Below are 115343 nucleotides of genomic sequence, written 5' to 3' on the forward strand. Positions count from 1 at the left end.
TGCGCGCAGGACCGGCGCAGGGTTTTGGTGTCGGTATGTCCCGGTGCGATCGAGCCAATCAAGTTGGCGTATATGAATATGAAACGACGCATGTCGGCATTGTGGTCGAACTACTCGGCGAGCGAGCTCGAACTCGTTTGCGATTTTCTGACCCGGAGCACGGCGCTCCAGGTTGAGTGCGTCGCCACGATTCGCACCGATAACGCTGTCGATCGCTCAACCAGGAAGGCGCCGCGCAAGCGGTGATGCGCGACCTGCGGTGCAACGCAGAAGCTGTTTGGGCTTGCCTGGCGGACGACGGGGGGTGGAGCGCCTACGCAGCGCTGGGACGCTGCCCATAGACAGGCTCAAGGAAACCCATGAGCGCTGGTGACCGAGTGCTTGAGCCGTTGGCGGTGTTGTTTCGAGAGGGGCGCGATGGCGCCATCGACTCCCCGGCCGAGCCTGCCGGCCTCATTGGCCGGCAGGTTTCCTGCCTCAGCTCCCGCTGCGCTCAGGCATCGCCGAGGAATGGTGGTGGGCGATCAGCCACTGCCCGTTCGTCCATTCGTAGACGTAGGTGTAACGCGCATGGACCGTCTTGCCGTCGGCGAACTTGAACGTGTAGGTGCCCAGGTCCTGGGCCACGTTGCAGCCGATCTTGATGATCCGCTCGTCGATCTTGCCCTGCGGTTTGCTCTTGAGGAATTTGACGAAGTAATCGCGGATCGCCGCAGGCGTCGTGCGCGGCTGGTTGGAGACCGTGGCCAACAGCACGCCGTCGGGCGCGTAGTTGGCGGCCACCTTGGCCGGATCGCCGGTGCGCAGCGAAGCGTTCCAACGATCGAACAGCGATGCGACTTGGCGCTCGTCGACCGCTTCGCACGCCGGCGCCGGAGCGGCATGGGCGGTCGTCGGAGCCACGGCCGACAATACGCCCAACAACATAAGGGGAGCGAAAACAATGGCTTTCACGGCTTTCATCGAGCGACCTCTCTTTCATGGACGATCAAGGCGCCTTCGGCGCAGCACCGCCCGCTGCGGTGCGTGATCCATGCTGGCCGCGGAAGATGAAGCGGCCTTCCGGGTTTCGATGAAGTCCCGCTGCGATGAAGATTAAAAACAGATGAAAGCGCGCGCTATCGCGCTCAGGGCTCGGAATCGAGCCGGTAGCCCAGGCCCCGGACGGTCTTGATGAGGGGCAAGGCATGGCCTTCGTCGATCTTGCTGCGCAAGCGGCGAACGTAGACATCGACGATGTTGGTCAGCGGATCCTCGTTGGCGCCCCAGACGTTGGCCAAAATGCGCTCGCGGCTGTAGACCCTGCCCGGCGCGCTCATCAACAGCTCCAGGAACGCCAGTTCCTTCGCCGTCAACGCGATCGGGCGCCCCGCCCGACTCGCTTGCATGCGCTCGCGATCGAGCTCCAGATCGCCTACCTGCAAAGTCGTCACCCGAGTCCGCTGCTCGCGTCCGCGCCGCATCAGGGCTTCGATCCGGGCCAGCAATTCCTCGAAGGCGAACGGCTTGGTGAGGTAATCGTCGGCTCCCAGGCGCAGCCCGGTCACGCGATCGCTGATGTCGCTCAGCGAGGTCAGCATCAGCACCGGCACGTGGTTGCGCTCGGCCCGCAGGATCTGGCACAGCTCCAATCCGTTGATGCCGGGCAGCATCAGATCCAGCAGCAACAGCGCCGGCTCGCCGGTCCTGGCCAACTGCAGCCCCTCCGGCCCGGTGCGCGCGAGTTGGACTCGATAACCCTCGGCGCGCAGGCCGCGCACCAGGAAATCGGCGACGCGGGCGTCGTCCTCGATGATCAGGATGTTCATGCCATGTCCGGCAGGGAGTCGGCGCCGGCGGCGCCGGGAAATTCGATCCGGACCCGCGTGCCCTGCCCTGGCGCGCTGTCCACGACGATGCGGCCTTGGTGCGCGTGGATGATCGCCTGGGCAATGGAGAGCCCGATGCCGGTTCCGTCCGCGCGGTGGGCGCGGGCCCGCCGACCGCGGACGAAGCGCTCGAACACCTGCGGCAACTCGTCGCCGTCGATGCCGATGCCCTGGTCCTCGATCTCGATCCGCACCGCGTCGGGCAGCGCCTGCCCGCTCAAGCGCACCCGTCCACCGCGCGACGAATAGCGCACGGCGTTGTCCAGGACGATGGTCAACGCCTGCCGCAGCCGGTCGGCATCGGCCGAGACGATCGCGTCGTGCGCCTGCGGCGTCAGATCCAGCCCCACCTCGACCTCGTGTTCGGCGCCCAAAGCGCGCGCCACCTCGGCGACGTCGCGCAACAAGTCGCCCAGGCCGACCGGCTCGCGCTGGATCGCCAGCGAATCGGCCTCGGCCTTGGCGATCAACAGCAGGTCGTTGATCCGGCCGGTCAAATGCTGGGTGTCGTCGATGATGCGCCGCAGCGCCTGCCGATAGTCCTCGAGCGGCTTGTCGCCGCCGCGCAGGGCGACCTCGGCCTCCCCGCGGATCGCCGTAGTCGGTGTGCGCAACTCGTGCCCGAGGTCGGCGAACAACTGGCGGCGGCGCAAGTCGATGCGCTGCAAGGCCTCGTGCGCGTTGCGCAGCTCGGCCGTGCGCGACTGCACGGCGTCTTCCAGGCGTCGCCGCGCCGCGTCGGCGTCGTTGCGGTGCTGTTGCAGCTCTGCGGCCATGGCGTTGAACCCGGCGGCGACGCGGTCGAACTCGTCGCCCGATCCGGTCGGCACCCGGTGATCCAGAGAGCCCGCCTGCAGCGCCTTGGCGCCGGCCAGCAAACGGTCCAGCGGTCGCTGCAAGCGCCGATGCAAGTGCAGCGACAGGACGATCGCCGCCAGCAGCGCCAGCCCTGCCATGCTGACCGCTTGCGCACGCACCCGGTCCAGGCCCCGTTCGGTGGCCTGGCGGGCCGTATGCACGGCGCCACGCTGCCGCTCGATGGCGCCGTTGATCAACTCGCGCAGGTCGCGGCCGCGCGACAGGTCGAAGACCTGGTTCAGCCCGCGCCAGACCCCGGCGAAATCGGCGTTCGGCGGCAACGGCTCCAGCCGTTCCAGCGCCTGCTCGACCGCCGCGATGTTGTCGCCGAGCAAGTCGGCGGTCGAAGCCAACTGCTCGACTTCGGCGGGAACCGGTGTGCCTTCGCGGGCCGAGATCGCATCCCACAGCACGCGGTCCCTGCGCACCAGTTGCTGCAGCGTCGCGGCGCTTTCCTGCATGCGCGCCAGCAAACGGTCGCGGACCTGCGGCGGCGCTTCCGCGTTCATCAGTCGCTGCGAGGCCCATACCCGCAACCGCTGTTTGTTCGCCGACAGCGCCAGCAGCTCCGACAGGATGTCGCTGGCGAGGCGGCTGTGCTGCGCGTAATCGTTGACCCGGTTGGCGCCCCAGTAAACGAAGCCCGCTTGCACGCAAACGAGCACCACGAGGAGCCCGAAGGACAGGGAGAGCCGGAGACGAAACACGGGACGAGCCGAAAGTAAGGGCACGACATCGTGGCTTAGGCCGCAAGCGCCTGTCCAGCCAGCGCCCGCGCCCGAGTCGCACCCTGGCGCTGCCGCGTCGGGTCACGGCGCCGGCGCAGCCGGCCGGCACGACCCGGTACGCCGCGGCCCGATCTGGGCGGTTCCGACCCCATACCCGCAAGTGCCTGTCGCGCGCCGCTTCAACGTCGCACGTGGAACCCGGCGCCGTCCCGCAGGGCGAGCACCTCGGCCTCGCCGACCGGGTTGAAGTCGCCCGGCAGCGAGTGCTTCAAACCGGCCGCGGCCAGAGCGAAACCCAGTGCGTCGGGATCGCTCATGCCGCGCAGCGTCGCGTGCAACAAACCCGCCGCGAACGCATCGCCTGCGCCGATACGATCGACGATCGACGCCAACTCCAGCGGGCGCGTTTCCACCCAACTGCCGTCCCGGCGCACCAGGACGGCGGACAGGGTGTGGTGATCGACGTTGCGTTGCGCCCGGCGCGTGCAAGCCAGCGTCTGCAAGTGAGGAAACGCCTGGAACGCGCGCGACGCCGCGAGCGAGAGCCGCTCGGTCTCGTCGGGGGCTCCGGACGGCTCGTGGCCGAGCACTACGTCGATATCGCGGTGGTCCGCCAGCAACATGTCCGCCTCGGCCATCAGTTGACGCAGCACCGGCGCCGGATCGATCTGGCGCCTCTCCCACAAGGAGGCGCGGAAGTTCCCGTCGAAGCAGACCTTGACGCCCAACTGGCGCGCGGTGCGGGCTCCGGCCAACGCTGCGTCGGCCGCCGCTTGTCCGACCGCTGGAGTGACTCCGGACAGGTGCAGCCAAGCGCTCCCGCGCAGGAGCGTCGGCCAATCGTAGTCGTCGCTCCGGGCACGCTCGAAAGCGGAACCGGACCGGTCGTAGAGCACCCGGCTCGGCCGCTGCAGCGCGCCGGTTTCCAGGAAATAGAGCCCCATCCGTCCCGGCGCGCGCAGGACGGCGCTGGTGTCGACGCCGTGCCGGCGCAGCTCGCCCAGCGCGGCGCCGCCCAACTCGTTGTCGGCGACCACGCTGGCGAACACGGCCTCGTGCCCCAACTGCGCCAACGACACCGCCACGTTGGCCTCCGCGCCGCCCACGTGCACGTCCAGCTGAGGACGTTGCAGCAAACGCTCCCGCCCCGGCGCCCCCAGGCGCAGCAGCAGCTCGCCAAAACACACCACCCGAACCTTCATACCGCCTCCCAGCGGAGGCACGACCGCCAGCGCCCCGCCCGGTGACCGAGGGGGACAGCGGTCGTTGCGCACCGCAGCATGCTGTTCCTGAATCGTTTTGCTAGGGTTTTGACCAGCGGTGTCATTCCGCTTCGACGACACGTTATCAGGCGCAGCAAACCCGTCAAGGCCGTCACAGCAACGACCTGGCACCTTTGGAGAGGGGGAGAGGAATGCAAGTGCAGTCCCATGTTCGTAAGACACCGGTTTCCCTGATCGCGGGGGCGATCGTCCTGGCCTTGTCGATGCCGAGCCAGGCGCAGCAGGCTCAAGCGGCGCCCCCGCCCCCGCCCTCGCCCTCGCCAGGCGCGCAGGACGAGGCCAAAAACCTCGACGCCGTGGTGGTGACCGGCTTTCGCGCCAGCCTGCAAAAGGCGCTGGATATCAAGCGCGAGGAGGTGGGCGTGGTCGACGCCATCGTTGCCGAGGACATCGCCGACTTCCCCGACCTCAACCTGGCTGAGTCGCTCCAGCGCATCCCAGGCGTGTCCATCGCCCGCGACGCCGGCGAGGGCCGCCAGATCTCGGTGCGTGGCCTGGGGCCGGATTTCACCCGCGTGCGCATCAACGGCATGGAAGCGCTGACCACCACCGGCGGCACCGACAGCTCCGGCGGCGCCAACCGCGGCCGCGGCTTCGACTTCAACGTGTTCGCCTCCGAGCTGTTCAACAGCCTCAAGGTGCGCAAGACGGCCGCGGCCGAGGTCGAGGAGGGCTCGCTCGGCGCCACCGTCGACCTGCAAACCGCGCGCCCGTTCGACTACGACGGCCTGACCTTCGTGGCCGGCGGCCAGTTGGGCTACAACGACCTGTCCAAGGACAGCGACCCGCGCGCGACCGCGCTGATCAGCAACACCTGGGCCGACGGCCGCTTCGGCGCCCTGCTCTCGGTCGCCTACACCGATCGCCGGCTCACCGAGGAGGGCCACAGCACGGTGCGCTGGGACAACGGCCCCAGCAGCGGCGGCTTTGCCGCCAGCTCGCCGTTCGCCGCGGCGCGCCTGCCCACCACCTTCCACCCGCGCATCCCGCGCTACGGCGTGATGGAGCACGAGCAGGAACGCCTGGGCGTGACCGCAGCCCTGCAGTTCAAACCCGGCGAACGCACCCAGCTCGGGCTGGACCTGCTGTACGCCAAGTTCGACGCCACCCGCACCGAGAACTTCCTCAACGGGCTGTCCTTCAGCCGCACCGGCACCGGCAAGCCGCAGACCGTGGTGCTCGACGGCGAGATCGACGGGCGCGGCAACCTGGTCTACGGCCGCTTCAACAACGTCGACGTGCGCTCGGAAGCCCGCTACGACGAGTTGACCACGAAGTTCACCCAGGCGAACTTCTACGGCGAACACAAGTTCAGCGACGACTTCGCCCTCAGCGGCCAGATCGGCCGGGCCAAGTCCGAGTTCGACAACCCGATCCAAACCACGGTCACGCTCGACCGCACCAACGCCCAAGGCTACGTCTACGACTACCGCGGCAACAGCCGCTTGCCGGTGATCGACAACGGCTTCGACGTCAACGATCCCAACGCCTGGAGCTTCGCCAACGGGCTGTCGGAGATCCGCCTGCGACCGCAGTATTCCGACAACACCTTCGACAACCGCCAGCTCGACTTCCGCTGGACGCTCGCGCCGGGGTACAAGCTCAAGGGCGGCATCCAGTCGAAAAAATACGAGTTCTCCAGCCGAGAACTGCGCCGCCAGTCGGAAGTGCTGGTGCCCAACCTGCCCGCGGGCACCAACCTGGCCGACCTGACGAAACGCATCTCCTTGCAAGGCACGCATGTGGGCGGCGGCAACGACTCCAGTTGGCTCATCCCCGACATCAACGCCTTCAACCGGTTGTTCGGCATCTACAGCAACACCGGCATGTTCGCGCTCTCGCCCGACGTGGCCAGCGCCCGCGGCAACAACCGCAGCGTCGAAGAAAAAGACCTGGGCTACTACCTGCAGCTGGACTTTTCCACCCAACTCGGCGAGATCCCGTTCAGCGGCAACGTCGGCGTGCGCCACGTCAAAACCAAGCAATCGTCCACCGGCTTCGCTCTGGCCGGCAGCACGCCGGTGCTGACCACCGTGGGCCGCGATTACAGCGACACCCTGCCCTCGCTGAACCTGGTCGCCGACATCACGCCCGACTTCTTGATCCGCTTCGGCGCCTCCAAGGTGATGTCGCGGCCGGGCCTGGGCAACTTGACCCCGGGCGTGACGGTCAGCGTCAGCGGCGGCAACCGCACCGTCTCCGGCGGCAATCCCTTGCTCGAGCCGTTCCGCGCCAAGACCTACGACTTGGGCTTCGAATGGTATTTCGCAGAAGAGTCGATGCTCGGCCTGGGCCTGTTCTACAAAGACATCGACACCTTCGTGCAGACCTCGCGCGAGATCCGGCCCTACAACACCTCCGGCTTGCCCGACGACCTGCTCGCCGGCACCGGCGCGCTGCCGACCGACGACTTCCAGTTCAACATCCCGGTCAACACCCCGGGCGGCAAGTTGCGCGGCTTGGAGTTGAGCTACCAGCAGCCCTTCCATTTCCTGCCCGGCATCTGGCACGACTTTGGTGTGCAGTTCAACTACACCTACGTCGACTCGAAGATCCAATACGTCACCGCAAGCGGGGCGTCGTCGCTGAAAACCGACCTGGTCGGGCTCTCGAAGAACGCTTACAACGCCACTTTGTATTACGAGGGCAAGCGCTTCGGCGCGCGCGTGTCGGCGGCGTACCGCGACGACTACCTGACCACGGTGCCGGGCCGCAACAACGCCGACGTCGAAGGCACCAAGGGCACGACCAGCATCGATATGTCCGCTTCGTGGAAGATCAACGACCGGCTGGAGCTGACCTTGGAAGGGTTGAACCTCACGGACGAATACAACGATCAGTGGGTCGACTCGACCGGCGATCGGGTGTCGGTCTATCACCACACCGGCCGGCAATACTTCCTCGGCATGCGCTTCAAGCTCTGAAGCTCCCGCGTCGGACAGCCACCATCGTGCGTGGTGGCCGTCCGGCGAAGTCGCTCCGGTGCGACGTCCCCACCGCCGCGCCGGAGCGGCGAACTTGGAGATCCGCCATGCGCGTTGCGATGTTCCTGGCCCTGTGGTGGTCGTTCGCCGCGTCGGGCGCCGCGCCCACGGTGTTCTTAGCCGGGGACTCGACTTTGGCCGCCAAGCGCCCCGAAAAGCGCCCCGAAACCGGCTGGGGCGAAGCGCTCGCGCCTGCGTTCAAGCCGGGCGTGCGGATCGACAACCGCGCGATGAACGGCCGCAGCACGCGCACCTTCGTGGAAGAAGGCCGGTGGGCGGAGCTCTTGGCCGCCTTGCGTCCTGGCGATCACGTGCTCATCCAGTTCGGGCACAACGATCAGTCTTGCGAGAAGCCCGATCGCTACACCCCAGCGGGCGATTTCCGGCGGAACTTGGCGACGTTCGTGCACCAGGTGCGCGAACGCGACGCCGTGGCGGTGCTGATCACCCCGGTGGCGCGCCGGCGGTTCGACGCTCAGGGACATGCTCAGCCCAGCCATGGCGATTACCCGGCGTTGGTCCGCGCGGTCGCCGCTGAGGAACGCGTGCCGCTGATCGACTTGGAGCGGCGCAGCATGGCCTTGTTCGATCGGGCGGGCCTGACCGCTTCGCGGCGTTGGTTTCTCTGGCTCGCGCCGGGCGAGCACGCGAACTACCCCGCGGGCATCGAAGACAACACCCATTTCTCGTCGGAAGGCGCGCGGTGCATGGCGGCGGAAGTCGCTGCGGGCTTGCGCGAGCTGGCGTTGCCGTTGAACCCGTGGCTCGCGAACGATCCGCTGCCTCGCTGCGACGCGTCCCGATAACCGCGCCGACCGGTCAGAACGTCCCCCGCTGCACGAACGGCGCTTGCTCGTACAGACGCCGCTCGCCGCCGCGTGGATCCAGGACCACCCGCGACACCCGGTCGAACACCAAGGTCGCCCGCTGGTCCAACGCGTAGGTGGGCCATGCCGGCAAGCCCGGATGGTTCGGGTCGCCGTGGCGCGCGAACGCCAACAAGGTGTCGCTCATCGTCGCCGCCATCGCCCTCGCCCCTTCGCCGTCGCCGGAGCGCGCCGCCGGCTGGGCCGTGTTGTCGAAGACCAAGGGGATGTCGAGGGTGTGCATCGCCCCCCAGCGCCCGCCGTCCAGCGGTGAGGGCCAGTCCAGTTGATACACCCAGGTCGGGGCGCCCTGACGCGCCCGCGCTTCCGCCTCCAACACCGCCGCTCGCCACGAGCGTCCCGCGGTGGTCGCGGCGAAGAACACCTGCGTGGGCGAGTAGTCGGGGTAGAGACGGCGGTATTCGGCGATCACCTGCGCCACGGGCAGGTCCACATACTGGTGGTCGCGCAGCTTGTCCGGCAGACGGTCCCAGCTCAGTGCCAGGTTCTCCGGATCGCGCGCCAGAAACGCACGCGTTTCGTCGCGGGTGTTGCCGATCAGCATCGGGATCGCCGCCGATTGCGCCGGCGCCTCGGGATGAAACGGGTGCCGATACAGGCTGCGCGCGTCCAGCACCGGTCCGAAATACAGCGCGGTGTCCTCGATGCGCGAAAAATCGCGCGTCGAGATCGCTTGGATCAGCCGCTCCAACGGCAGGCTGCGAAGGCGCTGCACCTGATCGGGCCCCAACCCCAACGCGTCGAGGAACCGTTGGGCGCGCTGCGCGGCCGCCCGCGGGCCGGCCGCGGTCACCTGCTGGCCGCTCATGGTCATCGCGCGGTGGAACAGCCCTTGCGCGGCGGGCATCGCCATCAACGTGGCGATCTTGGCGCCGCCGCCGGACTGGCCGAACACGGTGACGTTCCCAGGATCGCCGCCGAACTCGGTCGCGTGCTCGCGCACCCAACGCAACGCTTGGATCAAGTCGAGCTGGCCCACGTTGCCCGACCACGCCCAGTCGGGATCGCCGAATGGGGCCAGATACAGGTAGCCGAACGCGTTGAGCCGGTGGTTGACGGTGACCACGACCACGTCGCCGCGGCGGCACAGGTTCGCGCCGTCGTAAAGCGGCTCCCCGCCCGAACCGCTGTCGTAACCGCCGCCGTGGACGTAGACCAACACCGGGCGCGCCGCGCCGTCGCGAACGCCCGGGGTGAACACGTTCACCCGCAAGCAGTCTTCCGACATCGGCCCTGCGGTGGCGCGCTGCGGTGCGATGGGTCCGACCTGGAGCGCGTCGCGCACGTCCGCCCATGGCGCCTCGCGCCGCGGCGGCTGGAACCGGGCCGACGCGGTGTCGGCGCCGTAGGGCAACCCTTTGAACACCCGCACCCCGCTGTCCAGGTAGCCGCGCGCCCGCCCGCTGCGGGTCGTCGCGACGGGCGACGCGGCGCCCCAGCCGCACAGCGGCGCAGCGGCCGACGCCGCCAGCAGCGCTTTCAGCGCCCGGCGCCTGGAAGGCTCGTGCATGCTCGCTTCAGCGCAGCGGCGCGCGCCGCGGCAAGGGCTTGAGCGGCTCCATCGTCGCCAGATCCCAGTCCTGCGGCACGAACGCCTGACGGGTTTCCGCTGGCTTGGGATAGCCGCCGACCTCGTCCTCGCTGTCGATGATCTTGCCGCGCCCTTCGATCGCGTTGGCCAGGATGCGCCGGTCGATGTCGTCCCGGTCCCAGGGGCGCGCGCCCGCCGTGGCGATCACCGCGTCTTGCACCTGCGCCGACGGCAGCAAGCTCACGCCGAACGGCAGCGGCGGCGGCGCCTTCATCGCTTGCAAGCGCAGCGGCGCGGTGGTGTAGCGCCCCGTGTCGGGCAGCGGCCGGCCGATGCGGTCCACCGCCAGGTTGTCTTCGAGGTAATGCTCGACGTCGCCAGATCCGCCCACCATGAAGAACGCCAGGGGCTCGGTGGACGGTCCAGCGCGCATCACGTTGCCGCGCATCACCATCTGCCCGCTCGAGTAGGGATGCCCCAGCCACTCCTCGGCGATCAGGTTGTAGTGCACGGCGCGTTGGCCCGGGTCGTAGATCAGGTTGTTGAGCACCTGCCCGCGCGCGCCGCCCTTGAACAGCGGGTTGCGCTCGTAGTTGTGCGCATACAGGTTGCCGACGATCAGCACGTCGTTGACGTGATCGTGGATGAGCGAGCCCTTGGAATGCTCGCCCTTGATGTGGGTCGAATGGGCCAATCCCTCGGCGATCAGGTTGTTGCTGAAGGTGATGCGACGCGACGCCGCCCGCATCCAGTCGGCCTCGCTTTCGCCGTAGAAGCGCGTGCTGGACGCGGACAAGTTCTCGTCCGTCGCCCACGTCAGCGAGCAATGGTCCACGATCACGTCGTGGGCGCCACGCACGGTGGTGATGGCGTCGAAATCCACCCCGGCCCCTCGCGGTAGGCCGGTGCTCCCCGGCCGCACCCGGATGTGGCGCACGACCACGTCATGCGCCGCGATGACCAGCCCGCCGCGGACGAAGGTGATGCCCGGTTGCGGCGCGGTCTGCCCGGCGATCGTCAGGTAAGGCTCGACGATGCGCAGCTCCTTGCGCTGCAAATCGATCGCCCCGCCGACCTCGAACACCACGATGCGCGGCCCTTTGGCGGCCACCGCTTCGGCGAACGAGCCGGGCCCCTCGGCGGCGAGCGTGGTGACCCGCAGCACCTTGCCGTCGCGGCCCCCGGGCGTGTGCGCGGCCCAGCCTTGCGCGCCGGGGAACGCCACCGGCTCCGGCGCCGGCGCGGCGCCCCCTGACGACGCGTGCAGCACCAGCCAAGCCAACACCAGACCACGCGCCGCGCGGCCCACGATCACATCGAAGCGCCCCATCCCGCCCTCCAGGTTTGGTTCCGAGGATACGGGTCCGATTGTCAATGACACCGGTTTCCTATACAACTCCCGCAACGCAGGTTTCGACAGGGGATCCGGGAACGCATGGTCAACCACCCTTCCGACCGACCGCACGTCGACATCGACGACGCCTGGGTCTTGATCGCCGAACGCTTGGTTCAAGCCAGGCGACTGGCCCTGGCGCTCCCCGACTACCCGGGGGTCCAGCCAAAAACCCTGGAACAGGGTTACCGCGTGCAAGATCGAGCGATCGAACTGTGGTCGCAACCGGTGGCGGGGTGGAAGGTCGGCAAGGTGCCGGACGCCTGGGAGCGCGAACTACGCGCCGACCGGTTGGTTGGCCCGATTTTCGAGGGTGCGGTGCAGCATGTCCCGGGGGGACAACAGGGGCGCTTCGCCGCGATCCGCGGAGGGTTCTCCGCCATCGAAGCGGAATACGTCTTCCGCCTAGGCGCCGACGCTCCGGCTGAGAAGACCGATTACGACGTTGTGAGCGCGGCCGTCTTGGCCGACGCGCTGTGCATCGGTATGGAACTCGCCGGCAGCCCCCTGCCCTTCATCAACGCATTGGGACCGCCGGTGGTGGTCTCCGACTTCGGCAACAACACGGGGTTGATCGTGGGGCCGCAGATCGGCGGCTGGCGCGATCTTGCTCAGGAGGATCTGGTCTGCGAGACCTTCATCGACGGCCTCAGCGTTGGCCGGGGCGGCGGCGCCAACCTGGCGGGAGGGCCGCTCGCCGCGCTGGCGTTCGCGTTGAACTGTTGCGCCCGCCGCGGCCACCCGCTGCGCAAAGGCATGTATGTGACCACGGGCGCCACCACCGGCATCCACGACATCCTGGCTGGGCAGCTCGGCCGGGTCGATTTCGGTCCGCACGGCGCGCTGGAATGCTCGGTCGTGCTCGCCCAACCGCAACGGGGACATGCGCGATGAGCACCCGACGTCAGTTCCTCGCCGGCGCGGCGGCCGGACTGTCCGCGGCGGCGGCCGGCAGTGCCTGGGCCCGCGATCCGAACCTGCTGACCGCCACCGACGTGCACGTCAAGGACTACCCCACCGTCGCCGCGGTCGAGTGGTTGGGGCGCGAGCTGCAAAGCGCGACCCAGGGCCGGCTGCGGATGCGCATGTATCACTCCGGGCAACTCGGTCGCGAAGCCGAGGCCATCGACATGGCCCGCTTCGGCGCGATCGACATCACCCGCGTTTACAGCGGCGCGCTCAACAACGCCTTCCCGCTGACCCAACTGCTGTCGCTGCCCTACACCTTCGACTCGGTCGCCCACCTGCGTCGCGCGCTCGACGGCGAGGTCGGCCGGCGGGTGCTCGACAGCTTCGCCAAACGCGATCTGGTCGGCTTGGCGTTCTACGACTGCGGCGCTCGCTGCTTCTACAACGTACGCCGCCCCATCGTTGAGCCGGCCGACATGCACGGCCTGAAGTTCCGCGTGCCGTCCTCCGACATTTTCATGCGCATGATCCGTATGCTCGGCGGCAACCCGACGCCGTTGGCCTACGGCGAAGTGTTCTCCGCCCTGCAAACCCACCTCATCGACGGCGCCGAGAACAACCTGCGCAGCTTCCATTCCAGCCGGCAGTTCGAAGCCGCCCGTTACTGGTCGCGCAGCGAGCATTCCTACGCCCCCGACGTGCTGCTGATGTCGCGCCAACGTTACGAGGCGCTGACGCCCAGCGACCAAGGCTTGCTGCACGAGATCGCACGAGCGTCCGTGCAGGTCATGCGCCAACGCTGGGATGAGTCCGAAGCGCAATCGCGGCAGGCGCTGCTCGACGCCGGCGTGCGCATGAACGATTGCGATCTGCCCGCGTTCCGCAAGGCCGTCGCGCCATTGCTCGACGACTACCACCGCGTGCCGGCGTTGGAAGCGCTCTACCGAACGATCCGATCCATGGCTTGAGGGAGCTTTAACCGGATGCAAGCGCACGATTCCGAAACCCCGCCGGCACCGCCCGGCCCGCTCGACCGTCTCGCGTCTCTCGCCATCGGCATCGCAGGCGTTGCCCTGCTGGGCATGGTCTTCGTGCAGGCGCTCCAGGTGTTCGCCCGTTACGTGGTGAACGACTCCCCGGGATGGACCGAACCGGTCGCGTTGTTGCTGCTCAACACGGCGATGAGTTTCGGCGCCGCCGCCGGCGTGCAGCGTGGCTCGCATTTCGGCTTCTTCATTCTGGTCAACGCGGTGCCGCCGATGGTGCGCAAAGCCCTGCTGGTCGCCTCGAACCTGGTGATCGCCGGCATCGGCGCCGCGTTGGCGATCTGGGGCGGGCGGCTGTTGTTGGACGGCCTGGACATTCCGATGGCCGGCGCACCGCTCCCGCAAAGCGCCGGTTTCGCCCCGATGACCGTGGGCGGCGCGCTGATGGCGCTGTTCGCCGCGCAACGCGCGATCGCGGCGTTCGCGTCCAAGCCCCACAACCAGGAAGCGCATTGATGGACGTCGCGATCCTCTTCGGCGTGTTCGCCGTGCTGCTGATGATCGGCGTGCCGGTCGCCTACTCGCTGTCCACGGCGGCGCTCGCCACGTTGCTCTACATCGGGCTGCCGCCGATCGTGATGGTCCAGCAGACCGCCGCCGGCGCCGGCTCGGCCTCTCTGATTGCGATTCCGTTGTTCATCTTCGCCGGCGAGATCATGTTGCGCGGCGGCATCTCCGAACGGCTGATCGGCCTGGCGTCGTCGCTCGTCGGCCATCTGCGAGGGGGGCTTGGCCAGGTCAGCGTGGTGTCCTCGCTGTTCTTCGGCGGCGTGTCGGGCTCGGCCATCGCCGATGTCTCGGCCATCGGCGGGGCCATGATCCCGCAGATGGTCAAGCGTGGGTTCGACCGCGATTTCGCCGTGAACATCACCATGACCGCGGCGATGGTGGCCTTGCTGGTGCCGCCCTCGCACAACCTGATCCTGTATTCGGCCTCGGCCGGCGGCAGCATTTCCATCGCCGATCTGTTCGCCGCCGGCATCGTCCCGGCGCTGTTGATGACCGGCACCTTGATGTTCACGTGCTGGATCATCGCCCGCCGCCGCGGCTATGCCACCGAACCGTTCCCGGGCTTCGGCATCGTCCTGCGCAGCTTCGTCGCCGCCCTGCCCGGCTTGCTGCTGGTGGCGATGATCTTCATCGGCATCCGCGCGGGCATTTTCACCGCGGTGGAAAGCGCGGCCATCGCGGTGGTCTACGCGCTCCTGGTCACGACCCTGGTTTACCGCAAGCTGCGCTGGCGCGACTTTCTGGAGACCGTCGCCGGCGCGGCGCGCACCACCGGCACGATCGTGTTCGTGATCGCCTCGGCCGCTTCGTTCGGATGGCTGCTGGCTTACCTGCAGGTGCCCAGTTGGGCGGTGGAGACGCTGACCGGCATCACCAGCGACAAAAACCTGCTGTTGCTGCTGATGATCTTGATCCTGCTCGTGTTGGGCACGTTCATGGACCTGGCGCCGATGATCATCATCTGCACCCCGATCTTCTTGCCGCTGGCCAAGGCCATCGGCGTGGACCCGGTCCATTTCGGCGTGATCTTGATCCTCAAGGGCGGCATCAGCTTGATCTCCCCGCCCCTGGGGTCGGTGCTGTTCGTCGGCACGGCCATCGGCAAGATCAGCATCGGCGAAACCTTGCGCACGATCTGGCCGTTTTGGCTGTCGGCCCTGGCGGTCTTGCTGGTGGTCACCTTCGTTCCACAGCTGTCGTTGTGGCTGCCCAGCTTGCTCAAGCATTGACCGCAGCGGGCAGGAAGGCAGCGGTCGCGCCGCCCTCACCCCCGCCGGGGCTATCATCACCGCATTCCCGCCCGCGATCCCCGCCCGATGCCGCCGCGCAAGAAAGCCGAAACGCCCGCCCCCTCCTCGCCTGAGCGCGGGGGCGGCAACAAGGCCCAGACCATCAACGACATCGCGCGTCTGGCGCAAGTGTCGAAGAAGACCGTTTCGCGGGTGATCAACCAGTCGCCGTTGGTCCACAAAGAAACGCGCGACCGGGTCGAAGCGGTGATGCGCGAGGTGAACTACACGCCCGACCCGTTCGCGCGCAGCCTGGCGTTCCGGCGGTCGTTCTTGATCGGCATGGTCTACGACAACCCGACCGCGCAATACATCGTCAACATGCAAAACGGCGCGCTCGACGGCATCCGCGATTCCGGGTTCGAGCTCGTGGTCCACCCTTGCGACAGCCGCAACCCCGCCTACATCGACGGTGTGCGCCGGTTCGTGCAGCAACAGAAGCTTTTCGGCGTGATGCTGGTGCCGCGCGTGTCCGAGGATCAAGCGCTGGCCGACATGCTGGCCGAAATCGACTGCCGTTACGCGCGCATCGCGTCGGTGTCGCTCGACCACGCCTCGCGCATGCTCATCACCCACGATCGCGACGGCGCCGCCGAAGCGGCCGATTACCTCCATGCGCTCGGGCACCGCGAGATCGCGTTGATCACGGGCCCCGCCAGCTACCGCTCCGCGCACGAGCGCACCGCCGGCTTCATCGAGGCCCTGCAGCGCCATGGCCTGGAACTGCCGCGCCACCGCGTGATCGAGGCGGGCTACACCTTCGAGTCCGGCGTGGCGGCGGCCGAGCGGCTGCTCGCGGGCAAGGATCGCCCCAGCGCGATCTTCGCCGGCAACGACGAGATGGCCGCCGGCGTCTACAAGGTCGCGCTGCGCTCGGGGATCAGCATCCCGCAACAGCTGTCGGTGATCGGCTTCGACGACAGCCCGCTGGCTTCGCGGCTGTGGCCCGCGATGAGCTCGGTGCGCCTGCCGATCCGCGACATGGGCCGCATCGCCGCCTCGATGCTCTTGCAGAACGAGCCCACCGCCGCCGCCGCCCTGGCCACCGCCAGCGTGCGCCCGCACCTGATCATCCGCGATTCCTGCCAGCCCCCGGGCTAAGCGCCCCGGCACCCGCAACGCCACCGCGCGGCCCCGTCGAGGACGGGCGGGCCGGCTTGTCCCGACAAATGACACCGGTTAACCTTCGATCAGGCGGCGCCAGTCCGCGCCCACGACGGAGCTTGCATGTTCCACAAGACCTACCACGCCACCCATCCGGACATGATGGCCGGCGCCAGCAACCAGCAACTGCGCGACCGCTACCTGATCGGCGACCTGTTCGCCGCCGGCGAGGTGCGGCTGAACTACTCGCACAACGAGCGTTTCGTGATCGGCGGCGCCGCCCCGACCGACGCGCCGATCGCGCTGCCGCTGCAGACGGAGCCCGCGTCCGCCGCCGGCAAGCCGTTCCTGGAGCGGCGCGAGTTGGGCGTGGTCAACGTCGGCGCAGGGCCGGGTCGGGTTCGCGTGGACGGTGTGGAGCACGCGCTGGCCCCGAAGGACGGCTTGTATGTCCCCATGGGCACGCAGGCGGTCGAGTTCTTGTCCGACAGCGCCGAGAACCCGGCGCGGTTCTACCTCGCGTCCACGCCCGCCCACACCCGCTACGAGACGGTCCACATCTCGATCGAGAAGGCGGTTCCGCTGCAACGCGGCGCGTTGGAAACGTCGAACGAACGCACGATCTACCAATACATCGTTCCGGCCACTTGCCGTTCCTGCCAGTTGCTGCTCGGCCTGACGATCCTCAAGTCGGGCAGCGTGTGGAACACCATGCCGCCCCACCTGCACGACCGCCGCTCGGAGGTCTACTTCTACTTCGACCTGGGCGACCAACGAGTGATGCACTTCATGGGCGAACCCGAAGACATGCGCCACATCGTCATCGCCGACAGCGAAGCCGTGGTGTCCCCGCCGTGGTCGATCCACATGGGGTCCGGCACGCGCAACTACTGCTTCATCTGGGCCATGGGCGGCGAGAACCTGGACTACACCGACATGCATCAACTCGACCTGTGCCAGCTGAAGTGAGAACGCGATGAGCCCGGTCCTGGAGCATCACGAAAACCCCTTCTCGCTGCATGGCCGCGTGGCGCTGGTGACCGGCGCCAACCGCGGTCTCGGCCAAGCCATCGCCTTGGCCTTGGCTCGCGCCGGCGCCGACGTCGCCTTGGTCGCCAGCGGCGACAGCAACGAGACCGCCGCGCTCGTGCAGGCATTGGGTCGGCGCGCGCTGGTGTTGCGCGCGGACCTGTCCTCGCTGGACCCGATCGAGAACGTGGTGGCCGACACCGAACGTGGGCTCGGCGGCCTCGACATCCTGGTCAACAACGCCGGCGTGATTCGACGCGCCGACGCCCTGGATTTCAGCGAACAGGACTGGGACGAGGTCATGAACGTCAACCTCAAAAGCGCGTTCTTCCTCGCGCAAGCCGCGGGCCGGCGCATGGTCGCCAACGGCCGCGGCAAGATCATCAACATCGCCTCGATGCTGTCCTTCCAGGGCGGTATCCGGGTGCCCTCCTACACCGCCAGCAAATCGGGCCTGGCCGGCATCACCCGCCTGCTCGCCAACGAGTGGGCGGGCAAGGGGGTGAACGTCAACGCCATCGCGCCGGGCTACATGAGCACCGACAACACCGCGCAACTTCGCGCCGACGAAGGCCGCAACCGCGAGATCCTCGCGCGCATTCCCGCGGGACGTTGGGGCACTCCGGACGACCTGGGGGGCGCCGCCGTGTTCTTGGCTGGCCGCGCCTCCGATTACGTCAACGGCGCGATCTTGCCGGTCGACGGCGGCTGGTTGGCGCGCTGAGGCCGCCATGGCGATCCGTTCGTTGGTGTTGGGCACGCTCGCCGTCATCGGCGCCGCTGAAGCGGCGCCGCCGCCGACCAAGGAACGCTGCGGTTCCTACGTGCAGCGGGCCGCCGACATCGCGATCGAAGAACCCGGTCCCCACGAAGGAGCGGGACGCACCACCGCCTATCCGTTCTTCGCCGATGCCTGCGGCTTCCGGATGGCGTTTCGCCAGCGCGTCCTTCATCCGGGCGCGACCATTGGCGAACACCTCAACGACAAGGACGAGATCTACTACGTGCTGTCAGGCCGCGGGTCGCTCTTTTTGGACGGCAGCACCCGCGAGGTGCAGGCCGGCGACGCGGTGCTCACCCGCAAGGGCAGCCGCCACGGCCTCAAACAAGTGGGCCGCGAGAACCTGGTGATCATCGTCGCCTATCAAAAGCCCTGAAGATGGCGACGACGGATCACCCCGTCGCCTCCGCCACCGCCGGCGATCGGGTCGAGTCACGGACCGTCAACCGCGGTGTGACCGCGGCCTCTCGGGCGACCACCCCGCCTGTCCGCCACCCCAGCCCGTGCAGCAGCGATCGCACGGCCAACTGCCCCACCTCGTCCACGGGCAGATGCACGCTGGTCAAGCCCGGCGACAGTTGCGCGGCGATGGGGCTGTCGTCGTAGCCCACCATCGACAGATCCTCCGGGATGGCCAACCCCCGTCGCAGGGCCACGTGGTAGCAGCCGCTCGCCATCTCGTCGTTGCACGCGAAGATCGCCGTGGGTCGGGGCCGTTGCGCCAACAGGTATTCGGCCCCAGCGATCCCGGACTCGAAGGTGTAGCTGCCTTGGTAGACCTCGAGCGCCGATGGCCCCAGGCCCGCCTCAAAGAGGACCTGCACGAAGCCCTCGACCCGCTCGATCGACGAGCGATAGCGGCGCGGCCCGGCGATCACCCCAAAATGGCGGTGCCCGAGGGTCAGCAGATGCCGAGCGGCTTCCGCTCCGGCCTTTCGGTCGCGCGTCAGCACCGTGCGCGCAGGGTCGTCCAGAGGGATCGACGCCACACGCACGTAGCAACACCCGGCTTCCCGAAGCGCGGTGGCCAGCAGTTCGTCTTCGGAGACCCGCGGGATCAGCAGCAGACCGCTCAACCCATGCCTCAAGGCGAAGCGACGAACCCCTTCGACATAATCGGACCGTCCGCTGTCGCAGGGGTGCACGACCAGCCCAACCCCCGTCTCGTTCAAGGCGGCCAGCACGCTGCGCTGCACATCGACCACGTATTGGGCGCTCGGATTGTCATACACGAGGCCCACCAGGGCTGGGCGCTGAACCGCGCGAGCCGACGGAAACGACCACCCCAGCTCGCGCATCGACGCCAAGACCCGGTTGCGCGTGTCCACGCTCACCAGAGGCGAACGCTGCATCACCCGCATCACGGTCTTGACGGATACGTCCGTGCGCCTGGCGATCTCTTCCACGCCAGAAGGCGCGCCCAGCGCCGAAAAATACGGAAAGCCCGAGGCTCTCGCAGGTTTGGTGTTTTCCATGCGGTCCACACCTCGGGCATCGATGAAATGACATCGCTGGACAGAACCTACCAGAGCCTCCGCTTCTTGGCATGTTGCGGCGCCGCGATGTCCTTCCGCAGCGTGTCGTCGGCTTGGGGCGCTCGACAAGGTTGTCCAAGCCTTCAGGGACGCCCCCTCGCTGTCCCGGGTCATGGCGCTGTCCGGGGACATCGTGCGCCGCGCTTGTTCCAGGCCGTTCTGTGATTTCAATCAGCGGAAGCCTGGGGCATGGCTTCTATAACTGTCGCCCGCTGGCGGCATCACCACCGCGCAGCGCCTCGACACCTCACCCCGCCAAGGAGCGTTCGCGCCATGAGCAACCTACACGCCCGTCGACTTGCCTTCGGCCTTCTGGCCTTGATGTTTTCTTCCTCGTGCCTCGCGCTGGACATCCCGCGCGTGTGCAAAACGATCGACATCGGCAGTGGCAGCGGCATAAAGACCATCAACGTGGACGGGCAAACCTACGACGCGGCCGCGCGCAACAACTGTCCCGCCGGCACCGTGGTGCGCTACCTGGGCGATCCGGGCGATCAAACCGAAAGCCAGAAGCCCACTTTCATCTTGCGCAACAACGCCGTGCTCAAGAACGTCGTCATCGGCGACGGCAGCAACTCGGGCACCAACCGCAACTACCGCGGTCGCGGCGGCGACGGCATCCATTGCTATGGCAGCTGCAGCCTGCTGGAGGTCTACTGGGACGACGTGGGCGAAGACGCGGCGACCTTCAAAAACAACCAGCCTTCCGACGTGTTCTTGGTGCAAGGCGGCGGAGCCCGACTGGCGAAAGACAAGACCTTCCAACACAACGGTCCCGGCATCATGAAGATCGAGCAGTTCGAGATCGAACGCGCGGGCAAGCTCTACCGCTCCTGCGGCAACTGCAAAACCCAATACAGCCGCACGGTGTATATCACCGACGTCATCGCTTCCGACACGGGCGTGATCGCGGGGATCAATTCACGCTACGCCAACGGCGTGGCCGGCGACAAAGCCACCCTCACCCGCGTGTCGACCTCGGGCCGGCGCTGCGCCGAGTTTCTCGGAGTCACGCAAGGCGAGCCCAGCGAGATCACCCCGGTCCCCGGGGCTTGCACCGTGCGCTGAGGACGCTTGGCTTACGCCGAACAGCACTCCGATGTTTCTGTCGCGGTCGGTAAAATATCGTGTCCAGGCTCGCGTCGGGTGAAACACGGCGCATCGCATGAGGCGGTCTCGATTCGAGACCGCCATATCCCTTGGCGAGGATCTCTCGGCTCGGAACAACGTCGTTTAGTTCTGTTTGCCGCCCCGCGTTTTCCCTTACCGAAGCACGCTGAATTCCATCCGGCGATTCTGCGCGCGCCCCGATTCGGTGGCGTTGTCGGCGATCGGCTTGTCCTGGCCGTAGCCCTTCGCGACCAAGCGCGCCTCGGGAACGCCCAACTCGAGCAGACGCGCTTTCACCGCGTCGGCGCGCGCGACGGACAAGCGCAGGTTGGCCGCGGCGTCGCCGGTGTTGTCGGTATGGCCGCCGACTTCGATGCGGGTGCCTTCCGGCGTGGCCTTGATCGCTTCGGCCGCCTTGCGCAGTGTTTCGGAACTGTCGCGGGTGATCGTCGCCGAGCCCGTGGCGAAATGGATGCCCGCCAGATTCAAGGCCTTGACCAAGTCGTCGGCGCTGAAACCGGCCTTGAGCGACGACAGCGCCGAGATGCCCTTATCCCAAAGCCCGCTGATCTCGAAGTCGCCGAAGATCCCGCGCAGTTTTTCCGACAGCGCGAGCCGCCGATCGTCGGGCAGCGCCGAGGTGTCGATGGCGATCTTGTCGCCGTCGACGCTCAGTTTCGCGCCGGCGGCCTTCAGTTCCGGCAGGAAGCCGATGAGCCGGTCGAGCCATGCGGCCGGCGCCGCCGCCGCGTCCACGGCCACCTCGCCCTGCACGTTCTCGGCGCCGAAGGTCGCTTTGAGCGCGTCCATCAGCTTGGCCTTCTCGGCATCGCTGGACAGCCGTCCGCTCACGACCGCCTTGCCGGCGGCGTTTTCGATGGCGACGCCCGCAACCGTCTGCGCTGCCGGCGCGCTGGCCGCGGGCGCCGCGGGCGGCGGCGTCGCGACCGCGGCGTCGGCGGCGGGCGGCGGCGTTTCCGCCGGCGGCGTTTGGGCGGGATGTCCCGCGCATCCCTTGAACAGCAGGAAGGCCACGATCAGCGCCGCGCCGAGCAGCAGCCACGGCAGCCATTTGCCGCTGCCGCCGCCGGCCTTGCCGATCGCGTCGGACGCCGCCTGCGTGGTCGCGTCGGCCGCGTGCCCTAGCGTCCTGGCGCCGCCGGCGATGGCGCCTCCGACCGCGGCGGCGCCCGCCGTCGCCGCGCCCCAGCCGGACTTGCCCAGTTCGCCGAACCATTCGCCGATTTCGCCGACCCAATGCCGCAGCGATTCCGGAATGCCGCGCGGCTCCTGCCCGTTCTCGCTCAGTCCATCGACCAAACCCGGCAGCGTCGCGCCGATCGCCGAGGCCGCGGCCGCCGGCGTCAGGTCGAGCTTGTTCGCGATCGTCGAAATCAGCGCCGGCCCGAACGCCCGTTCCACCTGTTCGCTGGGCAGCGCTTCGTTCGGTCCGTGCCCGAGCCACGATTGGATCGAAGCGCCGAGGCCTCTTTCGCGCAAGCGCGCCATGAATCCGGAGAATCCGCCGGATGTTTCGTCGAACAGCATCGCCGTCAGCAGGCCGATGAGTTGCCTGACCTTGTCCGAGTTCAGGCCGGTCTTTTGCGAGACCTCGAGTACGAGTTGGTTCAAGGCTTCGATGCGCATGGAACCCCCACTGCGTTATGGATCTTCGGTGATCGGCAAGCCCTCGCCCGGGATCGGCGCGGCCGGCCGCTGTTTTCGGCCGGACGGCTCAACCTCCGCATTGCGCCAGCGGTTCCGGCGTCGCGGCGGCCGCGGCGGGCTTGAACGGCCCGAACCGCCCGACGTGGCTGCGGGCGTGCTGGCCCACGATTTGCCGGGCCTCGGACACCGGAATGCGCTGCACCGCGTCGGCGCACGGAATGCCGAGTTCGGCGTTGGCCTTCAACCGGTTCATGTTCTGCCCGTTGAAGGCGGCCGTGTTGCCGCGATACAGCGCGACCATGCGTTGCTCCACGGCGCCGGAGGTCATGCGGTTGGCGATGCCGCTCACCGAATCGCCCGGGACCGTGGAATAGCGCGAGCAGCCCTCGAGCGTGCTCTGTCCGTGCGACGGCGCCTTGCAGCTGCCGCCGCCGGACGAAGCCGGAGCGCTGGGTTCGGCGACGGCCGCGGCCACCGGCGCCGCGGCGACCGCGGCGGCGGCAGCCGCTACCGGCAGCTTGGCCGAGGAGCCGCCGCCGGAAGACGCCGCAGTCGCGGCCGGCGTCGCCGCCGTCGCGGGATCGGCTTGAGCCGGCGCCCACGGCGCGGCCGACGCCACCATCTGCGTGGTTCCGCCGAAGCTGAAGCGCAAGCCGGCTTGGACCGAGTGGGCCTGATCGTCGCCGCTCAAGTCGGCGCGGTACTCCACGAAGCCGGTGGCGGCGGGCGTGAACGCGTACGTCAGACCCGCGCCCGCGTTGACCCGGTTGCGGTCCGGCGAGAAGCCGGCGATCGCGAACCCGGGCACCTGCGCGGCGGCGAAGTGGTTCTGCGTGCGCGGCGCGTTGTCGTTCAGATCGTGCAGGTAGCGGATGTCGAAGGTGGGACGCAGGCGCCCCGCCTTGCCGATGAAGCGCACGCCCGCGCCGACCGTGGTGGTGTCGTAGTCCTTGCCTTCCACGCGCAGGTTCGCGTCGCCGGCGCCGGTCTCGGTCACATCGTCCAGGCTCAGGCGGCTGTGGTAGACGCCGACCAGCGGCTCGATGCTCGCGCTCGCCGTTTCGAAACGCCAGCCCGCTTCGGCCATCGCGTACCAACCGTCGGCATCGGCGTCGGCCCGGGCGGTGCGGTCGAACACGCCGACATGGACCGGGCGGGTGACGTCGAAGCTGCTCTTGGCGTAACCGGCCGCGCCTTGCACCCACGGGCCGCCGTCGGGCCGCGGGGCGTAGCTGAGGTGGACGCCGAGGTACCACTGGTCGCCGTCCACGCGGTCGCCGCGGCGCGGCACGTCGAAGTTCGACTTGGCCATGCCGAGATGTGCGCCGGCGCGCAAGCCTTCTGCGAACGGCGCGTCCGCGCCGACGGTCAGGCCCCACAGGTCGTTGTCGATGTCGGCCAGCGTGCCGTTGCCTTGGAACGCGGCGTCGCCGCCGAAGGTGGTGGCCCAGGCGGTGAAGCCGGCGCCGGCCCGCTCGGTGCGGCCCACGTCGAGTTGCTGGCCGACGCTGCGCTGCAGGCGTTCGGCGCCGTAACGCGAGGCGCTGAGCAGCGAGCCGTAGGTTTCGCCGGTCAGCGTGTCGAACATCGGCACCGCCTGCGCCGCGGTGACGCCGCGCGCGGCGGCCACCAGTTGTTCGACCGCCGGATTGCCGCTGTCGGCCAAGGCCTGCAGCGCGTTGGCGACCGATTGCTGGTTGCCCGGCAGTCCCGGGAACTCGTTGAAGCGGTTGGCTTCCTCCAAGCGCAGGAATACATCGCCGCCTTGCGCGAACAGGCTGGCGGACAGGAACGGCAGCGCGGTCTGGGTGACCGAGGAGAAGCCGGTTCCGCTCAGGCTTTGCGCATCGACGATGCGGTAGTCGGTGATGTCGGCGTAGGACCCTGCCTGCGGCAACGCCACCACGGTGCCGCCGTTGAGCGCGGCGGCGCCGGCGACGATCACGCTGTCGCTGACGCCGGCGCCGGTCTGGCGCAGGATCAGGCTGGAGCCCGGCGCGCTGGCGAAACTGCCGACGTTCAAGCTCGCGCCGGCCGCGCCGGTGCCGGCCGCGGCGCCGGTCGCGCCCGGAAGACCGCTCGGCGCCAGCTTGCCGGCCAGCGCCAGAGCGCCGCCGATGCTGCCGTCGCCGACCAGACTGCCGCCTGCCGCGACCGTGGTGTCGCCCGTGAGGGTTCCGTCGACCACGAGCGTGCCGCTGCCCGCGCTGGCGTCGCCGATGGAGGTGGCGAGGAAGTTGGCGGTGCTTGCGGTCGGCACCACCAGCGTGCCCGGGCCGACCAGGCTCAGGTTTTCGAAGCCGGCGAACGCGGCGCTGCGCAGGACGCCCTGCCCGCTTCCGCTCAGCGCCAGCCGGTCGACGCCGCCCTGCCCGTCGACCAGGCCGGTCACGCTGCCCAGTCCGGCCAGCGAGCTGTTGAACACGTCGTTGCCGGCGCCGAGATTGACCGTACCGGCGAGCGCGCCCGGCGCGGACAAGGTCAACACATCGTCGGAAGCGCCGAAGTTCGCGGTTGTGCCGGCCGCGCTGCTGATGCCCGCGGTCACGCCGTCGGTCACGTTCAAGGTTCCGCCGCGGACGTCGAAACCGCCGGTGAAGCCGGACATCTCGCCGGTCAGGGCGACCGCGGACGCGCCGTCCTTGACCAGTTGGCCCGCCCCGCTCACCGCGCCGCTCAGCGCGAACGGGTTGGCGCCGCCGAGGGTCAGCGCCGCCGAGGGCGCCACATCGACCGCGTTGGCGATAGTCAAATTCGCGACGCTGGCTTGCAGCGCGGCGGGGCCGCCGACCTGCAGCGCGCCGGTGCCCAGCGCGGTGTTGCTGCCGACGTTCAAGGTGCCGCCGAGCAGATCGAATCCGCCGGTGAAGCTGTTGTTGCCGCTCAGCGTGACCGCGGCCGGACCGTCCAGGCTCAGGCCGCCGCTGCCGCCGATATCGCCGGTCAGCGCCAACGGCGCGGCGTTGGCGACCGAGAGATCGCCGTTCAACGCGAAGGCATTGCCGAGCGTGGCGCCGCTCAGCGAGCCCAGGTTGGCGTCGCCCGACACCGTGACCAAGCCGGTGCCCAACGCGGCGTCGTGGTTGGCGACGACGGTCGATCCCGCGAGCAGTTGCACGCCGCCGCTGTAGCCGCTGTTGTCGCCGCCCAGGCTCAGCGCGCCGGTGCCGCCGACGGTCAAACCGCCGGTGCCGCTGAGCTGGCCGTTGAGGCCGAGGTCGTTGCTGCCGCCGAAGCTGAGACCGGCATTGACCGCGACGTTGTTGGCCACCGCCACGTTGGCGGACGACGCCAGCGTGGCCGCGCCGTCGACCGTCAACGCGCCGGTGCCCAGCGCGGTGTCGCTGCCCAGGGTCAGGGTGCCGCCGAGCAAATCGACGCCGCCGCCGAAGCTGTTGGCGCCGCCGAGGGTCAGGCCGGCCGGGCCGGCGAAGCTCAGCCCGCCGGCGCCGGCGATGGGCCCGGTCAGGCTCAGATCGCTGGTGCCGCCGAAGCCGAGCTGCGCGCCCGTCCCCAGGTTGATCGCATTGCCGAGGCTCAGCGGCGCCGCGGTCTGCAAGGTCGCGTTGCCGCCGACGTCCAGCGAACCGGTGCCCAGCGCCGCGGCGTTGCCGAGGTTCAAGGTGCCGGCGTTGAGATCGACGCCGCCGGCGAAGGTGTTGGCGCCGTTGAGGCTCAAGGTGCCGGTGCCGCCGAAGTTCAAACCGCCCGCGCCGCCGATGACGCCGGACAGCGACAGGTCGTTCGCGCCGCCGATGCCCAAGCTCGTACCGGCGCCGAGGTTGATCGCGTTGCCGAGGTTCAGGCCGGCGACGGTGGTCGACAGAGCGCCGCCGAGGCCCGACACGTTCAACGCGCCCGTGCCCAAAGCGCCGGCGTTGCCCACACTCAGGTTGCCGCCGCCGCTCAAGCCGACGCCGCCGCCGAAGGTGTTGGCGCCGGTGAGGCCCAGCGTGCCGGTGCCGTCGAAGTTCAGGCCGCCCGCGCCGCCGATGGCGCCCGACAGCGACAGATCGTTCGCGCCGCCCAGGCCCAGCGTCGCGCCGGTGCCGAGGTTGATCGCATTGCCGAGGTTCAAGCCGGCAACGCTGGTCGACAGATCGCCGCCGAGGCCCGACACGTTCAACGCGCCGGTGCCCAAAGCGCCGGCGTTGCCGACGCTCAGGCTGCCGCCGCCGCTCAGGCCGACGCCGCCGCCGAAGGTGTTGGCGCCGGTGAGGCCCAAGGTGCCGGTGCCGCTGAAGTTCAGCCCGCCCGCGCCGCCGACGACGCCGGACAGCGACAGGTCGTTGGCGCCGCCGATGCCCAGAGATGCACCGGTGCCGAGGTTGATCGCATTACCGAGATTCAAACCGGCGACGCTGGTCGACAAGTTGCCGCCCAACCCCGACACGTTCAACGCGCCGGTGCCCAAAGCGCCGGCGTTGCCCAAACTCAGGTTGCCGCCGCCGCTCAAGCCCAAGCCGCCGCCGAAGGTGTTGGCGCCGTTGAGGCTCAGCGTGCCGGTGCCGCCGAAGTTCAAGCCGCCCGCGCCGCCGATGAGGCCCGACAACGCCAAATCGTTCGCGCCGCCGATGCCCAGCGACGCGCCCGCGCCGAGGTTGATCGCGTTGCCGAGGTTCAGGCCGGCGACGCTGGTCGACAAGTTGCCGCCGAGGCCCGAGACGTTCAGCGCACCCGCGCCCAACGCGCCGGCATTGCCCAGGCTCAGGCTGCCGCCGCCGCTCAAGCCGACGCCGCCGCCGAAGGTATTGGCGCCGTTGAGGCTCAAGGTGCCGGTGCCGCCGAAGTTCAGCCCGCCCGCGCCGCCGATGAGACCCGACAACGCCAAATCGTTCGCGCCGCCGATGCCCAGCGACGCACCCGCGCCGAGGTTGATCGCGTTGCCGAGGTTCAAGCCGGCGACGCTGGTCGACAAGTTGCCGCCCAACCCCGAGACGTTCAATGCGCCGGTACCCAGCGCGCCGGCGTTGCCCAAACTCAGATTGCCGCCGCCGCTCAAACCGAGGCTGCCGCCGAAGGTGTTGGCGCCGGTCAGGCTCAAGGTGCCGGTACCGCCGAAGTTCAAGCCGCCCGCACCGCCGATGAGACCCGACAAGGCCAAATCGTTCGCGCCGCCGATGCCCAGCGACGCGCCGGCGCCGAGGTTGATCGCATTGCCGAGGTTCAAGCCCGCGACGCTGGTCGACAAGTTGCCGCCCAACCCCGACACGTTCAACGCACCCGTACCCAACGCACCGGCATTGCCCACACTCAGATTGCCGCCGCCGCTCAAACCGAGGCCGCCGCCGAAGGTGTTGGCGCCGGTGAGGCTCAACGTGCCGGTGCCGCCGAAGTTCAAACCGCCCGCGCCGCCGATGAGGCCCGACAGCGACAGATCGTTCGCGCCGCCGATGCCCAAGCTCGCGCCTGTACCGAGGTCGATCGCATTGCCGAGGTTCAAGCCCGCGACGCTGGTCGACAAATTGCCGCCCAAGCCCGACACGTTCAACGCGCCGGTGCCCAAGGCGCCGGCATTACCGAGGCTCAGATTGCCGCCGCCGCTCAAACCGAAACCGCCGCCGAAGGTGTTGGCGCCGTTGAGGCTCAACGTGCCGGTGCCGCTGAAGCCGAGGCCGCCCGCGCCGCCGATGAGACCCGACAGCGACAGATCGTTCGCGCCGCCGATGTTCAGCGCCACGCCGGCGCCGAGATTGATCGCATTGCCGAGGTTCAAACCCGCGATGCCGGCGCTGAGCCCGGCGTTGCCGAGCACGTCCAGCGAGCCCGTGCCCAGCGCCGTCGCATTGCCCAGCACCAGGTTGCCGGCATTGAGATCGACGCCGCCGCTGAAGGTATTGGCGCCGGACAGCACCAGCGTGCCGGTGTCGTTCTTCACCAACCCGCCGAGGCCGGCGATCTGCGCCGAAATCGTTCCGGTCATTCCCGCATCCACGCGGACGATCGTGTCGGCGGTGTCGGTGGTGAGCACGCCGCCGAAGCCCACGATCTGGTAGCCGTCGGACGCGAACTGCAGGCCGCCGAAACCCACCGGCCCGATCACGTTGACCACGCCCGGCGCGCCTTGGAAGACGGCGAACGCGCCGTTCACCCAGCCGCTGTTGACGGTGCCGTTGACGTTGGTCCAGTTGGGCGTGGGCGTCGCGCTCCAAATGCCCGCGCCGCCGTCGACGCTGCCGTTGGGCAACACGTTGATGCCGTCCCAGAACTGCACCACCGCGCCGGCGTTGACGGCCAGGTTGATCTGGTTCGCGACGCCCGTCTGCACCTGGACGCTGCCCGGCGTGAACGGCCCGGGCAGACTGCCGAGCAGCAGACCGCGATCGTCCAAGGTGCCGGTGTAGCCGATCAGCTGATAAACGCCCGGGCCGAATCCGCCGATGTCGTTGACGTTGAGGGTGCCGTCGAGGGTCAGGTTGCCGTTGACGGTCAAGCGGTCGTTGAGGCCGCCGGCCGTGCCGAGGTCGTAGTTGAGCGTTGCGCCGCTGCCCATGAACAGCGAACCCAACGTGAGCGTGCCCGCGCTGCCGATGCCGCCGGCGTTGAGCGTGCCGTCGAGGGTCACGGCGCCGAGGCTGCCGCTGCCGGTAAGCGTGGCGCCCGCGTTGATGGCGGTCGGCGAAAGCAGCGAACCGTTGACCGCCAGGGTGCCGGACTGGATGGTCGTGCCGCCGCCGAAGGTGTTGGCGCCGTTGAGGTTCAGCGTGCCGGTGCCGGCGAAGTTCAGCCCGCCCGCGCCGTCGATGATGCCGGACAGCGACAAGTCGTTCGTGCCGCCGATGCCCAGCGTCGCGCCGGCGCCCAGGTTGATCGCGTTGCCGAGGTTCAGGCCGGCGATGCCGGCGCTGAGGTTGCCACCGAGGCCCGAGACGTTCAACGCACCCGTACCCAACGCACCGGCGTTGCCCAGGCTCAGGCTGCCGCCGCCGTTCAAGCCGAGACCGCCGCCGAAGGTGTTGGCGCCGTTGAGGCTCAAGGTGCCGGTGCCGCCGAAGTTCAAGCCGCCCGTACCGCCGATGGTGCCGGACAGCGACAAGTCGTTCGCGCCGCCGATGCCCAAGCTCGCGCCGGCGCCGAGGTTGATCGCGTTGCCGAGGTTCAGGCCGGCGATGCCGGCGCTGAGGTTGCCGCCGAGGCCGGAGACGTTCAACGCACCCGTGCCCAACGCACCGGCGTTGCCCAGGCTCAGGCTGCCGCCGCCGTTCAAACCGAGACCGCCGCCGAAGGTGTTGGCGCCGTTGAGGCTCAAGGTGCCGGTGCCGCCGAAGTTCAAGCCGCCCGTTCCGCCGATGGTGCCGGACAGCGACAAGTCGTTCGCGCCGCCGATGCCCAAGCTCGCGCCGGCGCCGAGGTTGATCGCGTTGCCGAGGTTCAAGCCGGCGATGCCGGCGCTCAAATTGCCGCCGAGGCCCGAGACGTTCAACGCGCCCGTGCCCAACGCACCGGCGTTGCCCAGGCTCAGGCTGCCGCCGCCGTTCAAGCCGAGGCCGCCGCCGAACGTATTGGCGCCGTTGAGGCTCAAGGTGCCGGTGCCGCCGAAGTTCAAACCGCCCGCACCGTCGATGAGGCCCGACAGTGACAGATCGTTTGCGCCGCCGATGCCCAAGCTCGCGCCGGCACCGAGATTGATCGCGTTGCCGAGGTTCAGGCCCGCGATGCCGGCGTTGAGGTTGCCGCCCAGCCCCGACACGTTCAACGCGCCGGTGCCCAGGGCGCCGGCGTTGCCCAAACTCAAATTGCCGCCGCCGTTCAAGCCGAAACCGCCGCCGAAGGTGTTGGCGCCGTTGAGGCTTAGCGTGCCGGTGCCGCCGAAGTTCAGGCCGCCCCCGCCGCCGATGAGACCCGACAACGACAGATCGTTCGCGCCGCCGATGCCCAAGCTCGCGCCCGCGCCGAGGTTGATCGCGTTGCCGAGGTTCAGACCCGCGATACCGGCGCTCAAACTGCCGCCCAAGCCCGAGACGTTCAGCGCGCCGGTGCCCAAGGCGCCGGCATTGCCGAGATTCAAACCGCCGCCGCCGCTCAAGCCGAAACCGCCGCCGAAGGTGTTGGCGCCGTTGAGGCTCAGCGTGCCGGTGCCGCCGAAATTCAGGCCGCCCCCGCCGCCGATGAGACCCGACAGCGACAGATCGTTCGCGCCGCCGATGCCCAGCGACGCACCCGCGCCGAGATTGATCGCGTTGCCGAGATTCAGACCCGCGATACCGGCGCTCAAATTGCCGCCGAGGCCCGAGACGTTCAACGCGCCCGTGCCCAACGCACCGGCATTGCCGAGATTCAAGCCGCCGCCACCGCTCAAACCGAAACCGCCGCCGAACGTGTTGGCGCCGTTGAGGCTCAACGTCCCGGTGCCGCCGAAGTTCAAGCCGCCCCCGCCGCCGATCACGCCCGAGAGCGACAGATCGTTCGCGCCGCCGATGCCCAAGTTCGCACCCGCGCCGAGGTTGATCGCATTGCCGAGATTCAGGCCCGCGAGGCCGGCGCTGAGATTGCCGCCGAGGCCCGAGACGTTCAGCGCGCCCGTGCCCAAGGCGCCGGCGTTGCCGAGATTCAAGCCACCGCCGCCGCTCAAGCCGAAACCGCCGCCGAAGGTGTTGGCGCCGTTGAGGCTAAGCGTCCCGGTACCGCCGAAATTCAAACCGCCCCCGCCGCCGATCACGCCCGACAGCGAAAGATCGTTCGCGCCGCCGAGGCCGAGCGACGCACCTGCGCCGAGATTGATCGCGTTGCCGAGATTCAGACCCGCGATGCCGGCGCTCAAACTGCCGCCGAGCCCCGAGACGTTCAACGCGCCCGTGCCCAACGCGCCAGCGTTGCCGAGATTCAAGCCACCGCCGCCGCTCAAACCGAAACCGCCGCCGAACGTGTTGGCGCCGTTGAGGCTCAACGTCCCCGTGCCGCCGAAGTTCAAACCGCCCGCGCCGCCGATGAGGCCGGACAGCGACAAATCGTTCGTGCCGCCGATACCCAAGCTCGCACCCGCGCCGAGATTGATCGCGTTGCCGAGGTTCAAACCGGCGAGGCCGACGTTGAGGTTGCCGCCGAGCCCCGACACGTTCAACGCGCCGGTGCCCAAGGCGCCGGCGTTGCCGAGATTCAAACCGCCGCCGCCGCTCAAGCCGAAGCCGCCGCCGAACGTGTTGGCGCCGTTGAGGCTCAACGTCCCGGTGCCGCCGAAGTTCAAACCGCCCGCGCCGTCGATGAGACCCGACAGCGACAAGTCGTTCGCGCCGCCGATGCCGAGCGACGCACCCGCGCCGAGGTTGATCGCATTGCCGAGATTCAAACCGGCGATGCCGGCGCTCAACGTGCCGCCCAGGCCCGAGACGTTCAACGCGCCCGTGCTCAACGCGCCGGCGTTGCCCAAAGTCAAACCGCCGCCGCCGCTCAAGCCGAAGCCGCCGCCGAAGGTGTTGGCGCCGTTGAGGCTCAGCGTCCCGGTGCCGCCGAAGTTCAAACCGCCCCCGCCGCCGATCACGCCCGACAGCGCCAAGCTGTTGGTTCCGCCGATGTCCAGCAGCGTGCCGGTGCCGAGATTGATCGCATTGGCGATGTTGAGTCCGCCGACGTTCGCGCCGAACCCGGCGTTTCCGGTCACGTTGAGCGCGCCGGTGCCGAGCGCGCCCGCGGCGCCGACGAACAGGCCGCCGGCCGACAGATTCACGCCGCCGTTGAAGGTGTTGGTGCCGTTGAGGCTCAAGGTGCCGGCGCCGAGCTTGAGCAGCGAGCCGGCGCCGCTGAGGGTGCCGCCGAAGCTTCCGTTCAAGCCCAGGCCGCCCACCGACAGTTGATTGCCGCCCAGGGCGATGCTGCCGCTGCCGCTCAGATTGCCGAGCGAGGCGTCGAAGCCGTTGAGGTTCAACGCGCCGCCCGCGCCGAGATTGAAGCTGCCGCCGCCGAACAGGCCGGCGCTGAGCGCGTCGCCGAACTGCAGCGTGCCGAAGTCGACCGAGACGCCCGAACCGGCGCCGAGCGAGCCGCCGCCCGACAGCGTCAGCAGACCGTTGTTGCCGGCGGTGCCGAAGTTGAGCGCGGCGCCCGCGCCGAGGTTGAGGCCGCCGCCCCACCCCGCGTTGAGTCCGCCGCCGACCGACAGCGTGCCGCCCGCGCCCGCGCCGAGGTTGAGCGCGTTCGCGAACGTCCCGTTGAGCCCGAGAATCAGCTCGCCGCCGCCCAGATCCACCGCGCCGGAGCCGAACGCGGACAAATGATTGGCGCGCACCCGGCCGCCGCTCAGCGCGAACCCGCCGGTGTAGGTGTTGGCGCCGCTCAAGGTCAGCAAACTGGGGCCGGCGTAGCTGAGGCGGCCGTCGCCGGCGACCACGCCGCTCAAGGTCCAGTCGAAATCGCCGCCCAGCGCCAGATTCGCGCCCGGCGACAGGTTGACGGCATTGGCCAGATTGAAGCCGGCGAAGCCCGGGCTCAGCGTCGCATTGCCGGCGACGTTGAACAGTCCGGTGCCGAGCGCGTTCGCGTTGCCCAATTGCAGAGTGCCGCTGAGCAGATTGAAGCCGCCGCTCCACAGCGCGTTGTTGCCGCTGAGCCCGAACACGCCCGTGCCGTTCAAGGTCAGGCCGCCGGTACCGCTGAGATTGCCCGCCAGACTCAGATTATTGGCCCCGCCCAAGGTGAGGGCGGCGTTGAGCGCGATGGCGTTGGCCAGCGTCACCGCCGCGCTCGATTCGAGCGTGGCCGCGCCGTTGATCGCCAACGCGCCGGTGCCGAGCGCGAGGTTGTTGCCGACCCGCAGCGTGCCGCCGCCGAAATTGAGCCCGCCGCTGAAGTTGCTCGCGCCCGACAGCGCCAGCACGCCGGTGCCGTTCCAGTTCAAGCCGCCGGTGCCGCCGATTGCGCCGCTGAAGTCCGAATCCAGTCCGCTGGCGCCCAGCGAAAGGAATCCGCTGCCGAGCGACAGCGCGCCCGAACCGGTCAGGCGCCCCAAGGTCGTGTTGATGCCGTTGAGATTGAACGCACCCGCGCCGCCGACGTTCAACGCGGCGTTGGCCAGCAAACCGCCGTTGAAGCCCGCGCCCAAGCCGAGCGTGCCGAAGTCCGCCGACAGCGCGGCGCCGGAACCGATCGAGGAACCCGCGCCCCAGTTGAGCAGCAAGCCGCCGGTCGCGCCGCTCTCGCCGAAGCCGAGGTTGGCGCCCGCGCCCAGGGTGACGTTGCCGCCGAGCGTGGCGTTGAAGCCGGTGCCCGCCGAGATCCGGGCGCCGAGCCCGCCGGCGAGATTGATCGGGTTGGCGAACGCGCCGTTGGCGCCCAAGCGCAGCGCGCTGCCGCCGCCCAGGCCGATCGCGCCGGTGCCGAAGGCCGAGGTGTTGCCGGCGAACACGGTGCCGCTGTTGACCGCCAGCCCGCCGCCGAAGGTGTTGAGGCCCGACAGCGACAGCAGGCCGGTGCCGTTCCAGTTCAAGCCGCCGGTGCCGCCGATGGCGCCGCTGAAAGTCGAGTCCAGGCCGGTGGCGCCGAGCGAGAGCGAGCCGCTGCCGAGCGCGAGCGCGCCCGAGCCGGTCAGGCGTCCCAAAGTCGTGTTGATGCCGTTGAGGTTGAACGCGCCGGTGCCGCCGACGTTGAGCTCGGCGCCGCTGAGCAAGCCGCCGTTGAAGCCGGCGCCCAATCCCAGCGTGCCGAAATCCGCCGACAGCTTGGCCCCCGACGCGATGGTCGAGCCGGCGCCCCAGTTGAGTTGCAGGCCGCCGGTCGCGCCCGCGCGCCCGAACGCTAGCGTCGATCCCGCGCCGAGGTTGACGTTGCCGCCGAGCGTGGCGTTGATGCCGGTGCCGGCCGACACCGTCGCGCCGAGCCCGCCGGCGAGGTTGATCGCGTTGGCGAAGCTGCCGTTGGCGCCCAAGGTCAACGACGTCCCGCCGCCCAAGCCGATCGCGCCGGTGCCGAACGCGGCGGTGTTGCCGCCGAAGACGCTGCCCGCGTTGACCGTCAAACCGCCGCCGAAGGTGTTGGCGCCCGACAGCGACAACAGGCCGCTGCCGTTCCAGTCCAGTCCGCCGGTGCCGCCGATGACGCCGCCGAAGGTCGAGTTCAACCCGGTGGCCCCCAGCGACAGGCGACCGGCGCCGAGATTGACCGAGCCCGCGCCCGACAGCGATCCGGCGGTGATCGAGCCGGCGGTCAGGCCGGTCATGTCGAGACTGCCGCCGGCGTTGATCGTCAACCGCGCCGTGCCGCCGGTGCCGGTGCCGAGGAAGCGCAGCGCGCCGCCGGTGTTGACGCCTATCGTCGCGTCGCCGGCGCTGCTGGCGCCGCCGAAGTCGAGATTCCCGGCGATCGTGAGGTTGGCGGTGCCCGCCGTGCTCGAACCCGCGAACGCGGCGTTGCCGCCGGTGGCGACGGCGATCGTCGCCGTGCCCGCCGTCGCCGTGCCGTCGAAACCCAAATCGCCGTTGGCGCCGACATTGATCTGCGCGTTGGCGGCGCTGGTGCCGGCGCCGTTGAAATTGAGCGCGCCGGTTCCGGCGACGCCGACGTTGAACACCGGCTGGAACAGCGAGTTGTTCTCGATGCCGGTGCCGGTGAGGTTCAAGGTCGCCCCGGACGCGGTGCCGAGGTTGAAGGTGTACTGCGGCGCGAGCGCGCCGAAGCGGATCGTCCCGATCGAACTGTTGGTGCCGTTGCCGAACGACACCGCGGGAACGAACGAGGTGTTGAAGGTCGCCGTGCCGGTCGGCACCGAGCCCGAGCTCCAACTCGCGGTGCTGGTCCAGGAGCCGCCGCCGGCGCCGGTCCAGGTCGCATCCTGGGCGGCCGCGATCGCGGGCTGGACCAGTTGCAACACGATCAGGAACTGCAGCCCGATCCGGATGTTTCGACTCAGAGGGTGAAGGCATGTGGATTTGCGCTGTTCACCGCGCCATTTCTTGCTGAAGCGCTGGACCCAGAAACGACTCGTGGCGTTCTTCCGCATGACCGCTCTCCCTACAGCGACGTGTCGATGACGACGGTGTGCAATGCCCTACTTCGAGCGGTCCGCGACCGGATCGGCCGAAAAAAGGCGTTGGAGTGATGTGCGATTTACGTCTCAAATCCGCTAAGGCGCGGGTCGTATTTCGGTTTTTTTAGTGCGTAAAAAACGCGTTTTTAAGTAGTGAAATTCGTGTGCCCTTCTACACCTGTTTGCGAGAGATTCATGTCTATTGCGATGAGGGAAAACCCTCACGCCGCGAAAGATGAACGCGGAAAAACCAGTAATTTCAGCCTGTTCACTAAAATGCGAACCCGGTCGTTCAGTCTTCGGTCCGACCTCAATAACCTGTAAGCGAAACCGGACATGGACCACTCGGCCTGGAGTCCACTGCATGCGTATGGAAGACCGGATGCGCCGCGCCCGCTTGCGCGCCAAGCTGTCGCAGCAGGAATTGGCGGCCAAGATCGGCGTGCAGCGCAGCGCCGTGGCGCAATGGGAAAAGACGGGGGGCAACCTGCCCTCGATGAACCATTTGATCGACATCGCGCTGGCCACCGGCGTGACGCTGGAGTGGCTGGGCACGGGGCGCGGCCCGATCAAGGCCGACGAAGAAACCTGGACGCCTGCGGTCCAGAGCCTCGATTACGCTCAGGACGAAACCGAGTATCAGTGCTTACAGGACCTCAGACGTCTCCCGCATCCGCTGCGGGAGAGTCTGGTCGGGATCATCGCCCAGCTCGCGAAAAATTATCCGTGAAGCATCGCGGCGGCGCGCGGCGTCTTTTTGCTGAAGGTCGGGCTCTGGGACGGGCCGTCGCGGCGGTCGTTCGCAACGTCCCGAAGCGCTGAAAACCTTACGCCGCGAGTCCTATTCCCCGCCCATCAACCACCGGGCGTCCAAAAGAAGTTGCACGGCCGCACCTCGATGCCGCCGCCGAAGTAAGCGCCCAAATGCGCGCCCGGGTGCAACGAGGCGATCTTCACCGCCTGATCCAGACTGTCGGCGTCGACGATGAAGAACGCGCCCCAAGGCTCCGGACCGCCGGCATAGGGACCGCGTTCGACGCTCCATTCGCCGTCGTCGTGAGCGCGCAGCGTGGCGTAGCCGGTTTCCTCGACGAACGATCCGATGAGGTCCACTTGGCCGGTGGCTTGGAGTTCTTGGTCCCGCGGCGCGCAAACGGCGCCCACCGCTTCGAAGTCCTCGGGACGGCAGGCGGCGAACTTCGCGCGGTCGTAGTGGCAAATGCAGAGATATTTCATGGTGTCGGCTCCGGTCAGAGGAAGGCGGCGGCCTTGGCGAGGCCTCGGTGTTCTTCTTCATGACGAACCAGGTGAGTCGAAATCGACAGCGCCTGCCGCGTCGGCCTTCGTATCGGAAGCAGCCTGGGACGCAACAATCGGCGCCGGCGCCGCCGATGTCGGCCATCACGCCGCCGCGCGGCGGCGAGCGGAACCGCTCGCCGTTCCCGGCCTTGCGCGACCGCGACGACACCGGTGCGCCCGCGAGGCGGCTCGCACGCCGCCCTCAGGTTCCGACCGGCGAGCGCGCCGGGTTGTCCTCGCGGCGCCCTCCCCGGCGCAAGCGCCGCAGCAGCCAGCGCTCCGCGTCGTCGATTACGGTGAACGCGACGGGCACGACGACCAGGCTCAGCACCGTGGAGGACACCAAGCCGCCGATCACCGCGATCGCCATCGGCGCGCGGAAGCTCGAATCGGCGGCCAGTCCGAGCGCGATCGGCAGCATGCCCGCGCCCATCGCCAGGGTCGTCATCAGCACCGGGCGGGCGCGCTTGTGGCAGGCATCGAGCAACGCCTGGTGGCGGTCCATTCCGAGCGTGCGCTGCGCGATCACGGCATAGTCGACGAGCAGGATCGAGTTCTTCACCGCGATGCCGATCAGCATGATCAGCCCGATCAGCACCGGCAGGGAAATGTCGGTGCCGGTCAGCAGCAGCGCGCCGATCGCGCCGGTCGCCGCCAACGGCACCGCGACCAGGATGGTCGCCGGCTGGCCGGCGTGATTGAACAGCAGCGCCAGCACCGCGTAGACGCAGAAGATGCCGGTGAACATGGCCATGACGAAGCCGAGCATCATTTCGACGAAGACCTTGGCGTTGCCGGCGGCCTGCAGGGTCACGCCCGGCGGCAGGTTGCGCACTGGCTTGAGCGCCTTGATCTGATCGTCGACCTCGCCGAGCGCGCGCCCGTTGAGGTCGACGCTGATGGTGACGTTGCGCTTGCGGCCGAAACGGTCGATCTGCGAGGGGCCGCTGCCGCTGACGATGTCGGCGACCGACGACAGCGGCACCGCTGCGCCCGACGCGGTCGGCACGCGCAATTGCGCCAGCAGCGAAGGATCCGACAGCGCGCCGCCGGCGAGCTGGATGCGGATCGGGACCTGCCGTTCGGGCAGATTGAGTTTGGCCAGGAACTGCTGGTAATCGCCGCGGGTCGCGACCCGCGCCGTGGCGGCGATGTCGGCCGTGGACACGCCCAGGTCGGCCGCGCGCGCCGAGTCGGGACGCACGGTGATTTCCGGCCGCACCAGCGCCGCGGTGGAGCTGACCGCGCCCAGCCCCGGGAGCTGCCGGATCGCATGCTCGATCTCGCGCGACGCCGCGGCCAGCTTCAACGGGTCGTCGCCGGCGAGCACCAGTTGCAAGGCGCGGCCCGGTTCGCCGCCCTGGAAGCCGATGCGCACGCCCGGCAGCGTCTCCAGGCGCTCGCGCACCTCCGCCTCCAGACGCTGCTGGTCGCGCTTGCGATCGCTGCGCCATTTCAGCGTCAGCGTCGCCCTGCGCACTTCCCCGACCCCGGCCCCGCTCTCGCTGTCGCCGCCGCTGGCGCCGGCGGTGGCGAAGACCCGCTCCAGTTCGGGAATCGCGGCGATGCGCGCGCGCGCCTGCTCCACCGTCCGCTGGGTGGCGCTGAGCGGCGCGCCGGGAGCGAGTTCGAGCACGACCACGCTGTGGTCGCCGTCGCTGGGCGGGATGAAGGTGGTCTGCAGGAACGCCGAGGCCGCGATCGCCCCGAGGAACAAGGCGGCGGTCAGGGCCAGCGTCTTGCCGCGGCGGTGCAGCGCGCGGTCGACCCAGCGCAGGTACCAGCGCATCGCCTTCGAATCGCCGTGCGGCGCGGGCGTGGGCTTGAGCATGGCCGCGGCCATCATCGGCGTGACCCAGCGCGCGACCAGCAGCGAGAACAGCACCGCGGTCGCCGCGGTCCAGCCGAACTCCTTGAAGAATTTGCCGGCGATTCCAGGCATGAAGGCGACCGGGACGAACACCGCGGCCAGGGTGCAGGAAGTGGCGATCACCGCCAGCCCGATCTCGTCCGCGGCTTCCAGCGCGGCGAGCTTGGGCGGCTTGCCCATGCGCAGGTGGCGGTCGATGTTCTCGACTTCCACGATCGCATCGTCGACCAGGATGCCGACCACCACCGCCAGGGCCAGCAGGCTGACCACGTTGAGGCTGAAGCCCAGCCAGTGCATCGCGGCGAAGGTGGGCACGATGGACAACGGCAGCGCGATCGCGGCGATGAAGGTGGCGCGCCAATCGCGCAGGAACCACCACACCACCAGCGTCGCCAGCAGCGCGCCTTCCCACAGCATCGCCATTGAGGATTCGTAGGACGCCTCGATCTCGGGCGTGGTCGAGGCGACCTCGGTGAAATGCAGGCGCGGATCGGTCCGCGCCAGTTCGGCGATCTTCGCGCGCACCGCCTTGCCGACATCGACTTCGCTGGCGCCGATCGTGCGCTGGACGGCGAAGCCGATCGCGCGCTTGCCGTCGAGCGTGGCGATCTGGGTGGGCTCGGCGCTGCCGTCGCGCACCTCGGCGATGCTCGACAAGCGGACCTGGCGTCCGTCGGCGGTGAAGATCGAGTAGTCGGCCAGATCCGACGCGTCGGCGACGGTGGCCACCGTGCGCACCGACTGCTCGCCGCCGCCGACCGTCGTGCGTCCGCCCGGCTGCTCCTGCTGGATGTTCGCCAACTGCTGCGACAGCATCGCCGGGCTCACGCCCAGCGCCTGCAGCCCGTCCGGGCGGAGCTCCACGCGCACTTCGCGCTCGACGCCGCCGATGCGCCGCACCGCGCCGACGCCGCTGAGGCCGAACAAGCGCTTGCTCACGGTGTCGTCGATGTACCAGCTCAACTCCTGCTCGTTCCAGCCGTCGGCGGCGACGGCGAAGGTGACGACATCGCCGCCTTCGACGCTTTCCAGCGCCACCACCGGCGCTTCGATCTCCCGCGGCAGATCGATGCGGACGCGGTCGACCGCATCGCGCACGTCGTCCTTGGCGGCGGCGCCGTTGCGATCGAGCTCGAAGCGCACGTGGGTGACCGAGACGCCTTCGTTCACCGTCGAGCGCAGTTCGTCGATGTGCGGCACGCTGGCCAGCGCGTCCTCGACCTTGCGCGTGACCTGGGTTTCCAGCGTGCTCGGCGATGCGCCGGGCAGGCTGACGGTGACGGTGACCGTGGGCACGCTGAGGTCCGGGAACTCCGAAACCGGCAGCCGGAAGAAGCCGAAGCAACCCGCGACGGCCAACAAGAAGAAAGCGAGGATCGCGGGCAGCGGGCGCCGGATCGACCAGGCCGAAATGTTCATGTCATTTCTCCCGAGCCGTGGCGGCCGGCGCCGCGGCGGAATCCGACGCCGCCACCCGCACCAGATCGCCGTCGCCCAGGAATCCGGCGCCGCTGGCGATCACGCGATCGCCGGCCTGCAGCCCTTCGCGTACGTCGACGTAGGCGCCGGCGACCGCTGCGGTGCGGATGCGGCGCTCGCGCGCGCGGTGGTCGTTGCCGACGACGAAGGCGTAGGCGCGGCCGTCGCGGCGGACCACCGCGTCGAGCGGAATCAGCAGGCCGGGCTCGCGCCCCAAGGCGATGGCGCCCGAGCCGAACATGCCGGCGCGCAGCGGACCGGGCGCCGGCAGGTCGGCGTAGACCACGCCGGTCCGGCGGCGCGTGTCCAGCGCGGGAGACACCTGCCGCACGCGGCCCTCGACCGTGGCGCCGTTGGGGCCGGAGACGCGCACCGGCATGCCCGGCGCCACCCGGGTCAGATCGGCTTCGGCCAGCTCCGCGCGCCATTCCAGGCGGTGGTCGCGGATCAGTTTCAGCAGTTCGCTGTCGGAGCCGACCACCTGCCCCGGCTGCACGTCGCGCGCGGAGATCACGCCGTCGTGCGGCGCGCGGATCTGGGTGAACTCCAGTTCCACCTGCGCGGCCTCCAGCGCCGAGCGCATGGTGCGCAGCTGCGCGTCGGCGCTGAGCGCGTCGCCGGCGGCTTCGTCGGCGTCCTGCGCGGAAACGAAATGCTTCGCGGCCAACTCGCGGATGCGCTTGGCGCGTTTCTGCGCGACCTCCGCATTGGCCTGCGCTTGCGCCACCGCGGCCTGCGATTGCGAGGCCTTGGCGCGCAGCGTGCGCGCGTCCAGGCGCACCAGCACGTCGCCGCGGCGCACCGTGTCGCCGACTTCCACCGTCACCTCGGTCACCCGCAGTCCCGACACTTCGGCCCCGACCGCGATCTCCTCCCAGGCCGCGATCGAACCGGAGGCGGTGACTTCCCGGGTCAGTTCGCCGACGCGCGGGGCGACGGTTTCCACAGTGAGGCTGGGTATCGGCGCGGGCGCCGGTTCGGCGGCCTGGCTGCAGGCGCCCAGGCCCGCGGCCAACGCGCACGCCAGCGCTGCCCGGTACAGGGCGGCCGGACTCAATCCGAGGGCGCGAACCGGCGACGGCGCGCGCGCGCCGCCGCCACGGCGCGGCCAGCGCGGGAGTTTTCGCGACGATCCGGCGATATTCATGCGCGCCCGTGCATCTGGCCCATGCCGACCAGGATCTTCCTGGCGCCGGAATACGGCTGACGGCCATGCGTGTAGAGCATGTTGTCCAGCAGGATGACGTCGTCCTTCTGCCAGTCGAAATGGAACTTCACTTCGTCGTACACGGCGCGGATCCGCTCGAGGTCTTCCACGTCGATGGGCGAGCCGTCGCCGAAGTACACGTTGCGCGGCAGGTCCTCGGCCTTGTACAGCGAGAGCATGTCGCGGGCGATCTGCTCCGGCAGACCGGAGATATGGAACAGGTGCGCCTGATTGAACCAGACCTTCTCGCCGGTGACCGGGTGGATCTCGGTGGCGGGCGTGACCTGCTTGGTGCGCAGGCCGTTGTTGGCGGTCCACTCGAAATCGATGCCGTTGCTTTCGCAGAACGCTTCGACCTCTTGCCGGTCGTCGGTCTGGAACACCTCGCTCCACGGCAGATCAACCTCGCCGTAGTTGCGCACGTACTGCAGCCGCTTGCGCTCGAACTTCTCGACGAGGTCCGCCGGAAGCCGCGCCAGCACCTCGCGGCTGTCGGCCAGCGGCGTGGCGCCGCCCATGCCGGCGCCCGGGGGAATCATGCAGAAGAAGCCGATATGCATCGCCCACACGTTCGCGTACGAGGATTCGTTGTGCTGCGGAATGATTTCGGCGGGGTGGTATTCGGTCGCGGTGTAGACGTTGCCGCCGAGCTTGGTGCGCGGCGTGGAGCGATAGGTGTACTCGGCCAGGCGGTCGCCGAACAGCTCTTCCAGGAACTGGCCGAACTGCTTGGTGCCGTGAAAACGCAGGCCGCGGATCAACAAGGCGCCGCTGTCGAGCAGGATCCGGCCGACCTCGTCCTTGTTCTGCCGCGCCCAGCCCAGCGATTGGGTGAGCGGCTTGGCCTGGATCAGGATGTTGCGTCCCGAGACTTCTTGAAGCTGATTGAACATGCTCATGGAAAATTCTCCCGCGTGGAAGTTTCAAGAAACGTCCGATGGTTTTCGTGCGTGCGCGACGCGCGCGACCGGCGCGCATCGCCGCGCATCGGGGCGGCGGGCCTCAGCCCGCCGTCGCTTCGGTCAGCGGCGCCTCCCCTTCGCTCGGCGCGCTCTCGCGCACCGGCTTGCGGAACTGGCGCGAGACCAGACGGGCATAGTGGGAATGCGAGCTCAGCAGTTCTTCGTGGCTGCCGCTGCCCGAGATCCGGCCGCCTTCGAGGAAATAGATGCGGTCGGCGTGGACGACCGTCGCCAGACGATGGGCGACGACGATGTTGGTGCGCCCTTTCATCAGCGATTCCAGCGCCAGCTTGACCTGATGCTCGGTCTCGCTGTCCAGGCTCGAGGTCGCCTCGTCCAGGATCAGGATGTCGGGATTGCGCAGGAACATGCGGGCGATGGCGATGCGCTGCCGCTGCCCGCCGGAGAGGTTGGCGCCCTGCTCGGTCAGCACGGTGTCCAGCCCCTGCGGCATCTGCTCGATGAAGGCCAGCGCGCCGGCTTTCTCGGCCGCCATCCGCACCGTTTCGTCGCTGAACTCGCCGCTGAGCCCGTACACGATGTTGTCGCGCACGCTGCCCGGCATGATCGGCGCGCTCTGCGCCACGTAGCCGATGCGCTCGCGCCAGGCTTGCAGGGCGAACTCGCCGATCGGCTTGCCGCCGTAGAGGATGGCGCCGTCGGTCGGCGCGTAGAAACGCTCGATCAGCGACAACACCGTGGTCTTGCCGTTGCCGCTGGCGCCGACCAGTGCGCTGGTGGTTCCGGGGGCGAACGCCAGATCGATCCGGTGCAGGACCTCGGCGTCGCGGTCGGGATAGCGGAAGCAGACGCCGCGGAATTCCAGCGTCGCGTGATCGCCCGTGGGCGCGTCGCCGGCGGTGTCCTCTTCCCTGCCCTGCAGCAGCGCCGAGATCCGGGTGGAGGCGCCGCGGGCCTTCTGCAATTCCTCCAAGAACGTGGTCAGCTGGATCAGCGGCACGGCGACGTTGAACAAATAGAGGATGAACGCGGTGAGCGTGCCGATGCTGATGCTGCCGTTGCCGACCCGCGCGCTGCCGTAGACCAGGATGATCAGGATCGCCGCGGTCAACGACAGGCTGATCAGCGGCCCCAGCACCGCGCTGATCTTCGCCACCTGCAAGCCGATCCGGCGGATGTCGAGGATCTCCAGCCGGCTGCGCTCGCGTTCGCGCGCTTCGGCCGTGTAGGCCTTGACCAGGCGGATCTCGGAGAAGACATGGGTGAGGATGCCGCCGAGCTTCGCGGTGCGGTCCTGGGTGTTCAGCGCGAGCTTCTCCAGCAGCGCCACCAGCGGCAGCACCACGCCGAAGGCGAGCACGATGCAGCCGAGCACGGTCAGGGTGAGCCTCGCGTCGAGGAACACCAGCACGGTGATCGACCCGACCAGCACCAGCACCCCGCTGAACAGGTTGATCGCTTGCCGCGTCGCCAACTCCGAGATCGACTGGCAGTCGCTGAGCACGCGGCTGACGCGTTCGCCGGTGCTTTCCTGGTCGAACGAGGCCACCGGCAGCTTGAGCAGCTTGTCGATCAGCCGCGTGCGCAAGGCGGCGATCACGTCGTGGCCGAGCCGGCTCAGCAGGTAGGACGACACCGCCGACGCCATCGCGGCGGTGAGCATCACCGCGGCCAGCACCGCGATGCCGCCGCCGTCGACCGTGCCCTTGGCCAGTTCGTCGACCAGCCGCCGGGTCAGCACCGGGAAGGACAGCGTGCCGGCGACCGACACCAGGGTCATCGTGGCGGCCGCCGCGAGCAGCGCGGTGGACGGCCGGGCCAGACGCAGCAGCCGCCACAATGCGTTCAAGGACGAGCTCTGGGCCGGATCCGGCGCCGGTCCGCTAGAGGAACGGGGAGCGTTCACAGCAGCAGTTCCCTTTTCCCGTACAGGACTTCGGCATGGCGGCCCTGCGAGCGCACCGTCGATTCGAGCACCCGCGCTTCCTTGAACTGCGGCAGCTCCTCGGAATACAGGATGCTGGTGATGTGCGTCAGCCACGGCTCGGCGCCCATCGCATAGACGAAGATGCGCTCGGGATCGAAGAACCGGTGCATCTCCAGCGCCTTGGCCGCGTCGCAACCGTCGAGCCGGCGCGATTGGTCCTCGCCGCGGGTCAGCATCTTCTGCAGCAGCGGGCCGTACAGCCAGGTCGCCGGGGCGCCGACGCATTCCATGCCCAGGAACAGGCAATCCACGCGCGGCATCAGTTTTTTCAGCGGCGCGTAGAACTCCGGCATCGGCGGGTTGGAGTCGGCGAAGAACAGGCAATGGGTGTCGTGCATCTGCACGCCGAAGGCGAGCTTGGAACGGATGTCGAGATCGGCGTGTTCGCCGTAGAACGGCGCGCCGATGATGCGGCCGCCGGCGAACTCGATGGTTTCGTACTCGCCCAGCTCGATCACCTTGTCGAAGCCGCAGTGGTTCAGCATCAGCTTGAGCGACACGTCCGGCAGGTGGCCGCCGCCGGAGCGCCCGACCACCACATGCTCGACTTGGCTGCGCAGGCGCAGCAGCGTCTCGAGCACGACGTGGTCCTGGTGCGGGTGGGTGATCAGCACGTAGTCGATGCGCGCCGGCAGGTCGTCGAAGGTGAAGTGGTCCAGCGTGGATTCGCCCGGATAGCTGATCAGCGGATCGACCAGCACGCTTACTCCGGCGCACTCCATGAGCACGCAGGCGTGGCCGAAGTAGCGCACCCGCACCTGTCCGGGGGCCAGTCCGTCGGCGCGCGCCTCGCCCGGGTGATCGACGAACATGCCTTCCAGCAGCGGCATGTCGCGCGCCGGATCGTCGATGTGCGGCCTGAGCATCTCCAGCAGTTCGCCGATGGCGTGCTTGCCGCTGCTCATGTGGTTCCAGAGCGGGTCGCCGAACGGCAGGCGCAGTTCCACCGATGCGGGCTGGCGCTGGATCTGCGGCGTGCTCAGCACGAAGGTGCGCGGTTCGTAAGTGGCTTTCTCGAGGATGCAGGTCTGCAGCGAAGGATCGTAGAGCGGGCCGTCGTACAGCACCTTCTCGATGATGCGCGCCACCGGCTGCTTGCACACGTCGTAGGACAGTTCCACGCCGTGGCGGATCAGCTCGTCGACCTGCGCGTACAGGCCCGGCACGCCCGCGCCCTTGGCCTGGGCGAGCACCATTTGGTACATGGAGTTGATCGCGTCGGCGCCGCGCAGCTGGGTGCCGCAACGCTCGCGGGTGCGGTCGCGGAACCGCGCCATGTCGCCGGGGTCGCCGGTGTAGTTGATGAAGGGGCCGCCGATCAGCTCGGGGATCTTGATCGATTCCAGGTGCTGCGACGGGTCGTCGACGAAGGACTCGAGCAAATCCAGGTGATAGCGGGTGTAGTGGCCGAAGGTCGACGGCGCGACCAGGTACATGTGCGCGAACCAGGAATTGATCAGCGGGATGCTGCGGATGCCCGGGGCGAGCGACTTGAAGTTCTTCTGGGTCATACCTTTCCTCAGGAGACAGGGAGATCGGCGCTGTGCGCGGCGGTTCGCGCGGGCCGGTGGGCGGCGGCGCGGGAGCGGCGCAGCGATTGGTTCATGGGGCCGGCGATCTGGGCGATCAGCGCCTCGTCCTGCATCATCGACATGTGAGTGCCGCCGACCGCGGCGATCTTCAGCCGCGGGCCCAGCAGAGCCGACCAGCCGTTGCTGCGGTCGGCGCGCGCGGGTTCCTGCGCGCTGAACAGATCGACCTCCATCGCCAGCAGCGGCGGCGAGTATTCGACGCAGGCGCGGGCGATGTCGTTGGCGACCTGGAAGCGCCGGTCCATCTCGCGGCCGGTGATCTCCGGCCGCAGCCAGCCGTTGCGGTGGCATTCGGCGACCATCGCCTCGAGATCGTCGAAGGCGAGCAAGCCGCGCAGCACGTTGGGCGGAAGGTCCGGGCGCAGGTATTCGAGCGTGCGGATCAGGTAGTGCTTGGTCTCGGCGATTTCCCCGTCCAGGTCGGCCGGCTTGAGCTTGTAGGTGTCGATCATTCCCAGGTACTCGACCGGCTCGCCGAGTTCGAGCAGGCGGTGGGCGACCTCATAGGCGACCAGACCGCCGCCCGACCAACCGGCCAGCCGATAAGGCCCGGCGGGCTGCACCGCCACGACCTGCTTGAGGTAGTCGCGGGCCATCTCGGCCAGCGAGCGATAGACCGGCGGGTCCTCGTGCATGGCCCGGGCCTCGATGCTGTAGACCGGAACGTCGTCGTCGATGAAGCGCGCCAGCCGGTCGTAGGCCAGCACGCTGCCGAAGCCTTCGTGGAAACAGAACAGCGGCAGCTGCGAGCCGCCGGTGCGGACCGGAATCAGATTGGACTGCGCGTCGGCGCCGCGCTCGTCCCGCCGCGCGAGCGCGGCGAGGCTCGCCAGCGTCGGCGCGTCGAACACCTGCCGCAGATCCATGGCCAGACCGCGCCGGCGCGCGGCGTCGATCAGGCGGGTGATCAACAGCGAGTGCCCGCCGAGTTCGAAGAAGTTGTCGTTGCGCCCTACCCGCTCCACGCGCAGCAGTTCGCTCCACAACTGCGCGAGCGCGATCTCGTTCGCGCCGCGCGGCGGATCGTACTCGCGCCGCGGCACGGCGCTGGCGTCGGGAACCGGCAAGGCCTTGCGGTCGAGCTTGCCGTTGGGCGTCAGCGGCAGCGCATCGAGCACGACGAAGGCGGCCGGCACCATGTGCTCGGGCAAGGTCTGGTGCAGGTGCGTGCGCAAGGCGTCCAGATCCGGCGCGGTGCCGGCATGGGTCAGGTAGGCCACCAGACGCTTGCCGTCGCCGATGTCGTCGCGCGCCAGCACCACCGCTTCGCGCACCTGCTCGTGCAGCAGCAGCTGCGCTTCGATCTCGCCGGGTTCGATGCGGAATCCGCGGATCTTGACCTGATGGTCGTTGCGGCCGAGGAACTCGATGCTGCCGTCGTTGCGCCAGCGGGCCAGATCGCCGGTGCGGTACATCCGGGCCTGCGCGCCGCCGAAGGGGTCGCGCAGGAAGCGTTCGGCGGTCAGCTCGGGGCGGTTGAGATAGCCGTGGGCGACGCCGTCGCCGCCGATGTGGATTTCGCCGACCGCGCCGACCGGCACCGGTTCGCCGTGCCGGTCGAGGAGGTAGACGCGGGTGTTGGAGATCGGGCTTCCGATGGGAACCGACAGCGCATCGTCGGCTACCGCCGTCACCGTCTGCGAAGTCGCGAAGGTGGTGGTCTCGGTCGGGCCGTAGACGTGCTGCAGATGCCGTGGCCCGCCCTCGCCCAGCATGCGCCGGACGATGCCCGCGTCGCAGCGCTCGCCGCCGAACAGCAGGTACTTCAGGCCCGAGAAGATCCCGGGCTGGGCGAGCGCGTACTGGTTGAACAAGGCGGTGGTCAGGAACAGCGCCGAGACCCGGTGGGCGCGCAGTTCCGCGGCGAAGCGCGCGGCGTCGAGCAGGGTCGGCTTGTCCAGGACGAGCACGCGCGCGCCGTTGAGCAGCGCGGTCCAGATCTCGAAGGTGGAGGCGTCGAAGGCCGGATTGCTGCAATGGGCGACGCAATCGCCGGCATCGATGGCCGCATAGCCGTTGTCGATGGCCAAACAATTGATCGCGCGGTGCGGCACGATCACGCCCTTGGGCTCGCCGGTCGAGCCGGAGGTGTAGATGATGTAGGCCGCGTGTTCGGGCGTGATCCTAAGTTCGGCGGTGTCGAGATCGCTCTCGTCCGCCGCCGCGGCGTCGCCGGGAGAGGCGTCCGCGACCTCGGCGTCGAGCGCGATCGCCGGCGGCGCAGACTCGGGCAGCGTCCCCAGCAGATGCGGCTGGGTCAGCACCAGCGCCGGCGCCGCGTCGCGCAGCAGATAGTCCAGGCGCGCCGCGGGATAGCTCGGATCCAGCGGGACATACGTCGCTCCGGCCTTGAGGATCGCCAGCAAGGCGACGATCAGCTCCGGGCTGCGCTCCATGCACAGCGCCACCCGATCCGCGGTTTCGACGCCGCGCGCGCGCAGCTCGCGCGCGAGCCGGTTCGCGCGCCGGTTGAGCTGCGTGTAGGTCAGCGCGCGGCCGTCGTGCAGCAAGGCCACCGCGTCGGGCGTCGCGGCCGCTTGCCGCTCGAACAGTTCGTGCACGCAGCGCTCGCGCGGGTAGTCGCGCTCGGTCTCGTTCCAGGCGGTCAGCGCCTGCTGCCGATCCGCCGGCCCGAGAATCGCGATGGCGTCCACCGCCTGCGCATCGTCGCGCACCATGCCGCGCAGCAGCGCTTCGAGTTGGGTCAGGTGCCGCCGCATCGTGTCGGGCTCGAACAGCGCCGTCGCGAAGCACAGGTTGCCGCTCAGGCGCCCCTGCTGTTCCTGCCATTCCAGGATGAGATCGAACTTGGCGTTGGCCGGCGGCGCCGGCAGTTCCTCCAGGCGCAGTCCGTCGAGCTCGAACGCCGTCTGCGCGGCGTTCTGCAGGGTGAACATGAGCTGGAAGACCGGGCTGTGCGCGCGCGTGCGCTTGGGCTTGAGCGCTTCCACCACTTGTTCGAAAGGAATCTCCTGATGGTTCTGCGCTTGCAGCACGTGGTCGCGCGTGCGGGCCAGCAGCTGCGCCACGCTCGGGCGGTCGCTGAAATCCAGGCGCAAGGCCAGCGTATTGACGAAGAAGCCGATCAGCGGCTCGACCTCGGCGCGGGTGCGGTTGGCCACCGGCGTGCCGATCACCACCTCGTCCTGATTCGCCAGCCGCGCGACCAGCGCGCCCCAGGCGGCGAGCAAGGTCATGAACAAGGTCGTGCCGTGGCGCTGCGATAAGGCCTTGAGCGCTGCGGTGAGTTCGGCGTCGAGCTCGATCGGCGCGCTTTCGCCGCGATAATCCTGCACCGGCGGGCGCGGCTTGTCGGTCGGCAGGTCGACCAGCGCCGGCGCGGCGGCCAGTTGCCGGCGCCAGAACGCCAGCTGCCGTTCCTGCACTTCGCCCGCCAGCCAATCGCGCTGCCACACGGCGTAGTCGGCGTACTGCACCGGCAACGGCGGGAGCGGATCGATCTGCGGCGACAGCCGCTGGCTGGCGTAGGCGCGGTACAGTTCGGCCAGTTCCGCGGTCAACACGCCCAACGACCAGCCGTCGAACACGATGTGGTGCATCGTCAGCAGCAGCACGTGGTCGTCGTCGCTCAGACGCAGCAGCCGTCCGCGGATCAGCGGCCCGCCGGCGAGATCGAACGGCGCGTCGGCTTCGATGCGCTGCCAGTGCTCGATGGCCTCCTGTGGCGAACGCGCGTCCGCGCCGAGGTCGTGATGCGACAAAGCGAATGCCGCGGCGTCGTCGACGCACTGCACCGGCTGCCCGTCGATCAGCTCGAAGCGCGTGCGCAGGGCTTCGTGGCGCCGCACGATCCGGTTCAGCGTCGCCTGCAGTGCATCCCGGTCCAGCCGGCCGCGCAGGCGCAGGCCGGCGGGCATGTGATAGGCCGTGCTGGCCTCCAGCCCCATCTGCGCGATGAACCACAGCCGCTGCTGCGCGAACGACAGCGGCAGGCGTTGCGGCCGCGCCGCGGCCGCGAGCGCCGGTTGCGCGCTCGACGGCGCCTGCCCGACCCGCGCTGCGAACTCGTGCAGGGTCGGATGCGAGAACAGGTCGGACACCGCCATTTCCACCCCGAGCCGCTGGCGCACGCGCGAGACCAACTGCACGGTCAGCAGCGAGTGGCCGCCCAGGTCGAAGAAGCTGTCGCGGCGCCCTACCCGATCCACGCGCAGCAGCTCGCTCCAGATTTGCGCCAGCGTCGTTTCGGCCTCGCCTTGCGGCGCTTCGTACGCGCGCTGAGCGAAGGCCGCGCCGTCCGGCGCCGGCAACGCGCGGCGGTCGAGCTTGCCGTTCGGCGTCAGCGGCAGCGCGTCCAGCGCCACGTACGCGGCCGGCACCATGTAGTCCGGCAAGGTTTGCGCCAACGCTGCGCGCAGCGTCTGCGCTTCCGGTTTGGCCTCGCCATCGCTGGCGACCACGTAGGCGACCAGACGCAGTTCGCCCGGCACGTCTTCGCGCGCCAGCACCGCGGCTTCGCGCACGCCCGGTTGCGCGGCCAGTTGCGCTTCGATCTCGCCCGGCTCGATGCGCAGCCCGCGGATCTTGACCTGATGATCGTTGCGGCCGAGGTACTCCAGCGTGCCGTCGGAGCGCCAACGTCCCAGGTCGCCGGTCTTGTACATGCGCGCGCCGGGCTGCGCCGCGAACGGATCGTCGTGAAAACGCTCCTGCGTGAGCTCCGGACGGTTCAGATAGCCGCGCGCCACTTGCGCGCCGCCGACGTAGATCTCGCCCGGCGCGCCCGCCGGCACCGGCTGGCGATGACGGTCGAGCAGATAAATCCGCGTGTTCGCGATCGGCCCGCCGATGTGCACGACCGCATCGTCGTGGCGGACCACGCCCGAGGTCGCCACCACCGTGGCTTCGGTCGGGCCGTAGTTGTTGACCAACTCGAACGGCAGTTCCGCCGACGGCAAGCGGCTCAAGCGGTCGCCGCCGGTCAGCAGCGAGCGCAGGCCGCGTCGTCCGCCCTGCCCGCGCGCCAGCGCCGCATCGGCCAGCGCAGTAACAAGGAAACTGGTCTGCAGATCCTGTTCTTCCCACCACGCCAGCAAAGCCGCCGGATCGCCCGCCGTCGCCGACGGCGGAAGCACCAAGGTCGCGCCCTGACACAGCGTCGGCCACACCTCCCAGGTGCAGGCGTCGAAGGCGACGCCCGCGGTGCTGGAACTGCGTTCGCCCGGCGCCAACGCAAAGCGCTCGCTGTGCCAACCGATCAGATTGAGCAACTGACGATGTTCGACCATCACGCCGTTGGGACGGCCGGTCGAGCCGGAGGTGTAGATCACGTAGGCCAGATGATCGGTCTGCAGCCCCGTGGCCGCGCGCTCGGGATCGGTCGCCGGACGCTGCAGCCAGGTCGGCTCGTCGAGCACCAGCACGCTGGCGGTGGTCAGCGCCCGGCACGACGGCAACTGGTCCTGCAGCGCCGCCTGGGTCAACACCACGCGCGGCCGGCTGTCGTCGAGCATGAAGGCCAGCCGTTCTTGCGGATACGCCGGATCCATCGCCACGTAGGCACCGCCGGCCTTGAGCACCGCCAGCCACGCCGTCGCCAGATCCGGGCCGCGCGCCGCTATCACCGCGACGCGAACTTCGGCGCGCACGCCCTGCGCGATCAGTTGGTGGGCCAGACGATTGGCCCGCTCGTTGAGTTCGCCGTAACTCAGGCGCTGGCCTTCGAACTCGATCGCGATCGCTTGCGGCGCCAGCGCCGCCTGCCGTTCGAACAGTTCGTGCGCGCAATGCGCCTGCGGATAGCCGCGCTCGGTCGCATTCCACCGCGTCAGGACTTGCTCGCGCTCGGCCGCGCCGAGCAGGTCGATGGCGTCGACGGCTTGGGTATCGTCGCGCACCATCCCGCGCAGCAAGGCTTCCAGGTAATCGCGATAGCGCTGCACCGTGGCGCGGTCGTACAAGGCGATGGCGAAACCCAGCGTGCCGGCGATGCCGTCGGCGGTTTCGTGCAGGTCCAGTTCCAGGTCGTACTGGGCGTTGTGCTCATCGGTGGTCGCCGGCAGCACCTGCAGGCTCAGCCCGTCCAGGGCCAGGCCTTCGTCGGGCGTGTTCTGCCAGGCGAAGGTCAGCTGGAAGATCGGCGTGTGCGACAGCGTGCGCTCGGGCTTGAGCGCTTCCACCACTTGCTCGAACGGAAGCTCCTGATGCTCGTGGGTCTGCAGCACGCGCTCGCGCGCCTGCGCCAGCAACTGCGCCACGCTGGGCCGGTCGCTCAAGTCCAGGCGCAGCGCCAAGGTGTTGACGAAGAAGCCGATCAGCGGCTCCATCTCGGCGCGGGTGCGATTGGCCACGGGCGAACCGATCACCACCTGATCCTGCCCGGCCAGCCGCGCCACCAGCGCGCCCCACGCCGCCAGCAGGGTCATGTACAACGTCGTGCCGTGGCGTTGCGACAGCGCCTTGAGTCCCGCGGCCAGTTCCCGGTCGAACGCGACCGGCAGGATCGCGCCGCGATAGTCCTGCACCGGCGGACGCGGCCGGTCGGTCGGCAGGCCGACCAGCGCCGGCGCGCCGGCCAGTTGCTCGCGCCAGAACGCCGCTTGCCGCTGCTGCACTTCCTCGGTCAGCCAATCGCGCTGCCACACGGCGTAGTCGGCGTACTGGATCGGCAGCGCCGGCAGCGGATCGGCCTCGGGCGACACGCCCTGCGCCGCATAGGCGCGATACAGCGCGTCGAGTTCGCCGGCGAGGATGCCCATCGACCAACCGTCGGAGACGATGTGGTGCATCGACAACAGCAGCACATGATCGTGTTCGCCCAGACGCAGCAAGCGGCCGCGGATCGTCGGCCCGCGTTCCAGATCGATCGGCGTGTCCGCCTCCACCCGCTGCCAGTGCTCGACCGTGCCCGCCTCGGCGGCGCCGGGGGCGCTCAGGTCGTGGTACTGCAGGCTGAACCCGGCCGCCGGCGCGATGCGCTGCACCGGTTGGTCGCCGGCCACATCGAAGCGCGTGCGCAGCGCTTCGTGGCGCTGCACGATGCGGTCCAGCGCGGCCTGCAGCGCGGCCCGGTCGAGCGGCCCGCGTAGGCTCAGGCCGAAGCCGAGCGAGTGCGCGGTGGGCCACATCTGGGCGATGAACCACAGCCGCTGCTGGGCGAACGACAGCGGCCAGTGCGCGCGTTCGGCGTCGCGCGGCGCGATGCCCGCCGCCTGCGGCGCCGGCCGGGTCCTGACGCGGGCGGCCTTGGCCGCCTGCAGCAGGGCTTCGCGCTCGGCGCGGGTCATGTTCTTCACGGTCGCGTTGCTCATTGGATCAGCCCCTTCTGTTCGGCCGCGATCGATTCGAGATCGTCGGCGTCGAATTGCGACAGCTGACAGTCGACGATGGCCTCGGCGAACTCGCACAGGCGAGCGTTGGAGAACACCGTGATCAGCGAGATTTCGATGTCCCACTCGCTGCGGACCCTGGAAATCAGGCGGGTGGCGAGCAAGGAATGGCCGCCGAGCTCGAAGAAGTGGTCTTGACGCCCCACCGCGTCGACGCCGAGCAGCTCGCTCCAGATTTGCGCCAGCGCGATCTCGGTCTCGCCGTCCGGCGCCTCGTAGGCGCTGTGCGCCTGGACGGCACCCAGCGGCAACGGCAGCGCTTTGCGGTCGACCTTGCCGTTGGGCGTCAGCGGCAAGCGGTGCAGCACCACCCAGGCGGCCGGCACCATGTAGTCCGGCAAGTCCTGCGCGAGCGCGTGGCGCAAGGCCTGCGGATCGAGCTCGGCGTCGGCGCCGTCGGCCACGTAGGCGACCAGTTGCTTGTCGCCGGCGGCGTCCTCGCGCGCCAGCACCAGCGCTTCGCGCACCTCGGGCTGGGCCAGCAGCTTGGCTTCGATTTCGCCTGGTTCGATGCGGAAGCCGCGCAGCTTGAGTTGATGATCGTTGCGGCCGAGGAAATCGATGGTGCCGTCGTCGCGCCAGCGCGCCAGATCGCCGGTGCGGTACATGCGCTCGTCCGCGCCGGCCGCGAACGGATCGGCGAGGAAACGCTCCTGGGTGAGTTGCGGATTGTTGAGATAGCCGCGCGCCACCTGCACGCCGGCGATGTGCAATTCGCCGGCGACGCCGACCGGCGCCGGCAGGCCGTGGGAATCGAGGACGTAGAGGCGGCCGTTGGCGATCGGCTTGCCGATCGGCGGCGCTTCGTTCGCGGCGGGATCGCAGTCGTGCATGCTCGCGCAGACCGTGGCTTCGGTCGGGCCGTAGGCGTTGATCAGCCGGCGTCCCGGCGCCCAGCGTTTGACCTGCGCGGCGCTGGCGGCCTCGCCGGCCAGGATCAGCGTGCGCAGGTGCGGCAAGGCGGCGTCGGCGGGCAATGTCGCCAGCAAGGCCGGCGGCAGCGTGGCGTGGCTGATGCGGTGCGCGTCGAGCCAGCGGGTCAGCTCCATGCCCGCCAGAACGCCCGGCGGCGGCAGGTGCAGGCTGGCGCCGGACAGCAAGGCCATGGCGACTTCCGAAATGCAGGCGTCGAAGCTGAAGGACGCGAACTGCAGCACGCGGCTGTCGCGCTCCACGCCGAAGCCGGCGATCTGCGCCTGGGCCAGATTGCACAGGCCGCGGTGGGTCGCCATGACGCCCTTGGGCACGCCGGTCGAACCGGAGGTGTAGATGACGTAAGCCAGATGCGAGGGCTCCAGGCCCAGCGCGGCCGGGTCGATGTCCTCATGCGGCAGGTGCTGCCACTGCGCGGCCTCGGTCATGTCCACCACCGGCGTGCGCCAGAGGATGGGGCTGGCCGGCAACTGGTCCTGCAAGGCCGCCGTGGTCACCAGCACGCGCGGGCGGCTGTCGCGCAGCATGTAGTCGAGCCGCGCCTGCGGATACGCCGGGTCCATCGGCACGTAAGCGCCGCCGGCCTTGAACACCGCCAGCATCGCGACCACCATCTCGACGCTGCGCTGCAGGAAGATCGCCACCTTCTCGTCCGGCTTGACGCCGAGCCCCTGCAAGTGGCGCGCCATGCGGTTGGCGCGCTCGTTGAGCTCCCGATAGCTCAGCCGTTCGTCGCCGTGCTCCAGCGCGATGGCCTGCGGCGCGGCGCGTACTTGCCGCTCGAACGACTCGTGCACGACGCCGTCGGCATGCGGCCACGCTTGGCGGGTGTCGTTCCAGGCCGACAGCACCTGCCCGCGCTCGCGTTCGCCGAGCACTTCCAGCCGCCACGACGGCGTCTGCGGCGCTTGTTCCAGCGTCTGCGTCAGCGCGTCCAGCGCGTGGTGCATGTACGCGCACACCCGCTGCGGATCGACCGGCCGCTCGACCAGGGCCTTGAGCTCGAAGTCTTCGCCCAGGTCGTCCACGGCCATGATGAAGGGCACGTGGTTGGTGCGTTCCACCGCCGACAGCACTTCCACGCCCTGCGCCCAGGCCGGCGTCTGCGCGTCGCCGCCGTCGTCGGCGCTGTGGCGATAGTTCATCACCGCCGAGAACAAGGGCGCGCTCGCCGCCATCGCGCTGCAGCGCTGCGCCAAGGCCAGCGAGGCGTGCTCGTGGCCGAGCAAGTCGGTCAGCGCCGCGTGCGCCTCACGCACGCCGTCCTGCACGCCGAGCTCGCCGAGCCGCACGCGGATCGGCAAGGTGTTGATGAACAAGCCCATCGCGCGTTCCGCGCCGGCGCCGCCCTGCAAACGGCCGAACAGCACCGTGCCGAACACCACGTCGTCGCGGCCGGTGGTCTTGGCCAGCACTTGCGCCCAGGCCCAATGGAACAGGCTGGCCGTGCTCACGCCCAGGCTGCGCGCCTGCTGACGCAGGCGCCGCGACAAGGCGCGCGGCAACGGCTGCCGGGCTTCGCGCACGTGCTCGCCCTCGCCTTGCACCTTGAGCAGGCCGAACGGCGCGGTCGGCTCTTCGACATCGCCGAGCATGCGGCTGAAGTACGCCTCGTGCTCCTGCGCGCTCACGCCCAGCCGCGCCTGGGCGACGAAATTGCGGAACGGCACCGGTTCGGGCAGCTCGTGCGCGCGGTCGGTCAGGATCAGACCGACCTCGTGCAGCAACACATCGAGCGCGGTGTGGTCGAGCACCAGATGGTGATGCAGCAACTGCAGCAGCCAACGCTGGCCAACGTCGTCGAACGCCGCCAGACCGCGCATCAGCGGCGCTTGGTTCACGTCCATGCGGGTGTGCAGCGGGTCGGCCAGTTCGGCCAAGCGGGTCGCGACATCGCCTTCGGCCAGCCGCGGCGTCGCCACTTCGAAGCGGGCCTGGCGCCACACCACCTGCACCGGCTCGGCGAGGCCGTCCCACAGCACCGCCGTGCGCAGCACGTCGTGGCGGTCGACGACCTGCTGCAAGGCCGCCACGAACGCGTCGAGCCGGGCGCGCGAGTCGAACGCCAAGGTGGTCGACAACAGGTAGGCGTCGCCCTGCGTCTGCAGCAGGTGATGGAACAAGATGCCTTCCTGCAGCGGCGCCAGCGGATAGATGTCCTGCACATTGGCCGCGCCGCCCGGAACCGCGGCGACGATGCGTTCGATCTGCGCCGCGTCCAGCGCGATCAGCGGCAGCATGTGCGGGGCGATGGCCGCGCAGCCCGGCGCGATGCCGTTGGCCGGAACGACCACGTCGCCGGCGCCCCGACCGCGCGCGCCGGCCACCGCTTCGGCCAGCCCGGCCAGGGTCGGCTGCGCGAACAAGGCGCGGATGTCGATGGGCAGCGCTTCGCGGCGCAGGCTGGCCATCAGGCGCACGGCCAGCAGGGAGTGGCCGCCGAGCTCGAAGAAGTTGTCGTGCCGGCCCACCCGCTCCACGCCCAGCAGTTCGCTCCAGATCGCGGCCAGCATGGTCTCGATCGGGCCTTGCGGCGCTTCGAAATCGCGCTGCGCGAACGCCGCGCCGCCGGGCGCCGGCAAGGCGCGCCGGTCGAGCTTGCCGTTGCCGGTCAGCGGCAACGCCGCCAAGGTCACGTAAGCGGACGGCACCATGTAATCGGGGAGCTGTCGCGCCAATGCTTCGCGCACGGTCTGCGTGTCGAACGCTTCGACGCCGTCGGCGACCACGTAGGCGACTAGACGCTTGTCGCCGGGCTCGTCCTCGCGCGCCACCACTGCGGCTTCGCGCACGCTGGGCTGACGCAGCAGCTGCGCTTCGATCTCGCCCAGTTCGATGCGGAAGCCGCGGATTTTGACCTGATCGTCGATGCGGCCCAGGAATTCCAGTTCGCCGTCAGCGAGATAACGCACCAGATCGCCGGTCTTGTACAAGCGGCCGTCGCCGAACGGATGGGCGACGAAGCGCTCTTCGGTCAACGCGTCGCGGTTCAAGTAACCGCGTGCTACGCCGGCGCCGCCGATGTACAGCTCGCCGATGCTGCCGGCCGGCTGCAGTTGCCGGTGCGCATCGAGCACGTACAAGGCGGTGTTGCCGATCGGCCGGCCGATCGGCGTCGCCGCCGATCCGGCCAGCGCCTCCAATTGCGCCGCGTGCCGCAGCGTCCACACGCTGCAGCCGACCACGGTCTCGGTCGGACCGTACTCGTTGACGAAGCTTGCGTTCGGCAACAGTTCGCCCTTCCAGCGCCGCAGCGTCGCCGACGGCAGTTGCTCGCCGCCGACCACGATGCAGTGCGGCGCCACGCCAGCGGTCACCTCGCGCTCCAGGTACGACAACGCGTCCAGGTGTGCCGGGGTGATCTTGAACAGCCAGCCCTCGCCCGGTGCGAACAGGCGCTCGGACAAGCGCGCCAGCGTCTGCGTATGGGTTTCGTCGGGCAGCAGCCACACCGGTTTTCCGACCAACAGCGGCGGCAACAGCGTGGTCAGCGTCGCGTCGAAGCACAGCGGCGAACTGACCACCGAACCGGCCACGTCCGGCAAGTACGACTCCACCGCGTTCGCCAGATAGTTCGACAGCCCGCGGTGTTCGACCATCACGCCCTTGGGCTGGCCGGTCGAGCCGGAGGTGTACATCACGTAGGCGAGATCGTCCGGCGTCACGTCCGGCAGCAACCCGCCGTGCGCGTAATCCGCCAACCATTCCTCGTCGTCGGCCGCGCCGTCCATCAGAACCACATCCACTTCGCGCAACGGCAACTCGTCCATGCCGGCCGCTTCCAGCAGTGCCCAGCCGATGCCGGCGTCTTCCACCATGTAGGCCAGACGGTCCTTCGGCAGTTTCGGTTCCAGCGGCACGTAGGCCGCGCCGGCCTTGAGCACGCCGAGCACGGCGATCAGCAGTTCCGGTGAGCGCGACAAATAGAGGCCGACCCGCGCGCCGGGCGCGACGCCCGCTTCGATCAGGTAATGCGCCAAGCGCTCGGCCTTGGCGTCGAGCTGGGCATAGCTCAGCGTGCGCTCCTCGAAGCGCAGCGCCGGCGCGCCGGGCGTGCGCGCCGCTTGCGCGCGGAACTGCGCGTGCACGCTGGCTTGCGGGTAGGCGCGTTCGGTCGCGTTGAGTTCGTGGCACAGATGCGCGCGTTCGGGCTCGTCGAGCAAGTCCGCGCGATCGATCCGGCCCGACGGCTGCGCCGTCATCCGGTCGAGCAAGCGCACGAAGTGGCGCATCATCTGCGCTACCAGCCATTCGTCGTAAAGCTCGGCGTTGTAGACCAGTCGCGCCTCGAAACCATCGCCCTGCGGGAACAGGCACAGCTGCAGATCGTGGTTGCCGTGGCCGAGGTTGGTTTCGATCGGCCGGACCGTCACCTCGCCGCTGCTCACCGCCTGGCCGCCCTGCGGGTCGTACTCGAACATGGCGTCGAACAGCGCGCCGCGGTTCGCATCGCCATCGAGCCCGAGCCGGGCGGTCAGCAGATCGAACGGCAGGTCGGCGTGCTGGACGGCGCGGCGGCGCGTGCGCGCCACCTCATCGAGCAAGGTCGCGAAATCGTCCTCGGCGCGCACTGCGATGCGCAGCGCCAGCGGATTGGACAAGGCGCCGACCATCGCCTCCAGGCCCGGCCGGTCGCGGCCCGCGGCGCGGGTGCCGACGACCGCTTCCGCGTGCCCGCTGTAGCGATGCAGCATGGCCGCGAAGCCGGTCAGCAGCACGTCGTCGATCGCCGTCGCGCGTTGTTCGGCGAAGGCGCGCAGGCGCTCGCCCAGCCCGGCATCGACGGCGAAGCCGTGGCGGCCGGCGCTGAACCGCTGCCGCGCGGCGCGCGGCCGGTTCGACGGCAGTTCCAGCGTCTGCGAACGGCCGCGCAGTTGCGGCAGCCAGTACATCAGCAGGGGTTCGAGCGCATCGGCGCCGAGGTTCGACTGCCAATGCGCGTGATCGGCGAAGCGCAGCGGCAGCGCCGGCAGGACCGGAGTGCGGCCCGCGCCGAGCGCCGCATAGGCCTCGACGATCTCCTGCGCCAGCAATTGCAGCGAACGGCGGTCGGCGACGAGCCGGTGGACGACGAGGCACAGCCACGCGCGATCCGCGCCGTCGTGGAGCAAGGCGGCGCGCAGCGGCCGCTCTTGGCCGGGATGCAGCGGGCGTTCGACCTCGGCCAAGGCTCGCGCCAGCGGCGTTTGTCCGTGATCCAGCGCGATCCGCGCCAGCGGCAACGCCGCCGCCGCGTCCGCTTGCTGCCGGACCGCGGCGCCGTCGTCGGCGAACCGCGTGCGCAGCGCATCGTGGCGCGCCACGACGAGGTTCAGCGCCGTTTCGAGGCGGTCGGCCGCAACCGCGCCGTCGAACTCCAGCAACAGCGGCAAGCGGTGATGCGCCGCGGCGGCATCCTCGGCCCACAGGCGCTGCTGATGCGGCGAGAGGCTCGCGGGCGCCGCGTCCTGGCCCCGCGCGGCGATCGCGCCGGCGGCGGCAGGCAACGTCTCCGGCAGGCCCAACTCGTCGATGCGCGCGTGCGGCGCACCGGCGACGGCAGCCAGCAGCCGGGTGTAGCGCGCGGCCAGCCGCTCGATGGTCGCCGGTTCGAACAAGGCGGCGTCGTACTCGTAGGCCACTTCGATCGCGCCGTCGCGTTCGTTCACGTACAGCGTGAGGTCGAACTTGACCGTGTGCTCGGTCAGCGGCAGATCCTCGATGCTCAGTTCGGGCAGGCGCACGACCGGATCGGCCACGCTCTGCATCTGCACCATCACCTGGAACAGCGGCGGAACGCCGGGGCGCCGCGCCGGCTTGAGCTCTTCGAGCAGCTTGTCGAACGGCAGGTCCTGGTGCAGGTAGGCCTGGATCAGGGTGGCGCGCACCTGCTGCAGCAGCGATTCGAAGCTCTGCACCGGGTCCAGGCGCGTGCGTATCGCCTGCGTGTCCAGGAACAGGCCGATCAGCGGCTCGACTTCGCCGCGGCTGCGGTTGGCGACCACGGTGCCGACATTGAGGTCGTTCTGCCCGTTGTAGCGCGAGAGCACGACGTTGAATGCCGCCATCAGCACCATGAACAAAGTGCTCGAATGGCGTGCGGCCAGTTCGTTGAGCGCGGCCGTGGTCGCCTGCGGCACCTGCGCGTGGACCATGCCGCCGACGAAGCCCTTGGTCGGCGGACGCGGATGATCGGTCGGCAAGCTCGAAAGCGGCGGGCTGCCGGCGAGCTGGCCGCGCCAATAGCGCAGCAGGTGTTCCTGCGCATCGGCGTCCAGGCAGCGTCGTTGCCACAGCGCATAGTCCGCGTACTGCACCGGCAGCGGCGGCAGCGGGTCGAAGGAATGCGCGAGCGCATCGACCGCATAAGCGCGATAGAGGGCGCTGAGTTCCTCGGCGAGCACGCCCAGCGACCAGCCGTCGGACACGATGTGATGCAAGGTCAGCAGCAGCACATGGTCGCGATCGTCCAAGCGCAGCAGCCGGCCGCGGAACAGCGGCCCGCGGGACAGGTCGAAGGGCTCGCGCGCCTCCGCCCCGCTCCAGTGTTCGATCGCGGCTTCGCGTTGGTCCGCGCCGAGGTCGAGGTCTTGGTACGCCAGCGCGAAGGGCGCCGCCGCGGCGATGCGTTGCGCCGGCCGGTCGTCGACGATTTCGAAGCGGGTGCGCAGCGCTTCGTGGCGAAGCACGATGCGGTCCAGCGCGGCCTGCAGCGCCGGACGGTCCAGGCGTCCGCGCAAGCGCAGCGCCATCGGCATGTGGTACGCGGCGCTGGCGTCCTCGCCGAACTGCGCGGCCAGCCACAGCCGCTGTTGCGCGAACGACAGCGGCATGTCGTCGGGACGCTCGCCGGGCGTCAGCGCCGGCAGCGCCGCGGCTTGGGTCTGGCCGGCCACCCGCGCGAAGTCGTGCAGCACCGGATGGGCGAACACGGTCGACAAGGCCACGTGCAGGCCGAGCGTCTGGCGCAGGCGCGAGATCATCCGCACCACCAGCAAGGATTGCCCGCCGAGCTCGAAGAAGCTGTCGTGGCGCCCTACCCGCCCGGCCTGCAGGATCTCGCTCCACAAGCCGGCGATGGCGGTCTCCACGGGGCCCTGCGGCGCGGCATAGTCGCGCCGCGCCGAACTCGCGCCGCCGGGCGCCGGCAAGGCGCGCCGGTCGAGCTTGCCATTGCCGGTCAGCGGCAACGCCGCCAAGCTCACGTAAGCGGACGGCACCATGTAATCGGGCAGCTGTCGAGCCAATGCTTCGCGCACGGCCTGCGTGTCGAATGCGCTGTCGCTGTCGGCGACTACGTAGGCGACCAAGCGCTTGTCGCCGGGCTCGTCCTCGCGCGCCACCACCGCGGCTTCGCGCACGCTGGGCTGACGCAGCAGCTGCGCTTCGATTTCGCCCAGTTCGATGCGGAAACCGCGGATTTTGACCTGATCGTCGATGCGGCCGAGGAATTCCAGTTCGCCGTCGGCGAGATAACGCACCAGATCGCCGGTCTTGTACAAGCGGCCGTCGCCGAACGGATGGACGACGAAGCGCTCTTCGGTCAACGCGTCGCGGTTCAAATAACCGCGCGCCACGCCGGCGCCGCCGATGTACAGCTCGCCGATGCTGCCGGCCGGCTGTAGTTGCCGGTGCGCATCGAGTACGTACAGCTCGGTATTGCCGATCGGTCGACCGATCGGGGTCGCCGCCGATCCGGTCAGTGCCTCCAGTTGCACCGCGTGCTTCAGCGTCCACACGCTGCAGCCGACCACGGTTTCGGTCGGGCCGTATTCGTTGACGAAGCTCGCGTTCGGCAGAAGCTCGCCCTTCCAGCGCCGCAGCGTCGCCGACGGCAGTTGCTCGCCGCCGACCACGATGCAGTGCGGCGCCGCGCCGGCGGCGACATCGCGCTCCAGGTACGACAACGCGTCCAGGTGCGCCGGGGTGATCTTGAACAGCCAGCCCTCGCCCGGTGCGAACAGGCGCTCGGACAGGCGCGCCAGCGTCTGCGTATGGGTTTCGTCGGGCAGCAGCCACACGGGCTTGCCGACCAACAGCGGCGGCAGCAGCGTGGTCAGCGTCGCGTCAAAGCATAGCGGCGAACTGACTACCGAACCGGCCACGTCCGGCAAGTACGACTCCACCGCGTGCGCCAGATAGTTGGACAGCCCGCGGTGTTCGACCATCACGCCCTTGGGTTGGCCGGTCGAGCCAGAGGTGTACATCACATAGGCGAGATCGTCCGGCGTCACGTCCGGCAGCTCGCCTTGGGCGTAATCGGCCAGCCACTCCTCGTCGTCGGCCGCGCCGTCCATCAGCACCACGTCCACTTCGCGCAAAGGCAACTCGTCCATGCCGGCCGCTTCCAACAGCGCCCAGGAGATGCCGGCGTCTTCCACCATGTAGGCCAGACGGTCCTTCGGCAGTTTCGGTTCCAGCGGCACGTAGGCCGCGCCGGCCTTGAGCACGCCGAGCACGGCGATCAGCAGTTCCGGCGAGCGCGACAAATAGAGGCCGACCCGCGCGCCGGGCGCGACGCCCGCTTCGATCAGGTAATGCGCCAAGCGCTCGGCCTTGGCGTCGAGCTGGGCATAGCTCAGCGTGCGCTCCTCGAAGCGCAGCGCCGGCGCGTCGGGCGTGCGCGCCGCCTGCGCGCGGAATTGCGTGTGCACGCTGGCCTGCGGGTAGGCGCGTTCGGTCGCGTTGAACTCCCGGCACAGGCGCGTGCGCTCGGAATCGTCGAGCACCTCGATCTGCCAGGACGGCGTCTGCGGCGCGCGTTCGAGCGCCTCGACCAGCCCGGCCAGCGCGTTGTGCATGAACGCGCACACCCGCTGCGGCTCGACCGGCTCTTCGATCTGCGCGCGCAGTTCGAAGTCCTCGCCCAGATCGTCCACCGACAGCGTGAACGAGTAATTGGTGCGTTCGCGCACCGACAGCATTTCCGCGCCCTGCGACCAGGCCGGCGCGCTATCGCCGGCCGGCGCGGTGTGGCGGTAGTTCAACAAGGACGAGAACAACGGGGTGTTGGCGGCCAGCGCGCTGCAGCGCTGCGCGAGCGCCAGCGGCGCGTGCTCGTGGCCGACCAGTCCCGACAAGGTCGCGTGGGTGCGGCGGATGCCGTCCAGCACGCTGAGCTCGCCCAGGCGCACGCGCATCGGCAGGGAGTTCATGAACAGTCCCGCCGCGCGATCCGCGCCGGCCCCGCCCTGCAGGCGGCCGAACAGCACGGTGCCGAACACCACGTCCTCGCGCCCGGCGGTCTTCGCCAGCACCTGGGCCCAGGCCCAATGGAACAGGCTCGCCGTGCTCACGCCCAGCGCCCGCGACTGCTGCCGCAAGCGCTGCGACAAGGCGCGCGGCAGGGTCAGTTCGGCCTCGTGCACGTTCTCGCCGTCGCCGTGCACCTGCAGCATCCCGAACGGCGCCGTGGGTTCGTCCACATCGCCGAGCATGTCGCGGAAGAACGCCTCGTGCTCTTGCGCACTCACGCCCAGCCGCGTCTGCGCGACGAAGTTGCGGAACGGCACCGGTTCGGTCAGCTCGTGCGCGCGGCCGGTGCGGATCAGGCCGATTTCCTCGTAGATCAGTTCGACCGCGACGTGATCCATCGCCAGGTGATGCTGCAGCAGCAACAGCAGCCAGCGCTGGCTGCGCGCGTCGAACACCGCCGTGCCGCGCATCAGCGGCGCCAGGCGCACGTCCATGCGCGCGTCGCGCGGATCGGCCAGCGCGGCCAGACGCGCGGCGGCGTCGCCGCCGTCGGGTTCCAGCGTCTCCACTTCCAGCCGCGCCCGGCGCCACACCACCTGCACCGGTTCGGGCAAGCCGTCCCAGAGCATCGCCGTGCGCAGCACGTCGTGGCGGTCGACCACTTGCTGCAAGGCCTGCACGAAGTCGTCGAGCGCTTCGCGCGACTGGAACGACAGCAGCGTCGACAGCAGATAGGGATCGCCGCGGGTCTGCAGCAGGTGGTGGAACAAGATGCCGTCCTGCAGCGGCGCCAGCGGATAGATGTCTTGCACGTTGGCCGCGCCGCCCGGAACCGCGGCGACGATGCGATCGATGTGCGCCTGCTCGAGCCGCACCAGCGGCAGCATCTGCGGCACGATCGCCTCGCAGCCGGCGGGAATGGCGTTGACGGGCACCGTCACCCCGCGCCAGCCGGCGCGTTCGGCGTCGCCCACGGCCTGCGCGAGCACGGCCAGCGTGGGTTGCGCGAACAAGGCGCGGATGTCGGCGTGCAAGCCTTCCCGCCGCAGCCGCTCCATCAACTGCACCGCCAGCAGCGAATGGCCGCCGAGCTCGAAGAAGTTATCGTTGCGGCCGATCGTCTCGACCCGCAGCAGTTCGCTCCAGATCTTCGCCAGCGCGGTTTCGGTTTCGCCTTGCGGCGCTTCGTACGCGCGCTGGGCGAACGCGTCGGCGTCCGGCGCCGGCAGCGCGCGCCGGTCGAGCTTGCCGTTCGGCGTCATCGGCAGCGCGTCCAGCATCACGTACGCGGCCGGCACCATGTGGTCGGGCAAGGTCCGCGCCAGCCCCTGGCGCAGCGCTTGCGGGTCGAGCGCCGCGTCCGCGGCCGCCACCAGATAGGCGACGAGCTTGAGCTCGCCCGGCGCGTCCGCGCGCGCCAGCACCACCGCCTCGGCCACGCCGGGCTGGCGCTCGAGCTGCGCCTGGATCTCGCCCAGCTCGATGCGGAAGCCGCGGATCTTGACCTGTTCGTCGTTGCGGCCCAGGTACTCCAGCGTCCCGTCCGCGAGCCAGCGGCCGAGATCGCCGGTCTTGTACATGCGCGCGCCGGCCTGCGCCGAGAACGGATCGGCGAGGAACCGCTCCCGAGTCAACTGCGGCCGGTCGAGGTAGCCGCGCGCCAGTCCCGCGCCGCCGAGATGGATCTCGCCGGCGATGCCCATCGGCACCGGCTGGCCGCGGCGGTCCAGCAGATACACCGCGATATCGGGCACAGGCCGTCCGATGTGCACGTCCTGCGCGGATTCGACTTCCTGCAGGGTCGCCGTGATCACCGCCTCGGTCGGGCCGTAGGCGTTGAACAGGCGCGGCCGGTGGCCCGGGCGGGCCGCCCAGTGCGCGATCGCCCGCGCTTCGACCGCTTCGCTGCCGATGATCGCGATGCGCAGGCTGTCGGGCAGCGCGATGGTGTGATCTTCGGTCGCGTACTGCCAGAACTTGGTCGGCAGCTCGGCGATGCTGATGCGCGCATCGGCGCAGGACCGCCAGAACTGCGCGGCGCCGTCCTGCCAGCGCGGATCGCGCAACACCAGGGTCGCGCCGACGCTCAGCGCGCCCATGATCTCCTCGATCGACACATCGAAATTGATCGACGCGAACTGCAGCATCCGGTCGGACGGAAGCAAGCCGTAGCGCTGGGTCAGAGACTGGATGCGGCGGCTCAGCGCGCCGTGTTCGACCGCCACGCCCTTGGGCTGGCCGGTGGAACCGGAGGTGTAGATCACATAGGCGAGATCGTCCGCGCCCGGGCCGGCGCCGGCCGGTGCGATCCGCGTGTCCGGCAGCTCTTCCCAAGGCCGGTGCGCGGCGTCGAGCTCGATCACCGTCGCGGCAAGGTTGGGATGGTGCGCGATATCCAGTCCGGCCTGGGTCAGCACCACCCGCGGCCGGCTGTCGCCGAGCATGTAGTCGAGCCGTTCGCGCGGATACGCGGGATCCAGCGGGACGTAGGCGCCGCCGGCCTTGAGCACGGCGAGGATCGCCACCAGCATGTCGGCGCCGCGGCGCAGACAGATCGCCACGCGCACGTCGCGCGCGACGCCCAGGCCGCGCAGGTGCGCGGCCAGACGGTCGGCGCGCCGGTCGAGCTCGGCGTAACTCAGCCGCTCGTCGCCGTGCTCCAGCGCGATCGCCGACGGCGCGGCCTGCGCCCGGCGTTCGAACAGTTCGTGCACGCAGGCATCGGCCAGCGCGGGCAGCGGCTGGGTGTCGTTGAAGGCCGTCAGCACGCGATGGCGCTCGTCCTGACCGAGCACGTCGATGCGCCAGGACGGCGTCTGCGGCGCCTGTTCCAGCGCGTCGGCCAGCTGCGCCAGGGCGTTGAGCATGTAAGCGCACACGCGCTGGGGCCCGACCGGCGCCACCGCCTGCGCGGTCAGCTTGAAGTCGTCGCCCAGGTCGTCCACCGACAGGTCGATGGGATAGCTGGAGCGCTCTTTCACCGACACCAGCGTCGCGCCGGGCACCCACTGCGACGGATCCTTCTCGTCGGCGCTGTGGCGGTAGTTCAGCATCGAGGTGAACAGCGGCGCGTTGGCCGGCACCGCGCTGCAGCGCTGCGCCAGCGCCAGCGAGGCGTGCTCGTGGCCGACCAGAGCCGACAAGGCCGCGTGGGTCTGGCGGACGCCGTCGCCGACGCCGACCTCGCCGAGCCGCACGCGCAGCGGCAAGGTGTTGATGAACAGCCCCATCGCCCGGTCGGCGCCGGCGACGCCCTGCAGGCGGCCGAACAGCACCGTGCCGAACACCACGTCGTCGCGGCCGGTGGTCTTGGCCAGCACTTGCGCCCAGGCCCAATGGAACAGGCTCGCCGCGCTCACGCCGAGGCCGCGCGCCTGCCGGCGCAAGCGCTGCGACAGCGCGGACGGCAGCAGCGTTTCGGCTTCCTCGGCGTGGTCGCCGCCGCCATGCACTTGCAGCAAGCCGAACGGCGCGGTCGGCTCGTCGATGTCGCCGAGCATGCGGCGGAAGAACGCTTCGTGTTCCTGCGCGCCTGCGCCTTGGCGCGCGTGCGCGACGAAATCTCGGAACGGCACCGGCTCGGCCAGTTCCGCGGCGCGGCCGGACAGGATCAGCCCGATCTCTTCCAGCATCGCGTCCAAGGCGGTGTGATCCAGCACCAGGTGGTGATGGACCAGCCGCAGCAGCCAGCGCTGGCCGCGCGGATCGAACGCGGCGAACCCGCGCATCAGCGGCGCCTCGCCCAGGTCGAGCCGCTGCGAACCCGCGCAATCGGCGAGCGCGGCCTCGGCGTCGTCGCCGGCCGCCTCGAGCGTGCTCACTTGCAGCCGCGCCTCGCGCCAGACCACCTGCGCCGGCGCGTCCAGTCCTTCCCACACCACCGCGGTGCGCAAGGCGTCGTGGCGGTCGATGACCCGCTGCAGGGCGTGCACGAAGCGGTCGAGCGACGCGCGCGCGTCGAAGCCGAGGGTCATCGACAACAGGTAGGGATCGCTCTCCCGCTGCAGCAGATGGTGGAACAAGATGCCTTCCTGCAGCGGCGCGAGCGGATAGATGTCCTGCACGTTGGCCGCGCCGCCGGGCACCGCGCCGACGATGCGCACGATCTGTTGCGGGTCCAGATCGATCAGCGGCAGCATCTGCGGTTCGATCGCATCGCAGCCGGGCGGAATCGCGTTGGGCGGCGCCGTCGGCGCGCGCGAATCGGCGCGCGAGGCGTCGGCCACGGCCTGAGCCAGCGCCGCCAGGGTCGGCCGCGCGAACAGCGTCACGATGTCGGCTTGCAGCCCTTCGCGCCGCAGCCGTTCCATCAACTGCACGGCGAGCAGCGAATGGCCGCCGAGTTCGAAGAAATGGTCGTGGCGGCCGACGCGGTCGACCTGCAGCAACTCGCTCCAGATCCGCGCCAGCGTCGTTTCGGCTTCGTTTTGCGGCGCTTCGTACGCGCGCTGAGCGAACGCCGCGCTGTCCGGCGCCGGCAAGGCGCGGCGGTCGAGCTTGCCGTTGGGCGTCAGCGGCAAGGCATCGAGCACGACGTAGGCGGCCGGCACCATGTACTCCGGCAGGATTTGCGCAAGCGCCGCGCGCAGGGCCTGCGGCTCGGGCTTGGTTTCGTCGGCCGCGATCACGTAGGCCACCAAGCGCGTTTCGCCCGGCACGTCTTCGCGCGCCAGCACCGCGGCTTCGCGCACGCCCGGCTGCGCGGCCAGTTGCGCTTCGATCTCGCCCGGCTCGATGCGCAGCCCGCGGATCTTGACCTGATGGTCGTTGCGGCCGAGGTACTCCAGCGTGCCGTCGGAGCGCCAACGTCCCAGGTCGCCGGTCTTGTACATGCGGGCGCCGGACTGCGCCGCGAACGGATCGTCGTGGAAACGCTCCTGCGTCAGCTCCGGACGATTCAGATAGCCGCGCGCCACTTGCGCGCCGCCGACGTAGATCTCGCCCGGTGCGCCCGCCGGCACCGGCTGGCGATGACGGTCGAGCAGATAAATCCGCGTGTTCGCGATCGGCCCACCGATATGGACGACCGTATCGTCGTGGCGGACCACGCCCGAGGTCGCCACCACCGTGGCTTCGGTCGGGCCGTAGTTGTTGACCAGCTCGAACGGAAGTTCCGCCGACGGCAAGCGGCTCAAGCGGTCGCCGCCGGTCAGCAGCGAACGCAGGCCGCGCCGTCCGCCCTGCCCGCGCGCCAAGGCCGCGTCGGCCAGCGCAGTAACCAGGAAGCTGGTCTGCAAATCCTGTTCTTCCCACCACGCCAGCAAGGCCGCCGGATCGCCCGCCGTCGCCGACGGCGGAAGCACCAAGGTCGCGCCCTGACACAGCGTCGGCCACACCTCCCAGGTGCAGGCGTCGAAGGCGACGCCGGCGGTGCTGGAGCTACGCTCGCCCGGCGCCAACGCGAAGCGCTCGCTGTGCCAGCCGATTAGATTGAGCAACTGGCGATGCTCGACCATCACGCCGTTGGGACGGCCGGTCGAGCCGGAGGTATAGATCACGTAGGCCAACCGGCTGGGGTCGGCGCCGGCAGCGTCGGCGGGCCGTGCGCGGACGGGCTGCGTGCCCGGCTCGGGCGATGCGGCATCCAATTCGATCAGATCCCAATCGCCGGACAGGTCGCGGTCCGCGGCCAGATCGGCGTGGGTCAGCAGCGCGCGCGGCGCGCAGTCGCCGAGCAGGTCGCGCAAGCGCTCCGCCGGCGCGGCCGGATCCAGCGGCACATAGGCGCCGCCGGCCTTGAGCACGGCCAGCATCGCCGTCACCAGATCGGCGCCGCGGCGCAGGCACAGCGCGACGCGCTGTTCGGCCCGCACGCCCGCGTCGCGCAAGCGCTGCGCCAGCCGCTCGGCCGCTTCGTCCAGCGCGCCGTAGCTCAGGCGCCGGCCTTCGTGCTCGATCGCGATCGCCTGCGGCGCCAGCGCCGCCTGCCGTTCGAACAGTTCGTGCACAGACGCATCTTGCGGATAGGCGCGGTCGGTGTCGTTCCACGCGGTCAGCACCTGCAGGCGCTCGGCTTCGCCGACGAGGCCGATCGCATCCACCGCTTGCGCCTCGTCGCGCACCATGCCGCGCAGCATGGCCTCGAGGTAGCCCAGATGGCGCCGCATCGTCGCCGGCTCGAACAAGGCGCTGGCGAAGTTGAGCGTGCCGACGATGCGGCCGTGCGCTTCCTCCAGTTCCAAGGTCAGATCGAACTTCGCGTCCGCCGCTTGCGGCGCCAGCGCGGTCAGATCCAGGCCGTCGAGCGCGAACGCGGTTTGCGGGACGTTCTGCCAGGCGAACATCAATTGGAAGACCGGGCTGTAGGCTGGGCTGCGCTCGGGCTTGAGCGCTTCGACCACCTGCTCGAACGGCACGTCCTGGTGGCTTTGCGCGAGCAACGCGCGCTCGCGCACCTGCGCCAGCAATTGCGCCACGCTCGGGCGGTCGCCGAAGTCCAGGCGCAGCGCCAGCGTGTTGACGAAGAAGCCGATCAGCGGCTCCACTTCGACGCAGGCGCGGTTGGCCGCCGGCGTGCCGATCACCACTTCGTCCTGCCCGGCCAGCCGCGCGACCACCGCGCTCCAGGCCGCGAGCAAGGTCATGTACAAGGTCGCGCCGTGGCGTTGCGACAGCGCCTTGAGCGCCGCGGTGAGATCGCGATCGAACTCGATGGCCAGGCTCTGGCCGCTGAAGTCCTGCACCGCCGGGCGCGGCTTGTCGGTCGGCAAGGCCACGACCGCCGGCGCGTCGGCCAGTTGCCCGCGCCAGAACGCCAACTGCCGCTCCTGTACCTCGCCGCTCAGCCAATCGCGTTGCCACAGCGCATAGTCCGCGTACTGCACCGGCAGGGCCGGCAACGGATCGGCGCCGAGGTCGGACGCTTGCGACGCATAAGCCCGGTAGAGCTCCGCCAGCTCGCGCGCCAACACCTCCAGCGACCAGCCGTCGGAGACGATGTGGTGCATCGTCAGCAGCAAGACGTGTTCCTGCGGCGCCACACGCAGCAAGCGGCCGCGGATCGGCGGCCCGCGTTCGAGATCGAACGGCGTGCGGCTCTCGACGCGGCGCCAGTCGTCGACGGCGTCCGTCGCGGACCGGCGATCCTCGCTCAGATCGTGCCGTATCAACGCGAATCCAGCGGCCGGTTCGATCCGTTGCACCGCCTGGCCGTCGATCAGCGCGAAGCCGGTGCGCAAGGCTTCATGGCGCTGCACGATGCGGTCGAGCGCCGCTTGCAGCGCGGTTTCGTTCAGCGCGCCGCGCAGATTCAGCGCGTAGGACAGGTTGTAGGCGGCGCTGGCCTGCGCGCCCATGCGCGCGATGAACCACAGGCGTTGCTGGGCGAAGGACAGCGGCAGCGTCTGCGGCCGCGGCGTGGCGACGAGCGTGGGCAACGGCTGCGCCGGTGCCTGCCCCGCCACGGCCGCGGCGAAGTCGCGCAGCACCGGATGGGCGAACAGGGTCGGCATCCCGACTTCCACGCCCAGGCGCTGGCGCACCCGCGAGCTCAGCTGTACCGCGAGCAGCGAGTGCCCGCCCAATTCGAGGAAATGATCGTCGCGACCGACCCGGGCCACGCGCAGCAATTCGCTCCAGATCTGCGCGAGCGCGGTCTCGGTTTCGCCCTGCGGCGGCGCGTAAGCGCGCGGCGCGAGTCCGGCGCTATCCGGCGCCGGCAAGGCGTTGCGGTCGATCTTGCCGTTCGGCGTCAACGGAAACGCCGCCAGCCGCACCCAGGCGGTCGGCACCATGTAGGCCGGCAAGGCTTGCGCCAGCGCCGCCCGCAGCGCTTGCGGGTCGGGTTCGGCGGCGTCCGCGCCGACGACATAGGCGGTCAGGTATTTCTCGCCCGGCACGTCCTCGCGCGCCATCACCAGCGCTTCGCGCACGCCCGGCTGGGCCAGCAGCTTGAACTCGATCTCGCCCAGTTCGATGCGGAAGCCGCGGATCTTGACCTGATGGTCGTTGCGGCCGAGGTACTCCAAGGTCCCGTCCGCGCTCCAGCGCCCCACGTCGCCGGTCTTGTACATGCGCGCGCCGGGCTGCACCGCGAACGGATCGGCCAGGAACCGCTCGCGGGTGAGCTCGGGTTGGTTGAGGTAACCGCGCGCCACGCCGGCGCCGCCGATGAAGATCTCGCCGATCTCGCCCGGCGCCACTCGTTGGCCGCGCTCGTCGAGCAGATGCACCGTGGTGTTCGCCACCGGACGGCCGACCGTCGAATCGAAGCCGCGTTCGCGCGGCATCCGGATCCAGGTCGAATACGTGGTGGTTTCCGAAGGGCCGTAAAGATTGCAGACGCTGGCGACGCCGGTGCTCGCGAACGCCTCCTCGACCAACGCGCGCTTGAGCGGCTCGCCGGCGACGTTGACGACGCTGACGCTCGCCGGCACCGCGCCCTGGTCCACGATCGCGCGCAACGCCGACGGCACGGTGTTGATCAGCGTGACCGGCGAGTCCGCATCCAGCGCAAGAATATTGTCGACGAGGTGGACGCAGCCGCCGCAGCTCAACGGCGCGAAGCACTCGAACACCGCCAGATCGAAGTTCAGCGACGTCGAGAACAGCGTATGGCGCAATTCCTCGGCCGAGAACGAGAGCCTCGCCCAACGGATGAAGTTCACGGCGTTGCCGTGTTCGATCATCACGCCCTTGGGACGCCCGGTGGAACCGGAGGTGTAAATCACGTAGGCCAGACCGTCCGGACCGAGCCCGACCTCGTCCGCGTCCAGGTCCGCGGCGGGCAAGGCCTCCCACGGACGCAGCGCGCCGTCCAGCACGACGACCTGGGTTGCGGCATCGACGCCGTCGGCGATCGCCAGGGCCGCCTGGGTCAGCACCACCCGCGGCTGGCTGTCTCGCAGCATGTAGTCCAGGCGTTCGCGCGGATACGAGGGATCCAGCGGCACGTAGGCGCCGCCGGCCTTCAACACCGCGAGCATCGCCGTCACCATGTCCGCGTCGCGGCGCAAGCACAGTCCTACGCGCTCATCGCGGCCGACGCCGAGTTGGCGCAGGTGGCGCGCGAGCCGGTTCGCTCGTTCGTTGAGCGCCCGATAGCTCAGTTGCCGGCCCGCGCACTGCAGCGCGATCGCCTGCGGCGTGGCCGCGGCCTGGCGTTCGAAGAGCTGATGCAGGCCGCGTTCGGCGTCTTCCCAGTCTTGGCGCGTGTCGTTCCACGCGGCCAACTGGGCGTGGAATTCCCGCTGGTCCGCCGAGCCGGCGTCGGGAGCGAGGTCCTGCAAGGTCCCCGAGTCGGATTTCTTCGACAACGCTTGTTCGGTACCGGCATCGTACTTGTTCATGTATCTGGACCTCGTTCTGGGTCGGCGCGATCGCCGGGGCCTCGTGGGTCGTCGTGGAACGCCTGCGCCGCATCGCCTCGCAGTGGCGTTGTCGACCGACCGATGGCCGCCCGGGACCTGCATGACCTTTCGATGATTCGAATCCGCGCCGGTTCAGCGGCGCGAACGGTGTTGATCCTTGTTTGAGCGCGCCGCGCCGCACGCATTCGCACGGCATCGCCGAAGCCGCTTCCGATGAGTTCGCGCTATGGGAAAACGTCGCGCACAGTTCTGCCGCGCTCTGTAGCGCAGCCGTTTGCGGCGAGCGTATTTCCGCGAGTCCGCGCAGCCGCCGGCGACCAGCCGAAAGCGAGCGGCCGGGGCGACGGAAAATCGCGAAAACTTTCGCGCGTACGAACGCGGGCGATGTCCGTCGCCCGAATCCGGAAGCGGGATTTCAGCCAGCGAACTTGCGAAGGCGGCCGGCGAAGGCCAGTCCTCTCGCGTTTGCCGTCGTTCGCGCTGGCGCGGCTTACGTCATCTCATCGGACGCAGGGTCCGGGACTCGTTGCATCGGGTTTCATTCAAATCAGCTCCTCAGTCCTTTGGCGATGGCGACGGACCGAAGGTTCCGCCGCCTTGCGGGCCGTGGCGACGCGAGCGCAGGGCAAGGCCAACCGCAGCCCGTCCGGCCGTTCGCGTCGTGGATATGGAAGGCGCCCCCTGATACCGCAGACACATGCGCCGGGTTTTCAGAACGTTCACTGTTTCGTCGATGCGTCCGCCGGGCCTGTTCGCACAGCGGCGCAGGCTCGCCTTCATGCATCCGACCATCGCGGCGCTTGTGTTTCGCCGCCACGCGGAGCGCCGCATCGGTCTTGCGCCGGTCGACCCTTCGCGTTTGCGGTCGAGCCGGTGTCATGACTACGAAACCTTCGCGAAATGCGTCTGCCCGAAGCGGAGCGATTCTGCGACGAGCGACGTTCTTCGTTGAATTAAATAGTAGTGGCGCAGCGCGATCCTTTGTGTGATGCCTCTCAGGCTTGCCATTCCTCTGGCATTTCTCATGCGTGACTCCTATCAAGGAACGATTGAATTCGATATCGGCGAACACTCGAATTCGATGCATTTAAGAGTTCGCAACATGACAAGCAATGCTGCGTCGGTGAATTTCCGCAACGAAGATCGAATTCCTCGCCATCGTTTCGACGCTCCTCACTCATGGATCGTGACCGCATCCAGAAGACGGAGCTCGCGCAAGCAACGCGCGGACCGGCCCGCGCTCGTTCGCCGGATTCGCGATGGCGATGCGCTCGCGTTCCGGAGTTCATTCGCCAGCTGGCGGCATTCTGTCGTTATCTGACTTCAATCATCCGAACGGCGTGACTGCTTGTTCGCGCAATGAAAACCGATGCGCGCAGCGGAAAAAATTCGCGGCAGGCCGAATTCCGCCCGTCGCTGAAACGCGGCAAGGGTCATGGCTTGCGTGTGTTCGTGCTTGGATATTCGCCGTTCGGCTGCGATGCGACGCTGCGCTCGAAATCCATCGCGACGCGGCAGTAACTGCGTGGCCGACGATTCGGTGGAGATATGGGGCGCACCCCGGGGTCGCCGAATAATCCAAACGCCGCTTGTTGCGGAAGATTTCGGTTTCCGAAATAAATATCCGCGCGCGGTGGGTCGCGAGAGCGTGCCGATGATCCAGGCAAGTCGTGGAACAGGAGGCGCGATCGCGCCCTGCCCGACTTCGGTTCGATGGCCGGATCAGACCCGATCGAATGCGCCGTCGCGATCCGCGCGTCCGACATTCGCCTCGTTTACGTCAGCGACGCGGCCCTCATATCGCCTGCCTCGCAACCAAGGGGCTTCGTCGACCGCGGCATCGTCTGGGGGAGTCGGCAAGGCGACAACGGCGCCGTCGGCAGCACGCTGGGGCCGACGCAAGCGGGCGCCGTTCGTTGGGCGCAACGGACCGCCGTCTTATCGACGAGCCTGCATCGTGTAGACGAGCTGGCGGCGCCGCGGCGGTTGATAGGCGCCGGCGGGATCGCCCCGACGCCAGCGCAGTGGACGAGCGTTACGTACTGATCCGACGCCCACGCCGTTCTCGCCGGGTGCGACCGGCGGGCCGCGGCGCGCGGCCCCGATAACCGCGCCGCAGCGGCGACGCGGGCGCACTCACTCGATGACGTAACCGCTGAACCGCCACTGCCCGTCTTCGTCGCGGCGCAGCGAGATCAGTTCCTTCGCCGTGCGCTGGCCCTGGAACTGGCTGGCGAACTCGATGTTGGCGTAATGCCCCGGCGGAACCCGGCCGCCCGCGGGTACCGATTCGCGCCGCACCGACATCCAGCTGCGCGACGCGGCGGCGCCGAGCGGCGCGCGGGTCTTGCCGAGGTGGCCGACGAAATCGGCGCGTCCGGTCGCGCGTTGGGCGACGGCCGAGGCGTTGTCCCACAGCGCGCCGGCTTGTCCGCGGTCGATGACCTGCAGCATCTGCAGCGCGGCGTTGGCCAAGGCGTTGGGGTCGACATCGCGCGTGGCCACCGGGGCTGACTGAGCAAGCGGCGCCGGGCGCGCCTGCGCCGGAACCTGCGCGATCGCGGGCGCGGATGCGGCGCACAAAGCCAGCACGGCGGTGGTAACGAAACGCTTCATGATGTTCTGGATCCTGACGGAAACGCAAAGGAACCGGCGCGGCCTCGGCGCGCCGGAGCGACGGACGCGCAGTAGCTCACCGTTCGACTTCGGCCACGATCTCCACACGCCGGTCGGGCTGCAGGCAAGCGATCAGCGCCGCACGTTGCTGGGCCTGACAAGGGCCAGCGACGGGTTCCGCGGCGCCGCGTCCTTCCGCCACGACGCGCTGCGCGGGCACGCCTTGTTCGATCAGCAACTGCCGCACCGTTTCGGCGCGGCGCTGCGACAGCGCCCGGTTGTCCGATTCGTTGCCCAGGCGGTCGGTGTGGCCGATCACCCGCACCCTGCGCAAGTCGCCCGGATCGCGCAGCTCGCCCGCGATCCGGGCGATGTCCGCGCGCCCCGCGGGCTGCAGGTCCTCGGCGTCGGCGCGGGCGAACGCGAACAGCGCGTCGGCCGAAATCGCGAAACGACGCGGCGCCGCGCTGGGCGTCGGCGCCGGCGCGGCGTTCGCCGCCGGCTCGCGCAAGCGTTCGGCGCAGGCTTGCGGCTGCCAATGGAAGCTTTGCGCCAGATAGTTCCGGTCGAAGATCGCCTTGTACTGGCAGGTGGTCACGCCGCCCGCGTCGCGGAAGTGGAAGAGGTAGTCCCACTCGCGCACCCCGGCGTAGCCCTCGCGGAAATGCGGGCGCCCCAGCAAGTGATACAACTGCTCCTTGCTGACCCCGGCGCCGACCTGGCGCAGGTTGTCCAGATTCGGAAACGTGCCTTCCTTGAGGACCGCGCGTTCCGGGGCCGGGAAGATCACTTCCGCGGCCACGCCGTCGGGAGAAATATCGCGACTGACATGGCGGGTGCCGCAGGCGGCCAGCAGCCCCACCGCGACCCCGCACACCAGCGCCGTTGCGCCGAACCGTTTGGCTTGCATCGAAGATTCCTCGCTTTGACTGACGTCCGCCGCCGCCGGCGCGCGCGACGGCGCCGCGGGACCACAATGGATTCGCTGAGCCGCGCGCCGCCTCACCACTGAATGCCGGCGCCGACCGAGAAGCCCCAATCGCGCGCCGTATTGCCGCTGGCCTGCGCCTTGTAGACCCAACGGCCGTTTTCGGTGATGCCCGACAGGCCCACGGCCATGCCGTATTCGCCCTGATAGCCGCCGGCGGCGATGGCGAGCATGCTCTTGCCCGGCAGATACGCCTGCGGCAAACCGGCCATCGCCATCGCCGACGAGGTGCCCGCGCGCATGTCGCGGCGCAGCGTCCACACGTCGTTGTCGAACTTCTGGAAGCGCGCGTCGGTATAGGCCTTGGACTGATCGATGGCGTAGTTCACGCCCGAATTGAGCTGGCTGACGTTGACCGCGTCGGTGCCGGCGATGCCGGGCGCCACGCCGGTGACGGTGCGGCCGCCGACGTTGACCTCGCCGCTGGACGTGCTGTTGCCGACGAAGGCGGCGTTGTAATTGCTTTGCGCGCCGACCGTCGTCGTGGAGTTGGTTCCCAGCGCCACGCTGTTGGCGTGGGTCGCGGTGGCGCCGGTGCCGAGCGCGGTGCTGCCGTTGCCGCTGGCGTTGCTCTGGTTGCCGACCGCCAGCGCGTTGTTGCCGCCGGCGCTGGCGCCGTTGCCGCCGGCCGAGGAATTCGTACCGGTCGGCTTGGGCTTGGCGATCGGGCCTTCCTGGCTGACCTGGAACATGCCGTCGCCGCCGTTCTGCACGTTGCTGATGCGGCCGTCGAAGCTGTTGACCGTAGTGGTCAGGTTGGCGACGTTGCCTTCGACCTGGGTGATGCGGCCGTCGAAGCCGCCGATGGTGGTGCTCAGATTGCTGAGGTCGCCCTCGACCTTGGTCACGCGGCCGTCGAGGACGTTCACAGCCTGATTGGTGGCGTGCAGCTGCGAGCCGTTGACCGCGTCGGTCGAGGTGTCCGACAGGCGGCCCGCGGCGACGTTGGTGAGGGTGCGCTCGGCGCCCACGCTGCCCACGCTCACCGTCCCGACCGGCGCGGCGCCGGCGAAGTTGTAGGTGGTGCCGGCGATGGTGGCGCTGGCGGTGCCGACCGCCGCAGCGGTGGTCGAACCCGCGCCCAGCGCGACGCTGTTGGCGTCGCCCGCGGTGGCGCCGGCGCCGATGGCGACCGCGTTGCCGGCGGTGGCGCTGGCGTTCACGCCCGAGGCGATCGCGCCGGTCGCGGTGGCGCCGTTGTTGGCGTAGTTGCCGCCTTGAACGCCGCCGTCGTTGACGCTGTAGTAATGCGCGGTGCCCGACGAGATCGCCTGATTCAACTGATCCACGTTGACCGCGTCGCCGCCGTTGACGCCGGCGGCGACGTTGGTGATGGTGGTGCCGCCCGCGTTGATGCCGACGTTGGTGATGCTGGGGCCGCCGACGATGCTCAGTCCGTTGTTGGTGATGGTGGTGTTGCCGACCACCACGCTGTTGAAGCTCGGGTTCGGCACCACGCCGACGGTCAGAGTGCCGCTGGCGTCGTCGTAGGCGACGGTGGCGTTGCTGCCGGCGGCCACGGTCAGGGTTTCGCCCGGCGCGATGTTGCCACCGGCGCCGCCGGCGGCGATGTTCCAACCGGCGTTGGCGCTGTTGTTGACCTGAGTCAGCGCGTCCTGGACGTTGGTGTAGGTGTTGCCTCCCACCGACAGGCCGGCGGTCAGCGTATGCGTGACGGGGTTGTAGACCGAGGTGCCGCCCAGCGAAGCCGCGGCGCTGGCGCCGAGCTGGTCCAGGTTGACGCCGAGCGCGCCGACCGCGCGGTTGGTGGCGAACAACTGCGAGCCGTTGATCGCATCGGTCGAGGTATCGGACACGCGCCCCGCCGCGACATGGGTGAGCGTGCGTTCGGCGCCGGCCGCGCCGATGCTGACCGTGCTGGTCGGCGCGATGCCGGCGTAGCCGTAGTTCACCCCGTCGATGGTGTCGCCGGCGGTGGCGACCACGGTCGAGGTGACCGAACCCGCGCCGAGCGCGACATCGCCGGCTTGGGCGCCGGCGACCGCGCCGTTGCCCACCGCGGTGCCGCCGGCGACCGTGGCACTGGCGTTGGTGCCCGCCGCCAGCGCATTGAGGCCGCTGGCGCCGTCGTTGGCGTAGTTGCCGCTGGCGACGCCGTTGTCGTTGACGCTGTAGTAATGCGTGCGCACCGCGTTGGTCGCGTCGGTGAGCTGGCTGACGTTGACCGCGTCGGTCGGCGCCACGCCCGGGGCGAGGTTGCGGATGACCAGGCCGCCGGCATCGATCCCGCCGACGGTGACGCTCGGCCCGCCGTTGATGGTGAGGCCGTTGGTGTTCACCACCGTGTTGCCGGCGGTGACGCTGTCGACGGCGATGTCGTTGGCCAGATCGAAACTGACGTTGTCGCTCGCCGCGGTCTTGCTCACCACGATGTTGCCGTCGGTGTTGTTGAGATCGACCGCCTCGCCGGGCGCGACGTTGCTGGCGTTGGCGCCTTGCGCGCTGAGGTTCCAGCCGGCGTTGGCGGTGGCGGCGACCGCATCGACCGCGCGGTGGGTCGCGTACAGCTGCGAACCGTTGATCGCATCGGTCGAGGTATCGGAAATCCGGCCGGCCGCGACATGGGTGATGGTGCGCTCCGCGCCCGCCGTGCCCACGCCGACCGTACTGGCCGGCGTGGTGCCGGCGAAGGTGTAGGCGGTGCCGGCGATGGTCGCGCCGGTGGTGGCGACCGCGGCTTCGGTGGTCGAGCCCGAACCCAGCGCAACATCGCGCGCGTTGTTGGCCGCCGCGCTGTCGCCGAACGCGACCGCGCCGGCCGCCAACGCGCGGCTGGTGTGGCCGAGCGCGACGCTGCCCTGCCCGACCACGGTGTTCTGGAAACCGATGCCGACCGCGCCGGCCGCCGCGGTGCCGGGCGTGCCGACCGCCTGCCCGCCGCCGCCGACCCGATTGGTGTTGCCCATCGCCACCGAGCCGTTGCCGGTCGCGGTGTTGTCCAAACCTTGCGCGATCGCGCCGTTGCCGGTTGCGGTGTTCGGATCGCCGATGGCGACCGCGCCGTCGCCGTTGGCGACGTTGCCGGAACCGATGGCGACCGCGCGGCCGCCGGTGGCGACGCTCGCCGTGCCGATCGCGACCGCTTCGGCGGCATCGGCGCGGGTGTCGCGGCCGATGGCGAGCGCGTCGGCCGCCGCGGCCGCGGAGCCGCGGCCGATCGCCACCGCATTGGCCGCGGACGCGTTGGCCGAATCGCCCAGGGCGATGCCGGACGGCGCGTTGGCGACCTTCGCCGACGTGCCGATGGCGACGCCGTTGATCGAGGCCGCGTCGACCGCGAGCCCGGTGTTCGCGCCGATCGCCACGCTGCCCTCGGCCGCCGCGGTGATCTGGTTGCCGAGCGCGGTGGCGTTGGCGGCGCTGGCCCGGGTCTGGTTGCCGACGGCCACGCCTTCCGGCCCGCTCGCTTCGGCCTGAGTGCCGACCGCGACGCCGAGGTTGCCGCTGGCCTGGGCCAGCGTGCCCAGCGCCGTGGCGCCGATGCCCGAGGCCAAGGTCTGGGTGCCGACGGCGATGGCGTTGACCGCGTTGGCGACCGCGCTGGTGCCGAGCGAGAGCGAATTGACGCCCGACGCGGTGGAGTTGTTGCCGAACACGAACGCGCCGTCGGCGAGCGCCGAGGAGGTCACGCCGACCGCGGCGGAGTTGTTGCCGGTCGCCACGCTCTGCACGCCCGCGGCCAGGGCGTTGATGCCGGTCGCGCCGTCGTTGTTGTAGTTGCCGGTCGGTGCGCCGGAGTCGTTCACGCTGTAGTAGTGCGTCGGCGTGCTCGCGGCGATGGCGGCGACGGCTTGATTGGTGGCGAACAACTGCGAGCCGTTGACGGCATCGGTGGACGCGCCGTCGAGGCGGCCCGCGGCGACGTTGGTGACGGTGCGCTGATTGCTGCCGCTGCCGACGCTGACGGTGCTGGTCGGGGCGATGCCGGCGAAGTTGTAGGTGGTGCCGCCGATGGTGACGCTCGGCGTGGCGACCGCCGCAGCGGTGGTCGAGCCCGCGCCGAGCGCCACGTCGCCAACGTTGTTGGCGGCGGCCGAATTGCCCAGCGCGAGCGCGGTGTTGGCGTTGGCGGCCGCGCCAGCGCCGAGGGCGGTGGCGTTGGTCCCGTTGGCGCTGCTGATGCGGCCGATGGCGATGGCGCTGCCACCGGTCGCGCTGGCGTTGGAGCCGAGCGCGATGCTTTGGTCGGTGTTGGCCGTGGCCGTGTCGCCGAAGGCCAGCGCGCCGGCCGCGAGCGCGCGGCTGGTGCTGCCCAACGCCACCGCGCCCTGCCCGCTCGCCTGATTCTGATAGCCGATGCCGACCGCGCCCTGCGCCGCCGTGCCGGCCGTGCCGACCGCCTGCCCGCCGCCGCCGACCATATTGGTATTGCCCATCGCCACCGAGCCGTTGCCGGTCGCGGTGTTGTCCAACCCTTGCGCGATCGCGCCGTTGCCGGTGGCGGTGTTCGGATCGCCGATGGCGACCGCGCCGTTGCCGCTGGCGCGATTGCCCGCGCCGACCGCGACCGCGCGGCCGCCGGTCGCGGTCGAACCGGTGCCGATGGCGACCGCGTCGGCGGCGTCGGCGATGGCGCCGGCGCCCAGCGCCATCGCCTGCGTGGCCGAGGCCGCCGCGTTCTGGCCGAGCGCGATCGCGGCTTGCCCGGTGGCCGCGCTCTTGATCCCGATCGCGGTCGCGTGCAGTTGCGAGGCGGTCACGTCGGTGCCGATGGCGATCGCGCCGGGGGCCGTGGCGCCGGTGCCGGCGACGGTGCGCGAGCCGATGTAGACCGAGTTGAGTTCCGAAGCGATGGTCTGGAAGCCGATCGCGACGGCGTTCTGCGCGCTGGCGGCGGCGCTGGTGCCCTGCGCGACCGCGTCGAGCATGGCGGCGTTGGCGCGGTAGCCGACGGCGATGCTGCGCAGGCCGGCGGCGTTGGATTCCGCGCCGAACGCGGTGGCGTAATTGCTGGTGGCGCGGGCGAAGCTGCCGATCGCCGCGGTGTTGCCGGCCGAGGCGGTCACGTCGGTGCCGATGGCGATGGCGCCGCCGCTCAGCGCGCCGGTGCCCGCCGCCGAGCGCGCGCCCAGATAGATCGAATTGATCGCGTTCGAATAGGCCTGGAAGCCCACGGAAATCGAGTTCTGCGCGGCGCTGTGCGCGGCGTAGCCGACCGCCAGGCCGCCGAGCACGTCGGCGTTGGCGATCGAGCCCAACGCGGTCGCGCCGATGCCGGACGCCTTGGCGCCTAAGCCCATGCACGAGGCGGTGCTGTTGTAGAGGTTGTAGGGCGCCGCGTTGCAATCCACCGCCTGCGCCCAGGCCGACGGCGCCCAACCGGTGAGACCCGCCGTCAGCAAGGTCGCGACGATCGCGGCGTGCAGCGCGCGCGCGGTCGCGGCCGGCTTCGCGCCGTGGCCGGACGACTTGCCCTGCGCCGCCGCCAACTCCGAGGCGACCACGAATCGGTTGAGCGAGCGGCTCCACACAACGCTGTAGATCTTGTTCATCACTGGTGTCCTCTCGTGGAGCCGCGAGCGCGGGCGGATGCGGTCGGCGGCGTAGTGGCGCGTAATCGGGGCGCGACGGCGGCCGCGGCGTCGGGCGAAACCGGCGCGCGCGGTCTTTCGTGGCGATTCCGGGCGCGGGCCGGCCCGGGTCGGAGGCCCGTCCCGGTGCGGTCTGCGTCTGCGTTCGGAGCGGCCGCGGCGCTGCGATGGCCGTTGCCGCGCCGTGCGCGATGTCGGGCCGGCGCATGCCGCGGCTGGGGTCGCTCGCGCCGCCCGCGCAGGCACGCGGCGGTCGAGGTCCGAGGCAGGTCGATCCGACGGGTCGATCCGGCGCGGCGCGAACGTCCGGTGTCGTTCGAAAACCGCGCCCGGCGACTCGTCGCGAACACTAGCGAGCGAAAAATTCCATTACACGCACCGCGTTTCACGATTTCTTGCCGGCCCGGGCCGCCGCCGCGCGCGTGTCGCGACGGTGCGGTTATGCGGCGCTCGCGCTTGCGCAAGCCCGCAGAAAGCGGAAAAACACGGGGCGCGAAACCGCGCGCTCGCCAACGGCCTCATGCGCATGCCGGCCGCGAGTCGCGGCCGCGGCGGTCGCGCGGCGCGAATAGTGCGTGCGCGACCTCCCCTTGCCTCACGCTAGGTGAGAAATGCCGAGGCGGCCGCAGGTTGTTTTTGTGGATTTCGACTGCAAGCACGGTGATGAAAATCACGAATCGATACGCAGAGCAGACTGCGCAATTCCAGTCCCGAACCTCGCTGCTAAGCTGTCCACCGATAGTCATCCAGGCAAGGGATCGCCTCCGGATCTGCGCTCGTCCGCCGCGCAAACGGCCGCGGACAGCCACCGGTCCCGGCCGCGGCGCGATCCGGCGACGCGGATCGGCCTCTCCGCCCTTACCGTCCGCATGCGCCGATGACCGTGCCCAAATTGTTTCCGCCCTCCTGGCTCGGCTTCCTCGCTCGGGTCGAGCCGGCCAGCGCCCGCGATCCGCAAGACCGGCGCAACGCGCGCACGCTGGCGGCGATGCTGGCGGCGATCGCCGCGGCGACCCTGGCGATGGCGCTGGTGCCGTGGGCGGCGAACGGCGCGACCGCGGAAACGGCTCTGATGCTGATCGTCAGCGTCTACGCCTGCTTGTGCCTGAGCCTGTTGCGCGGCGGCTTGTTCCGCTTGGCGACCCGGTTGGTCGTCGTCGGCGGGCTGGTCCTGATGGCGATGAGCTATCTGAGCTACGGCCTGCGCGCGCACTCGGGCCTGCAGATCGTGCACTTGTTGCCCTTGCTGATCGCCGGCCTGTTCCTGGGACGGTCGGCGGCGTGGTGGACCGCGCTGGCCAATGTCGTCGTGCTGGCCATCGGCGCGCTGGCCGACCTGCGGCTGGCGCCCGGGCCGACGCAGGCGGCCGACACGCTGTCGAATCTGTTGCTGGCCGGGACGAACTTCCTGACCCTGGTGGTGATTCTGGACCGGCTGGTGCTGTCGACCCGCAAGGCGATCCACCGCAGCGAGGAACTCAACGAGCTGTGCCAGGAACTGCAGCGGCAAGTGGAAGAGAAAGAGCGCGCCTATGAGCGCCTGCTGCAGAGCCAGAAGATGGAGATCATCGGCCGCTTGTCCACCGGTATCGCCCACGACTTCAACGCGATTCTGAGCGTGATCCTCGGACACGCGACCTCGGTCAAGTTGCTCAAGGGTTCGGCGGACGCGGTGCTGCCCGGCATCCAGCAGGCCGCGCGGCGCGGCGCCACCCTCACCCGCCGCCTGCTCAGTCTCAGCCGTCCGGACGCCAGACAGCTGTCGCGGTTCGATCTGGCCGAAGCGATCGAGGAAGTGCGGCCGCTGATCCTGCCGATGTTTCCGCGCGCGATCGTGGTCGAGCTGGACACCTCGATGTCCGGCGTGCTGATCGAGGCCGATCGCGACGAACTGGTGCTGGCGTTGTTGAACATCGCCAGCAACGCTTGCGACGCGATGCCCGACGGCGGCCGTTTCGCGCTCGCGGTCGAAGCCGAGGCGGAGCATGCCTGTCTGCGCCTGGAGGATTCGGGCGCCGGCATGAGCGCGCAGGTGCGCGCGCGGCTGTTCGAACCGTTCTTCACCACCAAGCCCAAGGACAAGGGCACCGGCATCGGCATGACCACGGTGCACCGCTTCGTCGCCGATCACGACGGCGACATCGCCGTCGACAGCGCGCCGGGCCAGGGCACGCGGATCCGCATCCGGCTGCCGCGCGTACGCGATCCGGGCGCAAGCCCGTCGGGCGCCGGCGAGGATCCGTCGTTGCCGGCGGCCGCCGACGCGGGCGACAGCGACGGCCGCGCCGGGGCCGGATCGCTAGCCTAGCCGCGCCCCGGCGCCGAAGCGTCGCCGCGCACGAAACCTCGCCCGGCTAGCGCGAGCCCTGGGCTCAGTCGTCCTTCCGCGGCCAGGCCTTGTCCTGGCCCGCGCCGATCTGAGTCGCGCCGACCAGGATCACCAAGCCCAGCGCGGTCGCCAGGATCAGGATCCACGGGCGCAAATACCACGGCTGCGGATTGGAGATGCGCAAGCTCGCGGCCAACGGCGACCAGCGTCCGCCGAGCGTGCGCGCCTGCACTTCGAACACGTGTTCGCCCCAAGGCACGGACGCGTACAGGACGCTGCGGCTTTTGCCCGCCTCGACCCAGTCGTGGTCGAAACCGAGCAAGCGGAAGCGGAAATAGGTATCGCGCGGCCGGCTCAGGTTGATGCCGGTGTAGCGGATTTCCAGATTCTGGGCGAAAGGGGGCAAGGTCAACGCCGCTCCGGCGATGTTCTGCTCGCGTCCGCCGACCGTCGCGCCTTCGATGCGCGAACGGATCGTCAAGGGACGCACGCCGGGAACTTGCCTCGGATCGATCGTCGCGTACCCCTCGACCATGGAAAACCATAACCGGCCCTGCGAGTCGCGATGGCAGGAGGTCGAATGGCCGCCGTTGACTTCCGCAGGAATCAAGCCGTCTTCGGCGCCGTAACCGATGGATTCGATATCCGCCGCCGCGGCCGCGGGATCCGGCAGCAAAGTCACGCCGCGATTGCCCGCCAGCCACAGGCGGCCGCGGTGGTCGGGAAGAATGCACGAGACGGTGTCGTCGATCAGGCCGTTGCGGCTGTCGTAGCGGCTCAGGCGGCCATCGCGGATGCGGTTCAAGCCGCCGCCGTAGGTGCCGATCCACAGCGTGCCGTCGTTCGGGTCTTCGTACAGCGCCCGCGCGAACCGCGACGACAGGCCTTCGCGCGGCGTCCATTGTTCGACGATCCGGCCGTCGAGCACGCGCCACGCGCCGCCGTCGCCGACGAACCAGTAGCCTCCGCGCCGGGCCGCGACCAGATTGTTGATGCTCAGCCCGCGCAGCGCCTCGATGCGCCGTTCGCCGGTCGGCCGTCCTGCGCCGTCCACGCCGATTTCGAGGGTCGAGCCGCGCAGGCCGATCAAGAAGCGGTCGCCGTACGCCCACACATTGAGCGCGCCGCGCTCGGACCAGTTCCCGACCCGGGTCGATTCGCCGGCGACGACGCGGAACAGATTGCCCTCGGCGGTTCCGACCAGCAGCGCGCCGTCGCGGCCGGCCGCCAGATTGGTCACGCAATCGTCGTCCTCGCCCGGCCGCAGCGGCTGCAACGGCATCGGCCCGCCCTCGCGCCAATGGCGCAGCCCGCCGCAGGCCGACCCCAACCACAGCCCGCCTCGCCCGTCGGCGAGGATCGCGCGCCCGGCGATGTTCAGTCCCGCCCTGGGCACGGGCAGCAGACCGAACAAGGGGCTGCGTACGCGCAACAAGCCGCGGTTGCCGCTGCCGATCCACAGATTGCCTTCGTCGTCCCGTCCCAGCCGGGTCACGCCGACGCCGGACAGCTCGCGCACTTCGCTCCACCGGCCCGGACCGCGTTCGCGCAGCAGCTGCCCCGAGGCGGTGGCCACCCACCAGCGGCCGTCGGCCGCCTGCAAGGCGTCGGTGGGCTGGGCGATGCCCAACGGCCGCCAGCGCCCGGCGCCGGGTTCGTAGCGATACAGCGCGCGATCGGTGCCGATCAGCAACTCGTCGCCGCTGCGTTTCAGCATCCGCACCCATGCGTCGCCGGCCGGCAGCGGAATCGGGCGCAGCCGCCCGTCCGTCACGGCGAAGAGTCCGTCGGCGCCGGCGACGTAGACGCGCCCGCGTCCATCGCGGGCGATGTGGGCGCGCCCATAGCGGCCGGGATCGATCCAGCGCGCTTTCTCGCTGGCCGGATCGAGCACGAACAGGCCCGCGCTGCTGGCGATCCACAATTCGCCGCCGGGCATCTCGAACAGGGTGTTGATCTGGCAGGTGCCGCCGCAGACCGGCACGGGCCGGAACCGGCCGTGCGCGTACACGCTGAGCCCGGCGTCCTGGGTTCCGATCCACAGGCGCCGTTGCCGATCCTCCAGCAGGGCCGAGATCCGGTCGCTGACCGGACCGGCCTGCGCGCTCGAACGCGCGCCGCGCGCATCCAGCGCGGGCCGGTTGCGGAAGGTGGTGAAGGTCAGCCCATCGAACCGCGCCAGCCCGCCGAACGTGCCGATCCACAGATAGCCGTCGCGGGTCTGGACGATCGCGTTCACGCCCGACGGCGGCAATCCGTCGTCGGTGCCGTAGGCGTGCACGCCGACCCGGTAGTCCGGATGCCGCAGCGGCGCCGAGGCCGAGACGGCGTGGCTCAAGACCAACCCGGCGAGGAGGCCGAGCGCCGCCCGCAGCCAGCCCGCGAATCCTTTCACTTGGTTGCCGTCGCGGCGGACGCCGGTGCGCGAGCGCTTCACCAATTGAGGACATACCCGATGCCGCGCACCGAACGCAGCGGCAGTTCTTCCTCGGTGGACTGCTGGCATTTCTTGCGCAAGCGGTGGACCAGCATTTCCAGCCGGTGCGGATCGAAGTCGTAGGCGTTGCGGACCAGCTTGGCGATCAAGGTCTCGCGCTGTACCGGAACGCCGGGCGTCGCCGCCAGCACGGCCATCACCTGGCGCTCGGCCAAGCTCATTTCGACCTCGCGTCCGCGCGGGGTCAGGATGCTCCATCCGCGCTCGTCCAGGCGCCACTTCATCCGCGGCGGCGCGGGCTCGGTGTCGTTGACGACCCAGCGCGAGAGATTGCGCAAGGTCGCCACGACCTCTTCCATGTCGGCCGGCTTGGGCAGATAGGCGTCCGCGCCCGCGCGCAGGCCGCGCATCCGGTCTTCGCTGGAGGCGTATCCGGTCAGCATCACGATGCCCACGCGCGGCGACAGCCGGCGCAAATGGCTTGCGATGCTGAAACCGTCCTCGTCGGGCAGATGGATGTCCAGCAACACCAGATCGTAGGCTTGGAGCGTCATCGCCCGGTACAGATCGAGCGCCCGGGGCATGCCGACCGCGGCGAATCCCGACTGGTTGAGCACCGGCAAAAGCACTTCTTCTCGGAAGACGCTGTCGTCTTCCACGACCGCCAACGTGGGCGGGCGACCGGTTTCTCCCCGCGCGCGAGCGTCGGTCATAACGTCCCCTGCAACTAACCAACGGCCCCAACGACAGCAAAAGTATACGTTCCGTACGGCACCGAAACTGTACGGAATGTTTGCGGCGAAGCTGCAAGCAAGTTGGCTTTCGTGACGGTAATCACTACGCTCCGGGCGTTCGCTCGCGACAGGCGCGAACTGCGGTCGCGCGGTATCGCCGCGGCGGCGAACGCGGCCTTGGCGGATAGCGGCGCGAGCGCGCTTCGGCGCGATGGCGGCGGCGACGGGCGCCTCGCGTCCGGCGACGCGGCAAGCCTCGCAGCGCCGGCGCGCCGCTCTCAGGGGACGAGGGCGTGCGGCCGGCGCCGGCTCGCCGTCGCTGGCGCAAGCCGGCGGCGAGCAGAGGCTCGGCGATTTCAACCGCGTGCGCCCGATGCCGCGGATCGCGCGGCGCTCGCCCCGCGCGCTCGGCCGCGGCGCGCGGTTACACGCTGATCGGCACGTCCGTCGCGCCGCGCAGGTTGATGCGGCCGTTCCAGCGCACCCGGCCGGACAAGGCCAGTTGCGGGAACCGGTTCACCAGCCGGCTGATCGCCACCCTCCCCTCCAGCCGGGCGAGCGCGGAGCCGAGGCAGTGGTGCGTGCCGACGCTGAACGACACGTGGTGGCGGGCCTGTTCGCGGTCGATCCGCAGCACGTCGGCGTCCGGACCGAACATCCGCTCGTCCCGGTTGGCCGAGCCGAGGCAGGCGATCATCATCGCGCCGGGCGGGATCTCGCGGCCGCCGACCTGATACGGGGCCAGGGTGATCCGGCGGGTCTGGTGGGTGGGACTGTCGTAGCGCAGGAATTCCTCGACGGCGTTGCCGATGAGGTCCGGGTTCGACCGCAGCAGCGCCAGCTGGTCGGGATGGCGCAACAGCGCGGCGACGCCGTTGCCGATCAGGTTGACGGTCGTATGGTGGCCGGCGATGAAGAGCAGCAGGATCTGCGCCACCAGCTCGTCGTTGGAGAGAAAGTCGCCGTTATGGTCCGCCTGGATGAGCGCGGTCAGCAGGTCGTCGGCCGGGTTGTTGCGCTTCCACGCGATGACCTCGCGCATCATGCCCGACAGCTCGACCTCGGCGTCGACGATGGCCGTCATCACATCGGAATCGGCGACCGGCTCCAGCGCGATGACCAGCGTCTCGGTCAGTTCGAGCAGCCGCTTGGGATCGGCGATGTCCGGCATGCCGAGCATCGTGGAGATCACCGCGAACGGCAGCGGGAACGCGAGCGCATCGATCAGGTTGACCGAGCCGGCTTCGGCGATGCGGTCCAGCGACTCGTCGACCAGCTCGGTCACCATCGGTTCCAACGCGGCGATCGAGCGCGGCGTGAACACCTTGCCCACCAGCGACCGCAACCGGGTGTGGTCCGGCGGGTCGCTGTCCAATAAGGTCACCAGCTTGACGGGCGCGTTGGCGATGAGTTTCTCGTACTGGTCGCGCATCGGGCCGGCGCCGAGGTTGTTGTCGGCCACGGACAGCCGGGCGTCGCGCAGTAGCGTGGAAACGTCGGCGTGCCGCGACACGAACCAGAACCCCATCGGGTGCTCCTGCACCGGGTGGGTGTCGCGCAGCGTGCGGTAGTGCTCGTACGGGTTCTCGTCGAACCCCGGCGAGAACGGGTTGAACAGTTCCAAGGCCTCTCCGGTTTTCTGGGGCGCCTCGATGTCTTCGGTGGTCACGCTCATAGTCTGGTGTCTCCCACTCTCGGTCATGATTGGGTTCGGTTCGCATCGAACCTGTTCGCAAGAAAACTAGCCGCGAGGTTTCGGCGTTCTTACGGGCGGACGGCCCGTGCGAGCCGATGGGACGCCGGAGGTTCGAGTGTCCAGCAGGCGTCCCACCCCAACGCGTCGATCGGCGGTGGCGGGCCGCGCGCCGAGTCGCCCGCGACGATTCGGTCAGCGGATGTCCTCGAGGTCGACGAGGTCCACCTTGGCGTGGACGTACTTGTCTTCCAGCAAGCTCGACCGCAGCGTGGTCGCAAAGAACTTATGGCTGTCGTCGACGAGCGTCAGGTTCAACAGGGGATACGGCAAGAAGCCGACATCCGAGAAACCGACATCCTGGATCAGCGCGACTTCGATCTTGCCGCTGGGCAGCGGCTTGTAGGTCCACTGGTTGTGGATGCGTTCCAAGCGAACCACGCCGGGCGTATGCGGCAAGCTGTTGGGCATGCCCACCACATCGAGCGTCACCGTCTTGGTCGCTTTGTCCTGATGGAAGATCGTCGAGATCAACAGTTCCCGATCGTCGAACGGCCCGGGCACTTCCACGCGCCACAGATCGCGGTCGTAGCCCCGTTGCGGGTTGAAGTCCATGATCCGCTTGAAGTCCTTGCAGCCGGGAATCCATTCCTTGCACACCTGCAGGTTGTCGCCGACGCCGATGTGCTGCGAGACCAGCTGGTTCAGCGTGTAGTCGCCTTCCATCACCGTGCGCATCTTCAGCATCGCGTCGCCCGGCGCCTTCATCACATAGACCTTGATGCCGTCCTCGTCCTTGGCCAGCTTCCATTGGGCCGAGCCGCAGGCCAGCCAGGTGAAATGCGCGACGATCACCGCCATCACGAACAGGCTGAAAGCGAAATAGATTCTTTTCCAGAGCGGATCCTTGACCTTCTTGGCAACGGTGGCCTTGTCCTTGGCCGCGGTATTCGATGCTTCGTTCATGCTGTCTCCCTGATGTCGCGATGGATTAGGTGATGGAACACAAGCGCCGCTCGCGAGGCGCGGCGGTCAGGCCGGAACCGCTTCGGCTTCGGCGGGCGCGCGATGGGTTTGAGTGAGAAGGTCGGCGAGATACTTCGCCAGGCACAGCAGGGTCAGCGTCGGCGCGACCCGTCCGTTCTCCGGGATCAGCGAGCCGTCGCAGACGTAGAGATCGCGCACGCTGGTTTCGAGTCGCGTATCGACGTCGCTGCCTACCCGCAGCGTGCCGAGCGCGCCGCCGGAGAACATCGGCGCCTTGAAGATGTCGCGGGCGCCGGCGCGTTCGAGGATCGCGCGCGCCGCCTGCTCGCCGCGCGCGAGCTTGTCGAACACCGCGGCATCGAGCGTCTTGTTGTAGCGGCCGTCGGCGGAGAGCCCGCCGCCGACTTCGTCGTGGGCCATCACCGTGACGCCGATGCTCTCGGGATAGGCGAACATGCGCGAAATCTGCATGTACTGCAGCATGAACATGCGGAACGGCAGCTTGTGCACGTTCGCGTCCTTCAGCGCGATGCCCTCTTCCAGCGTGGTTTCCATCGTGCCGCAGAAACTGTCGACGCCGCGAAGGCCCGGGACGCGCCCGAACAGGGTAACGGCCGGATCGATGTAGTAGCCGCCGGCGGCGACATGGTCCAGCCCGCTGCCGCGCAGCAGCACCGGCGTCGCCAGCGAGCCCGCGCAGACCACGACCCGCTCCGCGCGGAACTGCACCGCTTCTTTCTTGATCCGGCATTCCACGCCGACCGCGCGCCCGTTCTCGATCAGCACCCGTTCGGTGAGCGCCTGGCACTTCAGCACCGCGCCCAGGCGCACGGCTTCGTCGACGAAGGTCAGCGCCTTCCACTTGGCCTCGTACGAGTAAACGCCGCTGCACTTGGACTGGTCGATCAGCATCAGCTTCTTCTTCCAGTCGTAACCCAGCGCGAGGGCGGCTTCGCGCACCTTGTGCGCCTGCGGGCTCATGAGCTCGTCGGCCATCTCGGCGAGCGGGACCTGCAGGCGCATCGCATCGTAGGCGGGCTGCAGGTCGATGCCGAGCGCGCGATAGGCGGCGATCGGCGGTTCGTCCATGACCGCCATGAACATCGCGCTCGATCCGCCCGCGGCGTACACCCGGGCGTCCTTGAGCTTGTCGGCCACGGGGACCTCGTTGAACATCGACCCGAGCGTCCAGAGCGTCTCCTTGAGCGGGATATACGGCCCGCGCTCCAGGATCAGCACCTTCTGCCCGCTACGGCTGAGTTCGCGCGCGATCACGGCGCCGGCGGTGCCGGAGCCGACCACGATGCAATCGTAGGTTTCGTTGTCGGTGGACATGCTCATGACTTGTTCGACTCCTGCTGTGCCCCGCCGTTGCCCTGAGTCAGGTACTTGCGGTAGAGCTGTATGTGACGCTCGCGAAAAGCGAAATCGGTCAGCGAGCGCTGGCTGAGGAACTCTTCGTCGATGTCGACGTTGAGCGCGACATCGGTGTGCTCCCAATTGGTGATGCGGCGCTTGGTGAGGTTGTTCATCACGGCCTTCGTGACCAGCCAAACCTTGCCGAACTGCTTAACTTCCATCGCCGAGTACTGCTTGTATTGCCTGCCGCTGCGGTCGTAGAGGTCCTCTTTCAGCGCGATGAAACGCTCCTTGTCGATATAGGAGACGATGCGGCCGTAGTAGGAGCGCTTGAGGCGGCTCTGGGTCGGGGTCAGCTCGATCTTCCAGACCGGGCGGTCGCGGAAGGTGTCCTCGCCCAGCAGCTTGTAGGTGTAATCTCGGACCTTTCTGACGTCCGCGTCCTCGGCCGAGACCTCCGAACCGAACAAGGCGCCGCTCTCGCTGCTGTCGGCGACCGACACGATGCGCTTGACCTTGCTCAACACCGGCAGATAGACCCAGAAGTCGGACGCCTTGTCCGCGGGGTAGCCCCAGGACAGCGTCGCCGTGTTCTTGTCGCTGATCGGTTGGATGATGACGTCGAGCGCCTTGAATTCCAGATCGCGCTCTCCCGGCGCGCCCGGCGTGGTGCGCGTCCTGCTGAACGACTCGACGACCACGACGCGCGGCTTCTCGGCGCAGGACAGCTTTCCGCCGCCGACCTGGTAACGGCAGGTCGAATACTTCAACTGGCGGGCCGAGGACGAAAAGCTGTGATTCGTCGCATCGTCCACCTTGATCATGATCTCCCGGGCATCCTGCGCGAGGGATGCCGTCGGCGCGGCCAGGAACAGCGCCGCGAGCAAAATACGGCTGGCGGTATTCATTCAACGGTCTCCTTTTTGAACTTCGGTTTGAATGCCAACAACAAGGCAGGCAGCAGGAACAGGTCGTTGAGCAGGCCGATGAAGATCGCGAGCGCGCCGAACTTGCCCATGTTGGACGTGCCCGCCGCCGAGGCGACTGCCATGATTCCGAAGCCCAGGCCCAGGATCAGCGCGGTGAACACCACGCCCGGGCCGGCTTCGCTGATGGTTTCCCGCAACGCGGCGTTGACGTCGCCGTTCTTGGCTAGCTTCTGCTGGTAGTGCGAAATGAAGTGCACGGTGTCGTCGATCGAGATGCCGATGATGATTGGCGCGAGCATCATGGTGAAGAAATCCAGCGGGATTCCCGAGATGCCGAGCAAGCCCAGCGCGAGCAGCGCGGGGATCAGGTTGGGAATCAGCGCGATCAGTCCGACCTTGAACGAACCGAACACCAGCAGCAGGATCACGCTCACCACCACCAGGGCGATGCCGAAGGTGATGGCCTCGTTCTCGGTGATGTACTGGGCCGCCTGCATCGCCAGGGCGAAGACGCCGGTGATGGATACCTCGGCCTTGGGGTACTTCGTCTTCAGCTTCGCCATCATCTCGTCGATGTCGGCGCGCATTTGCTCGAAGACCGCTTGGTATTCGTACGATCCGTAGCTGTGCAGCGAGATCTTGATGTTGGCCTTGCGGTAGTTATCGTCGACCAGACGCTGGCGCTCGCTCGGATTCGCGCTGTTGAACATGAACAGCGTTTGCGCCAGCGTTTCGCGCGTTTCGGGAATCCGCTCGTACTGCGGCGCGTTGCCGTTGAGTTTGCGGTTGGCGTCCTTCGCCACATCGGCGATGGAGTTGGTCATCACCACGTACTTCTTGTACTTGGCCTCGAACTTCTTCTGCAGCTCGTCCATCGCCTTCAGAACGTCCGGGTCCTGCAGGGCGAAGTCCTCCTTGAAGTCGAGGTACAGCACCATCGCGTAGGCGCCCATCATGTGCTCGTCGGCGACTTTCACGCTCTGGGTGAAGGTCGAGTCCTTCGGGTACTGGTCCAGAATCTGCGAGTCGATCTTGACCTGGGTCGCGCCGTAGAGGGACACCGCCAGCATCAGCATGAAGGGAACGATGAACGCGACCGGACGCTTCTCAACGAGCGGAAAGACCTTCTCCAAGGCCGACTTCAAATGCGGAAGCACATCCAGAAACCGCTTTTTCTCCGGCGTGGCGACGACGGTCGCCTTCTTCGAGACCGTCGGCCACAAGTCGATCAGTACCGGCAGCAAGTAGAAGGTCAGCAGCAGCGCGAACAGGATGCCGAGGGTCGACATGATCGCGAAGCTCTGGATCGGAACCACCGGCGTGATGTTCAGCGCCATGGTGCCGGTCATGTTGGTGAGACCGGTCAGGAGCAGCGCTACGCCGGCGAACTTATAGGTATGGCGCAGCGCCTCGCGATGGTCGACGCCGGAGGTGCGCTGGTGGGTGTAGCCGGTCAGCGTGTGCACCGTATCGGCGACGCCGACGGTGAGAATCAACAAGATGGTGAGAATCAAGAAACCGGTGACGGTGAGTCCGAGCAACCCGGCGGCGCCGAGGGTGAAAACCGTGCTCAGGATGACGATCAGCATCGACCACACCACGGCCGACGCGGAACGGAACAGGAACCACAGCAGCACCACGATGATCGCGAACGCGGCCAGATAGAGAATGCCCATCTCTTCGGACATCTTCACATCGTGTTCGGCGGCCGCGGTGTTGCCGACCGCGTAGAAGTCGAACTGCTTGGCGTACTCGGGCTTACCGAGGATCTTCTTGATCTCCTCGAACAGCTTCAGGTAGTCGGCCTGATCGGTGGGCTTGAACTCGACCGGCTTGTCCCCGTCGGCCGGGGCAGCCTGCTCGAGCGACAGGACCGTGTCCTCGGTAACGGCCTCCGCGTCGACCGGGACGGTGCCGAAGTCGGTTTCGATGTAAATGCCGCCGTACTTGTGATCGCGCGAGAAGAACTGCAGCGGAAGCTGCTTCTCGGATTCGGCGATCGCCTTGATCTGGGCGATGGCTTCGGGCGAGGTGGGCACGGTGTCGCCGACCAACTGCCTGGAGGCCAGCACGTCGCCGTCGACCGTCAGCACCGGGGCGTTCACCAAGGTGTCGACCTTGACGATGTGTTCCAGCGCGGACTTCTCGCCTTCCTTGAGCTTGGCGCGGAAGTTGATCAGATCGTTCTGGATGCCGCGCGCGGCTTCCAGCGAAGCCGGCGAGAACACGTCCCCATCCTTCGGCTTGTAGACGATATAGACGCCGTCTTCGCTGCCGAACTGCGCGTGATAGCGGTTGAACGCGATCAGCGTCGGGTCGTCCTTGCTGAACCACCCCTCGATGGTCATGTCCATGCGCAGCTTGCCGATGCCGAAGACGCTCGCGGCGAGCAAGGCGAGGAACACGATGCCGACCAGCAGGCGTCTCTTGCGCAACGCATCCGGTACGTTTTCGAAGTGCTCGGACAATCGGTTTACGAGTCGATCTCTAACGGACATGAAGGCACTTCCTGTTGGTCATGGTGATTGCCCCGCGCAGGTTCGACACCGGCGCGGACACAGGCTGATTGAGGGGTCAATACGGCGATGCGTCGCGGGCCCTGCCCGCGCTACCGGTCGCGCCGGGCCGGCGGCTCATAGGAAGATCCTCGCGATCGCCGCGCTTCCATCCGCGCCGACGACGGAAATATGGTCCGCGTCGATATCGATGCAGGAAGCGGGCTTGGCCAGGAACTTGCTCCAGCCGAGCGTCGGCGACTGATCGCCGTTGCTTCGCGTCGCCCGCACGATCACCGTCTCGCAGGCTTCCGGCAGCTTTTTCGGGCGATAGCTGCGGCATGCCTTCTCGTTGGCGAGCGAAATCCGATACGCGAGCATGAAATTCTCTCTGGGCATCCAGAATCCGTTTCGCTGGACCAGATCGAAGAGATAGTCGGCCCACCGATCCTCGGGGACTTCGCGGAACTCGTCGGCGCTCATTTCCCACTTGCCGCCGAGCGAACGGATCAGATTGGCGAAGGACTCGAAAATCTCGTCCGAGAGGCTCCGCATCGACGGCCCCGGGCAGCGGCAATCCACCAGCACCAGCCGCTCGACCGCGATGTTCTTCTTCATCAGCTGATGGGCCATCTCGAAGGCGGCGACGGCGCCGTTGGAATAGCCGAGCAGGCTCAGCTTGTCGCAGTCGCGCAACGCCGCCAGGGTGGCGATATTGGCTTCGGCCATCGCGCGTATCGAGTCGAGCGGTTCGCGCTTGCCGTCCAGGCCGACCGACTGGATTCCGAACATCGGACGGATGCCGTTCATCGCGCGGCTCAAAGTCCGCAGCGACAAAACGCTGCCGTCGGCGCCCGGAACGGCGAAGACCGGCGTTCCCGACCCGTTGGTCTGCATCGGCACCAGGTCGTCGGCGACCGCATCGCGGCTTACGAACCAGGTTTCGAGGTCGGTTTTCGCCGACGCGGCGATGCGCAGCAGCTTCGAGCGCGAGGCCACGGCCGGCGCGGCAGGCGCGGCGGCCTGTCCGACGACGTGGATGCGATCGATCTTGGCCGGATAGGTTTCGGCCAGATGAGCAGCGAGGCGCTCGATGTTCGGATAATTGAAAACGACGCTGGGAGAAAGGTTTTCGCCGAGCAATCCGATGAGTTTTTGGATCACCGAGGCCATTCCGACCGAATCGAAGCCGAGATCGAGAAAATCCAGGCCGACATCGACGTCCGTGCGCGGCACGCCGAGCACCGCGGCGGCTTCCTGCGTCAGGAACAGCGCGATCTTGTCCGCGGCGTCAAGCGTTTGCGCCTGTTCGCCGTCGGCAAGCGCATCGACGAAACGCAACTTGCGCTCGGCATCGCGCGTGCAGCCGCCGTCGATCTCTGTCTTGGCTTTCTGCGGCCTCGCTACGGTGGGGATCTCTACCCGCTTCGGCGCGTCGGCGTCGTCGAAATCCAGCCAGTAGCGGTTCTTAGCGAACGGATACAGCGGAATGTCGACCAGCTGCGGCAGCGCTTGGGCGTTGCGGCGACGGGTCAGCGCCACCTCGCGCCAGTAACGCTCCCAGGGCATATCGATGCCGGCCACCCACAGCGTCGCGATGTCCTTCAACAGGCCTTCGCGCAGGTTCTCGAGCAGCTTGTCCTCGCCGATCTGCGACTTGATCATGCTGAAGACGCGGCTGTTGTCGCGCGCCTGCGGGCCGCCGATGAAGATCGGTCCGCTGCCCTCCGCCGGCTTGTCCGCGGCCAGATGCTTGGCGGCGCGCGTCAACGCTTCGGTCAGCTCCTTGTGGCTGGCGGCGACGATAGCGATCCGGTGCTCCATCGGCACGGTCGCCAGCTGCAGGGTGTAGGCGATGTCCTCCAGCAGCGAACGGCTGGCATAGAGGGCCAGCGATTCCTGCAGGGACTCGCGCGCGAGGGTCAACGATTCCTGCAGGGATTCGCGCGTTCGCGCCGAGAAGACGAACAGCTGGCTGCCGCCCTGCTCCGTGCGCGCGGGGCCGTGGCCGGTGCGGTATTCCTCGAACAGCAGATGCACGTTGACGCCGCTGTCCGAGAACGAGTTGACGCCCGCGCGGATCGGCTCGTCGCCGCGGCGCAGCGTGTCGAACGGCAGCGGGTGGTCGGCGATATACAGCGGATGCGCCGGCGATTCGATGTCGATGAAGCTGTTGAGCGTCTTCTTGGTGATCGTGGCGGGAAACTGCTTGTGGTGCAGCGACAGCGCGACCTTGATCGCGCTGGCCACGCCGCTGGCCGGCTCGACATGGCCGATGTTGCCCTTGATGCTGCCGAGCGCGCAGTGCTTGTCGCCCGGCGTCGGCGCGTTGAACGCGTTCTTGATGCCTTCGAACTCGAAGGAATCGCCCCACTTGGTGGCGTAGCCGTCGACTTCGATGTAGCGCACCGAGTTCGGCGCGATGCCGTGCTTCTCGTAGCATTCGGCGATCACGTCGGTGATGGCTTCGTGCTTGATCTCGGAGATGAAGCCGGCGCGGCCGCGGTTGTTCTGATGGGTCGCGACGACCTTGGCGAAGATGCGGCGGTTGTCGCGCTCTGCGTCGTCCAGCCGCGTCAGCACCAGCAGGCCGACGCCTTCGCCGCGGGTGAAGCCGTTGGCGGCGTCGTCGAACACGCCGCAGCTGCCGTCGGGCGACAGCAGGCCGTAGCGCGCGATGGCCGCGTAGTCGCCTTCGAACAGATTGAGCGATACGCCGCCGCAGATGGCCACGTCGCACTCGCCCTGCGCCAAGGATTGACAGGCTCGGTGGATCGCGAGCCCGGACGAGGCGCAACTCGCGTTGACCACCTCGCTCGGCCCCTTGAAGTCGTACAGGAACGAGATGCGGTTGGCGAGGTAGTAGATCGGACTGGACGAGCTGAGCGCCGGAGCGTTCGGGACGCGATGCAGATTGCTGCGCAGGTGATGCTCGTACTCGGCGTACTCATAACCGAGGAAGAGTCCCGTGCGCGTGCCCCGCAGCAGGTCCGCGCGCAGACCGGCGTTCTGCAGCGCGTGGTACAACGCCTGCGTCGCCAGGCGCTCCTGCGGGTCGCACAAGCGGGCGTCGTCTTCGCTGAGGCCGAAGAAGGCGGGGTCGAAGCGATCGACCTCCTCGATCAGCGCGCCCCAGCGCGGCGCGGCGTCGGCACTTGGAGCGCTGCCCCAACGATTTCCTGTCAGCCGCGCGATCAACGAGCGCTGATCCATCAGGTTGTGCCAGAGCGCTCCCGGTGTCGCGGCATCCGCGAACCGACAGGCCATGCCGACGACCGCGATGCCGAGGTTGCCGGTCGGCAGCGCGACCGCCGGCAGTTCGGCGGGCTCGGCGGCGCGCTCGTCGGCGGACAGGCCGAAGTAATGCGAAAGCGCGTCGCTGTGGTGTTCCAGCAGATGGTCGATCAGCGCTTGCTTGGAGGCGAAGCGCTCGCCGCGCAGGTCCAGGCCGTATTCGTCGCGGACGAAAGCCAGCATGCGGCCGAGCCCCCCCGCCCCGTCGGCGCTGGGCGGCCGCTGCGCCTGCGCGCGGCGGCGCGGGACAGCGTCCCGTTCGAGCGGCCTCGCCGCTGCCTTGGCCGCGACGACGGGCGCGGGCTGCGCGGCGACGGCCGCCTGCGCCTTCGGCGTCGACGCGGCCGGGGCCTCGCTCATCATGCCGCCGAGGGCGCCGGCCAGCTCGCTGATCGACTTGACCGCCGTCAGCTGCGCCGGCGTGATCGACACCTTGAGCTGCTTGCTCAGGTTCGTCATCAACTCGATCGCGATGATCGAGTCCATGCCGAACGAATCGAAGTCGGCGTCGACATCCAACCGATCGACCGGGATTTTCAGCGTGGACGCGACCGTTCTCGCGATCGTGTCCAACAACGGCAGTTCCGCGACAGCGCTCATGTCAGGTCCCCGGATTCTTCTGCCAACGCGAGGTCGGCGGTAAGCAGCGCTCTCAGTCGCTCCATTTCGTTGCGCGGCGACGCATTGCCGGGCCGCGCGGGCGCGACCGCCGCGGCTTCGGGCGGCGGCGCGGCGTCCTGCGTCGGTTCCTCATCGGGTTCGCGGAAGAAGCCGCTGGCCTTCAGCGTCGACATGCTCGCCTTCACGCCGGCGATCACCGCTTCGATATCCGCGTCGCTGTGGGCGGTGGTCAGGAAGCAATTGCCCTGGATGTTGGTCTCCACGCCTTGCATGCGCAGCAGGATGAAGAACAACGCTTCGGTCACGCCCCAGTAGCTGTCGACGAAGCGGAAGCGGAACAGCGAGCCGAAGGTATCGATGACCACCGGCAGGCGCTCTTCGCGGAAGAACGCATTGAGCGTGTCGGCGAGATCGGTGGTCTTCCGGTTGAGCCCCTGCTGGAAGCAAGCGCAGGTGCCGTCGGGCGCCGTCTCGGCGCTGCGCTTCTTGATTTCGCTCAGCACCGCGAGCGCGGCGGCGATCTTCAGCGGGTTCTGCGAATGCGTGCCGGCCATGCCGGTGCGCTTGGAACTGGGCATGCTGTCGTCGTCGAAGCGCCAGGTGCCGCCGTCGACCAGATCCATGTACTTCGCCGCGCCGGCGATGACCCCGGTCGGCAGCCCGCCGCCGGGAATCTTGCCGTAAGTCGCCATGTCCGCCTGGATGCCGAACAGCCCCTGCGCGCCGCGATGGCAGACCCGGAAGCCGGTGATCATCTCGTCGAAGATCAGCGGGATGTCTTTCTCGATGGTCAGCTGGCGCAGCGCCTTGAGGAACTCGACCGGCTTCTTGTACGGATGACGGGACTGCACCGGCTCGACCAGCACAGTGGCGATCTCGCCGGCGAGTCGCTCGATGGTATCGAGCGAGGCCATGTCGCCGTAGTCCAACACGATGATCTGGTCGGCGAACTCCTGCAGAATGCCCGGCGCCAACGGGAAGCTGTTGCCAGCGAGATCCCGGGTGGCTGCCACCGCGTCCGACAAGCCGTGATAGGCGCCGTCGAACAGCACGATTTTCTTGCGGCCCGTCGCCGCGCGCGCGATGCGCACCGCGAACATCACCGCCTCGGTACCCGACTGCGTGAACAGCGCGCGTTCGTGGCCGGTGATCTCGCAGAACAACTGGCAGGCCCGGAAGATCATGTCGGAATAGCCGACCAGCGGGATGCCCTGGTCCAGGCTGTGCTTGATCGCCTCGATCAGGAACGGCGCGCGGTGCCCGAACAGATTCACGCCCATGTCGCCGGAGATGTCGATGTACTTGTTGCCGTCGGCGTCGTGGACGTAGGCGCCTTCGGCTTTCGTATACGTGATCTGGAAGTGGAGCTTCTTCAGATCCTTGATCAGGTGGAAGGCGCGGCGCTGATCGACGAAGTGGACCTGATGCTCGAGGACATTGGCCTTGGACTTCGGCACGAAGCGGTCGTACTTCTCGACGAGCGCGGCGATCCAGGCACGGTGCTCGTCATTGAGGTCGCGCTGGTCGAGCGCTTTCAAGGGCCGCGCGGCGCCCTTGTCCCCCCGCGACGGTGCGATGCCGTCCGCGCGGCGAACGATCGCCAGCACCTGCGACTGCGACTCCTTGTCCAGCGACTGGAACAGGCGCATGGCGTCCTGCTTGCCGATCTGCTTCGACAGGATTTTCTTCGATACGTCTTCAACGGTCGTCTGCATGGCGTGATCCATCTCGCGGTCGTTAGAACTGATATTGATATCGGACGACGAACTGCTTCTGGTCGCGATACGGCCAGGTCCCACTGCGCTTGTCCCGCTCGTCGGCGAGGAACAATTCGAAATAGACCGTGGAGTTGTCGTCGATCGCGTAGGAGCTGAGGAACTTCTGCTGGAGGCTGGTGTACGGCTTGGCATAAATGGCGAGCCAAGTCAGGGTCAGGTCGTCGCTGAAGAAGCGGTTGGTGATCGAGCCGATCAACTGGTACTCGTCGCGCTCGCGGCCGACGATGTCGCTGCGCCAGTCGAGCAAACGGCTCCAGACCACTTCGGCGCTGTAGGTGAGCGGCCGCCCGCCCGGCGAATAGTCGAAACCGAAGCTGGAATCGAACTGGTCGCTTTCGACGATCGAAAGGTCGCTGCTGCCGGCCGGGCGCGCGAAGTAGGCGCGCGGGCTTTTCAGCGCGACTTCGGTGCGGAACAGGAAGTTGTCCTTGGCGATGTTCGCGGCGAAGCCGTACATCTGGAAGCGTTGCTGGCGCACCAGGTAATCGTTGTCGATCAGCGACGCCAGCATCAGGCTCAGGTCGCTTTTGCCGAAGGTGCGCTTCCAGCGCAGGCCGTACTCGTACTTGTCGGTTTGGTTCCAACTGTCGTTGGGTTTCTTCTTGTCGAAGGAGCCCGGAATGTCGTACTCGGAGCCGCGGTCCGGATACTTGTTGTAGCCCGGCTTGGGCACGAAGAACGCGCTCCACTGCCCTGTCGCGCCGAAATGGTCCATCGTCGCCATCGGCTGCCCGATCCGCGACTCCTCCAGCGAGATGAAGAAGAACTCGGAGCTGTTGCGCGGACTGACTTCATCCGTGATCGCGCCGCCCTCGGAAACGCCCCAGGGCAGGATCTGGTAGCCGATGCGGAAGCTGGTATTGCCGAAGCTGCTCTGGAGGTAAGCCTCGCGCGTGACCAGTTCGCGAAAGAAATCCTCGTCCTTGGCCTTGGCGCGGTGGTCGTTGCTCCAGTACAGATTGAGCTTGGTGTCCAGGCGCAGATACAGATTGCTGGTCAAGGGCTTCGAGTACTCCAGCCGCACGGACGAGCGGTTGTTCACCAGCCGCTTCGGCGCAGCGAACTTGTACGAGTTCTCGTGCTTCAAGCTGACGCGCAACGGATCCAGCCAGGCCGCGAGCGTGCTGTTGTCGTCCGTCGGGCGCCCGGCCGGGTCCTCATCGCTGCCGGTCGCCGATACCGGCGCGCCTGCCGCCTCACCGACGGGATCCGCGTCGTCGGCCGGTGGCTTGCCATCGATGCGCGACGCCGGCGCGCCTGGGGCACCGCCGCTATCGCCGTCCGCGTTCGTATCGATCTCGATTTTCAGGTCGTCGAGGTTGGCAGCCGTGTCGTCGCTTTGCTCCGGCGGCGGCGCGCTGGCGACTGCGCCGCCGTGCGCGTTCGGCGGGATCGCCTGCGTCTCGGCGGGCGGATCGATCACGACGCCCTTCAGGAAATCGTCGCCCGGATCGGGCGCAGGCTCGGTCTTCGGCGTCTGCGCGCAGGCACCGAAGGCCACCCCGAGAGCCAGCAGGGAAACCGCAATCGGCTTCATCGATCGCGCCTGCAGCGGGTTCGGACGACAGCGCGGTTCGCGGACGCGCGCGAATGGGAGAAACACGATCTTCATTCAGGTCTCGTGCGCCTTGTAGATCTCATCCGAAAAATTTCCGAGTTCGACACCCAGAGGCGCATGCGACCTTCCGCCTTGCGGCGAGATCGCGTAAGCGGAACGACGCGAAGGCGATTCCCTATCCAATAAGTTCATATGCGTTCGATTCACGATGCGATCACCGCCTCGTCGCCATATCCGCTCGCTGCGTCGCGATCCCGGTAATAGCGAACCTCCTCCGACACCCACAGATCGTCGAGCGCGCGCTGGGAGATGACCTTGATCAGCGCCACCTGATCCAGGTCGGAGGCGACGAACGCTTCCAGCTCGCACATGGCTTCCTCCGGCTCGATCGAGCCGATCCCCAGGCTTTCCATGCGCTTGCGGTAGAACGCGTCGGTGACGACGCCGACGCTGCCCCAATAGGCCCAATTGACGATCTTGACCGGGTACGCACAGCGCGCGCGCATGGCCTGGGCGAAGCTGTCCTTGAAGGTGCAGCCGGCGCAGTAATTCGACTGTCCTGGGTCGCGGTGGAACGACGCCACCGACGAGAAGAACAGCATGAAATCCAGATCCTGGCCGGCGAAGGCGCGCTCGATATTGACGCTGACGTCGACCTTGGCCGCGAGGCTTTGGCGGAAGACGGCCTCGTCCATCGCGCGCACCGTCTGATCCCGCAGGACCAACGCGGAATGGACCACGCCATCGATTCGCGGGAAGCGCGCGCGGATGGCCGCGACCGCCGCCGCTAACGCCGCGGCGTCGGTGGCATCCGCGGAGAAATAGTGCGGCCGTCGACCCAAGCCCGCGATCGCATCGAGCTTGGCCTCGATGTCGGCATCCAGCGCCCGGCGGCCGACCCAGATCACCTGCGCGTCGTAGCGCGCGACCATATGCCGCGTCCATACCTCGCCCAATCCGCCGGCGCCGCCGATCACGACATACACGCCGTTCTGGCGATAGGCCACGCGCGCCGACGGCATGCGGCCGGCATCGGCGAACTCCTGGCGGAACCATTCGTCGCAGCGCAACGCCACCCCCCTGCCCTGCTCGTCCCAGGGCAAGGCCAGAATTTCCAGCGGGTCGAGGTCGACGGTCGATTCGATGTCGAGCAGCCGGAAGCGCCACTGCGGCAGTTCCTTGGCGACGCTGCCGACCATCCCGTGCACGCCGGCGTGATGCGGCGACACCGGTTCGTCGTCGAAGACCTGCAGCGCGTGGCGGGTGACGACCGTGAACTTGAGCTCGCGCTCGAACCGGTCGAGCCGGCTCAAGGCTTTGAGGATGCGGAACAACGAGAGCACGCCCGCCTCTTGGCTGGGGACGACCGCATCGTGGTCGCCGACGTCCGCCTCCGGGGCGAACCACAGCAGGTGGTCGAACTCGCGCTCGGACAGCAGGCGCTCGATCCGTTCGACCGAATCGCCGGCGACGATCGGCTGATGTTGCAGCTCGATCGCAGCCGCGCTCAGCCAAGCGAACAACGCCTCGTCTCCGCCGAGCAGCAAATAGCGCTCGCCCGGCGCGGGCGTGACCGTGTCGCGTCCGAAGCGGACCGGGCTCCAGATCGGGACCAGCGCGTGCAGAGCGGGCCCGGACGACGCGATCGCGGCCGGCCTTGCGAGCGTCGGCGCGGCCTCGACGCCGCGCACCGGCGCGACGACGGGCGCCGATGCCACCGTGCGCGAGACGAGACCGCGGATGCTCACCCGCGGCAGGCCCTGGCCGTCGACCAGATCGATATCCAGCGACGGCATGCCCGCGACGGCAGCGCCCGCTGCGCGGCGGATCCAGACCCACATCTCGTCGGTGGTGTCGCCGTGGACGATCATCTCGTCGAAGGCGAACGGCATCACCGCGGCGCCGCCTTGGCCGTCCAGGCCCGCGAGCAGGCAGATCGTGCACTGCATCGCCGAATCCATCATCGCGGGGTGCAGGCCGAAGCGCGAGTCCGCCGCCTCCGGCAACCGCAGGCGCGCGATCACCTGCTCGTCCTGGCTGCGCAGCCCGGCGATGCCCTGCATCGTCGGCCCATAGCGCAGGCCCAGCGATCCGAAACGCGCGTAAAGCGCATCGCGGTCGCGGCCCTCGCCCTCGATGGCCTCGCCGAGCGCGGCGATATCCATCGGCTCGGCGTCGATGGCCTGCGCGCTGCAGCGGACCGTTCCGCGGGCATGGGGCGTATCGCCTGCGCTTTCGGAAAGGACCTCGTACTCGAGCCAGCGTCCGCCGTTCTCATCTTCGCCGAGGTCGTGCAGCGTCACCCTCAGCGCGAACGCATCGTCGACCACCACCGGTTGGATCCAGGCGTGATCCCTGAACTCGAGGGTTCGCGCCGGTTCGCCCGGCAGCGCCTGCGCCACCGCGGCGCGCACCATTTCGATATAGGCCACGCCGGGCAGCACGCGACGCTCGAGCACCACGTGGTCGCGCAGGAAGAATTCCTCGCCATCGAACCGGGTCGCGAAGATCGGACCGGACAGATCGGATACGTTGGCGTGCAGCAAGGGATGCAAGACCGACGCCGCCGCCGCTGCGATGGGTTCCGGCCGGGCGTCTTCGAGCCGCTGCGGTATGGCGAAGCGCCGTTTCTCGAAGGGATAGGTGGGCAGCGCGATGCGTCGCGCTCCCGACCCCGCGCACAAGGTCTCGAGCGGCAGCTTCGCTCCGCGGCAGTACAGATCGGCGAGCGCGAGCAGCTTGCTGTGCGCTTCTTCGGCCGGCAAACCGTCGAGAACCTGCTGCGTCAGAAACTGCGCGAACTCGTCCAGGCCCGGCGTCGCTTTGCCGGATGGCTCGACATCGAGGCCGACGAAGCAATCCGGCGCGCGCCGATGCCGGTTCAGGCGCCCGAGCTTGGCGATCAGATCGCCGGCATCGTTCGCCACCACTACGCAGCGGTTCGCGAACGCGCTTCGGCCCGCGGCGAGCGTGAAGGCGATGTCGTCGAGATGTTCGCCTTCGCCGGCATCGAGCCAGGCGGCAAGATCGGCGACCTTGCGCCAAAGCGCGGCCTCGGTCTTCGCCGACAAGGCCACGATGCGCGGCATCGCCGCCGCGCGTGTCGGCTGCGGACGCTGCGGTGGCTCTTCCAGGACCATGAAGGCGTTGGTGCCGCCGATGCCGAGACAGTTGATCGCGGCGCGGCGCGGCGCATCCGCTTGCGGCCACTCGATCGCATCGGTGTTGACGTGGAACGGGCTGCTTTCGAAATCGATCTTCGGATTAGGCTTGACGAAGTTGATGCACGGCGGGATCCGCTGGTATTTCAGCGTCATCGCGACTTTCATCAGGCTCGCCATGCCGGCCGCGATATCCAGATGGCCGATGTTGTTCTTGACCGATCCGATCGCGCAGAACTGGCGGCGCTCGGTCTCGCTGCGGAACAGGCGGCTCAGCGCGAGGATCTCGATCGGATCGCCCATCGCCGTGCCCGTGCCGTGCGCCTCGATATAGCCGAGGCTGTCGGCGGACACGCCGGCGTTGTCCAGCGCGGACCGCATGCACTCGAGCTGGCCTTCGACCTTGGTGGCCAAGAAGCTCATCTTCTGGCCGCCGTCGTTGTTGATCGCCGATCCCTTGATCACGGCATGAATGCAGTCGCCGTCGGCCAGCGCCCGGTCCAGTGGCTTGAGCAAGACCATGCCGACGCCGCTGCCGAATACGACGCCCCGCGCGTCGGCATCGAAGGCGCGGACCTGCCCGTCGGCGGACAGGATGTTGCCGCTCTCGTACACATAGCCGGCCACGTGCGGCGTGCGCACGCTGACCGCGCCCGCCAGGGCCATGTCGCACTCGCTCGTGCGGATGCTTTGGCAGGCCATATGCACCGCGACCAGCGAGGTCGAGCATGCGGTCTGCACCGCGACGCTCGGGCCGCGCAGATTCAGCTTGTACGACAAGCGCGTCGGGGCGAAGTCCTTGTCGTTGCCGACATGCCAATGGCCCCCGGTCTTGCCGACGACCTCCGCGTAGTGTCCGGTGCACGACAGCAGCTGGCTGGAAACGATGCCGCCGGATCCTGCGAACACGCCGACCCGACCCGATTGGGTATCGGGCGGATAGCCGGCATCCTCCATGGCCGACCACGCGCATTCCAGCAACACCCGATGCTGCGGATCCATGACTTCCGCATCGCGCGGCGGAATCCAGAAGAACTCCGAGTCGAAGCAGTCGTGATCCGCGAGCAGCGGCGCCGCTTTCACATAATTCGGATCGGCCAGCGCTTCGGCCGACACCCCATGGGCCGACAGTTCTTCGGCGGAAAGCGCGACGATGCCCGAGCGGCCGGCGCACAGATTGGCCCAGAACTCGTGCGTCGAGGCCGAGCCGGGGAATCTTCCGGCCATTCCGATGATCGCGATGTCGCTATGCGCCCTTTCCATACCGAATCCTGTCGCAATGGATGCCATCGGGTCGGCCACGCACCGTGGTCGGTCCCGGGATCGTTTGTGTCGGAGGGAAACCGCCGGATCAGCGCTCGTAGGCGGCGCAAAGATCGCCGACCGTGCGCAGGCCGGTGATCGGCACGTCGCCGCTGGCGAACGGATCGTAGGAGAACTGGATTTCCAATATCGCGAGAATGCGGGCGATATGCAGCGAGCGGAATCCGAGACTGTCGATGAGCGCGCTGGAATCGCTGATCGCGCCGAGTTGCAGCCCCTCCTCCTCGGCGACGCGACGAAGGGTGTCGTAGATGATCTGCTGGTGTTCGCTCATGGCGTTCCTGGAATCGGGTTGAACGGAAGGGGCAGCGACGGGGCTGGGCGTTAGCACGTGAAACCGCCATCGACCGCCAGGGTCTGGCCGGTGATGGCGCGCGTGGACAGCAGGAAACGCACGCTGTCGACGATGTCCTGGGTGGTGCACATCGCACGCATCGGCGTGCGCCGGATGATGCGGGCGCGCTGGGCGTCGGTCAGATGGCCGACCATGTCGCTTTCGAAAAAGCCGGGCGCGATCGCGTTGACGGTAACGCCCTGCGGCCCGACTTCGCTCGCGAGGCTGCGGGTGAACCCCAGCAGCGCCGCTTTGGTGGCGCTGTAGACCGCCAGACCCTTATGGCCGCGCAAGGCGTTGACCGAGGAGATGTTGACGATGCTTCCGCGCCGCTCGGCGATCATGGCCTTGAGGCAGGCGCGCGTCAGCACGATCACCGATTCCAGATTCAAGGTCAGCGCCTGATGGATATCGCGCTCCGAGGTCATCGTCAGCAGGCCCTCGATGCCGACGCCGGCGTTGTTGATCAAGGCGTCGATGCGCTTGTAGCGGCGCAAGACGGTCATGGCGAAGCCCCGGACTCCGTCGAAATCGGTGCCCTCGATCGCTTCCCAGTGGAAGCGCTCGCCGTTCGGGTCGGCCTCGCGCAGTTGTTCGATGAAGCTGTTGCTGGAGCGGCTGAAGGTGGCGACGATGTCGCCCGCGTCGAGCCGATCCTGCACCAATGCCTGCCCCAGTCCGCGGCTGCCGCCGCTGATGACGACCACTCGCTTGTCACTCGACACTTTCTTGCTCCCTTTCGGCATTGACGACTTCGCCCTGCGCCGCGCGCGCCGGGCGGCGGATCTTCTTGAAGCGCGCTCCGAACATCGGTTCCGCGCTGACGGCTACCCCGACCGGCACCTTGAACGGCGGCAAATGCTCGCGGCAGTGAGCGCGCACGCGGCGCTCGACCTGCGCGGCCGGCTCGGGGACGACCAGTTGCACCGTCGCGACGACCAGTTGGCCGGTCAGCGCGCTCGCCTTGCCGCTGACGACGACGTCGCTGATGTTCTCCAGCTGCAGGATCAGGTTCTCGATCTCGCTCGGATAAACCTTCTCGCCGCCGACGTTGATGATTTCCGACTCGCGCCCGAGGATGCGCAGGTAGCCGTCGCGCTCCTCGACCTTGTCGCCGGTGTTGAGCCAGCCGTCCTGGTCGAAAGGCGACGGCGCGTTGAGGTATCCGATCATCGCCGCGTCGGTGCGGATCCAGAGGATGCCGTCGACGATGCGGGTCTCGTGGTGTTGCCCGCCGACCTTCATCCAGGTCGAGCCCGCATCCTCGGACCGGGTCGGCAGGATGCCGACTTCGGTGAGTCCATACGTCTGTTTGCAGCGCACGCCCGGCAACGCCTGGTTCAATGCCTTGAGCGTCGCCAACGACATCGGCTCGGTGCCGTAGGTGACCAATTCCAACGACGACAGGTCGTAGGACTGGCGCTGGTCCGAAATGAGCAGCATGTTGAGGAAGGTCGGCGTCGTCGGCAGCAGCTGGACGCGTTGCGACTCGATCGCATGGCACACCGCGGGTACCGAACGATCGGCGACGAAAACCGCGGTGCCGCCGTTGAACAGCACATGCAGCAACGTGTTGATGCCGCCGATATGGTCGAACATCAGGAAGATCAGGGTGCGATAGGCGGCCCCTGGCTTCTGCAAAACATGCGCGATCAGCCGCGAGAAGCGATGCACCGAAGCCTTGTTCTTCCCCGTCGATCCGGAAGTGAACAGGATGAGCCCGGCCTGTTTGGACTCGCCGCGCAGGCGATCGAGCAGCGCGTGGCTGCAGCCGTAGTCGCAGCGCGTGTACCGGCTGCCGCCGTCGCTGGAAAACTCGAAGACGCCGTCGACGCATGCGGTCGCGAGCGCGTCCTCCACCTCGAAGTCGCTGGCGGACAGAAAGGGAACCACGACGTTCGCGTTCTCGACCAGCGCGAACAGCAGTCCGATCATGTCGCCGGAGACCCTGCCGCGCAGTGCGATGCATGCACCCGGCGCGATGTCCGTCGCTTGCAGTTGCTTCCGCCAGTGACGAATCCTGTCGTGCAATTGAGCGTAGTCGAGCGCCGCACCGTCGCAGACGACGGCTGTGCGCCCGGCGTGTTCGGCCCAAGCCTCGATTAGTTCCGTGAGATTGTGCATTCAACGCTCCATCTTCGAAAACCCGCAACGCGGGTGGATCAGCCGATTGCCCGGCCCAGCGGTGTCGAATCGACGGCGGGAACGATGCCTGTGCGCCGCTGCGCGGGCGTTACAAGGCGCATCGCGTCTTGGATCGAGTGGCATGGATGCGATGCTCATCCGGTCGCGCCCGTCTCGAAGATCGCGTCGAGCGCGTCCTCGAATTCGAGGCTCGCGACGCCCTGCGCAGTGCGGTCGGGCGTCGGGTCGCGGCCTGGGGCGTAGAGCGACTCGAGCATCGAGGCGAACTCTTCGTCGTGCGCGCGTTCGCTGTCCGGCGTCGCCGGGTAGCCGATCGTCAGGCCTTTGATCTTGATCAGCACGCGGCCTTCGGTATCGATCGCATCGATGTCGACCACGGCGCGGCCGTCGTGGCGGCCGCCGCCGCGCGCCGCGCGAACCCAGATCGAGCCTTCGCCGGCACCGCCCGGGGCGAAAGCGACGCGTTCCAGCGCGAGCAGGACCGTTGCCGAGGGCGGGACGCCGGTGCCGTTCAGATGGTCGAGGCAGGCCAGATGCGAGAGCGAGAGCAACGCGAACATGTCCAGCGCGTCGGCGGCGGCCGAATCCGCTGCGCCATCGGGCCGCGCCGGCAAGCGAAACTCGAGCAGCTGCTGTCGTTCGCCGCGAAGACAGGCGACAACGCCGTCCGGCAGGCGGTCGCGGACCATGCCAGCATCGACCAAGGCGCCATAGACGTTCGCGGCGGAGTGGACTTCGCCGCGGAACAACGCGCGCAACTGAGACAGATCGATGCGCTCCGGATCTTTGCCCGTCTCGTAGCGGCCGCTGCCTTCGCACAGCACCGACTCGCCGTCCGCGCCCGAAGTCTTCACGTCGAAGTCGAACTCGCTGTCGCCGGTAGCGTACAGATCCGCGGACACGGTGCCGCCCTGTGTCGCGGGCTCGCAGTCCGCCCATGCCAGAGAACGCAACTCGATGCGCGCCTTGTGTCCCCGGTCGCCGAGGGACTCGCGCACCGCCAGCCGCGCCATTTCGAGCGGCAACAAGTCCGGCAGTCCGGCTTGGGGGCGCAGAGCCGTTCCGCGCAGCGATTTTTCGAGTACCGCACTGTCCGACGCGAACGACTGCCGCCCGAACACCGAGACATTGCGATGCAGCAGCGGATGCACGACGGCTTGGTCGCCCGCCTTCTTCTGCTCGGGTGAGATGCCGAACCAGTACCGCTCACGCGCGAAGGCGTAGGTCGGCAGCGCGCAGCGGCGCATGGAGTAACCGGCGTACAGCGCCTTCCAGTCGGGTTCGTGTCCCTTGAGCCATACATCGAGCAGCGCCGTCAGATCGCCCTCGCGCAGCCACTGCGCCACGGTTTCCGCGTCGGTGGCGACGATGTCCGCCTTGCGGCGCACGCTGGATTGGCGCGCCCCGGCCGTAGCGGCGTCGCCTTCGACATAGGCCTGCAGCCGTTCGACCAGCTCCTGCGCGCTTGCCACGACGAGCGCCATGCGTTCGGACATGACATCGCGCCCGACCTGCAGCGTGTACGCCACATCGGCGATGTCTTCCTGCGGATGGCCGCGCAGATGCGCCAGCAGACGCGTGGCGTTGGCGCGCAAACGCTCCGCGTTCTTGGCCGAGAGTACGATGAGATAAGGGCCGCTCGGACGTGCGCGCGGCGTCGTCTGGTCCGCGAGATATTCCTCCAGCACCACGTGCACATTGGCGCCGCCGAAACCGAAGGAGCTGATGCCGGCGCGGCGCGGATACGCACGACCTTGTCCGTCGGCCGCCGGCTCCCACGCCTGGGTCTTCTCCACCGGATAGAAAGGCGTGTTGTCCAGATTGATGTAGGGATTGAGCTTCTCGAAGTGCAGCAGCGCGGGAATCTGCTTGTGCTTGATGGACAGCAGCACCTTCAGGATGCCGGCGATGCCGGCCGCGGTTTCCAGATGGCCGATGTTGGTCTTGGCGGAGGTGAGCCCGATGTGCGGCGTTTCCGCCGGCGGGAGCTGATGCTTGCGGTACAGCTCCGAGAACGCTTTCTTCATGGCTTGGATCTCGATCGGATCGCCCAGGCTGGTGCCGGTGCCGTGGCATTCGAGATAGCCGACGCTGCGCGGATCGATTTCGGCCTTTTCATAGGCTTCGACCAGCAAATCCGCTTGCGCGTTGGGATTCGGAGCGGTCAGCATCGTGACCTTGCCGCCGTGGTTCTCGGCGGTGGATTTGACCACCGCGTAGATATGGTCGCCGTCGGCGATGGCGTTTTCCAGCGGCTTGATCAGGATCGCGCCGGAACCTTCGCCGCGGACGTAGCCGTTCGCGCGCGAATCGAAGGTCTTGCACTTGCCGTCGTCGGCCAGCATGCCCGCCGCGCCGAAGGAGATGTGGCCCGCGGGTGTGAGCATGACCTGCACGCCGCCGACGATCGCCATGTCGCAGCTGCCGGTGTGGATCGATTCGATCGCGCGGTGCAGCGCCACCAGCGAACTCGAACACGCGGTGTCTAGCGGCGCGCTGGGCCCGTGAAGGTTGAGCAGGAACGACACGCGATTGACCAAGATCGCGTGCGAGGTGCCCGAGGCGGAATAGCCGTCGAGCTCGGCCTGGCTCGTCGCCATCAGGTCGATGTAGTCGCGGGTCGCCGCGCCGACGAACAGGCCGGTCTTGGTGCCCGCCAGATCGGAAACGCGATGACCGGAATCCTCGATCGCGCCCCACACGCTCTCCAGGAAAATCCGCTGCTGCGGATCCATCATTTCCGCTTCGCGCGGCGAAATGCCCCAGAACAGCGGATCGAACTTGTCGACCTCGCGCATGAAGCCGCCCCACTTCGAGCGGGTTTTGTTCTTCTCGGCCATCGGGTCGCCGTAATACGCTTCCCAGTCCCAGCGGTCCTTCGGGACCAGCGTGACCATGTTGTTTTCGGCCTTGCTCAGCTTGTCCCAGTACTCGTCCAGCGTGTCGGCTTGCGGCATCACGCCGCTCATTCCGACGATGGCGATCGGCCGTTCGGTGAAGCGACGCTCGGGCGAGAAGCGGCCCGTATCCGCGGGGGGCGATGCGTCGCGCAGCGTGAGGGCGTTCTTGGGCGCGAACAGCGGTTGATCCGGAACCGCCTGGGCCGGGCCGATGGATGCGGCGTTGACGGCCGGCGACGGCGCGCCCGCCTGCGCATGCACGCGAAGCATCTCTTCGCGGTGATCGTGGGCCAGATGTTTGGCGATTTCGCGGATGTTCGGATATTCGAAGAACAGGACCGGCGTGATGTCCAGACCGTATTTGTCGTTGACCATGTTGCTGAACGAGGTGAGCCCGATCGAATCGAAGCCCAGGTCCAGTAGGATCGTGTCGAGATCTACATCGTCGGCGTCGATCTTGAGGAAATCCATGACGATCCGCGACAGCGCGTCCTGGACCAGGATCGCGAGATCGCCGTCTTCGCCGGCCGCTGCCGCAGGCGCAGCCGCGGACGTCGTTGTGGCAGGCTTGGGCGCCTCGGCCGCGCCGATGCCCCACGCGCGCTCGACCTTGTCCTTCACACCCTGCAGCACCGCGAGCTGCGGCAGATCGCTGTGCAGGCCCCGCATCAAGGCCTGGATGCCGACCTCGCGCCGCAACGGCCGGATGCCGAGATTGCGCTCGAAGAACAGCGCGGTCTGCTCGTCCAGCTGCATACCGCCCTCGGCCCAGATCGACCAATTGAGGCTGAGCGCCTTGCCGCGCCGCTGTCCGGCGCTCGTGCGCGCATTGCGCTGCGCGGCGAACGCATCCATGAAGTGGTTCGCGAACGAGTAGTCGCTCTGGCCGGCATTGCCCGCCAGCGCGGCCAGCGACGAGAACATCGCGAAGAAGTCCAACGGTTCGTCGCGCGTCGCGTCGTCCAGCAACACCGAGCCGAGGATCTTGGGCGCAAACACGGCCTCCATGTCTTCGCGCTGCTTGTTGCGCAGATAAGCATCGCGCAGAACGCCGGCGCTGTGGATGATGCCGTGCAGTTCGCCATAACGGTCTTTGCACGCGCGCACGAGCCTTTCGACACCCTCACGCTTGGATACGTCGGCCGCCACGTACGCCACTTCGGCGCCGGCGGCGCGCATGGATTCGAGCGCCGCTTCGGTTTCGGGCTTGAGCGCGCCGCGGCCGCTCAGCACCATCCGCGCCTGGAACTGTTTCGCCAGATGCTCGGCGAAGATCAGGCCCAGACCGCCCGCGCCGCCGGTGATGAGGTAGACGCCGCGATGCCGGATCGGGGCCGAATCGGGCGTCGGAGCGGTGGGCTCCGGACAGCCCTGGATACGGCGCAAATAGCGCACGCCTTCGCGGTGGCGCACCGCGAGAGCCTTGGTATCCTCGCCGAACTCCGCCGCGATCGCGGCCACCGACGCCGGGTCGAAGCCGGGTTCGACGCCCGAATCCGCGCCGACGATTTCCACGACCTTGCAGGCGAGTTTCGGGCACTCCGCGCGCAGGATCGTCGCGAATCCCTGAATCGCCTCGTTGTGCGGTTGCGTCGCGTCGGGCGCGCTGAAGTACAGATACTGCAGGCGGACATCGGCCTCGCATTTCTGAGCGATGACCGCCTGGGTGAGGTACAGGAAAGCGTAGACGCCGCGGTCTAGCGCCCGCAGCGTGACGTCTTCGGCCGGAAGATCGCCGGCGTCTGTGTCGGGCAGCGCGGACCACGCGAAGCACACGTGCAGCGCGGCATCGGACCGTCCGCGCAGGACCGAAAGCAGCGTGTCGAAATCCTCGCGCTTGCCGGCATCGATGCGATAGCGATGGGCGTCGATGCGGGCGAAACCGTCGCCGGGCAACACCGCGATCAGCATGCTGGGATCGCCGCCCGACGCCGCCAGTGCGGCCCGATAAGCGTCGTGGCTGGCTTCGTCGGGGGCGAACAGCACGACGGTCTGCCGCGAGGGCTCGCTCGTAGGGTCGGGCAGCGGCGACGATTGCCAATCGGTGCGGTAGTACAGCGTCGGGAACGCGGCGTCGGCATCGCTCGCGGACGGCGCCGCGGACGCGGAGCCCGGCTTTTCGTGCACGTCGAGCAGCGGCACGCCAACGGAATCGCGCACCTTCACCAGCACCCTGCCCCGCTCGTCGACGATGAGCACGTCCATCTTCGACACGTTGGACGATTTCTTCGCGTCCTTCGTCTCGGTCACGTAGCTGTAGCAGACCTGCGTGAGCGGATGCAGGATTTCCACTTCGCCCAACGAATACGGCACGAACATCTCGCCGCCCGCGTCCGCGAGCCGCGCGGCCATCGCCGCCTGGAACGAGGAATCGACCAGCGAGGGATGCAGCACGAACTCGTCGAAGCGGGTGCCATCCAGCGCCGGCATCTTCAGCGCGCCCAGCACCTCGAACGCGGCCTGCGGATTGCGGCGGACTTCGGTCAGCGCCTGGAAGCTGGGCCCCAGGCCCAGGCCGAGCGTCTTGAACAGCGGGTAGGCGCGTTCGCCGTCCATGACCTTTTCGCAGCGTCCGCGGATCGCCGACAGGTCGACGTACTCGTCTTCCGCCGCCTCGTCCTGGGTCGTGGCGTAGAAAAGTTTGCCCTGGCAATAGAGCTGTTTTTTGCCGCCGTCGCGTTCGCTGAAGACCTCGAACACGACCGAGTCGCCGGCGGGTTTTAGTTCGATCAGCACTTCGTTGGGAATCGCGTCGCGCACCGTCAGCGGGCTGACCCAGAGGATGTTCCTGATCCTGCGGACCTTGCGCCCCGCGGCGATCTCGCCCGCCTTGCGCGCCAGATCGAGATAGGCCACGCCCGGAAGCGTCGGGATGTCGGAAACCAGATGGTCGTAAATGAAGAACTCGCGGTCGGTGAATACTTTGCGGAACACCTGGCGCTCGAACGTGGATTCGTTGCTGTCGATCAGCGGATGCAGGCCCGCGACGTGGGCGGTCGCCGCCGGGCCGATCGCGCGGCCCTCGGCGGGTTCGAGCCAGTGGCGCTTGTCGGCGAACGGGTACGTCGGCAGCGAAATGCGCCTGCCCTGCCCGCCGGCCTGCATGCCCTGCCATTCGGACACCAGGCCGTCGATCCACAGCTGCGCCAGCTTCATCGGATCGCGCGATTTCGCGAGCAGATCGACGAAGGCGTCCTTTTCCCTGCGGTTGAGGATCTTGGTGATGCCTTCCGCATTCTTCACATGGCCGACGAGGATGTGCTCGTCGCGCGTACCCGCCAGGAAGGACTGCAGCCTGTCGGCCAGCCGCTCATGGCTGTCCGCAAGAATGGCAACCCGGTGATCGAACGACTTGCGGCCGAGCTGCAGGGTGAAGGCGATCTCGTCGAGGCTGGGAGCGGATGCGCCGTCGCGGTGTTTTTCGAGGAAGGAGTTAAGCCGCGTCGCGACCTGCCGCAACTGTTCCTCGTTGCGCGCGGACAGCGGGAAGATCCGCAGTCCGCGCTCCGTCGGCACGCGGT

At 68.6% G+C, this 115343-nt stretch carries 51 protein-coding genes (2 of these 51 running past the window's edge); 16 read left to right on the top strand and 35 right to left on the bottom strand.

All coding sequences use genetic code 11. The features are described from left to right. A protein-coding gene (locus J5226_RS16800) for a MarR family transcriptional regulator (protein ID WP_215835580.1) crosses the window boundary here: on the top strand, positions 1-246 show its 3' portion. 279 nt of this gene lie to the left of the window's left edge; the window shows 246 of its 525 coding nt (coding positions 280-525); its start codon lies beyond the left edge, outside the window; it ends in the stop codon at positions 244-246. 231 nt (positions 247-477) lie between these two features. On the opposite strand, the gene J5226_RS16805 is transcribed toward J5226_RS16800, so the two are convergent. From J5226_RS16805 to J5226_RS16820, 4 genes are all read right to left on the bottom strand, one after another. Beyond that, the gene (locus tag J5226_RS16805; RefSeq protein WP_255322829.1) at positions 478-903 is read right to left on the bottom strand and encodes an SgcJ/EcaC family oxidoreductase; all 426 of its coding nucleotides are present in this window, start codon (positions 901-903) and stop codon (positions 478-480) included. A 224-nt stretch (positions 904-1127) separates the two neighbouring features. Beyond that, positions 1128-1808 carry a response regulator transcription factor gene (locus tag J5226_RS16810; protein ID WP_215835582.1) on the bottom strand — a complete coding sequence of 227 codons (681 nt, stop codon included), beginning with the start codon at positions 1806-1808 and terminating at the stop codon, positions 1128-1130. After that, positions 1805-3394, bottom strand: coding sequence for a HAMP domain-containing sensor histidine kinase (locus tag J5226_RS16815; RefSeq protein WP_215835583.1), 1590 nt, complete (start codon positions 3392-3394; stop codon positions 1805-1807). The genes J5226_RS16810 and J5226_RS16815 overlap by 4 nt, the downstream gene beginning before the upstream one ends. Before the next feature lie 239 nt (positions 3395-3633). After that, positions 3634-4656 (bottom strand): sugar kinase, encoded by a 1023-nt coding sequence (locus J5226_RS16820; protein WP_215835584.1) that lies wholly within the window; start codon positions 4654-4656, stop codon positions 3634-3636. A 212-nt stretch (positions 4657-4868) separates the two neighbouring features. Here J5226_RS16820 and J5226_RS16825 point away from each other — a divergent pair, with 212 nt between their 5' ends. After that, positions 4869-7661 carry a TonB-dependent receptor gene (locus tag J5226_RS16825; RefSeq protein ID WP_215835585.1) on the top strand — a complete coding sequence of 931 codons (2793 nt, stop codon included), beginning with the start codon at positions 4869-4871 and terminating at the stop codon, positions 7659-7661. A gap of 107 nt (positions 7662-7768) precedes the next feature. Continuing rightward, on the top strand, positions 7769-8527 hold the full coding sequence (locus J5226_RS16830) for a rhamnogalacturonan acetylesterase (RefSeq protein WP_215835586.1): 759 nt from the start codon (positions 7769-7771) through the stop codon (positions 8525-8527). A gap of 13 nt (positions 8528-8540) precedes the next feature. Here the strand turns inward: J5226_RS16830 and J5226_RS16835 are convergent, their stop codons facing one another. Both J5226_RS16835 and J5226_RS16840 read right to left on the bottom strand, forming a co-directional pair. Beyond that, a complete protein-coding gene (locus J5226_RS16835; RefSeq protein ID WP_215835587.1) occupies positions 8541-10118 on the bottom strand; it encodes a carboxylesterase/lipase family protein in 1578 nt (525 codons plus the stop codon). 7 nt (positions 10119-10125) lie between these two features. Beyond that, positions 10126-11469, bottom strand: a complete 1344-nt coding sequence (locus J5226_RS16840; protein ID WP_215835588.1) for a hypothetical protein — start codon at positions 11467-11469, stop codon at positions 10126-10128. A gap of 105 nt (positions 11470-11574) precedes the next feature. Here J5226_RS16840 and J5226_RS16845 point away from each other — a divergent pair, with 105 nt between their 5' ends. The 8 genes from J5226_RS16845 (at position 11575) to J5226_RS16880 (ending at position 18576) form a co-directional block, all read left to right on the top strand. After that, the gene (locus tag J5226_RS16845) at positions 11575-12426 is read left to right on the top strand and encodes a 2-keto-4-pentenoate hydratase (protein WP_215835589.1); all 852 of its coding nucleotides are present in this window, start codon (positions 11575-11577) and stop codon (positions 12424-12426) included. Then, on the top strand, positions 12423-13409 hold the full coding sequence (locus J5226_RS16850; RefSeq protein ID WP_215835590.1) for a TRAP transporter substrate-binding protein: 987 nt from the start codon (positions 12423-12425) through the stop codon (positions 13407-13409). The genes J5226_RS16845 and J5226_RS16850 overlap by 4 nt, the downstream gene beginning before the upstream one ends. A gap of 15 nt (positions 13410-13424) precedes the next feature. Beyond that, complete coding sequence (locus J5226_RS16855; RefSeq protein WP_215835591.1) at positions 13425-13943, top strand: TRAP transporter small permease; 519 nt, start codon at positions 13425-13427, stop codon at positions 13941-13943. Then, positions 13943-15226 (top strand): TRAP transporter large permease, encoded by a 1284-nt coding sequence (locus J5226_RS16860; protein ID WP_215835592.1) that lies wholly within the window; start codon positions 13943-13945, stop codon positions 15224-15226. Before J5226_RS16855 ends, J5226_RS16860 begins: the two co-directional genes overlap by 1 nt. Positions 15227-15313: 87 nt before the next feature. Next, the gene (locus J5226_RS16865; protein WP_215835593.1) at positions 15314-16387 is read left to right on the top strand and encodes a LacI family DNA-binding transcriptional regulator; all 1074 of its coding nucleotides are present in this window, start codon (positions 15314-15316) and stop codon (positions 16385-16387) included. A 126-nt stretch (positions 16388-16513) separates the two neighbouring features. Beyond that, the gene (gene kduI, locus J5226_RS16870) at positions 16514-17359 is read left to right on the top strand and encodes a 5-dehydro-4-deoxy-D-glucuronate isomerase (RefSeq protein WP_215835594.1); all 846 of its coding nucleotides are present in this window, start codon (positions 16514-16516) and stop codon (positions 17357-17359) included. A 7-nt stretch (positions 17360-17366) separates the two neighbouring features. Further along, positions 17367-18143 (top strand): 2-dehydro-3-deoxy-D-gluconate 5-dehydrogenase KduD, encoded by a 777-nt coding sequence (gene kduD / locus J5226_RS16875; protein ID WP_215835595.1) that lies wholly within the window; start codon positions 17367-17369, stop codon positions 18141-18143. A gap of 7 nt (positions 18144-18150) precedes the next feature. Beyond that, positions 18151-18576 (top strand): cupin domain-containing protein, encoded by a 426-nt coding sequence (locus J5226_RS16880; RefSeq protein WP_215835596.1) that lies wholly within the window; start codon positions 18151-18153, stop codon positions 18574-18576. 16 nt (positions 18577-18592) lie between these two features. Here J5226_RS16880 and J5226_RS16885 read toward each other — a convergent pair whose 3' ends face one another. After that, a complete protein-coding gene (locus J5226_RS16885; protein WP_215835597.1) occupies positions 18593-19675 on the bottom strand; it encodes a LacI family DNA-binding transcriptional regulator in 1083 nt (360 codons plus the stop codon). A 333-nt stretch (positions 19676-20008) separates the two neighbouring features. Between J5226_RS16885 and J5226_RS16890 the strand changes: the two genes are divergently transcribed. Then, positions 20009-20803, top strand: a complete 795-nt coding sequence (locus tag J5226_RS16890) for a pectate lyase (protein ID WP_215835598.1) — start codon at positions 20009-20011, stop codon at positions 20801-20803. Positions 20804-20998: 195 nt separating this feature from the next. Here J5226_RS16890 and J5226_RS16895 read toward each other — a convergent pair whose 3' ends face one another. Both J5226_RS16895 and J5226_RS25570 read right to left on the bottom strand, forming a co-directional pair. After that, positions 20999-22492 (bottom strand): OmpA family protein, encoded by a 1494-nt coding sequence (locus J5226_RS16895; protein WP_215835599.1) that lies wholly within the window; start codon positions 22490-22492, stop codon positions 20999-21001. Positions 22493-22580: 88 nt separating this feature from the next. Continuing rightward, positions 22581-35312: a FimV/HubP family polar landmark protein gene (locus J5226_RS25570; protein WP_215835600.1), complete on the bottom strand. Its 12732-nt coding sequence runs from the start codon at positions 35310-35312 to the stop codon at positions 22581-22583. A gap of 520 nt (positions 35313-35832) precedes the next feature. Between J5226_RS25570 and J5226_RS16905 the strand changes: the two genes are divergently transcribed. Next, positions 35833-36198, top strand: a complete 366-nt coding sequence (locus J5226_RS16905; RefSeq protein ID WP_215835601.1) for a helix-turn-helix transcriptional regulator — start codon at positions 35833-35835, stop codon at positions 36196-36198. Between the two features lie 125 nt (positions 36199-36323). Here J5226_RS16905 and J5226_RS16910 read toward each other — a convergent pair whose 3' ends face one another. From J5226_RS16910 to J5226_RS16945, 8 genes are all read right to left on the bottom strand, one after another. Further along, a complete protein-coding gene (locus tag J5226_RS16910; protein WP_215835602.1) occupies positions 36324-36704 on the bottom strand; it encodes a YciI family protein in 381 nt (126 codons plus the stop codon). A gap of 265 nt (positions 36705-36969) precedes the next feature. Then, positions 36970-40056, bottom strand: a complete 3087-nt coding sequence (locus J5226_RS16915) for an efflux RND transporter permease subunit (protein WP_215835603.1) — start codon at positions 40054-40056, stop codon at positions 36970-36972. A 1-nt stretch (position 40057) separates the two neighbouring features. Beyond that, positions 40058-41173: an efflux RND transporter periplasmic adaptor subunit gene (locus tag J5226_RS16920; protein ID WP_215835604.1), complete on the bottom strand. Its 1116-nt coding sequence runs from the start codon at positions 41171-41173 to the stop codon at positions 40058-40060. 86 nt (positions 41174-41259) lie between these two features. Next, positions 41260-42222, bottom strand: coding sequence for a TauD/TfdA family dioxygenase (locus J5226_RS16925; RefSeq protein WP_215835605.1), 963 nt, complete (start codon positions 42220-42222; stop codon positions 41260-41262). A gap of 103 nt (positions 42223-42325) precedes the next feature. Further along, positions 42326-44095: an ABC transporter ATP-binding protein gene (locus tag J5226_RS16930; RefSeq protein WP_215835606.1), complete on the bottom strand. Its 1770-nt coding sequence runs from the start codon at positions 44093-44095 to the stop codon at positions 42326-42328. Between the two features lie 53 nt (positions 44096-44148). Further along, a complete protein-coding gene (locus J5226_RS16935; protein WP_215835607.1) occupies positions 44149-45744 on the bottom strand; it encodes an MBL fold metallo-hydrolase in 1596 nt (531 codons plus the stop codon). Between the two features lie 8 nt (positions 45745-45752). Beyond that, a complete protein-coding gene (locus J5226_RS16940) occupies positions 45753-53096 on the bottom strand; it encodes a non-ribosomal peptide synthetase (protein ID WP_215835608.1) in 7344 nt (2447 codons plus the stop codon). Then, a complete protein-coding gene (locus J5226_RS16945) occupies positions 53093-72568 on the bottom strand; it encodes a non-ribosomal peptide synthase/polyketide synthase (RefSeq protein WP_215835609.1) in 19476 nt (6491 codons plus the stop codon). The genes J5226_RS16940 and J5226_RS16945 overlap by 4 nt, the downstream gene beginning before the upstream one ends. Positions 72569-73613: 1045 nt before the next feature. Here J5226_RS16945 and J5226_RS16950 point away from each other — a divergent pair. After that, positions 73614-73910: a hypothetical protein gene (locus tag J5226_RS16950; RefSeq protein WP_215835610.1), complete on the top strand. Its 297-nt coding sequence runs from the start codon at positions 73614-73616 to the stop codon at positions 73908-73910. A gap of 38 nt (positions 73911-73948) precedes the next feature. Then, on the top strand, positions 73949-74110 hold the full coding sequence (locus tag J5226_RS16955) for a hypothetical protein (protein WP_215835611.1): 162 nt from the start codon (positions 73949-73951) through the stop codon (positions 74108-74110). A gap of 615 nt (positions 74111-74725) precedes the next feature. Here J5226_RS16955 and J5226_RS16960 read toward each other — a convergent pair. From J5226_RS16960 to J5226_RS16970, 3 genes are all read right to left on the bottom strand, one after another. Beyond that, positions 74726-75205 (bottom strand): DUF4019 domain-containing protein, encoded by a 480-nt coding sequence (locus J5226_RS16960; protein ID WP_215835612.1) that lies wholly within the window; start codon positions 75203-75205, stop codon positions 74726-74728. A 76-nt stretch (positions 75206-75281) separates the two neighbouring features. Next, complete coding sequence (locus J5226_RS16965; protein ID WP_215835613.1) at positions 75282-76115, bottom strand: OmpA family protein; 834 nt, start codon at positions 76113-76115, stop codon at positions 75282-75284. Between the two features lie 92 nt (positions 76116-76207). Continuing rightward, positions 76208-81706, bottom strand: a complete 5499-nt coding sequence (locus J5226_RS16970; protein ID WP_215835614.1) for an ESPR-type extended signal peptide-containing protein — start codon at positions 81704-81706, stop codon at positions 76208-76210. 916 nt (positions 81707-82622) lie between these two features. Between J5226_RS16970 and J5226_RS16975 the strand changes: the two genes are divergently transcribed. Continuing rightward, positions 82623-84053, top strand: coding sequence for an ATP-binding protein (locus J5226_RS16975; protein WP_215835615.1), 1431 nt, complete (start codon positions 82623-82625; stop codon positions 84051-84053). 64 nt (positions 84054-84117) lie between these two features. Here J5226_RS16975 and J5226_RS16980 read toward each other — a convergent pair whose 3' ends face one another. From J5226_RS16980 to J5226_RS17050, 15 genes are all read right to left on the bottom strand, one after another. Continuing rightward, complete coding sequence (locus tag J5226_RS16980; RefSeq protein ID WP_215835616.1) at positions 84118-86580, bottom strand: two-component regulator propeller domain-containing protein; 2463 nt, start codon at positions 86578-86580, stop codon at positions 84118-84120. After that, positions 86508-87224 carry a response regulator transcription factor gene (locus J5226_RS16985; protein ID WP_215835617.1) on the bottom strand — a complete coding sequence of 239 codons (717 nt, stop codon included), beginning with the start codon at positions 87222-87224 and terminating at the stop codon, positions 86508-86510. Before J5226_RS16985 ends, J5226_RS16980 begins: the two co-directional genes overlap by 73 nt. A 445-nt stretch (positions 87225-87669) precedes the next feature. Beyond that, the gene (locus J5226_RS16990; protein WP_215835618.1) at positions 87670-88920 is read right to left on the bottom strand and encodes a cytochrome P450; all 1251 of its coding nucleotides are present in this window, start codon (positions 88918-88920) and stop codon (positions 87670-87672) included. A 213-nt stretch (positions 88921-89133) separates the two neighbouring features. Beyond that, on the bottom strand, positions 89134-89904 hold the full coding sequence (locus J5226_RS16995; protein ID WP_215835619.1) for a hypothetical protein: 771 nt from the start codon (positions 89902-89904) through the stop codon (positions 89134-89136). 66 nt (positions 89905-89970) lie between these two features. Further along, positions 89971-91266: an FAD-dependent oxidoreductase gene (locus tag J5226_RS17000; protein WP_215835620.1), complete on the bottom strand. Its 1296-nt coding sequence runs from the start codon at positions 91264-91266 to the stop codon at positions 89971-89973. After that, positions 91263-92192, bottom strand: a complete 930-nt coding sequence (locus J5226_RS17005) for an outer membrane lipoprotein-sorting protein (RefSeq protein ID WP_215835621.1) — start codon at positions 92190-92192, stop codon at positions 91263-91265. Before J5226_RS17005 ends, J5226_RS17000 begins: the two co-directional genes overlap by 4 nt. After that, complete coding sequence (locus J5226_RS17010; protein ID WP_215835622.1) at positions 92189-94648, bottom strand: MMPL family transporter; 2460 nt, start codon at positions 94646-94648, stop codon at positions 92189-92191. The genes J5226_RS17005 and J5226_RS17010 overlap by 4 nt, the downstream gene beginning before the upstream one ends. A 198-nt stretch (positions 94649-94846) precedes the next feature. After that, a complete protein-coding gene (locus J5226_RS17015; RefSeq protein ID WP_215835623.1) occupies positions 94847-98602 on the bottom strand; it encodes a beta-ketoacyl synthase N-terminal-like domain-containing protein in 3756 nt (1251 codons plus the stop codon). Further along, on the bottom strand, positions 98599-100338 hold the full coding sequence (locus tag J5226_RS17020; protein WP_215835624.1) for an aminotransferase class III-fold pyridoxal phosphate-dependent enzyme: 1740 nt from the start codon (positions 100336-100338) through the stop codon (positions 98599-98601). Before J5226_RS17020 ends, J5226_RS17015 begins: the two co-directional genes overlap by 4 nt. A gap of 22 nt (positions 100339-100360) precedes the next feature. Further along, positions 100361-101938, bottom strand: coding sequence for a hypothetical protein (locus tag J5226_RS17025; RefSeq protein WP_215835625.1), 1578 nt, complete (start codon positions 101936-101938; stop codon positions 100361-100363). A 224-nt stretch (positions 101939-102162) separates the two neighbouring features. Continuing rightward, a complete protein-coding gene (locus J5226_RS17030) occupies positions 102163-106422 on the bottom strand; it encodes a type I polyketide synthase (protein WP_215835626.1) in 4260 nt (1419 codons plus the stop codon). A 49-nt stretch (positions 106423-106471) separates the two neighbouring features. After that, positions 106472-106717 (bottom strand): hypothetical protein, encoded by a 246-nt coding sequence (locus tag J5226_RS17035; protein ID WP_215835627.1) that lies wholly within the window; start codon positions 106715-106717, stop codon positions 106472-106474. A gap of 50 nt (positions 106718-106767) precedes the next feature. Then, positions 106768-107502 (bottom strand): SDR family NAD(P)-dependent oxidoreductase, encoded by a 735-nt coding sequence (locus J5226_RS17040; RefSeq protein WP_215835628.1) that lies wholly within the window; start codon positions 107500-107502, stop codon positions 106768-106770. Continuing rightward, positions 107492-108901, bottom strand: coding sequence for a fatty acid--CoA ligase family protein (locus J5226_RS17045; protein WP_215835629.1), 1410 nt, complete (start codon positions 108899-108901; stop codon positions 107492-107494). The genes J5226_RS17040 and J5226_RS17045 overlap by 11 nt, the downstream gene beginning before the upstream one ends. 155 nt (positions 108902-109056) lie before the next feature. Then, positions 109057-115343, bottom strand: partial view of an SDR family NAD(P)-dependent oxidoreductase gene (locus J5226_RS17050; RefSeq protein ID WP_215835630.1) — the 3' portion only. It continues 4255 nt past the right edge of the window; 6287 of the gene's 10542 nt are visible here — the last part of the coding sequence; the start codon falls outside the window, past its right edge — the gene reads right to left on this strand; it ends in the stop codon at positions 109057-109059.

Source organism: Lysobacter sp. K5869 (assembly GCF_018847975.1).
GTDB lineage: Bacteria > Pseudomonadota > Gammaproteobacteria > Xanthomonadales > Xanthomonadaceae > Lysobacter.

What these genes read in the sequence shown, in the direction of transcription:
- J5226_RS16865 (WP_215835593.1), top strand. Translation starts at nt 15,314, where the DNA reads ATGCCGCCGCGCAAGAAAGCCGAAACGCCCGCCCCCTCCTCGCCTGAG.
- J5226_RS16860 (WP_215835592.1), top strand. Translation starts at nt 13,943, where the DNA reads ATGGACGTCGCGATCCTCTTCGGCGTGTTCGCCGTGCTGCTGATGATC.
- J5226_RS16995 (WP_215835619.1), bottom strand. Translation starts at nt 89,904, where the DNA reads ATGAACGAAGCATCGAATACCGCGGCCAAGGACAAGGCCACCGTTGCC.
- J5226_RS17045 (WP_215835629.1), bottom strand. Translation starts at nt 108,901, where the DNA reads ATGCACAATCTCACGGAACTAATCGAGGCTTGGGCCGAACACGCCGGG.
- J5226_RS17025 (WP_215835625.1), bottom strand. Translation starts at nt 101,938, where the DNA reads ATGAAGCCGATTGCGGTTTCCCTGCTGGCTCTCGGGGTGGCCTTCGGT.
- J5226_RS16965 (WP_215835613.1), bottom strand. Translation starts at nt 76,115, where the DNA reads ATGCAAGCCAAACGGTTCGGCGCAACGGCGCTGGTGTGCGGGGTCGCG.
- kduD (WP_215835595.1), top strand. Translation starts at nt 17,367, where the DNA reads ATGAGCCCGGTCCTGGAGCATCACGAAAACCCCTTCTCGCTGCATGGC.
- J5226_RS16845 (WP_215835589.1), top strand. Translation starts at nt 11,575, where the DNA reads ATGGTCAACCACCCTTCCGACCGACCGCACGTCGACATCGACGACGCC.
- J5226_RS17005 (WP_215835621.1), bottom strand. Translation starts at nt 92,192, where the DNA reads ATGAATACCGCCAGCCGTATTTTGCTCGCGGCGCTGTTCCTGGCCGCG.
- J5226_RS16820 (WP_215835584.1), bottom strand. Translation starts at nt 4,656, where the DNA reads ATGAAGGTTCGGGTGGTGTGTTTTGGCGAGCTGCTGCTGCGCCTGGGG.
- J5226_RS16960 (WP_215835612.1), bottom strand. Translation starts at nt 75,205, where the DNA reads ATGAAGCGTTTCGTTACCACCGCCGTGCTGGCTTTGTGCGCCGCATCC.
- J5226_RS16980 (WP_215835616.1), bottom strand. Translation starts at nt 86,580, where the DNA reads ATGCCAGCAGTCCACCGAGGAAGAACTGCCGCTGCGTTCGGTGCGCGG.
- J5226_RS16850 (WP_215835590.1), top strand. Translation starts at nt 12,423, where the DNA reads ATGAGCACCCGACGTCAGTTCCTCGCCGGCGCGGCGGCCGGACTGTCC.
- J5226_RS16830 (WP_215835586.1), top strand. Translation starts at nt 7,769, where the DNA reads ATGCGCGTTGCGATGTTCCTGGCCCTGTGGTGGTCGTTCGCCGCGTCG.
- J5226_RS16840 (WP_215835588.1), bottom strand. Translation starts at nt 11,469, where the DNA reads ATGGGGCGCTTCGATGTGATCGTGGGCCGCGCGGCGCGTGGTCTGGTG.
- J5226_RS16990 (WP_215835618.1), bottom strand. Translation starts at nt 88,920, where the DNA reads ATGAGCGTGACCACCGAAGACATCGAGGCGCCCCAGAAAACCGGAGAG.
- J5226_RS16975 (WP_215835615.1), top strand. Translation starts at nt 82,623, where the DNA reads ATGACCGTGCCCAAATTGTTTCCGCCCTCCTGGCTCGGCTTCCTCGCT.
- J5226_RS16950 (WP_215835610.1), top strand. Translation starts at nt 73,614, where the DNA reads ATGCGTGACTCCTATCAAGGAACGATTGAATTCGATATCGGCGAACAC.
- J5226_RS16905 (WP_215835601.1), top strand. Translation starts at nt 35,833, where the DNA reads ATGCGTATGGAAGACCGGATGCGCCGCGCCCGCTTGCGCGCCAAGCTG.
- J5226_RS16810 (WP_215835582.1), bottom strand. Translation starts at nt 1,808, where the DNA reads ATGAACATCCTGATCATCGAGGACGACGCCCGCGTCGCCGATTTCCTG.
- J5226_RS16885 (WP_215835597.1), bottom strand. Translation starts at nt 19,675, where the DNA reads ATGGAAAACACCAAACCTGCGAGAGCCTCGGGCTTTCCGTATTTTTCG.
- J5226_RS17015 (WP_215835623.1), bottom strand. Translation starts at nt 98,602, where the DNA reads ATGAGCGCTGTCGCGGAACTGCCGTTGTTGGACACGATCGCGAGAACG.
- J5226_RS16955 (WP_215835611.1), top strand. Translation starts at nt 73,949, where the DNA reads ATGAAAACCGATGCGCGCAGCGGAAAAAATTCGCGGCAGGCCGAATTC.
- J5226_RS16895 (WP_215835599.1), bottom strand. Translation starts at nt 22,492, where the DNA reads ATGCGCATCGAAGCCTTGAACCAACTCGTACTCGAGGTCTCGCAAAAG.
- J5226_RS16935 (WP_215835607.1), bottom strand. Translation starts at nt 45,744, where the DNA reads ATGACCCAGAAGAACTTCAAGTCGCTCGCCCCGGGCATCCGCAGCATC.
- J5226_RS16940 (WP_215835608.1), bottom strand. Translation starts at nt 53,096, where the DNA reads ATGAGCAACGCGACCGTGAAGAACATGACCCGCGCCGAGCGCGAAGCC.
- J5226_RS16915 (WP_215835603.1), bottom strand. Translation starts at nt 40,056, where the DNA reads ATGAACATTTCGGCCTGGTCGATCCGGCGCCCGCTGCCCGCGATCCTC.
- J5226_RS16890 (WP_215835598.1), top strand. Translation starts at nt 20,009, where the DNA reads ATGAGCAACCTACACGCCCGTCGACTTGCCTTCGGCCTTCTGGCCTTG.
- J5226_RS16855 (WP_215835591.1), top strand. Translation starts at nt 13,425, where the DNA reads ATGCAAGCGCACGATTCCGAAACCCCGCCGGCACCGCCCGGCCCGCTC.
- J5226_RS16825 (WP_215835585.1), top strand. Translation starts at nt 4,869, where the DNA reads ATGCAAGTGCAGTCCCATGTTCGTAAGACACCGGTTTCCCTGATCGCG.
- J5226_RS17020 (WP_215835624.1), bottom strand. Translation starts at nt 100,338, where the DNA reads ATGCAGACGACCGTTGAAGACGTATCGAAGAAAATCCTGTCGAAGCAG.
- J5226_RS17035 (WP_215835627.1), bottom strand. Translation starts at nt 106,717, where the DNA reads ATGAGCGAACACCAGCAGATCATCTACGACACCCTTCGTCGCGTCGCC.
- J5226_RS17000 (WP_215835620.1), bottom strand. Translation starts at nt 91,266, where the DNA reads ATGAGCATGTCCACCGACAACGAAACCTACGATTGCATCGTGGTCGGC.
- J5226_RS16880 (WP_215835596.1), top strand. Translation starts at nt 18,151, where the DNA reads ATGGCGATCCGTTCGTTGGTGTTGGGCACGCTCGCCGTCATCGGCGCC.
- J5226_RS16910 (WP_215835602.1), bottom strand. Translation starts at nt 36,704, where the DNA reads ATGAAATATCTCTGCATTTGCCACTACGACCGCGCGAAGTTCGCCGCC.
- kduI (WP_215835594.1), top strand. Translation starts at nt 16,514, where the DNA reads ATGTTCCACAAGACCTACCACGCCACCCATCCGGACATGATGGCCGGC.
- J5226_RS16945 (WP_215835609.1), bottom strand. Translation starts at nt 72,568, where the DNA reads ATGAACAAGTACGATGCCGGTACCGAACAAGCGTTGTCGAAGAAATCC.
- J5226_RS16835 (WP_215835587.1), bottom strand. Translation starts at nt 10,118, where the DNA reads ATGCACGAGCCTTCCAGGCGCCGGGCGCTGAAAGCGCTGCTGGCGGCG.
- J5226_RS16970 (WP_215835614.1), bottom strand. Translation starts at nt 81,706, where the DNA reads ATGAACAAGATCTACAGCGTTGTGTGGAGCCGCTCGCTCAACCGATTC.
- J5226_RS16985 (WP_215835617.1), bottom strand. Translation starts at nt 87,224, where the DNA reads ATGACCGACGCTCGCGCGCGGGGAGAAACCGGTCGCCCGCCCACGTTG.
- J5226_RS16925 (WP_215835605.1), bottom strand. Translation starts at nt 42,222, where the DNA reads ATGAGCATGTTCAATCAGCTTCAAGAAGTCTCGGGACGCAACATCCTG.